Here is a 115,343-nt window from a genome sequence, read left to right on the forward strand (position 1 = left end):
GATGTTTGAGTTGAAAACATTGGAGCAGCAGGAGTTCCAGCTGGAAGGTCTGACCTTACATTCGTATCCGCTGGAAAATCATACGGCCAAATTTGATCTGAGCTTGGATGCAATAGAGCAGCCAGAAAACATTCTGTGCCGTCTGGAATACAGCACGGCGCTGTATAAGCCTGAGACGATTGCGCGATTGGCACAGCATTTTACCGAGCTTGTACGTGCAATTTCACTTCATCCACAACAGCCACTGGCAGCTTTGGATATGGTACCTGCCGAGGAAAAAGCACAAATCATCCATGGATTTGGAGATGTGGGGGTATCGGATGTTGCTGCTGAAGCAGGAGCCTTATTCCATATCTTAGTGGAAGAACACGCGCAGCTTGTACCGGATCATGTGGCGGTGGTGTACGAGGAGCAGCAGCTTACGTACCGGAAACTGAACGAGCGTGCGAACCAATTGGCGCGGAGATTGCGGAACGAAGGCGTTGGACGCGAGTCGATGGTTGGCATCTTGAGTGAACGCTCGGTGGATATGTTGGTCGGCGTACTGGCGGTGTGGAAGGCAGGAGGCGCGTACGTGCCGTTAGATGCGGATTATCCGTCCGAACGTATTCGTTTCATGCTGGAGGACAGTGGTGCGACGGTACTGTTGACCCAAACGGGCTTGCAGGAGCGTGCACTGGGTTGGCTGAATGAAAGCCAATGGGCTCTGAGCGAAGGAAAGAATGAGAGTGAGCTGGATACGGCGGTTAGCGCTGAAACGATGGAAAGAGACCGCCTTAGTGAAGGCGTAAGCTTGAAATCAGATTCGAAGTCTGACAGCGAAGCAGCATCCGAATCCGCAGCGAACTTGCGTCTGCATACCGTGCTGGTGCTGGACGATGAGTCGCTGTACATCGGAGACACCACCGATATCGAGCCTATTAACGAACCGCAGGATCTGGCGTATGTCATTTACACGTCCGGGACAACCGGACGTCCGAAGGGCGTCATGATCGAACATCACAGCTTGGTGAATACGGCTGCGGCGTATCGCCGAGATTACCGTCTGAGCGAGTTCCCGGTACGACTGCTGCAGCTGGCGAGCTTCTCCTTCGACGTGTTCGTCGGGGATATCGCGCGGACGCTCTATAACGGCGGCACGATGGTCATTTGTCCGAAAGATGACCGGATTGATTTTAGCCGTTTGTATGGCTGGATTCGCGATTACCAGATTACCGTATTCGAATCGACCCCGGCCCTGATCGTACCGTTTATGCAGTATGTGTATGAACAGGGGCTGGACATGAGCAGTCTGGAACTGCTGATTACCAGCTCGGATAGCTGCAGTGTGACGGATTACCGGGTGCTGCAAGAACGATTTGGCGCGGATATCCGCATTATGAACAGTTACGGCGTCACGGAAGCGGCGATTGACTCCAGCTTCTACGATGAAGATCTATCGAAGCTGCCAAGCAGCGGCAATGTGCCGATTGGTCAGGCGTGGCTGAACGCCCGCTTCTACATCGTGGACAGCCAGCTGAATCCGGTGCCGATCGGCGTACTGGGTGAACTGTGCATTGGCGGAGCCGGGGTGGCACGAGGCTACCTGAACCGTGCAGACCTGACCGCCGAGAAATTCGTAGCGAACCCGTACGTACCGGGTGAACGATTGTACCGCACAGGCGATTTGGCGCGGTGGATGCCGGACGGCAATGTGGACTTTATCGGCCGGATGGATGATCAGGTCAAAATCCGGGGCTTCCGGATTGAACTGGGCGAGGTGGAAGCACAGCTGCTGACCGTGGACGGTATTCAGAAAGCCATCGTCACCGCCTGGGAAAACGAAGATGGAGACAAGGATTTGTGTGCGTATGTCGTAGCTTCTGATGCGCTGAATTTGCCAGAGCTGCGAAACCTGCTGCAGCCCAAGCTGCCGGGGTATATGATCCCGACATATGTCGTACAACTGGATCATTTCCCGCTGACACCAAACGGGAAAATTGACCGCAAAGCGTTGCCTGCGCCGGAAGCGCGCCTCGAAGGAGGCACAGCGTACGTGGCACCGCGGACACTGCTGGAAGAGCAGTTGGTACGTATTTGGCAAAGTGTTTTGAATCATCCGCAGATCGGTATTAAGGACCATTTTTTTGAAGTGGGAGGACATTCTCTGCGCGCGACAACCCTGATGGCGAAAATCCATCAGGAGCTGAATTACAAGCTGGCGCTGCGAGATATTTTCCAATATCCGACGATTGAGCAACTGGTGCAGGTGATGGGAGAAGTTCAGACACAGCAAACGTATGTATCCATCTCTGTTGCGGAGGAACGTGCATATTATCCGGTTTCCTCGGCGCAAAAACGGATGTACGTGCTGAGTCATTTGGAAGGCGGAGAGGTTAGCTACAATATGCCAGGCGCTTTGATCATTGAAGGTTCCTTGGATAAAACGCGACTGGAGCAAGCCTTCCGCCAGCTGATTGCCCGTCATGAAGCCCTGCGAACCCGATTCGACATGGTGGATGGCGAGGTGATTCAACGGATTGAATCGGGCGTCGCATTCAACGTGGAGCATGTGCAGGCAAGCGAAGAAGAGACCCAGCAGTACGCACAGGACTTTGTACGTGCATTTGATCTCGCACAAGCACCATTGCTGCGGGTTCAGCTGGTGGAAACCGGACCACAGCGTCACGTCATGCTCTATGACATGCACCATATTATTTCGGATGGCGTGACTGAAGGAATTATCGTGCAGGAGTTCTCTCAATTGTATGAAGGCAAGGAACTGCCGCCCCTGCGCATCCAGTACAAGGACTATGCGGTTTGGCAGCATGCCGATATGCAAAGTGAACGTCTTCGTGAGCAGGAAAGCTACTGGCTGAACACGATGGCTGGTGACATTCCAGCACTGGATATGCCAATGGATTTTGCAAGACCAGCCGTACAGCGTCTGGAAGGAGCTCGATTGGAATTTGCGATCAGCTTGGAGGACAGCGAGCAGTTGAAACAGCTGGCCGCACAAACCGGCTCCACCTTGTACATGGTGTTGCTAGCAGCATATAGCACGCTCTTGCATAAATATTCGGGGCAGGAGGATATTATCGTCGGCACGCCGATTGCCGGAAGACCGCATGCGGAACTGGAGGGCTTGGTAGGCGTATTCCTCAACACGCTGGCGATCCGCAATTATCCGGCTGGCGACAAAACGTTCTTGGATTATCTGCAAGAGGTCAAAGAGCATGCGCTCAATGCTTATGAGCATCAGGAATATCCTTTTGAAGAACTGGTTGAAAAGCTGAATTTAACGCGGGATACGAGCCGGAATGCGCTGTTTGACACGATGTTTGAGCTGAAAACATTTGAACAGCAGGAGTTCGAGCTGGAGGGTCTGACCTTTAAAACGTATCCGACGGACAATCATACGGCCAAATTTGATCTGACCTTGGATGCAGTGGAGCAGCCGGAAGGCATTCTGTGCAGTCTGGAATACAGCACGGCGCTGTACAAGCCTGAGACCATCGCGCGATTGGCACAGCATTTTACCGAACTCGTACGTGCAATTACCCTGTATCCACAGCAGCCACTGGCAGCTTTGGATATGGTAACCGTCGAGGAGAAGGCACAAATCATCTACGGTTTTGGAGATGTGGGAGTATCGGATGTTGCTGCTGTTGAAGCAGGAGCCTTGTTCCATACCTATGTGGAAGAACAGGCGCAGCTTGTACCAGATCACGTGGCGGTGGTGTACGAAGAGCAGCAGCTTACGTACCGCACACTGAACGAGCGTGCGAACCAATTGGCCCGTAGACTGCGAAATGAAGGCATTGGACGCGAGTCGATGGTCGGCATTTTGAGTGAACGTTCGGTAGACATGCTGGTCGGCGTATTGGCGGTGTGGAAAGCTGGAGGCGCCTATGTGCCGCTGGATGCAGACTATCCGTCCGAACGCATTCGTTTCATGCTGGAGGACAGTGGTGCGACGGTACTGTTGACCCAAATCGGCTTACAGGAGCGTGCACAGGTATGGCTGGATGAAAGCAAAACTACATCCGAATCCGCAACGGGTTTGCGTCTGCATACCGTACTGGCGCTGGACGATGAGTCGCTGTACACCGGGGATACCGCGGATGTAGAGCACATCAACGAACCGCAGGATCTGGCGTATGTGATCTACACCTCCGGTACAACGGGACGACCGAAGGGCGTCATGATCGAGCATCACAGTTTGGTAAACACAGCCGCGGCCTACCGTCGGGATTACCGTCTGAACCAGTTCCCGGTACGGTTGTTGCAACTGGCGAGCTTCTCCTTCGACGTGTTCGTCGGGGATATCGCGCGGGTGTTCTATAACGGCGGAACGATGGTTATCTGTCCGAAAGATGATCGCATTGACCCAAGCCGTCTATATGGCTGGATTCGCGACTATCAGATTACGGTGTTTGAATCGACCCCGGCCCTGATCGTACCGTTTATGCAGCATGTGTATGAACAGGGGCTGGACATGAGCAGTCTGGAACTGCTGATCACCAGCTCGGATAGCTGCAGCGTGACAGATTATCGGGTGCTGCAGGAACGATTTGGCGCGGATATCCGCATTATGAACAGCTACGGCGTTACGGAAGCTGCGATTGACTCCAGCTTCTACGACGAAGAACTGTCGAAGTTGCCAAATAGCGGCAGTGTGCCGATTGGTCAGGCATGGCTGAACGCACGGTTTTACATCTTGGACAGCCAGCTGAATCCGGTGCCGATCGGCGTACTGGGTGAGCTGTGCATTGGCGGTGCCGGGGTAGCACGAGGCTACCTGAATCGTGCGGACCTGACAGCCGAGAAATTCGTGGCCAATCCGTTCGTGCCAGGTGAACGATTGTACCGGACAGGTGACTTGGCGCGGTGGATGCCGGACGGCAATGTGGACTTTATCGGCCGGATGGACTATCAAGTGAAAATCCGGGGCTACCGGATCGAGCTGGGCGAGATTGAAACGGCGATCCAGCGGGTGCCAGGCGTGCGTCAAGCAGTAGTCATCGACCGGACGGATGAGCGTGGACACAAGTACTTGTGTGGATACATCACGGGGGAAGCCGAGCTGCGGATCGAGGAAGTACAGGCCGAGCTGGAAGCCGGGCTGCCAGCACATATGGTGCCTGCACGTTTGATGCGACTGGAGACGATCCCCCTGACGAGCAACGGCAAAATCGACCGCAAGGCCTTACCGGAACCGGAAGGAAGCATCCATACGGGTGCGGCTTATGTCGCACCGCGTACCGCGGTGGAGCAAGTACTGGCTGCGGTATGGGCCGGAGTACTCGGCGTGGAAGCGGTAGGCACGCAGGATAACTTCTTTGAACTGGGTGGCGATTCGATCAAGGCCTTGCAAGTGTCCTCCCGATTGCTGCAAGCAGGTTATCGACTGGAGATGAAAGACCTGTTCAGTCATCCAACCGTGTCTGCCTTGGCACTGAAAGTCCAATCGGTGGCCCGAATGGCGGATCAGAGCGAAGTGGTGGGCGCTGTGAAACTGACACCCGTTCAACAATGGTTCTTTGAGCAGAACCTGACGGATGCTCATCATCATAACCAGTCCATTATGCTGCATAGCAAGGACGGTTTTGCTGAACCGGCATTGCGCACGGCGATGGATCAAATCGTTAGCCATCACGATGCTCTGCGTATCATTTTCCGACCTACGGAGCGCGGATATGAAGCTTGGAACCGTGCGATTGGGGAGGGCGAGCTGTATACGCTGGAACGTATGGACTTCAGCCATGAGACTGAGGTGGCAGCAGCGATCGAGGCCAAAGTGAATGAAATTCAGGCGGGTATTCATCTAAGCGAAGGACCGCTGGTGAAGCTGGGGCTGTTCCATTGTCCTGATGGAGATCATTTGCTGATGGCGATTCATCACTTAGTGGTGGATACCGTATCTTGGCGCATTTTGTTCGAGGATATTACGACCGCCTATGAGCAGGCATTGAACGGACAAGCGGCTCGTCTTCCGCACAAAACGGATTCGTTCCGCATCTGGGGGGATGGGCAGTCTCAATATGCGAACAGTCCGGCCATGGCAGCAGAACTCGCATTCTGGAAGGAAATGGAGCAAGGCGTATATCAGCCGCTTCCAAAAGACGAGTCCCCTTCTCATTCCTTCAATAGGGACAGCGAGAACATTACAGTTACGTGGACAGCTCAGGAAACGGAGCAGCTGTTAAAACAGGCGCATCGTGCCTACAACACGGAGATGAATGATTTGCTGCTTACCGCATTGGGACTGACGATTCATCGCTGGGCGGGCCTGGAACGAGTGCTCGTGAGCCTGGAAGGTCATGGACGGGAGTCCATTTTGCCAGAACTGGATATTACGCGTACCGTGGGCTGGTTTACGACCCAATTCCCGGTTGTGCTGGATATGAGCGTGGGGCAAGACCTTTCACAGCGCATCAAACATGTGAAAGAAGGACTACGCCGCATTCCGCAAAAGGGCATTGGCTACGGTATGTTGAGATACCTGTCCGCAGCACGTGAGCAAGAGCATTTTGTAACCGAACCTGAAATCAGCTTTAACTATTTGGGACAATTTGACCAAGATATGCAAAATCAATCCATTGGCGTATCTCCTTACGCTAGCGGTGCAGAGCTTAGTGCCCATGCAGTCAGATCGCACACGCTGGATATGAACGGACTGATTTCGGAAGGCGAACTGCAATTGACGATCAGCTACAGCAAGCAGGAATATCGTCGTGAAACGATGGAGCAGTTAGCCGAACAGTTCAGAATCAGTTTGCAGGAAATCATTGCGCATTGCACAGGCCGCAAACAGCAGGAGCTGACGCCAAGCGATGTCATGCTGAAACATGTAACCATGGCCGAGCTGGATCAATTGGTAGAACGGACTCGTGACATGGGGGAACTGGAAAATGTCTATGCGTTGACGCCGATGCAAAAAGGCATGTTGTTCCATAGTCTGATGGATGCAGCGTCAGGTGCTTATTTTGAACAAACGACCTTTGATTTGCACGGACGCTTCCAAGCGGATATTTTCCAAGATAGCTTGAATCATTTGGCGCAGCGGCATGAGATATTTAGAGCTAATTTCATCAGCGGTTGGCAGGATGAGCCTGTGCAGGTTATTTTCCGCCGTAAAGATGTTGGTTTCAGATGTGAAGATTTGCGTCATTTGGATGAGCGGGAACGTGACGCGTATGTGAAGGAATTTATTCGCAAGGACAAGGCAGCCGGGTTCGATTTGTCCCGGGATGCGTTGATGCGCGTGGCGATTTTACGAACAGGCGACGAGGATTATTATTTTGTGTGGAGCTCTCATCACATCTTGATGGATGGCTGGTGTGTGGCGTTAGTCACGGATGAGGTGTTTGAGGCTTATTTTGCAGCCGTGGAGCATAGACAGCCGAAGCTTGCCCCCGTGACTCCATACAGTCAGTATATTGAGTGGCTTGAAGCACAGGATGTAGAAGCAGCAGCTTCCTACTGGAAGGATTATTTGCTCGGCTATGATCAGCAAACTTCGATTCCGACCGGAAAAGTAGGCGTGAAAGCGGACGATGCACAATTTGAGCATATCCTGTGCGATCTCGGCAAGGACTTGACCGGACGTATGGAAATGGTGGCCAAGCAGCACCACGTGACCCCGAATACATTACTGCAAACAGCTTGGGGATTGCTGCTCCAAAAGTACAACGGTAGTGACGACGCTGTTTTTGGCGGTGTAGTGTCTGGTCGTCCGGCGGATATTACGGGGATCGAAAATATGGTGGGCTTGTTCATTAACACCATTCCAATACGTATCCGCAGTGGGGCTGAGGACACCTTTGCTGACATGATCAGAACGAATCAGCAGCAGGCGCTGACTTCTCAAGATTATGAAACGTATCCGCTGTATGAAATTCAAGCCTTGAGCGAGCAAAAGCAAGATCTGATCAACCACATTATCGTGTTTGAAAACTATCCGGTGGAGGAGCAGGTCGAGCAACTTGGCGAGGGTGCAGAGTCGGATTTTGAAATTCGCAATGCCGGCATGATTGAACAAACAAACTATGATTTCAATCTGATTGTCATGCCGCAGGAAGCGATGAAAATCCGATTTGAATACAATGCGAAGTTATATGATCGGGAAGCCGTTGAACGGACTCAGGGCCATCTGATACAGCTGTTGGAGCAGGTGGTGGCGAAGCCGGACATTCGAGTGCATGAGCTGGATATGGTAAGTGAGCAGGAGCGTAAGCAAATTCTCCGCGTATGGGGAGATACAGCTGCCGAGTATCCAAGCGGGCAAACGATCCATGGCTTGTTCGAGACACAAACGGCGCAGACACCGGAACAGCCAGCGTTGTTCTTCGAAGGAGAGCAGCTGACCTATCGCGAGCTGAATGAACGTGCGAATCGTCTGGCGCGCACCTTGCGTAGTCAACGCGTGACGAAGGATCGACTGGTGGGTCTGATGACCGAACGTTCGGTAGACTTGATCGTGGGGATCTTAGGCATTTTGAAAGCCGGGGGTGCATATGTCCCCATCGATCCGACGTATCCAGAGGAGCGTATCCGCTACATGCTGGACGACTCGGGGGTAGAGCTATTGTTAACGCAAAGCCATCTGGTGGATAAAGTGGCTTTCGACGGTAACGTGCTGGTGCTGAATGGGGCACAGGGCGTGTATCACGAGGATAGTTCCAATCTGGAATCGTTGTCTGGTCCGAAAGATCTGGCGTATGTCATTTATACGTCGGGTACGACGGGGCAGCCGAAGGGCGTTATGGTGGAGCATCGTAATGTCGTACGTTTGGTGAAAAATACAAACTACGCGCAATTAGATGCCGACACGCGCATTTTACAGACAGGGGCTGTTGTTTTCGACGCATCCACTTTCGAAATTTGGGGGGCGCTATTGAATGGTGGACAGCTGGTGCTAGTCAGCCAGGATGTCATTTTGGACGCCCCCAAGCTTAAGGAGGCTGTGCGTAGCCACGGCATTACCACGATGTTTCTGACCACACCGCTCTTTAACCAGCTGTCCCAGCAGGATCTGGCGCTGTTCGAGGGGGTACGGGAGCTGCTGGTCGGCGGTGATGTGATGTCCGTACCACATACGAACCGGGCGCTGGAGGCTCATCCATCCTTGCGGATCAGTAACATCTATGGCCCGACCGAAAATACGACCTTTTCCACAGTGCATGCGATCACTGGTATGCAATCGGAATCGGTGCCAATTGGCAGACCGATCCATAATTCGACAGCGTATGTCGTGGACCGTTCGATGCGGCTTCAGCCCGTCGGGGTATGGGGTGAGCTGATCGTCGGCGGTGACGGGGTGGCACGTGGATACCGCAACCGTCCGGACCTGACGTCCGAAAAGTTCATCGACAGCCCGTTCCGCAGCGGAGAACGCTGCTATCGCACAGGCGACCTGGTACGCTTGAATGTGGACGGGACGCTGGAATATAAGGGACGGATCGACGCACAGGTGAAAATTCGGGGCTACCGGATCGAACTGGGCGAGGTAGAAACGCAACTGTTGAAGCTGGAAGCGGTGCAAGAAGCTGTGGTCATCGCGCGTGAAGATGAGCAAGGGCAGAAGCAGCTCTGCGCTTATGTGGTCGCCGATGGGGAAGTTGTGGCAAGTGAACTGCGCAGCGCTTTGAGCCAGAAGCTACCGGGTTACATGCTCCCTTCCTATCTGGTACAGCTGGAGCAGATGCCGTTAACTCCGAATGGCAAAATCGACCGCAAGGCACTGCCAGCACCGGAAGACAGCCTGCAAAGCGGAGCGGATTATGTCGCGCCGCGGACATGGGTGGAAGTGAAGCTGGCGCAAATTTGGCAGGATGTGCTGGGTCTGGCGCAGGTCGGTGTGAAGGAAAACTTCTTCGAGATTGGCGGACACTCGCTGCGGGCGACGACGCTGGCCTCGAAAATTCACAAGGAGCTGAACAAGCCGCTTCCACTACGCAGTATTTTTGAATCACCAACAATTGAACAATTGGCAGTCGTACTGGAACAGCTGGATCAAGTAACATATGCGTCCATTCCGGTAACGGAAGAGCGCAGCTTCTACCCGTTATCTTCGGCGCAAAAACGACTGTATGTGCTACATCAGTTCGACCCGAATGATGTGAACTACAACATGCCGTCGGTGCTGCAAGTGAGCGGACCGCTGGATGTGAAACGGGTAGAAGACGCGTTCCGTCAATTAATCGCCCGTCATGCGACCTTGCGTACCCGCTTTGCACTGGTGGACAGTGAGCCAATGCAATGGATTGAGGACACCGTGCCGTTTGAGGTGGAATATACAAAGGTACAGGCAGAAGATGCGACTACGGATACGATGGTCAGCCAGGAAGCACAAGAACGGGTGCGGCAGTTTGTACGTCCGTTCGATCTGCAAGCCGCTCCGCTGCTGCGGGTAGGCTTGGTAGATTTGGGCGTACAAGGAACCGAGCAGGAACCGCAGCATTTACTCATGCTCGATATGCACCATATCGTTTCGGATGGTGTGTCCATGGGGGTACTGACCGATGAATTTGTCCGCTTGTATGATGGTAAAGAGCTATCGCCATTGCGAATTCAGTACAAGGATTATGCGGTATGGCAGCAAAGCGAAGCCCATCAGGAGTGGATGCAACGTCAGGAAGCGTACTGGCTCGAAACCTTCCGGGATGAGCTGCCAGTGCTGGATGTACCGACGGACTTTGCACGTCCGGCGGTGCGAAGTACCGCAGGTGATACGGTGGTGTTTGGACTGGAACGTGAAGTCAGCGAACGGCTGAAAGAACTGGCGGCGCACACAGGCTCCACGCTGTATATGGTGCTGCTGGCAGCGTACACCGCGCTCTTGCATCAATACAGCGGGCAAGAGGACATCGTAGTTGGCACGCCAATTGCCGGACGACCGCATGCGGATCTGGAGCCAATGATCGGGATGTTCGTCGGAACGTTGGCATTACGGAACTATCCGACGGCAGAGCAAAGCTTCCGAAGCTACGTGGAGGATGTCAAGACGCGTGCCCTGCAAGCTTACGAGCACCAGGACTATCCGTTTGAGGAGCTGGTGGAAAAGCTGAACGTGAAACGGGATATGAGTCGCCATCCACTGTTCGATACGATGTTTACCCTGCAAACGACTGAGGAAGGCAAGCTGCAGCTGGCGGACCTGAGCTTCCGTCCATACGGCTTAGAACAAACGCCAGTCAAGTTTGATTTGATGATGGAGGCCAGTGAGGAAGAGGCAGGCATCCAGTTCGGATTGCAGTATGCAACCGCGTTGTATCAACGGGAAACCGTGGAACGGATGACACGCCACTTTATTCGTTTGGCCGAAGCGGTGGCGGCGAACCCGGATGCGAAGCTGGGTGAGTTGGAACTGATTACGGCGGAAGAAACCGTGCAGATTCTGGAGGTATTTAATGACCCGAATGCACATAGTGTGCGTTGTGCTGAACACAGACAGGTGCAAGGCCGTTCGCTCAGCGAACGCTTTGAAGAGCAAGCGAAGCGCAACCCTGAGCGGATAGCAGTTGTGTCTGGGGCCACCGCGCTGACCTACACTGAGCTGAATGAGCGTGCGAACCAATTGGCTCGTGTGTTACGAGCGGAAGGGGTCGAAGCAGATCAACCGGTTGGCGTATTGTTGGAACGTTCTGCGGATATTCTGGTGAGCATTCTGGGGGTACTTAAGGCCGGAGGCGCGTATGTGCCGATGGATACGATGTATCCACAGGAGCGCATCGACTACATGCTCCAAGACAGTGGGGCCAAGGTCGTGATTACAAGCAGAGTTGCCAACCTGTCGCTCAGCACAGTTCGAGCTGTAGTCTTGAATGATGAGGACGTTCAAGCTCAACTGGGAACACAGGATGCGAGCAATCTAATCCCTGTCGCCCGCCCGCATAACCTGGCCTATATGATTTACACGTCAGGTACCACCGGCCAGCCGAAAGGGGTCATGATTGAGCAGGGCAGTGTTAGCAATCTGGTAGATGCTTTATTGGAGCGAGTATACAGCCGTTATGAACAGCCGCTTCATGTCGCATGGCTGTCGGCATTTGTATTTGACGCTTCAGTGAAGCAAATCTTTGCCAGCTTGCTGTTAGGCCACACCCTGCACGTGGTGTCCCGTGACGTCAGTCTGAGCGGAGAGCATTTGATCGCCTACTACCGCACGCACCGGATTGATCTGACGGACGGCACACCTGCGCATCTGCATATTTTGAACGAAAGCGTCAATGTGACGGAAGCGCCGGAAGTGAAGCATTACCTGATCGGCGGCGAAGCATTATCCGTGCAGCTGGTAAATGTGTTCCTGCACAAGTGGTCCGGGTATCGTCCGGTGATTACCAACGTGTACGGTCCGACCGAAACCACGGTAGATGCGACTGCTTATACGATTGAAGATATGGAAGCCCTGAACGCACTGCTGGAAAAAGGGGAGCATACGGTATCCATCGGAACGCCGATAGCGAACCAGTCCGTGTACATCCTGAACAGCCAGCAACAGCTGGTACCGATCGGGATCGCTGGTGAGCTTTATATCGGAGGTGCAGGTGTCGGACGAGGATACCTGAACTTGCCGGAGCTGACGGCAGAGAAGTTCATCCCGAATCCGTTCACTGATGCAGCCGATCAAGCGGACAGCACTCACGCAAACCGGATGTACCGGACGGGCGACCTGGCACGGTGGTTGCCAGACGGCAGCATTGAGTATTTGGGCCGGATCGACCACCAGGTGAAAATCCGGGGTTACCGGATCGAGCTGGGCGAGGTGGAAGCACAGCTGCTGACCGTGGATGGCATTCAGAAAGCCGTGGTCACAGCATGGGAAAACGAAGACGGGCACAAGGACCTGTGTGCCTATATCATAGCTTCAGAGTCCCTGAGTTTGCCGGAGCTGCGCAATGCGTTGCAGCCGAAGCTGCCGGATTACATGATCCCGACGTATGTGGTACAACTGGATCGTTTCCCGCTGACACCGAACGGGAAAATCGACCGCAAGGCGTTGCCGGCACCGGAAGCACGTCTCGAAGGAGGCCTGGAGTACGTTGCACCGCGGACGCCGCTGGAAGCCAAGCTAGCCCAAATTTGGCAGGATGTCTTGAAGCTGTCCAGCGTAGGAGTCACCGACTCATTCTTTGACGTGGGTGGGCACTCCCTGCGGGCAACGACGCTGGTGGCCAAAATCCATCAGGAACTGGACAGTCGGATTACGCTGCGTGAGGTGTTCCAACACTTTACGATTGAGCAGCAAGCCCAGCTCATCGCAACGCACGGGACAGACACCTATACGGTGATCCCTGCGGCGGCGCAACAGGCGTACTACCCGGTTTCCTCGGCTCAAAAACGACTGTACATTTTGAGCCATCTGGAAGGTGGGGATCTCAGCTACAATATGCCGGGTGTATTAACTGTGGAGGGACCGCTTCAGGCTGATCGGCTAGAGGATGCGTTCCGTCAGTTAATAGCCCGCCATGAAACGCTGCGGACTTCCTTTGAAATGGTGGAAGGCGAGGTCGTTCAGCGCGTTTACGATCAAGTGGAGTTTGCAGTAGAGCACCTGCAGGCCAGGGAGTCCGAAGCCGAAGCCTATATCGAGTCCTTTGTACGCAGCTTTGATCTTCGCCAGGCACCACTGCTGCGTGTCCGTCTTATTCAAACCGGACCAGAGCGCCATCTCCTAATGTACGACATGCACCATATTATTTCAGACGGTGTATCGTCTAACAATATCGTGCAGGAGCTGGTACAACTGTACGAAGGGCAGGAATTAAAGCCGCTGCAAATTCAGTACAAGGACTATGCCGTATGGCAGCAGCAGGAGACGCAGCGTGAATCATACCAACGCCGGGAACACTTCTGGCTGGAGCATTTAGCCGGAGAATTGCCGGTACTGGATTTGCCAATTGCTTATCCTAGACCTGCTGTTCGCAGCTTCGAGGGTGCGATGTATGAATTTACAGTGGACGCGAATGTATCCGAGCAACTGCACCGAATTGCGGCACAGACCGGAAGCACGCTGTACATGGTGCTATTAAGCGCCTACACCGTTCTGCTGTCCAAATACAGCGGTCAGGACGATTTGATCATCGGTACGCCGGTAGCAGGCCGCTTGTTGCCTGAACTGGAGCCACTGATCGGAATGTTCGTCAACACGCTAGCCATCCGGCATCAGCCGAAGGGCAACCAAACGTTCCACAGCTACTTGCTAGAAGCCAGAGATCGTACGCTGCAAGCCTTCGAGCATCAGGATTATCCACTGGAAGAGTTGGTGGAAAAGCTGGATGTAGCACGGGATGCAAGCCGTAACCCATTATTCGACACTATGTTTGTACTGGAAAATATGGAGTCACAGGAAGCGAAGCTTGAAATGCTGTCCTTCAGTCCGTATGTTCAGGAGCATCGTATTTCCAAATTCGATTTGACTTTGTCTATGAGTGATGAAGACGGGGAAATCAAGGGTTCGTTTGAATATTGCACGAAGCTGTTTGGAGCTGACGCTATTGAGAGATTAACCAGAGATTTGATAGCGATCCTGTCCCAGGTTGGGATCAATCCAGATTTGCTATTAAGCGATATTCAGGTGAACTCGGACGAGCAACCGGAAGGCTTCTCGCCGGATTCCATCGACTTTGTTTTCTAAATCTGTTTTCTAAGATGCAATGATTTCACTTTGCGTGTGCAGAGGGCGGCGGCTTGTCCGACTGCCCTTGCCTGCATTGAAAAAACAGCAAAAATAATTCCATTTGAAAATTTAAGTATTATAAAATTCGTCAAGTTTAGGTTGATTATGCACATTATATATTAAGGGAAGATTATAAGATGGATTAGCTCCATTTTATGTTACGAATTGTTTTGATTATTTAAAAGATACCACTTTGAATAAGCTCAATGAACTTAACAAAAGAAGACCCGTGTTTCAATAAACGCGGGTCTTCTTTATTTAGCAATTGCTGGTTGAATTCATATGCAGTTTAAACATAAGTTTGATTAAAACATCATTTTAATTACGATAATTCCAATCAATGCTAGAATTAAACCGAATATCTCTTGACGACATAGGCAAAATAGATACTCCGTAAAGTAAAGCTTGTTTCGAGGAAAGGTCTGTGAAGCTATGAAACAAGATAGCCAGCACGCTGCATTGCTAGCCTCGGTAATGTCCTACTTGCAGATCTCGCTTGTATTTAACGACGATAAGCGAGAAGGATAATGATGCAGAATTCGACTAGCTGCACTAAAAGTAAGTGTCTCTTCCCAAAGCAAAGTAGCTAGCAGGACAACAAGCACAGGCGTTAGTCCCGAAAAAAATGCTATGATTGAAGCTCACATCTGTTGTTTCTCCAACACTCATAACGAAAAATTTTACAGCAAACGTGCTTAGTAGTCTTCTCTTCGAAAAGGTATTAGCCGAATGGGCAACAGAATGTTTCTGTAGACTGAAGTTCCTTTAGTATGAATTCCAAGTGTTCTCTAGCTGATTGATTCAATGGTTGTAAGGGCAAAGGAAGACTGGGACTTGAGATAAAGCCACTTATTTCTGCTGCTGCTGAAACAACACGAAGGCTACCATATTGATGAAATAACGTCCAGATAGGTTCAAGTAGCGCCGAGAGTCGTTCCGCTTCATCAGCAAAACCGTCCTGGGCCAAACGGGTCATTTTTAGGCACGCCTTTGGAAACAAACCACCGAGAACCGAGTACCATGCTTCACAGCCTGCATTCAAGCCAGTGACTGCGGATGAGTCTCCACTTACTCCTATAGTTACATGGGGAGGAATGGTCGTGCGTAGTTTTCTAATGCGTGCTTTGGCTGCTTCAGGATCAGAAGGCACTCCAGGAATCTTGATAGAACGAACGTTAGACAGCTCAGCAATCCGACCGTGCAACTCATCACTGAAATGAAAATGTGTAGTCCCCGGATTATCATATACGCAGAGCGGAATAGAGAGCGAGCTTGTCACCTGTTCATACAACGAATATACCTCTTCATTTGTTAATGCCTGGTAAGAAACAGGAGCCAACAGCACTGCGCTTGCTCCTGCTCTTTGTGCATCTTCCGCTAATCGAAGTACTTCAGAAGTACGAATCGCACTTATACTTGTCATCACGGGAATCCCCTCAGATGAATGGACAGCAAGTCGAAGCACACGTAAACGTTCTTCACGATTAAGATATGCATAATTTCCAGTTGAACCCAATGCACCAATTGAGTCGACACCAGCTGCAACTAATCGTTGAATAAGTGTCACAAATGCTTTTTCGTCAATACCTGTCTCGTTAACGGGGGTGAGTGGAAAAGCAGATAATCCACAGAACATAAAGCTACACTCCTTTATTAATTGACCTTCAAAATACAAACACATTATAAAAATGAATTAGAGACAATTAAAGTACCAATTCTTCTAAACAAACTTAAGTACAAAGTACATTTCTGTATCGAAATCAACGTTATGATAGTACATCTTTTAACAGATCAGGTTAGTCGAGAAAGATAAAAAGCATTCTATATAGAATGCTCAGGCTGTCGAGAAACCCCCTGTTTTTTTGCAGGGGGTTTAAAACTGTCTTAGTGGTCTAAAAACTAGGGTCCTCAGATCGTTTTAAATCGATTTTTGTTTTAAAAGATGCGTCTCCCCATATAAAAATAGAAGTGTCAAAAAGTCCTCTGGACTTTCTCGACACTCTGAGCATTCTATATAGAATGCTTTTTATCTTTCTCATGATTTGGTGATGTATTAGAGTGTGTTAATATGCGGTCAAGTACTTTTTCAGTAAGTGGCATAAAGTAATTGAGTATTAGCCCCCCTAAACAAACGGTTAACAAAGTTCCAATGCCAATGGGTCCATTTAAAATGGCTGCTATGATCAAGAATATAAGGTAGATGAATGTTCTCGAAAAAAATAGATTTGTTCTAGGGTGTGTCTTCAAACCAGAAATTGGTTCATATCGTTTCAGATGGTTAATTAAAGTAGATGAATACACGATACGAAATCAAAGATGATGAATGGCAGCGGATAAAAGACTTGTTCCCACCTGAACGAAAACCCCAAGGAGGACGGCCGGCAATAGACAATCGACATATGCTAAATGCGATGCTTTGGGTCGCACGTTCGGGCGCCCCATGGCGAGATTTGCCAGACCGGTATCCTCATTGGAAATCGGTGTATACTCGTTTCCGGCGCTGGCAAAAAGCTGGGATATGGGATCAGGTTCTTAAGCACGTTTCGCAAGAGCAGGACGATGAAAGCGTCATGATCGATTCCACCATTATACGGGTCCACCAACATGGCTCGGGAGCAAAAGGGGGGCAGCCAAGCAAGCAATCGGGCGTTCTCGAGGCGGACTCAGCACCAAGATCCATGGCGTAGTCGATGCCTTGGGAAACCCTCTTCGTTTTGAGCTAACGGGTGGGCAAGCTCATGACTCGGTGAAAGGATACGACTTACTTCGGACCCTAAAGCTCACAAAGAAACAGGTTTTAGCGGACCGAGCTTACGACACGAATGCCATCCGGGCTCTATTAGATAAACAGCAGGCGATTCCGGTCATCCCGAGCAAGAAGAATCGCCATGTTCGACCGGAATATGATCGGGATCTCTACAAAGAGCGGCATTTGGTGGAATGCTTTTTTAACAAAGTAAAACATTATCGTCGCCTGGCGACTCGCTATGATAAATTGGCGTGTACCTTCAAGGCCTTTTTGACGTTGGCTTCCATTATGATCTGGCTTGCTTGAGTTTGAAGACACGCCCTAGTAAATTCTTGTATGATCAATGTTAATCGGTCAACTGGAATTGGTGCAAAATTTGTCTGTAAATATGTTGCAGTTCCTAATCCTACAACAACTAAACCAATTCCAAAACAAACAACTTTGCTGTACCATAGTTCAGGTGTTATCAAATTGTGTAATAAAAAAAGCCACATATCAATTCCAATACCCGTTATAAATGCCGTTAACAACCCCAAAACTTCTGGTCTTTGTCTTTTTAAAAGCGAATTACAACATATCAATATTATAGCTATTATGATTTCCCAACTTCCCACAGTAAGCCCCACATTTATGGACAGTCCTACCAAAAGTGCATCAAAAGGTGAAGTCCCAAGGTCTGATTGTATAGTGAACGAAATTCCAAGGGATAATATAAAAATTCCTAATACGAAAAAAACATATCTCACTTTACTCGACCTCTTTAACATAATTTTATGTTGCAAATGCAATAAAAATAAGGTAAATTCAATATATATCATTTTTATTGCATTTGCAATAAAATAGGTGCGAAGGAGTTAACTATGAAGGAAGTACTTCGTGAAATTGGAATGATCGCAAGGGCATTAGACTCTATAAGTAATATAGAATTCAAAGAATATGACCTTACAAAAGGGCAGTATTTGTACCTTGTGCGAATATGTGAAAACCCAGGAATCATTCAAGAAAAGTTAGCTGAGATGATAAAAGTAGATCGAACAACTGCATCTCGTGCTATAAAAAAACTTGTAATTAATGGCTTTATTGAAAAGAAAGAAGATAACCATAACCAAAAAATTAAAAAACTCTTTCCAACAGATAAAGGGAACAATGTTTATCCTTTTATAAAAAGAGAAAATGATTATTCCAATAACGTTGCATTAGAGGGATTTTCGGAAAGAGAAGTAGAAACCATTTTCAATCTTCTTCAAAGAGTGAGAGAAAATATAGGGGAAGACTGGGAATTTGTAAAAAAGGGGAACAAGAGAAATTATTGATTTACATGAAGGAGCGATACATTAAGTGACTGTAAAAATAATAAAGTGCAACCGTGAAGATTTACAAATACTCCAAGAAATAAGTATTGAAACATTCAACGATACTTTTAAAGATCAGAATTCACCTGAAAGTATGAAAGCCTATCTGGAAAGAGCATTTAATTTTCAACAGTTGGAGGATGAATTGTCCAACGTCTCTTCAGAAATCTTTTTCATCTATTTCAATGAAGAACTTGCTGGATATTTAAAGGTAAATATGAATGACGCCCAATCTGAAAAAATGGGTGATGAGTCGCTCGAAATTGAGAGGATTTATATAAAAAACAAATCCCAAAAACATGGGCTTGGTAAATATCTGCTAAATAAAGCTATGGAAATTGCAATGGAGCATAATAAAAAGAAAATCTGGCTCGGCGTATGGGAAAAAAATGAAAACGCCATTGCTTTTTATAAGAAAATGGGGTTTGTTCAAACTGGCGCACACTCCTTTTATATGGGTGATGAAGAACAAATTGATTTCATAATGACCAAAACAATGATATAAGTTTAGGATGATATAAGAATTCTTTATTATTTTATATTGTAATTTATTCACTAATGTGTATAATTTTAACTATAATTGAATTCATAAATGTTTTCTAGGGTTCCGCGATGTAATATCGGCTGGTCCGAGAGAAAACTCACAGTCGTCGTACTGTGCCACGGAGGGATAAAAGCCTGGGAGAAAAACTGCTGTATGCAGTATTCTCTCAGGTTTTTTTTATTGCTGCTATAAATCCATACTACATTTGCAGCATTATCAAAAAGGAGGAAGCACAGAATGAACAAGACATGGTTATCTGTTGTAGTTGCGGCATTATTCGAAGTTGGATGGGTCATCGGCCTGAAACATGCCAGCGGCTGGTTAGAGTGGGGGGGCACTTTAGTTGCAATTTTAGTAAGTTTCATCCTCATGATTATGGCTTCCCGTACGCTTCCGGTAGGTACGGTGTATGCAGTATTTGTTGGGTTGGGAACGGCCGGCACTGTATTAGCAGAAATTTTGTTGTTTGGTGCTGAGGTACAGGGATCTAAATTGTTGCTAATTGGGGTGCTTCTGCTCGGAGTTGTAGGGCTCAAAATACTGAGTAAAGAGAAGAAACAAGGAAAAGAGGTGGACTGACGTATGAACTGGGTATTTCTAATTTTGGCAGGCCTATTTGAGATGATGGGAGTTCTCATGATTAATAAGCTCCATAAAGACCAGAATTTCCTGTCTGCTTTTTACCTACTTGCAGGCTTTGGATTGAGCTTCTTGTTTCTATCCCTGGCCATGGAAACACTACCAATGGGAACGGCCTATGCTGTCTGGACCGGTATTGGAGCTTCTGGCGGTGCCATATTGGGCATGATCTTTTACAGTGAACCGCGTAATACCGCGAGAATTCTGTTCATCGCGATGGTACTCGGTTCAGCAGTTGGCCTAAAGCTGGTAAGCTGAATAATGATAGAATTGGAAAAATTAAAGAAAATAGATAGAGAAGACCAGTATGCAGACAAAGTATCGATAAGAAATTTTGTCTGCATGTTTTTTTGCATTTTCTTACCCTTCTATACTCTGATCTTTAGGATCGTCGCGTTGTGTTTTCAGTTTTAGAAAATGAAGAGTCAATTGAAGTTTCAGGCGAATATCACCATCGCTTAGATCAATCTCAAAAAGCTCACGTATCCTGTTGATTCGATAGAACAAAGTATTTCTATGAATAAAAAGTGTTTTAGCAGCAATATTTGGAGTGTCCACATATTGAAGATAGGCTTCAAGGGTAGGCAGCAAACTTGTTTTGTGGGCATTGTCATAAACAATTAACTTTTGGATAACCGGATGGCAGAAGTCAGCGAGATCATTCTGTTCCGATATGATCTTTCCAATATGCTCGCAGAGATAGTCCTCATACATATACACTGGCTTGTTAGAATTAAGTTGGAAACCAATCTCGTTGGCAGTTAGGCATTGCTTATAATATTTTCGCAAAAAAGTTAAATGACTAAAGCAGTCACTCAGCGAAGCAGTTAGTCCGTTTACTTGGAGAAATTCCAGAATTCGTTTGTCTTCAGCAATGATTTTACAGGATGAATCAACAAGGGAAATGAGAAATACAATACGTCCCTGATATACAATCCAACGGCTATCCGGCAGTAAATGGATTCTATGCTGTGCAACCAGCTGAACTTTCCCGTCAAAAAAGCCGTTCTTCAAGTCTGTCAAGGTCATCACTCTCAGGTAAGGTGTAAGCGTCCATTCCAGATGAGTCAGTCGCATTGCGATAATATTAGCATCATTGAGCTCGCCTGTAAGCAGTTCGGAAAGCAATAAACTATGCATCATTCCTGGATTGCAATTATAAAAGTCGTTCTTTTGCAATTCTACCGAAACCAGCTCACAAAGAAATTGTACGAGTTCAAAATCAATATCTGTAAATTTGCGATCCAGCTCCATAACACTGACCTGCGCGAATTCTATACCATGTACGTACACAAAAGCTGTTATCCAACAGTCGTTGGTCTCGGGATCACGTGAATAATAAGGAATAAGAGCCATACGGGTCAGTTCGTACAGATTGGATTTCTTCATGCTCTCAATATTACTGTCAAGAATATAGCCCGAATTTCGCTGCTGTTCGATATCAGGTCGGCTGGGGATAGGGGCTTGACACATAGCGAGTAACTTATAGCCTGCGTCGACAATGATTACCGGATTACCATAGATGCGGGAGGCCTCGTTTGTCAAGTTCGTCCACCCTTATGGCTGCAGGAATGTTTCCTTGTATCGCTGCGCGTGAGGAGATGGTAAACAATAGTCATGATGGAGTGGGCGACGCCACGGCCGCTCGGTTTCTGCCTTTTCAGCCTCGGTACTGAACACCCGGGTAATTGTCGGATCTGCATACGGAATGGGCAACTTCAATGAGTGCCGAACAAAGGTATTTGTATTTGTTGCCTTTGCGAGAGTCTTGGAGGATATTCGTTTACCACTTTCGTTCTGCCTTGGAACTAAACCTATCCATAAACAGAGATGAGTGTCGGAGGGGAAACGCGCACCAATGTCGGTCCCGACTTCGTGCAGAATTTGTTCCACGGTGCGTGTTGCGATCCCCGTGATCGTATCTAGCCTTCTTCAGCGTTCTTCGGGCGAATGCAGCCAGCTTTTCCGTATCTTCTTCACCCTCGATCAGGGCATTCATCATGTCACGGCTGCTCACCCCATGATGTCGGAGACAACGGTAGCTGGCTCCTTCCGGCACTTTTTGGTCCGGTTGTGTTCGCGGGACCGTCTCTGAATCAGGCTGCAATGGTAACGAACTAATTCGCGCAGTTCTCTTAGGTTCCGGTCTGGGATGTAACTGGGTTTCAGCAGACCGTGGCGGAGCAGATTACAAATCTATTCTGCATCTTTTACGTCCGTTTTCCTGCCGGGAACCCTTTGATGTGCTGGGCGTTAACGACGAGGAACTGATTTCTTCAGCTTCAAGCAAATTCACGATCGGTTTCCAGAACACGCCGGTACTTTCCATGGCCACATGAGTGCAGCAATGTTGCTTGATCCAGTCGATCAAATCAAGCAGGAAAACCGTGTAGGTATGAAACGTCTTAATCGCTTTCCTTCGGGAGTTACGACACATGCGGTAATGGACTTCTTGTGAACATCCAAACCGCAAGCTCGCTCGATCAGGACATCCATAACATTCACCTTTCTACGGCAATTAAAATTGAGAACTAGCGCAACAACCAGCAAAGGGTTACTCTACCCAGCGTGCTTCTATGTTTCGGTTAGAAAAGAATCATTAAGAGGCAGGCATTAGAAAAAGTTTTTAAACATATTATAGGTAATATCCGTTCAAATATGTTGGGGAGGATATCATAAAACCTATGTTACCTATGGAAGAATATTTCGGTAAGTTAGAACGCGTTTATTCATTTTATAGGGCTATGCCTACAGGCGTTAGTGTATCAGAAACCGGGCGTATCTTCATTTGCTTTCCGAAATGGGGAGATGACGTTAGATTTACGGTAGCGGAAATTGTTGAGGGTCGGTTGCAGCCTTATCCTAATTTAGAAACGAATTTGGTAAATCCTTTGAATATCACTATGTCCTTCATCAGTGTCCAAAGTGTAATTGCTGATGGAAGGGGAACCCTGTGGGTACTGGATACAGCTGCACCAAATTTTTCTGAGCCTATTAAAGGAGGGGCAAAATTAGTCGCTGTAGATTTAAAAACAAATACAATAAGAAAAGTATACACGTTTGCAGAAGATGCAATCTTGCCGACAACGTATCTGAATGATGTCCGATTTGATTTTCGTGTTGGTAAATCAGGTTACGCATATATAACGGATTCTTCTTCCAAAGGCCCAGGCGCTATTATAGTCGTAAATTTAGAAAATGGAAATGCGTTTAGACGGTTAAATGGAGCAAATTCAACTTCACCCGATCCGTATTTTTTACCGAAAGTGGAAGGTGAAATTTTGATGAATCGAAACACAGATGGTTCGACATCTCCCTTTCGATTGGCCTCTGATGGTATAGCCATTTCCCCTGATGGAAAAATGTTATTCTATTGTCCATTAACCAGTCGTCATCTATACTCGATCTCAACAGAAGCCCTAAGAGACAGAACGATACCGGATTTTAACTTATGTTATCATGTGCAGTATTGGGGAGAAAAAGGTGCGTCTGATGGATTGATAACCGATGCAAAAGGAAACGTTTACGCTGGTGACTATGAAAACGATAGTATTCGAAAGATATTTCCGAATGGAATAATGGAAACCATCGCACATGATCCGAGAATTTTATGGCCGGATACTTTTTCTATTGGTCCAGATCAATACTTATATGTTATTGTGAACCAATTACATCGGCAGGCAAGATTTCATTATGGAAAAGACCTGCGACAAAAACCTTATAGTTTACTTCGTATAAAAATTGATGAATTACCTGCTCCCACCTTTTAATAAATATTCACTTTACAAAGTTGACTTTATTTGCATAGAAAATGCATTTCATAACCAATGCATGCTGCCACACAATTAGTAGCGGCATGTATTATTAATTTGAGCAATTCCAGGGAAGCTCTACATATTCTTATGTATACTTAAATTAGAACGTTTACGTTTTTTGAGAAATTGGGAATCAAATAGTTTTAATCGGTATGCTAGCTGCTGTTATTTTTGATCTTAAGCACTACACTACATTGTAGACTATCGGTACTCTGTTAAGAGCTAACAGGCAGTTTAGTCCAACAAGTAATCCTAATTCCGAAAAAAACATTATGGATAATGGAGCTGAAAACTGGCGACGGTAACTCAACTGGTGTTAGTCTCTTTAATCCAGCTTAGGTTCTTCGATTGTAAAACTATAAATCAAATCGGTGAATTGGTGGCTAACCTTTAAGCCAATGATATGCGTAGCTTTCTGTGGAACCGCAGATAAGAGTCAAGCAGATGATTACGCACGTCAGAAAAAATTTAAAAATCTTGATATAGTGGTATAATGATTTATTGAACAGAATTTATCGTAACCAGGAGGAAAAGTCGATGGATAGCCAACAAATTCTCATCCGAAACAACGTCAAAGTAAGGGGCTTTGGTTCCAAGACTCTTATATTCGCCCATGGCTTTGGCTGTGACCAGAACATGTGGCGCTTTGTCGCACCAGCTTTCGAAGAGAAGTACAAGCTGGTATTGTTTGACTTTGTAGGTTCGGGAAAGTCCGATATGCAGGCCTATAATCCTTGTATTTATCATGATCTGAACGGGTATGCCCAGGATATCTTAGACATTTGTTCAGCGCTCGAATTGAAGAATGCCATTCTAGTGGGTCATTCCGTCGGTGCTACTATCGGTATGTTGGCCTCTATTCAAAGATCGGAATACTTTGATCGGCTTGTTCTGATTGGTCCTTCTGCACGATATTTGAACGATTTACCTGATTACATCGGCGGGTTTGAACGGGAAGATCTGATGGATTTATTGGACTTGATGGATCAAAACTTTCAAGGTTGGGCGAGCTATCTAGCTCCTGTCATTATGGGGAATACAGACCGGCCGGAATTATCTCAAGATCTTGAGTTGAGTTTTTGCGCAACCGATCCTAAGGTAGCCCGTCGTTTTGCGGAAGCAACGTTTCTCTCTGATTACCGTAAGGAACTCGGCAAGGTAGTGGTGCCTTCGTTGATTTTGCAATGCTCCGATGATGTAATCGTTCCGATGGAAGCTGGAGCCTATATCCACCAGCAGATGAAGGAGAGCGAGTTCCGACTGATGGATGCAACCGGTCATTGTCCACACGTAAGCCATCCGGATGAAACCATTAGACTCATCAGCGAATATCTTGCCTCAATCGATTCAATACAGGAAAGCGAGTTGCACACATAATATGGACGAACGGTTGGATCATGCCCCCTGCGTTTATTTGTCGATGGATCAAAATCTGACAATACGCATCGTCAATGCAACGCTGTGCCGCTTGTTAGAATATGAAAAACAAGGGGTAAACGGTATCAGTTTTGAATCCCTGCTAAATCGGTCCAGCCAAATTTTCTTTCAGGTTTATTTTTTACCGTTGATTCGGCTTAATCATCACGTAGATGAGATATATTTAATGATGAAAACGGGTAGCGGCGGAACACTTCCCGTTCTTTTAAATGCTGTGATTCGAGAGCAGGGAGACGAATTGGTGTACGATTGTGTCTTAATTCCCATGCTGCGTAGGAAGGAATACGAGCAGCAGATTGAAAAAGCTGAGAAAGCCTATCGGAAGGCGGAAGAGGAGCTACTAAAGATTGAGCAGGAGCTTGATAAAAAAAAGGAAGAACTTTCATCTTTACCTAATCCCAAGATATAGTTCAATGCTTCTTTGAGTAGTTATACTCTAAAAGCCCGAATCGTGGTATTATCCCCTTTTAGTAGACAAGAGAAAAAAGACATCTGTTTGAAATGACCCCTATCAAGTAAACAGTAATAAAAAAAGCAATATTTAAGCAACCTGAGTCCGATATTTATACGGTCTTAGGTTGTTTAATTTTATGCAGAGAATATTAGTTTTTATGGATAGACGTTAATTAGATAACATGTTCCACTTTTTCACCTGTCGAAAAGTGTAGCGTTTAAAACACTCTGATTTGAAAATGGTTAAAGAAATTTCAAGTCATTTCTACATGATCTAATAGGCGATAATCTCGTTGTTATAAAGGTCTTTGATGGCAGATAGGTTTTATGTCCATTAAATATTAAATAGCGTAATAAGGATTTTTCTTACGTATAACAGCTTAACTCCTCATCTCGTTCATCAAGCGTATTCTCGATCCATACTTTGACCCGTCGATAATCGTAGATTCCTTTTACCTCTTTACAGCATCCGCTATCTTCATTTTGATCTGTTCATCCTCGAGCTGCGTGGAAGAAGTAAATTGATTCGTTTTCACCACTTATGTGTGTGAGTATGAATCCTCTATATAGTACAAGAATAACAATAATTTAAATCAAAATTCATAAGGGTGAATTAAAGATTCATAAAAATGAAACGGCAATATTTTCTTTATCACACACTTAGTCTCTACCATTCTTTGCAGAAATTGATAGTTTGTTGTTATATGAAATAATTTTCACTCCAATAGAACTATTTCAATTTTTTTCCTTAATGTCGATATAATTGAGGATTCGCCAAAAAGCCTTTTCATATAGGAAGATGGGATCAACTCGCTAAACAAAAAAATAATGTACGTTGCGATTGATGGTATCAGTCAACCAGCCGATCCTTAGGGAAGGAGGTAGTGTACTAGAAAAATGGATTATGTTATGCACAAAAAAAGGGGGCTAAAACAGAGTATAAATACTTGAGATCGTGGGATTAGGTTCTTTGATAACTTCTTGTTTCCCACATAACAGACCTTATCTTGCGATAACAGACAGCAAGATATAAACATTAGGAGGATAACCAATATGAATTCATTTAAAAAAACGAAGAGCTTGATCAGCACTCTGACCGGGGCAGCGTTATTATTCTCGCTACCAATGACGGCAGGCGCAGAGAGCAGTATCAACTATTTTGCCCATGCATCCGAAGAACCGGTTACCGTGTCTGAAGCTGTGTATGAAGCAGGATCAGGCGTTCTGAACGGGGGGGTGGCCGAGTTTCAAAAATCGACGGTCACTGAGGAGCATCAGGTTAGGAAGACACTCGTTAATCCCAACGCCTCGCCTGAAGCCAAATCGTTGATGAGCTATCTGGTCGATCAATACGGCAAGAGTATACTATCCGGTCAGCAGAACAGTTCTAACATTAGCTGGATGCAGGACGCGATTGGTAAAAAGCCAGCCATTGTCGGATTCGACCTGATGGATTATTCACCGTCTCGAGTCGAGTACGGCGCTGCCTCCTCCGAGATCGAGAATGCGATCGATTGGCATAGCCAAGGCGGTATTGTCACCGTCGTATGGCATTGGAACGCGCCGAAGGGTTTAATTGACCAGCCTGGTAAAGAGTGGTACAAGGGATTCTTCGGGGATTCCACCACTTTCGACGTTGATTACGCGTTGGATCACCCGGAATCCGAGGATTATAAACTTATTTTGCGGGATATCGATGCCATTGCGGCACAGCTTCAAAAGCTAAAAGATGCGAAAATCCCCGTGCTCTTCCGGCCGTTGCATGAAGCGGAAGGAGGATGGTTCTGGTGGGGCGCGAAAGGTCCGGAGCCGTCAAAGAAACTTTACCACCTGGTGTACGACCGCTTAACGAACGTGCATGATCTGAACAATTTGATTTGGGTCTGGAACTCTAGCGCACCGGAGTGGTATCCGGGACACGATGTTGTAGACATCGTGAGTACGGACCATTATCCGTCTGCGGGCGACTATAGTCCGGTCACTGACAAGTATGATGCACTCGTCTCGCTTGTGAACAACCAGAAGCTGGTCGCATTAACCGAGAACGGCGCGATCCCGGATCCGGATTTACTCTCCAGTGACGGAACGAACTGGAGCTGGTTCACTACCTGGACGGGAGAGTTCCTGACCGATGGCGTAAACAACAGCCGGGAGCATTTGAACAAAGTGTTTAACCATCCAAACGTGATCACGCTCGATGAGCTACCGGATGTAGATCATTACGGCCAAAACAATTAACGGTGTGTCCTAAGTGCACAATGAACAACCAAGGCCTCTTTTGCGGATACGGGTTACCTGATCTCCGACAAGATCATACCGACGCAGGGCAGTTTTACCTTGACGGTAACAAATAAGAGAAGTCTTTGTGAAAGATAAAGAGGGGAACTGGACAGAAGACTCCGTTAGGATTGAGGAGTACAAGTATTTAGACTCTATGCCAATGAACCTGCAAAGATTGAATGATGAAGTGGAGATCAAAGAGATTACGGCTCCTATTAAAGAAGATAAGTTATTAAAAGGGTAATTGTGAATTGCAATGATTGAATGAAATTAAAAAAAACGCTTATGCTGAAGTGATGCACTGGTATTATCCCCTTTTAGTAGACAAGAGAAAAAAGACATCTGGTAAGATGGATTTAATCTTGTTGAACGGAGGGGATTTTTTCATGGCCAAAAAGGGACAACCCTTTCGGCAGTCTCCTTGGAGTTAAAGATGGAGGCAGAACAACAGGTACGCGAGTATATTTCATTTTATAACCAAAGTAGATTTCAGAAAAAATTAAACAACCGTTCCCCGGCTGAATACCGAGAAGCGGTTGCTGCTTAAACATGTCTTTTTAGTCCTGTCTACTTGACAGGGGGGTGACCAATTTTCAGGCTTTTTGTCATTACAATATCGAAGTACTTCTTAACAGGTATTCTTTAACTGTCGGTCTCTGGTTGATTAGTGTTCTTCTTCAGCTTACCGAAACGAATCCGGTCCACCAGATAATATAAGACTGGAGTCACTCCTGTAAAAAGAAGAAATGCCACCTCACTCCGATTCGTGACATCCTCCAAGTGGGCCGTAGATTTGAACATATTAATCGACATGACCACCATGGCAACAGACATAATGTAAGAAAATGGTTTATGATCATTCATTCCAACTAAGTGAGCAAATCCCTTTACGGATATAAGCAGGAAGAGAGATATCTTTAGAAATATACTGAACAGCCAAAAGATAATCAGCAGCGGATCCAAATTTTCCAAGAAAACCCCCGCATGAATATAACGAATCAATTCTAATGTCGGATAGGTTAGATTTGCTGTTAGTTCTGAACTAAATAACAATAAGCATCCTAGCAGGACAGCAAGTATAACCACAACAGCTGTAGCCGTAGCCCCCATTAGGGATTTCATTAACTTATCAGTCCCTACAAAATACGGAAATAGGTACACGATAAAAGCCATTTCGCTGAACAGGGCCACGACGATCATTGTACCATTCCATATTCCAGCTGGTTGCCCAGCTGTAACCAATGCAATGGCCATGTCTATATTCATCTCTTTCGAGGCGAATAGGGAGAATGCCAGAACTGAGATTTCATGAAGCACTGGCATAGACCGTTAACGTCAAAAGTTTTAATTGATAAAATTCTAACGAAATGTGATTCCGTATGTCGAACATTACTGTAAATAAGATGATTGTTGCACAATACCAAACGGGATAAAGATTAAAGTCGCTAATTCTCTCGTTACACATAGAAACTATTTTTTTTATAGAGAGGCCGATTTTACGAATACCTGTATATTTTTCTTTTTCTAAGGCTATGTTAAATTCTAATGTTGATTTTTGAATATAAGAAAACCGCCTTGATGAAAAGGCGGTTTATTGAGCTATCGTATCCGTTTGTTTAACTTTTGTATCGCATCAAATAGTGAGTAAAGAAGATTTTTTTTCAATCACAGCTTTTATTGTTGAAACACTTTGTTCGATTGATTGATTTGTTGTGTCAATAATATTGGATTCATAGTGCTCCAAATTGTTAAATTGCTCCCACATTTTCTCTACCAACTCAATGTTGGCATCTTCGTCCAATTTGGAACGATTGATTGCTCGTTTCATTGTTACTTCTTTAGTCGCTCTTAAGATAATGTAATGTACTTCATAATTATCTTGTACGGCTTTTAACCACGGTTCTAAGAACCAAGGACCAACAATTCCATCTATAATCACATCGAACCCACCACGTGCAAAACGTTTTGCAGCTTCCAAAAAGGCTTCAATAACAATTAAGTTTTGTTCTTGTGATTCAGGTAAAAATGGAGGGATTGCCCCCTTATGAATGTAGTGATAGAAATCATCAGTGTGCATATGTACCGACTTTGATAAATTAGACTCTTTAGCAACAATTGATGCCGTTGTACTTTTACCAGTCCCTGGTGAACCAGTAATTATAATAATTCTGCCTTGTTTCATAAATATTCTCCTTAATTAAATGTAGGCTTAAAACAACACCCTTCAATCAACTAACCTGCCACATTTCTTCAAGCGGCTATGATAGCTGTTTATGTTTAGGATATGGTACACGCCTTTGCCACGTTGTTTTCCTTCGGACTTGAATCGGTATTGAGCAAAAGATAAGCGGTTCTTTCCATGCGTAGACGATATAAATATTCCCAATGGTTTCACCTGAGACGGTTTTATATACCTTGGATAAATAAAGAAGTAGCTTCTGTTTTTAGAAGCGATTTGCTGATGTGCATCTTCCAAATCATAAAACCAGGAGAGATTTGTAATGGTCAATCATAACAAACGGAGTTTGGCGAAAAGGGATCAGCGATGTTAACGCGAAAAAAACGGCCTCTTTTGAATGGTCCAGCATGAAGGTGTCTTTTTATTGTCCTCAGAATACCATTACTCAGATGTCATTTCATTATCTGATACGACATCTCATGCAGCTAGAGGCAAAAAGATTATTATGATTCGAGTAGACAATACGATAATACCAATTATCCAACAATGGTGCTCATCTTGATCTTTCGGTCTCGTTATCCGTTTCACGTATCGACTTTATAACAAGTTCAGAGAAAGCTTTCACTGTTGGAGATAGCCACTTTTTCTTTTTAATCAGCATATGGGAGTATATCGGATCGAACTTTTCGGAATGACTTACAATTTTAAGTTTTCCACTATCCACGTCTTCTTTAACTGTAATATAAGGCAAAAAAGAAAATCCAAGCCCACTCATAACGGTTTGTTTTATCGCCTCTATACTCCATAACTCCATGGTTTGAAATGGATGAATATCATGCTTTACAAGATATCTTTCAAACATGGTCCGATAACTACAGCCTTCTTCATTCGTTATAAAAAAATGGTTGGTGTTCTCTCGCTTATATTCATCGAAATGGTCTGGACCAAAGAATAAGGATGAGTTTGACATGAGGATATTTCAAAGAGAATTCCCTTATAATCGGACTTAATCTAGAAATCGTTAAAGACTCTGGTGCAGCCACCTTAACAACACCTTTAACTTCCTGGTTGCTTCGTATATTTCTAATCTGGTCATGAGTAGCCAGTAGATCTTCTGCCAGAGGTATTAATTCTCTCCCTAATGGAGTAAGTTTCAAATGCCTTCTTTCGTAAGTGAAAAGCTCCCCGCCAATCTCTTCTTCAAGCGACTGTATATGGGCAGTGATCGTGAGTGTATCCCAATTGCGATGCAGCCCCTGTATAACTTCCGATTTCGATAATCGTCTGAAATGTAATAAGGTGTCTAATTTCCATCGGTGTTCTCCTTAGGTTTAATTTCTATCGATAAAAATGATAATGGTTTTGAATATTTCAATTTTATTAATGAACAGATCCATCATACAATAGAACCCTTCTGATCGTAAATTAATCTAAAGGGAGGAAACAATGAATGGAACCGTTCAAAATTTCAATTCCAGAGCAACAATTGCACGATCTATCTATCAGACTAAAACAGGTTCGATGGCCTTCAAGTTTCTCTATAGAACCATGGGCTCTGGGGACAGACTATTCCTTTTTGAAGAGATTAGTTGATTATTGGGGCTCGGAATACAACTGGCGTGAACAGGAAGCTTGGTTAAATCGTTTCCCACAGTTTATTGAACATGTGGACGGCTTCGATATACACTTTGTGCATGTTCGGGGTGAAGGGACATCCCAACGACCACTGTTGCTGACTCATGGGTGGCCAGGATCATTTGTAGAGATGTTAGAACTAATACCTTATCTAACAACCCCATCGCTATATGGTGGACACGCTGAAGAGGCATTTGACGTGATTATTCCCTCTTTGCCAGGCTTTGCATTTTCGAGTAAACCCACACGGCCGGGAGTGGGGTCCAAATATGTAGCCACGCTGTGGGCAAAACTTATGGATCGTTTGGGTTATGAAAGTTATTTGGTTCAGGGAGGGGATATTGGAGCAGGGGTCTCAACATGGTTAGCATTCATGTACCCTGAACGGGTGAGGGGACTTCATCTCAATTATATTCCTGGAAGCTACAAGCCACCCCTCACTCAAAATACACCATCTGTTAGCGAAGAAGAGCAGTGGTTGGAGCGAGAAGGTGCTTATAGCGCCCTTCATAGAACGAAGCCGGAAACACTGGCTTTTTCACTTGATCATATCCTCACCAACATATCGATTTACTGGTTTACCAATTCGATTGCCTCTTCCATACGAATATATACTGAAGGCACCAAAATGCCACTGCATTTCACCGAAGGCCAGTGTGTTACTGTTCCAACGGGGGTTTCCTTATTTCCCAAGGAGCTGCCCACGCCTCCCCGAAGCTGGGTGGAACGCGTCTATAATATTACGTACTGGGAGAAAGCGAATAAAGGCGGTCATTTCGCCGCCATGGAAAATCCTGGATTGTTTGCCGACCATCTAAATCATTTTTTTCATTCATTAAGCATCTGATAGTCTCTATCCTTGAGAGGGCTATGAACCACCAGTAAACTGGTTACCGTCTTCAGAATGCAACTCTTCAGGTGCTTCCAGAGAGCAGGGTAGAAGCGATAACCCGTTAATACTTGATGGTTGTTGGTCATTAAATATACGGAGGAATGTACGCACATAGAAGCTGCCGTTGGTGCATCTTGTTGTTTAAAAATTTAGTCCAGAGCAATATCTCTCTTGGATCTACTTTTTAATGAAGCAACCTTAGCACGGTTCAATACCGAACTGAGGTTGCTTCAGTTAACTAAGACATACTGCCATTTACTTCAGATAGGTTCCCGTTTCTCCAATTCCACCTCTGCCATTCAATACATATACTCTTGCATTTCCTTTGCCGGAGCATGTCAGGGTAATCTTGCCATCAGTAACGGTTTTGGAATCACCGGTCACTGCATCCACATAGGTTCCGTTCGGAATTCCGGTAAACGTGGCGTTTCCTGAAATCGTGACCAATGCAAAGCTGTCAATGCCTTTGGCACTGTCGGTATATCTTCTCTTAAACGCCAGATTGCCCGATACATTCTCTGTGGAATACTGGCCTTTTTGCAAGGCGGGTACAGCTCTTCTGATTAAATTAAGCTGTCTGATATGTTTCGCCAGAGGATGGTTGAGCGATTCCGCAAGCGTGCCAGTAGCATTTGTGTATTTGCCGTAATCTTGTACCGTAACATTGCCTTCCATGTGATCGCCGAAATATGCCCGTCCTGTTTTGCTTAGCGGTGCGTTTGGACCTGTATCAATGGTTGCCCCTTTTTGAAACTCGATTTCGGAGCCATAGAAGATAGCGGGTATTCCGCGGAAGGTGAACATCAGATCGAGATTCTCGGCCCAAGTGTCCTGTGTGCCCGCAAATCTTTGATTTTCCGGAGCCTGGTCGGGCGCATAGTCATGCGAGTCGACATAGGTTACATTCCAGGTAGCATCATTATAGTATTGATCGCCACCTTTCATACTGAATGCTTCCTGTGCAGTCTTGAATGCCCAATGCATTGGAAAATCAATCACATCCATGCCCGATTTCATCGAATAGTCAGGCGTATGATAAGTATTTCCGTTTAAGAAAGCATTGTTCGAGGTTGGCTGTCCTGCTGTAGTAGAGTTGTCCGCCCACTCTTGTTCAACTGACGTTTTATTGGAGGCGTAGTCATTCTTTCCATCGCCCGGATACGATTTTGAGCTTTTCCAAGTATAGAATGGCGTCGAGATCGCTGGAATTCCACTGTTCCAGACATCTCTGTAACGAGTGGCTACTTCACCAAAAATATAGAAATCCGAGCCGCCTCTTGTCTTCCAGGCAGGAATATAGTATTTATTGAAAATATACCGGCTTACATGCTTCACCGTATCGACACGGAAAGCGTCAACACCCATGTCTATATAGTGATTGTAGGTATCAATTAAATATTTGTTAACTGCAGGGTTTTCCGTGTTCAAATCCACGCAATCGCCCGCTATCTGACCGGTTTGAACAGTATAGGATTCCCAGGAGAGACTTTTCTCTGTATGGTAAATGTTATTGTTCGTCCCCTCTGACTTCATTAAGGCGAGCCTTGCCTGATACTGCTGATCGGGTGTCATGGAATCATAGTTTGGCGGCAACTTATCCGTAGTCTTCACCAAGTTGTTAGCGGTATCGGGATTAGCTGGATCTTTCTTGAACATGGGATACAGATTCTCTTCACCGAAATTACCCGTATGATTGACGACGATGTCCTGAATAACCTTCAGCCCTTTGGCATGGGCCGCATTAATCAAATCCTGATAAGAAGCTCCCGCCGATTCATACCGTGGATCTACTTTGGCAAAATTTAAAGCATGGTAACCATGGTAATCATAACCGCTGGCATTTTGCACAACAGGTGTAATCCAGATGGCGCTGAATCCGAGGGCTTTGATATAATCGAGCTTTTGAATCAACCCCTTAAAGTCCCCTCTCCAAGCTGGGTCCGAATCTGGATTGCGCGCCTTTCCATCATCCCATGCGTGCACGTTATTGCTCGAATCACCGTCATAGAACCGGGAAGTAATCACGAAGTAAATAGTATCTCCCCGAAAATCCCCCTTAGTTCCAATATTATAAACAAAGCTCTGTTTGGTTTGATTACCAGCACCGTCTATAACGAGAAATTTTAATGTCGTGGTCTTGGAGATAAGAATAGACGGTCCAGTCAATCCGGCCAGCGCGTTGCCGAGGATATAGACTTTTGAGCTTGTGGTTGGTTCTGTACCATCCTCCGTATAGTATGCCTTGGTCGTTGCCGCCTTGTTATCTTTCAGGTTAAAGGATACAGTCACTGAGGAATCGGAATGCCCTGCAGGCAAATTCGCTGTGATTGTCGGAGCTTGCAGATCTGCATTTAGGTCAATCACATAAGCGAAAGAGGACGGATTTCCAGTTTGACCGATCGAGTTGACACCGAAGGCCTTAATGGTCAAAGAGGAAGCAACTTGGATTGGAGAGGTATACAAGGTCGAGGATGTCGTAGGTGTCGAACCGTCTATCGTATAGTAAATCTTATCGTCACTGTTGGTGCTGGAAAGCGTCACCGTTTGGGACGAATCATAAGTTTTGGGTACAGGAGAGGCGGAAATCGCCGGAATTTTAGGCATTTCCGGGCTGGCATCATACCATGTGTTATCTGTGTAATACCAGCCCTCTTTCACACTGCGGGACAAGTCGGCCGTCTGTTTGCCGCTACTGTCATTGAAGATGAGACTTGAGCCTGTCGCCTCGGCAATGGTGTAGCTGTACCAGTCGTTTCCATCCGGCTTCATCAGGATTCCCGGCCACGCCCCGCTTATCGGAACGGTTGTCGGATTCAGATTCCAGTAATGGATTCGAATCGCTGAATTCCAGCTTGAAGGTTTCTTAAAGTGAACCGTTAACCCAGTTTGAGTTGATTTAGGTGTTGTGGTAGGTGCATACGTTGCGGTTACGGTAGACGTGATAGAAGCGGTTGTCGATGGAAAGGCAGTTGCTGTGGAATTCGTGTAGGTGGATGTATAATCGGTGTTACTGGCCGAAGCTACGCCGGGTAAACCGAAGAAGTTGAAGCAAAGTGATAAAATAATCAACCAAGAAATAAAACTCCTAGTTTTTTTCCTTAGCAAGTTAACAACCTCCTGATAATATTTAGTAGGGGAGATAATGCAAACGGTTGCATTAAAAGTAAAAAAAAGAAAGACATTTATTTTGATAAAATGGATTCATTGATCACCTCCTCCACGGTATATATGGAAAATAATCATTGTACGCGCTTACAAAAGAAACTATGAGAAAAGCCCATTAACACAGGGCTCTATATCAATGATTTTTTCCTTTTATGATTATATCATCCATACTTTTACTGGTCAATGCATTGCTACGGACATATTTTCAAGGTTTTAAGGGTTTATATTTTAGTACTAAAAAGGGGATGATTCCTTCAATGTAATAGCATAGCGAGAACTTAATCCACATATTCGAAGAGTTTTTGCAAGAAGCTAGTCAGTGAATGGCTAAAAACAGTGAAAAGATGGATTTTCAGAGAAAAGCGTATGTTTAAACGAAGAATGTGGAGTGAACGGATCAAGGAGCAGATGGGGAAGCCGTTAGAAATTTATCTTTAATATAAGCATTGACAAATTGTTAAAATGAATAAAACCATGTCTCTGAGTACAATTATGTGCAAACGATTGCTCCTTTGAAAACGTACACATTTTGTTTTTTACCCTCTTTTATTTACTCCTAATCTCTCAAGAGAAGTTGGTTGTAAAATAAAATCAAGTTTAGTATGAGGAGGAAGGCAAGCCCCATCTTGAGACGTATCTGGAGTATCGTTCTTTTTGTCGCATTGTTGTTGCAAACGATTGGCTTTAATCCCGAAGCACAGGCGAATGCCGATGTTCGGTAGTTAGACGGTTCGGATGCGAAGCTATCGGCTGTCGCAAACTACGGACTCCCGGAAAAGACGAAGGATGGTCTTATTTTTCATGCGTGGAACCTTTAATACGCTGTAGCTAGATTGCAACAACGTGCAATCTAGAATTTTTTTACAAACAGAAAAATTGACTGTATTTTCAAAAAAACGAAAATTATTTTAAATTTGTGCTTAACCAGCCTGAGAAAGTTTTTTTTATATTATTTTGTGCTGCTATCCTTCCACTGAGAAAGCTAGGACAGAATTAGGATTTTGAGGCTTCTTTAAGGATGTTATTACATAAGATCGGATCTTAATGCAATCTTAACGCTGTAGGCAAATTCGTAATACGGTACTGATTTTGCTCATGATACACTAAGGATTGAGAGAGAATATAACAGAAGGTGGGCAGAGGATGGCATTATGGCAACGCTGAGAAAAAATAGAAAAACATCATCTCAAACAAAGTTTATTCAAACACATATCGGAGTTGGTTACCGTATGCTTCAGGTTGGAGATGATGGCTAGGTAACAATACCATTATGTAATTAGAGATCATGCTCTTATGGAGCATGGTCTCTTTATTTTTCATCTGCCATCTAAATCTTAAGATGATCTTTATACCTATTTTGGCACTTCCTCATCGGAACGATACCGATGGTGGATATCTTGCCTTTATCAAGGCTGTAAATCGGGTGCTGGGACAAGAGGTTTACAGCTAAACCTCAGAAAGAAGGAAAAATATGAATCGTCAGGCCGCGTTACTGGTGTCTGCTCCCAATCTGGCCGGAGAACAATTTTATTGAAATCGATATTAAGGAAAAACAATTGCCGCCAAAGGAGTTCGGCAAGTATATATATGAAGAAAAACGGAGGGAGCCTTTTTTTGTATGCAGAAAATCTAAGTAGAATGACAGACACTGGCAAAACAAGAACAGGTAGAGCGGAAAACAGAAAAAACACGTAAAGACAAGAAAAAATCATGGTTGGGATCTTGAACGATGTCGCTTCTCTTTTTGGTTCGTGATGAACGGAAGGACTACAATAAGCAATTAAACACAACAAATCAGATGTCTGCAAAGAGGAAGAGAGAATAAGTTCTATGAATTCCATGAAAGCGTTTGACATATTTGAATATCAATCTATAATTATGAACAGAATTGGACCTCACAGAGATGGAAGTATTCTGATTTTTTCAATATGAAACGGATTGAGATGTCACCAATTTTCAAATAGGTCGCTGCCTATGAGGAATACGATAATTGATAGAGCTGTTGTTCATAAACAGCAAGCTCCATAACCAGGGGCTTGCTGTTTCATTTACCTAAGGAGAATGGGTCGGAATGACACTTAAAAAAAGAATCTTTCTATTGTTTTTTCTCAGTGCGTTTATCCCCTTTATTAGTATATTTGTAATTTCTTACTATACCATTGATTCCATTTTTGCGAATAAAATCAATGATGGAATTCGGAGCAATCTACAGCAGGTAACTTCATCACTGGAGAATTCAATTAACAACCTGAATCATGTCACTCAGCAATTGTCATATAGCGGTACATTAGGCAAGAAACTGGATGAAGTCTTGAAGCCTTCCTCCAATATATTTGAATTGATTGAGGCTAGAGATGAATTAAAGAATGAGTTAAATGTTGTAACGTTTACTAATCCGAATATAGGTCTGACCTTATACTATTTCCAGAAAGAAGGCACTACACAGTTCGCTAACTTTCCCATCAAAGATCGTTTTTCCCCCGAGTCTTTGCCTGTGCTATTCAAATCATATGGCATTGCGTACTATGGTCCCCATATCAGTATGAACCGATTTGATGATCAGCTCGTTTTATCTGCTATGCGAAAGGTACAACTGCCTCAAAGGGACGATGTATATATTTACGTCGAATCCGGCTTTCGACTTACACAGGATATACTGGATTACAATCAATACAAAGGAGCTTTATCGCATTTGATCCTGAATGGTGAGGGCAACATTGTTTACAGTGAAATTCCAGAAACGATGAAGGTCGGGGAGAATTTCTCCAGCATATCGAAAGGTACTGCAAAAGATGGAATATCCCGTGATTACCATTGGTTTAAGGAAGACTCCTCTCAGAATTGGAGCGTCATATCGGTAATTTCGCAGGCTAAGTATCAACAGGAGAAAAACCAGTGGCTGCTTCAAATATTACTGGTCGCTTTATTTTTTTTCGGCTTTACCGTATTTCTTGCTTGGCTTCTGTGGAAGACCGTCTACAAACCACTCGGTCTGTTCCATTCGGAAATTAACGGAATGTCTCAGAATCCACAAAAGGCAGGCAGCCAGATCCGCACTCAAATTCCCGAATTTGACTTTCTGCTGGGGGAATTCTCAAATATGCAGCATCAAATCGGCGACCTGTTCAAGGAAGTGCAGCAGAAAGAGAAGATCCGTGCAGATTTGGAAGTGGAAAAATTGTTATATCAGATCAATCCTCACTTTCTGATGAATACGCTGGATACTGTGCACTGGCTGGCCGTTATGAACGGACAAGGGGAGATTGACAAGTTGGTGCAATCCTTGAACAAGCTGTTATATTACAATTTGGGTAAATTAGGGCAAGTATCCACGATGGAAGAGGAAATTGATGCGCTAAGACAGTACCTAATCCTGCAACAAATTCGATATGACTTTGAATTTGACGTGCGTATTTCAGCGGATGATCAAGTGCTACAAATACCTGTGCCTCGTTTTATTCTGCAACCGTTGGTTGAAAATTCACTTTATCATGGACTGAGTGACGAAGGTTTTATTCAAATTGAAGTTACACTCGCCAAAACGCTGAATATTTTAATACAGGATAATGGAACAGGTATGACCGAGGAAGCGATTCAAAGACTTCTGAACAATCGTATAGCTGAACATAAAAAAGTAGGGATGGGCATCGGACTCAATTATGTCCACCGCATGTTGAGGGCACAGTACGGAGATCAAGCACAACTGGTGATCGAAAGTGAATTGGGTACAGGGACAAGTATACTGCTCATACTCCCTATCAAAGGAGAAGATGTCTGAGGATGATTAAGGTGTTGATTGTGGATGACGATAAATTGGTACGAAAAGGAATAAGCTCCGCGATGCCGTGGAACGAGTTCAATATGGAGGTTGTAGGAGAAGCAAGTAACGGGTTGAAAGCACTGGATTTTCTGAAATCCCAACCGGTCGATCTGATGTTGACGGATCTCGCGATGCCAGTAATGTCAGGTATTGAACTGATGCGAGCTGCCAGGCAGCTCTATCCAGAACTACATATTGTCGTATTAACACTGCATCAAGATTTCGATTATATCCAGGAAGCGCTCAGGCTGGGAGCCATCGATTATATAGCCAAAGTTCAGCTCGAGAAAGAGCAATTCGAACACGTGCTGCATCGAATACATACCCGGATTGACGAGCTGGCGAATACAAGACGAAAGCTGCCGCTGCTAAGTGAGACCAATGTCCTTTATCGCCATGTGTATGCACTTGTTTCACTGGATCGCAAGTCAGGACAGAACTGGCCGATTGAACTGACATCCAATGTAGATGAGATCCGTTGGGAGGTTGAACGGAACAGCTGGATGTGGACGGCACCCATGGACGTAGAGGATCAGCTGTTCCGTAAACTGAAGGAATACCTGGATCAAGTTCCCCAAGGCGCTTTGCTGGTTCTGTCCGATGTACAAGAGCGAACATGGTCGCAAATCCAAAACTGGATTATGAACTACACAGAAACGTCCTTATTCTATGCATACAATCCTTGTGATCCTGTCATTTCCGTTTCGATGAATGTGGAGGACTCATTTCCAATAGAACCGCAGGATGAAGACATGGATCGTATTAAACAAAGTTGGTTCCTATCACCATGGACCCACAACGACAGTTACTACAACCAACTGATTGAACAGTTCAAATCACTAAGACTGCATAAAGGCCAGCTGATGGGTTTGCTATACTCTATAGTAATGGAATGGAATCACCTTTTTGCTCAGACCACGCTGGGTAGAATCTCAATGATCCATTCTTTTCAATCCTGGTACGAGGTAGAAGATTGGATCAAGCAGACCTCTGTGGGCATTCGTAAGGCAGATGAACAGACTTCGTATTCACAAGAAATTGTAGACGCCGTGAAAAAAGCGATTATGATCATGCAAAATGATTTGGACCAAGCTTTTACAGCTTCAGGTCTGTCCCAACAACTGAACATCAGCCGAAGCTATTTCAGTCAATGCTTCAAGGATTTGATGGGGAAAACCTTTAATGAGTACTCCCGATTTATACGAATAGAGAAGTCTAAAGAGTATTTATTGAATACAACCAACACGATTTTCTGGATTGCGGAGCGAGTGGGTTATACGGATGAAAAATATTTCAGCCGAATTTTTCGCGAATTGACAGGTCTGCTGCCAAGCGAATATCGACAGCTCGGCAGAGGGGATAAATAGCGTATTCTCCCAGATGAGTCAATAATCCGGGCGAAAGAAGGGAAAGCGATGATTAAGAAGATGGCTGCATGTGTTCTTGTCGTCAGCTTAATTGCAGTGACAGTAAATTTCAGCAACCCATACTTCCGGGAATCACCAATGGGACCAACGAAAACAATCTCGGACACTGCTGCTGCTGATCCATTGGGGAAATATGAACATCCCGTTTCCATCCGGCTGGGATATGTGGTAGACCCAACAGGCGCGGATCTATCCGGAGGAGAAACACTTGAGAAGAATATGTGGAAAACGATGATTAAACAAAGTCTTAACATTGATGTCCAGGTATTATGGCAGGTGTCGAAGGAAAATCTGGGTCAGAAAATCGATCTGGCTATCGCCAGCAATGATCTGCCGGATGCCATGATTGTAAATCAGGTGCAGCTGAACGAGATGATCAAGGCTGGAGAAATTGAAGATCTAACCGAGGCATACAATAGCAGCGCATCACCGGAAATAAAAAAAATCATCGATAGCAGAAACGGATTGGCTATGGAACAAGTGACCTTCGATGGCAAGATGATGGCTGTTCCTTCTGTGACAGCGGAAGACTTTAGCATGCTCTGGATTCGACAGGATTGGCTGGATCGTCTTGGACTGAAGCCGCCGAAAACGGTCGATGATCTGGAAGCTATCGCCAAGGCCTTTGTGGAGAATGACCCGGATGGAAACAGTAAGCGGGATACGATTGGCCTTGCTTCAAGCACTGGACTGTATAACGATTTCAACAACAGTGCTTTTGCTTTTGATCTAACGCCGATCTTCGCAGCATATCGATCTTTCCCGGGATATTGGCTGAGCAAAGATGGAAAACCTGTATACGGTTCGGTTCTACCGGAAACGAAGGACGCCTTGGTAAAGCTGCGTGAAATGTTCGCCAAAGGCCTTCTCGATCCAGAAATGGGCATCCGCAAAGAAGCGGAGGAAACGGTCATTAACGGTCAGGCGGGGATGTTCTTTCAAGGTTTCTATGCTGGGTACTGGCCCCTTCCGAGCGCTTGGCAGAACGAGCCGAAGGCGAACTGGCAAGCATACGCACTCCCGCTGGATGCAAACGGAGCATACCATGTGAAGGTGGATAATCCGTCAAGTTCATTCTTGGTGGTACGAAAAGGATATGCTCATCCCGAAGCGATCATTAAAATTAACAATCTGTACCTTCGTGATGAGTTCAAGTACGGTACGCGTTTTATGCTGAGCCGCAATTTCTTTGCTCCGGCAGATGAGGCAAGATATGAATCGAAGGCCGCGCAGGATATTCTGATGGGAACCAAAACACCCGCCGATTTCAAAGACAAGTCTGAATACAAATTACTGGAAAACTTGGTTTCGACGATAAAACAAACCAAATTGAAGCCTTATGATCAACATGGTATTTCCTATTGGAATAAACAGAGCGACAGCTTTATGCGGAGTTATTCGCTTCTTGTAGGCGGAAGAAATTTCTTCGATCCAAACATCCATAAAGTTCGAAGCCTTACCTATATACGAACTCCAACGATGGAGAAGGCTTGGGGTGAACTATCGAAACTGGAACATGATACATTTTTGAAAATTATTTTAGGCGCTGAACCAATCGATTCATTTGATCAATTTGTCGAGGAATGGAAGGAACAAGGGGGCGATCAAGTGACTGTAGAGGTGACCGCGGCCCATAATCATCGCTGAAGACCATCATGAATGTGATACGATAAATTCTACACGACACTTTTATAAATCCATTAATCAAGCCGACGGATTCCTGTTTCAGGAGCTGCCGGTTTTTTTGTTCTTCACTTTGATTAGTAAGTAAGGATAGACAAATGTATGTCGGTAGGTAGGATAAATGCTTACAAGCCAACTATGGCTTCATGATCCCGAATGAAACCGTATACATTTCTCTATCCAAACAGACGTTCAATCCCTATCTCGATTTGTCTTCTCCGAGTCTTATAATGAAAGCGCAAACAACAACGATAGAGAAATATTCAGAACGAAGGGGAATCGAATGTGATGAGAACTAAATGGTTCATAAAAAGAAACATGTTGACGAGACGTCTGGCCGTGCTGTCGATGTCTGCCCTGATGATTTCAACCCTTGCAGCCTGTGGGGGTTCCTCCAACCCTCCCACTGCGGAGGAAGCGGGCAAGTATGAGGCAACACCGGGAGACCCATTCAGTGCCTATAAAGACGAAATAACCGTAACGATGGGTCGTGTGACTACAGCCAACCCGAAACTGCCGGCTGGAGATACGTATGAGAACAATGCATATACTCGGCTGGTCAAAAAAACGTTTAACGCTCAGATTAAAGACCAATTTGAAGCCAACGGAGAAGATTACAGCCGTCAGGTTTCTCTCGCCATCGCCTCTGGGGAACTGCCTGACATGATGCGTGTCGATTCCAAGGATGAACTCAAAGAACTGGTTGATAATGATCTGATTGAAGATATGACGGAAATTTACAAACAGTATGCCACAGATAACATCAAGAACATTTACGAATCTTATGATGGCCGTGCATTAGATAATGCGACGATAGATGGACGTTTAATGGGACTTCCGGCTACTTCCCTAGATTCCGCGCCAACCATGGTCTGGGTTCGTCAGGATTGGCTGGATTTACTGGGTATCCAACTTGACGCAGACGGAGACGGGGCCATCAAGCTGGGTGATGTGGAGAAAACGGCCGAGGAATTCCTGAAAAGAGATCCTGGCCAATCCGGGAAACCGGTAGGTATTCCCTTTGTGAACACCCTGAATACAAGTGACTATAATGGTTCCGCCTATACCATGCTGGGAGTTGCCTCCACCGAGGGTGCATTCCCTCAATACTGGATGAAGGGAAAGGATGGCAGCATTGTTTATGGCTCGACAACAAAGGAAACCAAGCAGATGTTAGGCGTCATGGCAGATTGGTTCAAGAGAGGCATCATCGACCCGCAATTTGGAACACGCACATTTGATGATATTACGGCACTGTACACCAACGGCCAAAGCGGTATTGCTTTTGGACCATGGCATATTCCCGACTGGGGTTTGAGCAGTGTGAAGCAGATGGATAAGAATGCGAAATTCACGGCTTACACTTTGGAGGATGCAGACGGAAAGGTACACGTGGCACACGCCAATCCAGCCAATCAGTTTATCGTTGTGAGAAAAGGATATGAACACCCGGAACTCGCCGTTAAAATAGTAAACCTTTTCTACGATAAACTGGCAAATGATAAAAATGTGGAAACATCTATGCCAGAAGCCGCCAAGTATCAAGAGAACGGCGTAGACGGTTCTACCAGACCTTTTAATATTGAAGTCAACTCGGCTACCTCGCTGCTGGATGATTACTCTGACGTTGTTCGCGGGATTAAAGGGGAGATTAGTCTGGATCAGGTCCGGACAACCGAATCAAAGAACAATATTGAAAGTATCCAAACCTACTTGAGCGATATGGATACGGATAACATAACAGCTTGGTCGAAATATCACTCGCGTATCAACGGAGTGGGACTCATCGACAAACTGACACAGGAAAACAAATTCGTTTGGATGACACCTGCTTTCTCTGGAACTACACCAAGCATGAAACAGACATGGGCTAATCTGACCAAGATGGAGCAGGAATCTTTCATCAAAATCGTGACTGGTGCAGAATCTCTGGATTACTTCGATACTTTCGTTAGCAATTGGAAGAAACAAGGCGGTGACCAGGTGATTCAGGAAATTGAAGACGAGGCCGCATCCGATAAATAAATAATCATGAACTGCTAGAAGGGCTGCGATACGCAGCCTTTCTTCAGGAAGGGGTCCATCTATGAAACAGGGAAATGATAAAGCAAAAGGTCGGTTGGGCACGGGTGCCATGTATCATCTGATGATGCTTCCGGGAATTTTGTTTTTGCTGGTATTCAGCTATGTTCCGATGGTCGGTGTCATTACGGCGTTTCAGGATTATATACCAGCCAAGGGGATGTTTGGCTCCGAATTTGTAGGGCTGAAGCATTTTATTTATATGTTTAAGCTGCCGGACATCGCACAGGTTTTTAGTAATACGTTGGTGATTGCCATTGCCAAGATTCTATTGGGAACCATGATGGCTATCGTTTTTTCCATCTTGTTAAATGAGATCCGCATCAAATTCGTTAAAAAATCCGTACAGACAATTGTTTATCTGCCACACTTTCTATCCTGGGTAGTTCTAGCATCCGTGGTTGTTAACATGTTCAGTTTGGATGGGATTGTGAATCAAATTTTGGCTTTTTTCGGTCTGGAGAATATTAATTTTCTCGGCAGCAACACCTGGTTCCAGCCGTTGATTATTGGGACAGACGTGTGGAAGGAGTTCGGTTACAGTTCCATCGTCTATTTGGCTGCAATTACTTCGATTGATCCGGGTCTGTATGAAGCGGCAGGAATGGATGGAGCCAGCTGGTGGAGAAAAGTATGGCATATTACGTTGCCAGGTATGCTGCCTATTATCCTGCTCATGGGAGTGATGAGTCTAACCAATATTTTGAGTGCCGGCTTCGATCAAATTTATAATCTGTATAATCCGGTTGTCTATGAGTCGGGAGATATTCTGGATACTTATGTATATCGGATTGGACTCGTTGGGCGACAGTATAGCTTCGGTACGGCTGTTGGCCTGTTCAAGTCAGTGATCGGTATTGTTTTGCTATTGTCCGCCAACCATTTGGCCAAGAAATACACCGACCGAAAAATATTCTAAGGAGGCAAAGCCTATGCCGTATTCTGTAAGCCTAAAAGATCGAATTGGCCGGTTTGTCATCAATGCCATCGTCATATTGCTGGCATTGATCTGCCTTCTTCCGTTATGGAATATCGTTGCGATTTCATTCAGCAGCAGCGAGGCCGTGTCAGCTAATGCTGTAGGTCTCGTACCAGTCAATTTTACAACAGCAGCGTATACGAAAATTATCGATGATGCTCAGTTCTGGCGTTCCTTTGGCATATCTGTTCTACGTGTTGTGCTTACACTTATTCTCAACATGATTCTTATTATTTTAATGGCATACCCGCTCTCCAAGTCGAAAAGGGAATTTAGAGGCAGAAACATTTATATGAATGTCATGATTTTTGCCATGCTGTTCAGCGGCGGGATGATCCCGAGTTATCTACTGATCAAAAACCTCGATATGCTTAATACAATTTGGTCGCTTGTTCTGCCGGGTGCGGTCCCTATATTCAGTGTCATCCTTGTCATGAACTTCTTCTCCGCTGTACCTAAGGCGCTAGAAGAAGCAGCATTCATCGATGGGGCGAATCCGCTCCAGGTCCTGTTCAAAGTGTATGTTCCCGTGTCCATCCCTGCGCTGGCGACGGTAGCACTATTCAGTATCGTGGGAACGTGGAATGATTTCTTCAGCGGTTTGATCTATATGACCCAAGTCAGCAATTATCCGCTAATGACTTATATTCAGTCCCTTAACGTGGATATTGCGGAACTTCTTCAATCCGGCACCAACTCAGCACAACTCAGCAACCTGACTGAAATTTCAAACAAAAATCTAAATGCGGCCAAAATCGTAGTCGCTGTCATCCCGCTGCTGCTGATTTATCCGCTGCTTCAAAAATATTTTGTGACTGGAATTGTTGTAGGATCGGTAAAAGAGTAATTGTATGCTGTGACTTGATTGAGATAAAAACAGCTATTCGTGTATTGGAAGGGTTGTAATGAACAATGAAAAATAAAAATTGGTGGAAAGAAATCGTTGTATACCAGATATATCCACGTAGTTTTCAAGATAGTAATGGTGATGGAATCGGCGATTTGAAAGGAATTGTTTCCCGTCTAGACTATTTGCAGCAACTCGGTGTCGGAGCAATTTGGCTATCACCAGTTTGTAAATCCCCTCAGGATGATTTTGGTTATGATATTTCGGACTATCGGGATATCGATCCGATGTTCGGATCTTTGGATGATATGATGAGCATCCCTGGTTTCAAGAAGCAAAAAAAGTAAAGAAAATCCGTACCATGACTATTATGTCTGGAGAGATGGCATTGGAGAAATGCCACCAAACGACTTGGGTTCCATATGGGTGGTTCAGCTTGGGAATGGGTACCCGAGATAGGACAATATTATTTACATCTTTTTTCTGTAAAACAGCCGGATCTCAACTGGGAAAACCCAAAAGTCCGACAAGAGATTTACGAAATGATCAATTGGTGGATAAGCAAGGGTGTAGGCGGTTTTCGGCTTGACGTAATTGACTTAATCGGAAAAGAACCAGATTTGAAAATTACCAGCAACGGGCCGAATCTGCATAAGTATATCAGGGAACTCAGCAAGGAGACGTTTCAAAAAGCTGGAGATCTGCTGACGGTTGGAGAAACATAGGGCGCTACGCCAGAGAGCGCCAAATTGTATAGCAACCCGGACGGCAGTGAGTTTTCAATGGTATTTCAATTTGAACATATTAGATTAACAAGGCTTGAGCTACGAAAATATTGTGCATTATGGTATAAATGGATAATTTAGGGGAATGGGCGAAGTGATTACTAATATATCATTGAGCAAACGAGAAACGTTAGTTGAAAATAGCATGGAGCAGTTTGCCGGTTGGTTGCTGCTCCATTTTTGATAAACTAACGGGCAGTTATCTTCAATCAGTATAGACTCTATTTAAACCTATTATTTAACCCTCTATAGACTTCTCTCCAATAAGGCTCCAACTTGTTCAGCCATGATTTGTGGCGGATACGGCATTTCATTTCTAATCCACCATTCTATTACCCCTACATAAGCGGTACCAGCATATTGCAACATAACGTCTTCATTTAAATCCACATTTCTTCCACTTTCTCTATCAATCTCACCTCTGAATCCTCCCATAACATAATCAAGAAGACGAGTTCTAAAAGAGGGGGCTCCTTTACTGGCTAACATAGTCGAAAAAAATAAATAATTTTTCTCAAAATACTCAAAAAAAGGTACAAGTCCATTGCTCCAATCCAGCTTACATGCCCATTCATCCATTTCGCCTAATTCATTCATGTGTGATTCGATCAGTTTATCCAACAAATCATATTTGTCCTGATAATGAAGATAAATCGTACCACGGTTTACGTTTGCCTGGTCTGCAATGTCTTGAATGGTAATGTCATCGAAGTTTTTTACAGCCATCAGTTCAATAACGGCTTTTTTCAAGGATTCTTGCGTTTTTAGAATTCTCCGATCTACTTTTATCATTTAGTCTTTTCCCCCTGACCAACTCAAAATAATGAACACTTTTCGTGATGTTGTTGTTATTTCAACAAATTGCGCTTTTTTAACCATTGAACTTAGGCTTCTTTTTTATAATAATAGACGTGAGTTGATAAAACAACAAGTTTTGTTTATCCGCTCTTTGTGGTTCACTAATATTACCTAAAAGGAGAACTTAAATTTAGAAAGGAGGGATGTTCACTTGGTAGTTAATAAAAAAATGTGAATAATCATTACTAATTTCTAAAAAAGGACTAACAGATAAAATTGTATTCACTGGAGGTTATATATGATTAATGCTAATGCACGTGCTGTGTTCGGTCCGGAAGGTCCGTTCATACTAACTACAATTGAGCGCAGAGATCTTAAGCCGCATGATGTTCTCATTGAGATCAAGTATGCGGGTATTTGCCACTCTGACATCCATACCGCTCGTGGGGATTGGGGGCCAGTCCAATACCCTATCGTTCCAGGACATGAGATCGCCGGTGTTGTCGCCCAGGTTGGCTCGGAAGTCACAAAGTATACTGTTGGTGACCGAGTAGGAGTTGGCTGCATGGTTGATTCCTGTCGAGAGTGCGAGAGTTGCCGTAGAGGAGAGGAGCAATATTGTCTTAATGGACATACGGGTACCTACGCAGCTATCGACAGATATGGACAATATACACAAGGGGGTTATTCCACCCACATCGTCGTAACGGAAGATTTCGTGGTTCGAATTCCTGACGGCATTGATCTTGATGTCGCCGCTCCGCTTTTATGTGCTGGGATCACAACGTACTCTCCGCTGCGCCATTGGGGTGCTGCTTCCGGCAAGAAGGTAGCAGTTGTTGGACTTGGCGGACTCGGACACATGGCTGTGAAGCTCGCTCATGCTATGGAAGCAGAAGTAACGGTTTTATCTCAAACCTTGAAGAAAAAAGAAGATGGTTTGAAACTAGGAGCGGACCATTATTATGCCACCAGCGATGCAGAGACATTTAAGAAGCTGGCCGGCACGTTTGATCTCATCGTGAATACGGTGAGCGCGAAAATTGATTTGAATGCCTACCTATCACTGCTGGCAGTGGACGGTACCTTGGTTAATGTCGGTGCGCCGCCGGAGGCATTGCCAGTTCAAGTATTCTCTCTTATCCCGCATCGTCGGTCGTTTGCTGGATCGGCAATCGGCGGTATTCGGGAAACACAGGAAATGCTTGATTTCTGCGCTGAACACCACATTACGCCTGAGATCGAGGTTATCTCCGCTAATCAGATTGATGAGGCATGGGAACGCGTACTTGCTTCGGATGTCCGGTATCGATTTGTCATTGATATCAGCACAATGGGGAACGAATAGGGATTCATTGCAGCAAAAAAATATCAAGGGCACGCCGGGTGGTGTGCCCTTGAGTTGGATAAGGAAAAGACATATCTTCCGAAATTTATCTAAGACCCTTTGTATATCGGAGGGGTATACTGTCACAGGGTAATAAAACGACAAAACCTAAAGCAAATGCGTTGGCTTAAAGAATGTGCATTTAATCAATCATAGGAGTTAAAGGAATGAAATATAAGACCCAAAAAAATTCTCTCGGTTTTGCTCTAATATTGGCCACATTCTCGGCGCTGGGGCCGTTTACCGTCGATATGTATCTTGCATCACTTCCGCAAATCGCTGTTTTTTTTGGAACAAGTGCAACTGCCGTTCAAGCGAGTTTAACCACTAGCCTGTTAGGATTAGGGTTAGGACAGTTGATAATGGGGCCGTTAAGCGACATTTATGGAAGACGCCGGCCTTTGTTGATTTCCATGATATTATTTATCCTTTCCTCGATTGGATGCGCTTTTGCACCAAGCATAGAATGGTTTATATTTTTAAGATTTATTCAAGGGGGTGCTGCGTCCGCCGGACTCGTTATTTCGCGCGCTATTGTTCGAGATCGGTTTAGTGGGATTGAAATGACTAAGTTTATATCGTTGCTAACGATGATAAGCAATGTCGCTCCGTTAATTTCCCCTACGGCCGGAAGTACGGTCATGTCATACAGCTCTTGGTTAGGTATATTTATATTTTTAGGGGTGCTAGGTATAGGATTAACTGGGATAACCATATGGGGGTTAAAGGAAAGCTTACCTGTACAGCAACGTGCTCCAAGTAGTCTCCGTTCGTTGATGAAGAATTATAACAGCTTGTTCCGAAAGCGGTCTTTTATGGGATATGCTCTCGTCAATGGCATATTGTTCGCAGGTGTTTTTGCCTATGTTGCAGGTACCCCATTTATTTACCAAAACATATACGGTGTGTCGCCGCAACTGTTTTCGATCCTGTTTGCGTTGAATGGCCTTGCTATTGTCTTGGGAGCTCAATTCGTCAAACTGCTTGCAGGCCGGGTAACGGAAAGTCGACTATTTTTGATCGGATTAATACTGTCATTTATATCTTCCGCTGCGGTTTTATTTATAGTACTAGTACATGGAGCATTATCAGCTATGTTTATTTCGATCTTCTTATTCGCCTTATCCATAGGGATCATTGGACCCATCTCTTTTACATTAGCAATGGAGTCGCAAGGGCATATTGCAGGGAGCGCTTCTGCCGTGCTCGGCACCTTACAATTCGCGTTAGGTGCCGTTACGTCTCCGCTTGTGGGAATTGCAGGCGAAAATTCCGCTATACCTTTTGGAATTATTATTTTTTCTACCAGTTTGTTATCTATAATTACCTATATCATTCTGGTTAAAGGGATAAAAAAATTATCCGTTTGATGTACTCCATATCAAAGGAGTATTGGCGACTCACTCTATGTACGCACCTACTACGAGCATAACTCCCATTGGTACTAGGCGACAATCAAGGAGGCACCGCGCGAAACCAACACCTAATGTACATCAATAAAGTCGCTCATTGGACTATTTTTAAAAAAAGAAAGGGAGGAACCACGAAATGGCTTATACTAAAATTAGAAATAGAGGTAAATGTATGAATCGAATTGAAAAGAATCAAGTGACGTATAAAAAGCTATTTGGCGATGGAGTGCCAGCGGCATACGCTACTAATCCTGATTTTCAGGACATTCTGAGCCGCTTCATTTTTGGGGAAGTTTTTTATCAAGGTGAATTGGACGATAAACAACGTGAGCTTATTACTCTGGTGGTGCTTGCAACGAACCAAACGTTGCCACAGCTCAAGGCCCATACTCAGGCTGCACTGAACGTTGGGCTGACACCGTTAGAAATCAAAGAGGCCATTTACCAATGTGCGCCTTATTTAGGATTCCCCAAAACGCTAAATGCCATCGCGGAGATTAATGAAGTTTTCAAGGCCCAAAATATAGTATTACCTCTCGAATGCCAAAAGCAGGTTGAAGAAGAGAATCGGTTAGATAAAGGGCTTGCAGTGCAGGTAGAGATTTTTGGCGATATCATTGAAAAAAATAGGGATAATGCTCCATCAAATCAAAAGCATATACAGGACTATCTTTCTGCCTTCTGTTTTGGCGACTTCTATACTCGTGGAGGTCTTGATCTGAAGACACGGGAGCTGCTGACCCTCTGTATCTTAAGCAGCCTGGGCGGTTGTGAAAGTCAAGTCAAGGCACATGTGCGGGGCAATCTGAATGTGGGCAATGACAAGGATATGATGATCACTGCCATCACTCACTGCCTTCCATATATGGGTTTTCCGAGAACATTAAACGCTTTAAGTTGCTTAAATGAAATCATTCCGGAATAGCTGGAGAGAATTTAGTGAAGAAACCGATTTCTCTATCCCTTGTTTTTTTGCTGATTCTTACCCTCATGGCATGTGGCGGTAATACCAATGGAGGAAAAACTGTGGCCAATCAAACAACTAATATAAAAATAAAATTGATATTTAACAACGAGGAAGTAATGGTAAGCATGTACGATAATCCGACCAGCCAAGATTTTTTACAGCGACTTCCAATGACTATAACCTTCGAGGATTATGCTGGAACCGAAAAAATCAGCAGGCTAGAGAAAAGATTGTCCATTGAAGCTGCGCCGTCAGGCATCGATCCTTCCGTTGGAGATTTTACTTATTATTCTCCTTGGGGCAATTTGGCTATATTTTATCAAGATTTTGGTTATTCAAGTGGACTTGTAAAGCTAGGTCATATTGAGGTCGGAGTTGAAAAGCTTGTAAAAATGAACGGCAGTTTCACGATGACGATTGAGCAAGCCCAATAGCGTTAATGATTCCTGAAAAGTAAGAAGTCGATAGCATCGTGTTGGATTATAATAAAAATATAAGAAAGTAGGGATAAAAAATGAAGAATGAGCACTTAAGCAATAGCACACTCTTCCCATTGGGTCAAAAAGTCGAAAAAAATTTTATCGGTGACGCATACTTACAAATGGTGTTTACCGATCCAGCACCACTCAATACAGCAATTGGGAATGTAACCTTTGCTCCCGGTGCCCGTAATAACTGGCACTCTCATCATGCAGGGCAAGTGTTGTTAGTTACTGGCGGTGAAGGGTGGTATCAAGAAGATGGAAAGCCAGCCCAATTACTCAAAACAGGCGACGTGGTAAACATTCCACCAAACGTAAAACATTGGCAAGGTGCTACGAAGGACAGCTGGTTTGTTCACTTAGCTCTTACACCTGGACAAACAGATTGGTTAGAACCCGTAATGGATGAAGATTATACTAAACTTTAATAAATGAAGTAACACACAGAAACGGCAGACATCAATGCTGCCGTTTCTATTGAAGCTTCTCATAAACCAAGAACCCTCGGTTTCTAGTCTGCGGATATTCATCAAACGAATATGAGGTCAGGGAATATTTGAAGCTAGTACTGAGTGATTGGAGACAGTATTATGCAAACGATTGATCAACAAATGCTTACTGGAGAACGAGCACTTTTCAAAAGAAGCAATCTAACTATTACCAATTCTATTTTTGCAGATGGCGAGTCCCCACTGAAGGAAAGCAACGATATTACTATCGATAATAGCATTTTCAAATGGAAGTATCCCTTATGGTATTGCAATAATATTCGTGTTAGTAGCAGCACTTTCCTTGAAATGGCCCGATCAGGAATATGGTATACACATCAAATTGCCATCAGTGACAGCGTAATAGAGGCACCAAAGATATTTCGGCGTTCGAGCGGGATCCGACTGACAAATGTCGATCTACCCAACGCGCAAGAAACCTTATGGAATTGCGCAGATATTCACTTGAATCATGTAACCGCAAAAGGCGATTATTTTGGAATGAATAGCGCAAATATCACCATCGACGATTTCACATTGGCAGGGAACTACGCATTCGACGGAGCAAAGAATATGGAGATTCGCAATGCAAAGCTTATTTCAAAGGACGCTTTCTGGAATTGTGAGAATATCACCGTGTATGATTCATTGATCATCGGAGAATATTTAGGCTGGAATTCGAAGAACATCACGTTTATCAACTGCACCATCGAAAGCAATCAGGGAATGTGCTACATGGACCGTCTCGTGATCGAGAACGGAACGATTCTGAATACCGACTTGGCATTCGAATATTCAACCATTGAGGTGGAAACCAAGACCTCGATTGATAGCGTGAAGAATCCAATCTCCGGAAAAATCAAAGCGAAGGATATCGGCCAAATCATCATCAATGACAAAGAAATAAACGCTGCCTACACCCGATACGAGCTGGATAAAGCAGGTGATCGATTTGTCCTTTGATTTTGATAAAATGACGAATCGTTTGCTCACTAACTCTTATAAATGGGATGTTGGTCCGGGAGAGCTGCCGATGTGGGTAGCGGATATGGACTTTGAGACTTCGCCGGCTATAGTCGATGCTCTGCAAAAGAGATTAAACCACCGTATTTATGGATATACCTCGATACCAGATACTTACTATGATGCAGTTGCCCGATGGTGGGAAAAGAGACATCACTATCCGATCCAAAAAGAATGGATTATGTTTTGCACGGGTGTAGTGCCAGCGATATCATCGATCGTGCGCAAAATGACCAAAGCCGGCGACAAAGTTCTTATGTTTGCGCCTGTCTATAACATTTTCTACAACTCCATAAAGAACAATCAACGAGAAGTTCTCGTAAGTGATTTGGTTTACAAAGACAACCGATATTCGATTGATTTTGACGATGTGGAGAAGAAGCTAGCCGATCCTGACACAACGCTTATGATTTTCTGCAATCCGCATAACCCAATAGGCAAAGTGTGGGACACACAAGTTCTTGAGAAACTCGGCACGCTCTGCGTCAAGCATCAGGTCCTTATCCTTTCCGATGAAATTCATTGCGATCTAACACACCCAGGCCACCAATACATTCCATTCGCATCCGTATCGGAAGAGATCGCCCAAAATTGCATCACCTGCGTGGCATATCACAGATCCTTTGTGAAGAAGGCAGAATTATTAATATTTCCTCTGTAGCGGCTTTACGAGAGGAAGCTTCGGCCCTCATTATGGTGCTTCCAAGGCCGGATTGATTGGATTAACCAAATCTTCAGCCCGTGAGCTGGCAAAATACAATATTAGTGTGAAATGTAATCGCGCCGGGCCCGATCGCTTCGGAAATGACAGATTCATTAAATGACGCTGTGATGGAAGGGATTATCGGGAATACACCGCTGGGTCGCCTGGGTAAAAAATCCGAGGTTGGGGAGCTTGTGCTCCAACTTGCCAATCCAAAAATTGGTTATCTCACTGGACAAACCATTGTCATGGATGGATGACGCTATATGCAATAATCATATTCGCTTTTTGTTGTATACTACCAGTTTCCCATGTAAAGCATGCCTCCCAAAAGCGGTAACACAGCCCCATCTTCTTCTACGAAATCACACATAAGATTCATTCCATTATGGTACGTTCATATATTAGTCCATATAAAATGACAAAAATATCGGGATGTATACACTTAAATGGATACATTTATCCATATTCCACAAGATAATAATTCAACCAAGTATATTCACAAGACGGACACAGTGATTTGAAAGGAATTACACAAAAACTTGATGACTTAAACGATGGCAAACCCCATTCGGGGTGGATTTGGAGGTCAACTGCCTCTGGCTTATGCTCCTAATCCGTCTCCAAGTTACCATAAATATGATGTAACTGATTACTATCAGTATACCCGCTGTGTGGGAGTCTAAATGATTTTCGCACCTTGATGGAAGAAGCGGACCGAAAGGGAGTCAAGGTTTCATGGACCTTGTTATCAATCATTCAAGCAGCGAACATCCATGGTTCAAGGAGGCAGTAGCAACCTACAAAACAAATACCACTGCATATGGATGATATTACAGATTTGAATGAAAAGGGCTCGTAGGGTCAGATGTTTTTTCACGTTTAACCATGTTAAAATAATAGAATAATTGGAGACTTGGCATGGAGAGAAGGCAGGTTGAATCAATGAAACCAAAACTTAACGATGTTGCACAATTAGCTGGAGTTTCACCAACTACAGTTTCTCGCGTACTTAATAATCGTGGCTATATCAGTCAAGAAACGAAGGATCAAGTTCATAAAGCGATGCAGGAACTGAATTATTTACCAAATGATGTGGCTCGGTCATTATTTAGTAAACGAACAAATCTAATTGGATTAATCATTCCAACTACAAGCAACCCATTTTTCGGAGAGCTGACTTTTCATATAGAGAATATTTCTGCGTCATTAGGCTATAAGCTGTTGCTTTGTAACAGTTTGAATCAGCTGGATAAAGAAGAATCTTATGTGGATATGCTTATGCGAAATCAAGTTGACGGTATTATCGTTGGTACACACAACCGAGGTATCGTAAATTATGAACAGAAGAATATTGCCGTCATTGCGATCGATCACTTTCTATCCGATTCAATCCCAGTTGTAGGATCGGATAATTATTTGGGTGGAAAACTGGCGTCAGAACTGCTTATTGAAAAGGGGTGCAAGCATATCTTACACATCAATGGCCCTGTTGAATTGGAAACACCTGCAAGCTTGAGAAGAAAAGCATATGAAGATGTGATGGAGCAGTATGGTCGAAAGGCAATTACCTATGAAGTACATGATCCCTTCCACCAACAGAATCACGATGAACCGATTAAACGCTTGCTCGATGAACATCCTGAAGTAGATGGATTGTTTGCGAGTAATGACTTGGTGGCTGCGTCTTTTATTGCTAAAGCAAGAAGTAGAGGAAAACGTGTTCCTGAAGATATTCGCGTAATTGGATATGACGGAACAGAAACAACCCGCAATCTTCTCCCTGAATTAACGACAATTCAGCAACCAATACAGGAGATCGCGAGATCTTCCATAGAGTTACTTATTAAAGAAATTGAAGGTGGATTCAGTGATGTCCCGCGAGAAACCTATCTACCAGTGAAACTTATTGAAGCTAGTACAGCTTAATACAATTTCCATAGTTTCAGCATTGTGATATAAGGTGGAGCTATCCTTATTAGAGTAATTGAAATCAAAGAGGAAGCTCTTTTCCTTTTAGAAATATGTCAAGCGGTTGACATATGAAAGCGGTTGACATATAATCGATCTGTAAATACGGAAGTGCTTTCATTTACATTAAATGTTTAACTTAGAGGAGCGTTCGATATGAGAAAGTCAAAGAGCTTGTACTGGAAACTAAGTGCCTATTTCTTCTTTTTCTTCTTTACTTGGTCAGCAAGTTACTCATTGTTCTCCATCTGGCTAGGGCAAGAAATCAGTCTGAATGGTGCTGAAACAGGTGTTATCTTTACTGTAAACGCTATCTTTGCGCTATGTATGCAACCGCTTTATGGCTATATATCTGATAAAATTGGATTGAAGAAGCATATTTTATTTCTAATCAGTTCTTTACTCTTATTTGTTGGTCCTTTCTATATCTATATCTATGGGCCGTTACTTCAATACAATGTATTTCTCGGCGCCATTGTAGGTGGATTATACTTGGGTATTTCTTTTTTGGCAGGAATCGGAGCCATCGAATCTTATGTCGAGAAAGTCAGCCGAAAATATGGCTTTGAATACGGAAAATCTCGTATGTGGGGCTCGCTAGGTTGGGCAGCAGCAACATTTTTCGCTGGTCAGATCTTCAATATCAACCCTAACATTAACTTCTGGATTGGATCCGTATCTGCTGTCATTCTGTTTATCATTATGATGACAATTAAAGTTGAAATGACAGATTCTGAGATGGAGCGAGCAGAATCTGTTAACTTTAAGCAAATCGTCCATTTGTTTGCAAACAAGCATTTATGGTTCTTCATTTTATATGTTCTTGGTGTTACCTGTGTTTACAATGTGTATGACCAGCAGTTCCCGAATTACTTTTCATCGACGTTCTCAACGGTTGCTTTAGGCAATCAAGTTTACGGTTACTTAAATTCCCTACAAGTATTCTTGGAAGCAGGCATGATGTTCTTAGCGCCTTTCATTGTCAACAAAATTGGAGCAAAAAAGGGTCTGATATTGGCAGGGTTCTTGATGGCGTTCCGGATCATGGGTTCAGGCTTAGTTATTGGACCTTATGGTATCTCAGCTATGAAATTGATTCACGCATTGGAACTGCCAATCATGCTGATCTCCGTATTTAAGTACTTGGCTGCTAATTTCGATACGCGTCTGTCTTCGATCCTATATCTGGTGGGATACCAGTTTATGAGTCAGGTAGGAGCTTCGATCTTCTCGCCAATCGCGGGTATGTCTTATGACATTAGAGGCTTTGCAAATACGTACGTGATTATGGGTGTTTTCGTATTTGCCTTTACAACAATCTCAATCTTTACCTTAAAGAAAGAACCGAAAAAGCTGAATCCCAAGCCTAACAAGCTTTTTGAAACAGCATAGGAGGAAGACAGATGAACACATATAATAACAATACGAAGCAAGCTGAGGAAGCATTGAAACAGGCAGAAGCGAAAATGAACAAGCGGTACCGATTAGGTTATCATATTATGGCACCAGCAAACTGGATTAACGACCCAAATGGATTAATTCAATTTAAAGGTGAATATCACGCCTTCTATCAGCATCATCCTTATGATGAGAACTGGGGTCCAATGCATTGGGGTCACGTGAAGAGTAAAGACCTTGTACATTGGGAGCATTGTCCGATTGCATTAGTACCTGGAGATGCGTGTGATCTTGATGGCTGCTTCTCAGGAAGCGCAGTAGATAATAACGGCGAACTGACATTGATCTATACTGGCCATCACTATATTGATCAACCAAACAATATCTTTTTCCAAAATCAAAATGTGGCAGTAAGCACAGATGGTATTCATTTTACAAAAATAAGGCAGAATCCCGTAATCGCTGAACCTCCGATAGATAGCTCCCAGCATTTCCGTGATCCGAAGGTATGGAAGCATGAGGATACATGGTACATGATCCTAGGTAACAGCACGAAAGAAGATCTGCCGCGTGTTATTCTATATACATCTCCTGACCTTAGAACTTGGACCTATCATGGTGTGCTTCTGCAGGGAGATAAGAATATGGGCTTCATGTGGGAGTGCCCTGATTTCTTTGAACTGAACGGTAAGCATATATTTATGTTCTCCCCACAAGGTATTGATGCGCAGGGAGATAAGTACAATAACTTGTTCCAGACGGGATATTATGTTGGCGATTATAATTATGATAGTAATGAATATAAGCATGGAGAGTTCATCGAGTTGGATAATGGTCATGACTTCTATGCGGTTCAAACTTTTCTAGATGATCAAGGTCGCCGCATTGCGATTGGTTGGATGGATATGTGGGAATCGGATATGCCGACGAAAGCAGACGGCTGGTGTGGAGCAATGACGATCCCGCGTTTAGTTACGTTGGGTGACAATAATAAAGTACTGATGAATCCAGTAGAAGAAATGAAGTTGCTTCGTCAAAGTAAACATATTTTGTGTCAATATGGCGCCATTTCTGGAAGTTACTTCAAGGAAGTTGAAGCCGACCTGCTTGAACTTAAGGTAGTGTTCGACCTCACGAAGTCAAGTGCAGACATGGTAGGCTTGAAGTTTCGTGGAACAGGTCGAGAAGAAACGGTTATCACATATTCTATTCCGGAGCAGAAACTTATGCTTAATTGTTCTAAATCAGGTAAGAAGACAGATGGAGTACGTCAAACAGCCTTCAATGCTGGGGGGCAGCTGACATTGCATGTATATCTGGATCGCTCATCCATTGAAATGTTTGCGAATGAAGGACAAGCTACGATGACAAGTCGCATCTATCCGAGTGAGAAATTGCTAGGCATAGAAATCATAACGGAGGGTGGAGAGGCTCTAGTAAATGAATTGACCTATTGGAAATTGAAAGATATATGGCAAGCTGAATAACTCGATGAAAAGATTGCAGTTCATATTTGCAAAAGAAAAGTAAGATTTTATCTCGCTTAATTACTTAAGATAATCGGATTAAAAACGACACTGCAGAAAATATGTAGTGTCGTTTTTTTTAAGGCGATAGAATTAATATTTTTTCAAGGCAAATGAGTGGATATTTAGTCTTGAATGAAGAAGCATAAAATTGTAAAAATCAGAGGTGAATAATAAAATAAACATGAGCACCTTAGTCACCCTTTAGTCAAAATAGGGTGACTAAGGTGTCAAATAAAGTTGTGAGTTCTGAAGCAAGGGCGTTCATGGATTAATGAGCGTCCTTTTTTCGTTCCTGGTTGCAACCTAGGCTTGGTTTAAGGGAGGGTTCCAGATAGGGAAGAAATCGGACCGTTTACAGGAGGATCGGACGTGTTGTAGCTGCCGCGGCGAGACCAAGAGCTTGGTTACTTTGCCGGAAAGAACAAGAACTTGTGAACATTTGTAGATACATTTAGTTTACAAAATAAAGAAGGACGATTAGATAAAATTAAATAAAAGTTGCCATTTTCAAGTTATTTAATATATTTTTGTGCAAATGTAAAATTAACAAGCTCTTATATCCAAAAATATATGACATGAAGTAAAATAAATTGACAAATGCACGCTGTTGGATTATTTTGGTTCATAAGAGATGCATTTTTCAGGTACACTAAGCAGTTATTTGCACGCATTCCAATTTAGTTGCCAAGCTAGTTGAATCACTTCTATTAAGATCCTAAATAACCTAAAAGGAGGGTGAGTAACATTAAAGAAATACATTTATCTGGTGAGATAAGTAGCAGAAAAGGACCAGTGAATATTTTTTATAAAGATAAATACAGCCCCAATTACACTATTAGCCTAAGGAAAATTGGATGAATGATCCCAACGGCATGGTTTACCATGAAGGAGAGTATCACCTGTTCTACCAACATACCCCTTAAGATACACAGCCAAGGTAACCCTGTTTTGTTCCCAACGAAAATGCTAGACTTTCGTGATCCGCAGGTGTTTTGGTATGACGAATCGTCAATGTGGGTAAGGGTTCTTGCCGTAAGAGACCGTGTAGAATTTTACACGTCTTCGAATCTTAAGGAATGATCTTTTGCAAGCGGTTTCAATTCCGATATTCCGGGTATCCATCGAGAGATATTTTTGAATGTCCTGAGGTATTTAAAATCCAAGTGGATGAAGATCCCAATATCACTAAGTGGATTCTGATGCTAAGTATCGGGGATAGAAATCGTTTGGATTTTATAAGGAACTTTGACGGTAAGGTATTTACACTGGATGAAACGTTGGAACCATACGATACGATCAAATGGATAGATTACGGATCTGACTTTTACGCGGCCGTGACCTGGGATGGCATTCCGAACGAGGACGCGCGAAAGTTTTGGGTCGGCTGGATGAACAATTGGCGTTATGCTTCCACTCTTTCTTCAGAAGAATAGCGTGGTCACATGTCAATCCCCCGAGAGATACAGCTTAGGACGTATTCGGAGGGAATTTGCTTAATCCAAACACCCATAAGTGAATTAAGTCAGCTAAGAGCTGTTCCCGTTGATTCGAAAGGCTGTGCTACAGAACCTGAACGGCTATGTAAGCTCTAGTGTCATACTGGATCACATTGTTGATTATATTGTGCTGCCAGGACTCGCCCAGTTAAGCTCGAGTTGCTGACCGCTACTTTCAATTCCATTAGAAAAGAGGGTAAGGAATGAAAGATAAATCTAAATTCGCAATATGTCTTCTGATGGCAACGGGGTTAGCTCTGACTTCAATTGGCGTTTTTACATCTAATCCGGCTACGGGTTGGGCTGTGTTCGCTGATCAGGAAGCAAGTAAACAGGCAAAGAAGGAGCTTTCCATTTTTGAAAACGCTACCAAATCAAACGCCAATTTGACAGGCTGGCAAGTGAAAGGGAAAGGGTTATTAGAGTATACTTCAGAAGGAATCTTGCTGACTTCGCAGCCTAAAGAAAATGTAACGGCCATCTCCGAGACGGTGTCCGATGATTTTATCTATGAAGCTGATGTCAAGATCAGGGATACAAAGGCAGACGCCACGTTGTTGTTCCGTTCTAATGAGGATGGTTTTAGCTCGTACATGCTCCAAATCATTCCGGGTACAGGTCTGATTCGGTTAAGAGATGCAAGGAATGGAGATGGGAAATTAAAGGAGGAGCGTAAAGTTTCTGTTGAAGCGGGGCAGATCTATCATCTCAAAGTGAAGGCAGTGGGTTCCTCGCTAAAAGTATATTGGGGCAATCAATATAAACCTTTGATTGATGTTCAGGACATTACGTATCGAAGCGGAAAGCTGGGACTTCATGTATGGGATGGATCCGCCTTGTTTTCGAACATCGTGGTGAGCGATCTGAAAGGTAATTTGGGTACAGTGGTTGCAAGTAAGGGAAAATGGCAGCCTGATATCAGCGGCAAAAGAGGGACGATAGCACATGAGAGCAAGGCACAGCAAATCTATAACAAACAGGCGGATGATATTGTGTATGAAGGGAATATTATCCTTCGTCCTGATTCTGTTGCGGCTCTCGCATTTCGTTCCTCCGCCGATGGATCTGATGGATATGAAGCTACTCTTACGAAGGAAGGAGATCAGGTCCGTGTAAGTTTGACGAATACGAAAGGAACAATAATTGCAAGTTCACTGCGTACTTATCCGAGTCAGATGGGAGCCAAACATCATGTGGAGATCAAGGCAAAGGGAAATCGAATTCAGGTCTTCCTGGACGGATACACTACGGCCGCGATCGACGTGAAAGATTCAACCTACACGAATGGAAATACCGGAATCGTCGTCAATCAGGGGACGGCTTACTTCCAGGATACTTATGTGACGGAATCGAGCCAATATTATAACGAAATATATCGTCCTCAGTATCACTACACGCCAATACGTGGTTCAGCAAGTGATCCGAATGGACTTGTCTACTTCGAAGGAGAATATCATCTCTTCCATCAGGATGGAGGCACATGGGCGCATGCTGTCAGTAAAGATTTGCTGAACTGGAAGCGGCTTCCGATTGCACTTCCGTGGAATGATCACGGACATGTCTGGTCTGGATCGGCTGTTGCGGATATGACGAATGCATCCGGTTTATTCGGGGATTCAGGAGGTAAGGGCCTTATTGCATACTATACTTCCTTTAATCCGGATGGCCCGAATGGGAACCAGCGTATAGGTCTGGCATACAGCAAGGACCAAGGTCGCACTTGGGAATATTCGAAGGACCGCCCGATCGTGATTGAGAACCCAGGTAAGAGCGGAGAAGACCCTGGGGGATGGGATTTCCGCGATCCGAAAGTGATCTATGATGACGAGAATAACCGATGGGTTATGGTTGTGTCCGGAGGAGATAATATTCGTTTCTATACGTCAACGAATTTACTTGACTGGACATTGACAGATAATTGGGGATACGGGGATTACGTCCGCGGAGGTGTATGGGAATGCCCTGATTTGTTCCAGCTTCCGGTAGACGGAACGTCACAGAAGAAGTGGGTTATGATGATCAGTACGGGAGCGAATCCAAAAACTGGTGGATCAGATGCCGAGTATTTTATCGGTCGTTTAACAGCTGATGGTAAATTCGTGAATGATAATCCGGCGGGTAAGGTACTAAGAACAGATTTTGGTAAAGAATTTTACGCTTCGATGTCTTTTGCTAACATGCCTGATCATCGCAGAGTGATGATGGCGTGGATGACGAATTGGGACTATCCGTTCGCTTTCCCAACGACGAATTGGAAAGGTGAACTAACCATTCCGAGAGAAGTATCATTGGTAACGACCGAAGATGGAATTCGCATGGCACAAAGTCCAATTAAAGAATTGGAATCGTTGCGTAAACCGTTGTACTCTGCTTCTAATAAAGGGGTGAGTCCTTCTTCTGGGAACCTGCTAAAAGGCATTATTTCAGGTGCTTACGAAATTGAAGCCGAAATTGAAATCCCTGAAGCCAGCACAGTGACCGAGTTCGGCTTTAACATTCGTGAGGGTGCAAATCAGAAGACGGTTGTGGGTTATACCGCAAGCGAGAGTAAAATGTTTGTGGACCGAAATGCATCTGGAGTAACGGACTTTTCCAGCCTTTTCAATAAAAAACATGAAGCGCCGATGCAAATGGAGAATAATCGGGTCAAGATGCGTATTCTTGTGGATGAGTCTTCCGTTGAAGCCTTTGGTAACGGCGGCAAAATCGTCTTTTCAGATGTTATATTTCCGAATCCAGCCAGTAGAGCGATGAGTTTTTACGTGAAAGGCGGGAATGTGAACGTTGTTTCCTTGAAAGTGCATCAACTTCAATCCGTCTGGAATGAGGACATTAATTCAAAAGCTCAGATAAAGATGGATACGAGGGCTCGGGAACTGGGTATAGGGGAGTCGGACACACTGCAGGCAATGGTCGAGTACAAACCAGGTTTTGGCGTTCAACCGCTTAAGTGGGAGTCCAGCAATAAAGAAGTAATAGCCATAGACGTGGTAGACAATTCACAGGCGGTTATTGAGGCGAAAAAAGAAGGGGAGTCCACGATCACCGTATCTACTCCGAATGGTAAAGCATCCGCTAGTGTGCTCGTTAAAGTCACAGGTGGTGAGTTCCGGACAAACCTGAGTGGATGGACCAAAGATCTGTCTGCTGCTTCATGGTTAGTTAGCGAGAATGGGATTCGTGGTAATTATTTCAGCGATGCGAATTATATCGCTAAAGAGAAGGCTGGGAATTTTACGTATGAAGCAGACATGATGCTTGGTGAAACAGGAGGAGCAGGTTCTATTTTGTTCAGGGCTAGCGAGGATGGGCGCAGTGGTTACTATCTGAATCTAGACCCTAACATGAAGGCGATCCGTCTGTTCTATAAAATTAATGGAGGATTTGAAGAACGGCAGGTTCTTGCGAAAGTACCGACTTTCATTCAGCCAGGTCAAACTTATAAGGTGAAAATAGAAGCGAATGGACCGCATATTGTAGTTTATGTGGATAGACAAAAAGTCATAGATGTAATGGATGGTACTTTTGCAGAAGGCCACTTTGGACTTCATGTATTTGGCGGCTACGCATCTTATCAAAACGTCAATGTGAGCAACGATGAACTTGCAAACATCATCATGTCAGCCTTGTAAATGCCGCAGCACAGAAATCGATTTATACAGTAAACCTTGTCAATGGGGAGCCCGTTGTCCTGCAGGATGCAGTGTTTCTTATGTTGCCTGCATCATCATCAAGGCTGAAGTGAAGAGTCATTCTCTAACTTATACGGTTGCCATCCTGGCAGGAGAGACAATCTAATATTCCGCCGTGAAAAGCATGAGATGGAAGTCATTGTGGATAACAACATGAATCTGACCGTGTATGGGTTCTATCAGAAGCAGGGATATGATGAAGAAAAGTCAGTTGCGGTTGCGACATTTATTGAAGTTTGTTTCTCAGGAGCAGGCATGATGGTGGGCGGACATATCCACAGAGGTATTACTTGCTTTACGGGAGAGATTGCCTTTTTACCATTTGGCATGTCTCATGATGAGCTGTACCGCCAGTTGCATGATCGGGCAACTTTTCATTCTTTGTCTGGTCGTGCCGTAACCAGCTTGATTGCAATAATGAACCCGGAGACTATTGCCCTGACGCGGAGCTTGGTAGACTCCGGTGATGTGGATATCATTCGTCAGGAATCCCTGAAGTATATTCCAGAGATGCATATGCCAAAGCTGAGGCTGCTCGAACATCCGGATGAGGATTAGCGCAATACCTACATTTCCGTTCGAACAAATGCCAATGAAAAGGAAGAAGGACGCCCAAAACGTTGCGGGCGCTCCGGGCGTTCTGACAAAATAAGCTCAAAATAAATTTGAAATTCTCTGCTCAAATAAGGTGCAATTTCGTATTATTATTTTATCGCATTTCCTTGGACAGACTCCATAGAGTTCAGACTTAACTTAAGGCTACTGTTCCTTGGCATAATTCAACCCTAAATGATGAGCTTGGTTAAGCAGCATCTCATAGTGCTTGGGATTGGAGTCTAAAGTCTCGTATAAAAATTCAACCTTTTCAGGGGTAAAGGACTGTTCCGCAGCTGACCAGTCAGGTTCATCTACTCCCTTTAAAACAGGGTCAAAGCCAATCCCATGTAAATCCAATATCTCGTAATCGTGGCCAGCCTCGGCAAGACCTTGTACGAAACGATCGGCAACCTTAGAGGTCAGGGAATTTTTATCGGGTGCGAAACAACGCTTAATACTCTCATACTTGAATTCTTCACTACCTTTCTCAACAGCTAACTTGTAGCCATGATCAATGGCTGATGCTATTATAACAGTACTAAAATAATCTGGAAGTACGTACTTTCAAGTTCTATAGGATGATACAGGTCCCTTAGGAACATGGAAGTGCCCTAGATAGATGCCCTAGAAACTTACCTGAATAATGGACTGAAGTGAATGAATGTTATGTAGGAAAAACACAGCCTTTTAACGGAGGAATAAGAGATGACTGAAAAGAGGGAAAATAGCGTTCAAAAGAAGTATAAAGTTGGAGTGGAGGCGGCATTAGAAGTAATGGGGGGAAATGGAAGCCTTTAATCATCTATCATTTGATGACAGGACAGAAACGGACGTCTGAGCTTCGCCGGTTAATCCCCGGCATTACGCAAAAAGTGCTGACCACTCAACTAAGAGGCCTGGAAAAGAATGAGATTGTTGCACGAAAGGTTTATAAAGAGATCCCACCCAAAGTGCAGTATGAGCTAACTTCCTACGGCTGGGGATTAAAGCCCGCGCTAGACCATTTATGCTATTGGGGAGAGGATCACCTGGAAAAGGTTCATGGCGACAAATCCAAGGTTTTGGAAGAGTTTTAGGTCTGTACAAAGTAAACAAAGGTGCTCAAAAGTATGATGTTCAGTTATACATGAACTAGCTTGGAATGTTACTAAAATAGAGATGATTAAAATGAATAGCAATATAGTAGGAGTGTGTAAAATGAATCTAAAAGAAAAGTTGATATTGATAAAAGCAAATGACTACCAAGCACCTTCCGATACATTCCAATTGATACAAGAGATGATGAATAACATCGGTTCTTTAGATGCCCAATTACGTGATGAGCTAATTTATACAACCTTATCCAATTGGATTCCTGGTAATGCTCTAACTGTAAACGAATTGGAACAACTCCTACCCGTTGTTTTGGATAAAAACCATTTGCTTTTCAGGCTTGATGAAATAAATACAGACTCTGTCTTCACTAGATCTTTCTCTATGCTAGTTATACCGCTTCTCCTTATGAGGCACAGGGAGTCACCATTTCTCTCAAGTGAGCATATTCATCAGATCAAAGAGAAAGTATTTTGTAATATACATAAGGAGCGAGATTACCGTGGGTATGATGAAGAAAAAGGATGGGCTCATGCCATAGCTCATGCAGCAGATGCTTTGGACGATCTGGCCCAATGTTCCGAACTGGACAAAAAAGACCTCTTAACCATACTCGATTTGGTTTATGAAAAGATGACCATATCAGATCGAGTTTACTCCGATGGGGAAGATGAAAGAATGGTGAAATCCGTAATTAGTGTTTTAAATAGAAAAATACTTAGTCAGACCTATGTAGAGAAATGGATCCAAAGTTTTGGTGACGTGGAGAAAAATCCAGAATTTCTTCATGCCTTTAAGCAAAAAAATAATATAAAGAACTTCTTGAAAAGTTTGTACTTTCGAGTTAAATTTCACAAAGTAGATGCCGAACTTTGTCCAACTATCGAGCATACATTATATAAAGTAGAACAAGTATACTATTCCTAGTTAAGAATAAAGTGGGGAACGCCCCCTCACTTGTTCGTCTCACTTCAAGTTCAGTAAAAACAGTAGCCCCCAGAGGACACTTCATCTCCATATTTTTCACAGTTGATTCGATTGGTGGTTCAGATAAATCTCCATTGTTCAAGACGTGAAGTTATTCTGTCATCGAAGAACTCATTTTTTATATGCGGCAATTATTAGACGATTGGGACGCATTATTTTAAATTTAAACGGAGCAGTTTGCTGTCAGCAGCTGCTCCGTTTTACATTAAGCTAACGGGCAGTTTAGTTCAACAAGTAATCTTAATTCCGAAAAAACATATTAAACAGTATTTTACTAATCTCATGAATTTGATTTGTAACAAATCTAGAGATTAAGATAATTAACGCAACACGATGGTATCATAAGAATAGGTTGCCGTAATATCGGCTGCCTGTTGAGCTAACGGACAGGATGGGTTAATAACATATCGAATTTTTTAAGAGTGGAAGGGTATACGAGGTGAGCGTTGCTTAACTGAAGCATGAAGTAGAGGTAATCAAAAAGGAGATACCCAGATGGAAACAAATCGAATTATTCGTTTAGCAATCGAAGAATCTATACAGTTCCTTGAATCTACTCCCCATTTGGGGATGACTCACGGCGAGTGCAGCCGTCGAAAATGGGATGGAGCTTGGTGGCATATGGCTGCTCTTTATGAAATGGGAGAGGTGAAACTAATTCCCGAGTCTGCTATTGTCGGAGCAAAATATTTACTCGAAACTCAGGTCTGGCCGACCTTCATCATATCCGCCGATGACCATCCAACAAGTGAAAGTGATAAGATGAAGATGGATTGCTGCCATTGTGAACTTGCCGTATACTATATGATTCTAATGGCGTATGGCTGTGATTTGGACAAGGAACTGCCTTGGATTCGCGAATGGCTCTTAAAGCATCAGTTACCTGATGGCGGGCTGAACTGCGACCCTGAAGCTTATACTCATTCTAAAAAGAGCTCTATTGTTTCAACACTTCCTCCGCTTGAAGCTATCTTATGGCATACAGACCGTGAATTTACTGAACAGGAAGTCGTTTTCTTAGATGAAGGCGCACGTTATTTAATTGAGCATCGTCTTGTATGTTCTAAACAAAATAGAAGCGTCATCGATATGGAATGGCTGAAGCCTTGCTTTCCGAGGTTTTTTGAATATGATATATTACGCGGCATGTCCTTCTTGGCAGAATGGTCCCGACGTAGGAACAAAACGCTGCCGGTCGGGCTGCTTATTGAAGGATTGGAACGATTGAACATCTTCAAGGAAATAGGAGGATTGCGAATCGGTAGACAAGTCTTTGATCCACGAGGCCCGTGGAGTGGGCAACCCTTTCCCTTGTTAGAAGCAGTGGCTGGCATTGGTGACGTTTCGCCTTATCTAACCAGACAGTTGGATCAAGTTATCGAACGATTGGGACCGGAGTATACCTATGCATAAAGACTTCCTTTAGAAGGGAGCTCATGATGGAAGAGGAAGTGACCAGGATGAGGAAAGGCTTAGAGGGGAAAGTTGCAAATTTCACATATGTAAAAGATTGTCTAAACACTGATTGAAACCGCAAAACGGGAAGCAAAAGAAGAGGTCTTTGTTGAGGCAACTCAATAAACTAAACCATGAGGCTGCCGTGGATTGAATGGCAGCCTTGTTACGCTAACGGGCAGGATAACGAGAAGGAAGGAATTAACTAAAATATGTCGAATACGATTGATTAAGATTATGAAAGGGGGATTTACTATGTGGTTTTACAGTTACAGAAAACCAATAAGAATCCGTCACCTCCCTCAATATTAAAAAATTGAGGAGGATTACAATGAAAATAAATGATGAATATTTGAAGGAACAATTAAAGCATGTATATTGGTTAAATGGTGGTTGTTGTGCAGGGAATTCCACAATGACAAAGAAATTTGTTAAAGAGTTAGGATTTCAAACACTGGAAGATAACGTGATGAAGTACAGACCATTCACCAATCCAGTTGAATACCCTGCCCTACAGTATCCTCATTCGGGTTTAGATTGGGATAAATGGTTCAATAAACCCAATGATGAACATGTTCATTGGCTTTTTCAAATTGTCGAAGAGATGATGGAAAGACTTAAATAAAAATGTTTTCTTTGGATTCAAAATTTCGGTAATAAGCTTGTTTGGAAACTTCATCAGATTAAGGTTTTTCGCCGTATTCCTTACCGAATTCCTCCATCTTCTCAAGGATCGGTAGTAATTTGATTCCCTTGCCTGTTAATGAATACTCTACTCGCGGAGGAACTTCCGGATAAATATTACGTTTAATAACTCCATCGTTCTCCAACTCTTTAAGCTGCTTTGTGAGAGAGCCTTGTGATAAACCTCCAAGAAATTTTTTTATATCCGTATAACGGCGTGTTTCTCCTTTTAAATACCATAATATAAAATATTTCCAACGTCCTGAAAGAACATTTTGGGTAAATGCTATCGCGTACATATCCCTTTTTTCATCCATAAATTCTTTATCAAATCCTTCATTACAGACCCTCATTGATATCACTCCTAATCTTAAGGTACAAAAAGTTGTACTATGTTCATTTATATTGCCCTCTTTGCAAATGAACATAATGACTTTATGATTGTGTCAACAAACCAAAACAATTAATTTTAATTAACCTAAAATGCGAAAGGATAATGTTCTTGTTTTCGTTTTATAGTTTAATAGGGTAACTAAGATTGCGTTTTTATATTTAGTAAGCTAAATAAATATAACACAGAAAGGAGTTACTGATAAGTGAATACAGGAAATAGACTACAGCTTTCGATTTTAGACTTCGTTCATGTCTATTACGGAAGTGATGCTAAGAAAAGTCTCCAAAACATTAGGACTTCTGCAGCTGATGGCTGGACCATGTGAGCATTGCTAAGGTCCAGAGAATTATTGGGGTAAATGATTTTCCAGAGCAATTAGATAACCTGCTTTCCTTTTTTGACTGTAACTTTAAAGAACCTCATGAAAGGGAGATCATTCAACAATGGAAGGAAGAAAGTTAAAAATAGGAGGGATTATTGATGGGTTGGTTGGAATCACACGGGATGGAGACACCCCGCTATTCCAGCAGATGCCAGTGAAAATATTGATTACTACGTTCAAAAAGCCAGGCAACTTGAACAGGGAAGGTTCGACCTCATCTTTTTAGCAGACGTAAGTCATATTGGACCTGGCATGATACCACACTATCTAAGCATGTTTGAGGGCGTATCTATTTTGTCTGCATTGAGTATGGTGACTCATTCCATTGGCTTGACCGCAACAATAGCTACTTCATATGCTGATCCATTTACTGTTGCTGGACAAATAGCCTCACTCGACAAGATTAGCAAGGGCCGAGCAGGATGGAATGCGATCACCTCTAATCCGGGAGGGTTAGCCAATTACAGTCGGTCCCATTTAAGGAAAGCAGATCTTTATCCCATGAAAAAGGAGTTTTTAGAGATTATTGAAGGCCTCTGGGATTCGTACGAAGACGATGCATTCATACGTGATAAGAAAAGTGGGGTATTTTATGACCCGAGTAAGATGCATCCAATAAATTATACCGGGAATTACTTTTCAGTGGAGGGACCATTAAATGTTAGTCGATCTCGACAAGGCAGACCGGTCATCTTTCAAGCCGGTACTTCCTTGGAATTCATGGATATAGCTGCACAGCATGCCGAAGTCATCATGGCTCCTGGAGATCAGTTTGAATATCTTAAGAGATTCACTACTGAACTTAAAAGAAAAGTGCAAAATCAAGGGCGTTCACCAAACGATCTACTGATTATGCCTTCACATAGCCCCATCGTTGGTGAAACGGAAAAAGAAGCCTTAGAAAAGCTAAGAGAAATCGAATCATGGATGCCTAAAGGTTATAGATTGCCAAAACCTCAATTGATGGGAGCTGCGGAGAATGTTGCAGAAAAAATAGAACATTGGTATCAAGAAGGCGTCATGGATGTCTTGCTGATTAGACAATATTATCCAGCAGGATTTGAGGACTTTATTAAATTGGTTGTACCCATATTGCAAGATAAAGGCATATTTCGAAAGGAATATGAGGAGGATACACTTCGGGGGAATTTAGGGCTACCTTACCCTGAAACTAGGTATAAGAAGTAATAATAAAAAAATCAATTAAACAAGAGGCGAAATCATTGATGAAAAACCGAATTACAGAACTACTGGGAATAGAGTATCCTATTATTTCAGCTGCTATGACATGGGTCACTTCCGCGGAATTTGTTGCAGCAGTTTCCAATGCAGGTGGAATGGGTGTGTTGGGGCCAAATGCTGGCCAAACGGAAAAAGCAATAAGTGCAGAGGATATGGCAGATCGAATAACGAAGGAAATTCGCAAGGTTAAAGCATTAACGAATAAACCATTTGCAGTAAACTACATTTTCCCAATGGGAGGGGCTACAGAAGACCCCTTTACTAATGCAGTTTTTGATGTATTGGTTAAAGAAAATGTCAAAAACGTTATTGCCATTGGACAACATGTGGTCGATCGTGAACTGAAACGACTTAAAAAACATGACATTAAGGTCGTTTACAGAGACTTAAGTCCGACTGTAGAAAAGCTTCTAGAAGCTGAGAAAACAGGAGTGGATGCCCTTATCGTTACAGGTTATGAGGCTGGTGGTCATATGAGTGATTATAAAATTAGTACGCTTTCCCTTGTTCCACAAATCACTTCACTTGTAAAAATCCCTGTTATTGCTGCTGGAGGAATTATAGATGGTCGGGGAGCGAAAGCAGCACTATCTATGGGTGCAGAAGGTGTATATATGGGAACAAGGTTTATAGTGACCAAAGAAAATCCAGCTAGTATGGAAACAAAGAAAGCCATCATTAAGGTAAAAAGTGAAGAGTTTATTGAATTTAAATCAGGTACAGGACATTTGAGAACCATTCCTACAGAAGCGGGCAAAAAAGCGTTAGAACTCATTAATCAAGGAAAGCCTGCAGAAGCATACAAATATTATGGAGAAGGGTTCAAAATAGGAATGTTAGATGGCGATCTGGTTAATGGGACCGTTAGTGTATCCGAATCAGCTGGTGGTATTCAGCAAATTCTAACGTGTCAAGAAGTGATTGATGAAATTGTTAAAACCATCGGATGAAGATCTCAAAATTTTTTTTCCTACAGTTTGCCACTGATCAAATTCGGATAAATCTAATTCAACCAGGACCTATACAAACAAACATTGTGACTAAAGCTCTAAGTGAAAAGGCAATTGAAGAACGGGCACAACAAGTTCCCATCAAAAGATTAGGTCAGTCTCAAGAGGTAGCGAACCTTGCTTTGTTTCTTGCGAGTGATGAAGCCTCTTATATTACGGGTGCTCATCATGAATTGATGGAGGATTGTCTGTAATGTAACGCAATTTTGTATTGAGTTAGTATATGAGGCCACCTATAACTAAGACCTCATTGCTATTTTTGCTAACACTTTTATTTATGATAATAACATTGAAGGAGATATTCATATGAATAATACCCTTAAATTACTTCATAATCATACGTCCATTCGTTCTTACACAAATCAACCACTGACACAAGAACAACGAGAAGAAATCTTTAAGGCAGCTAATCAAACATCATCATTCAGTCTTTTGCAGGCCGTTTCTATTATTAGAATTACAGATCCAGATCTTCGAAGAAAGGTGATGCAACTTTCGGTTAATCAACCTTATATTGAAGAAGCCGCAGAGTTCTAGATTTTTTGTTCAGATTTCCACCGGAATCATCAAATCGCCCCTGAAGTTGACCTTGAATATATAGAATTTCTTTTAATCGGTTCATTTGATGCCGGGCTTATGGCGCAAAATGCTTTAACCGCAGCAGAATCTATTGGACTTGGTGGCGTTTTTATTGGTGGTGTGAGAAGTAACATTAATGAATTATCTGAAATTTTGAATTTACCGAAGTATGTGATTCCTTTGGTGGGACTATGTATTGGTAGTCCATCTGGAAATAAACCTGAACTCAAGCCAAGGTTGCCTAAATCCATGGTTTTACATGAAAACCAGTATCAAACACTCGATAAACTGAAATTAGCAACTTATGATAAGACCATGTTGAAGTATTATGAAAATCGACCTGTAAAGGCCCCTTTCTCAGCGAAAAAAGTAAAAGGATGGAGTGACCACATCCATGATCATCTGCAAAGAAGTATTCAGCCACAAATGATGGACTATCTCCACAAACAGGGATATGCCAAAAAATGAAGCAGGGAAGAAACTTTTTTGACCAGAAGGAAGTTCATCATAAATTAATTTGACACATCAAATTCGTCGTGATATAGTTAGCCCGCTAAATAACATTCGAATCGAGGGATGATGAATTAATGACAGATCAAGTGGATTGTGATATTCGTCAGTCGTTAGATCGAATCTCCTCCCAAATGCGTCGAAATTATAGTGAATCTCTCAGGGAACTTAACCTTTATGTAGGGCAAGATAATTTGCTGTATCGTCTGTGGTTGGGTGATGGGGTAACACAAATGCAACTATGTGAACACTTAAAATGCGAACCGCCTACGGTAACGAACATGGTTAAATCATTGGAGCAGAACGGATTTATATATCGTAAACGTGATGAACAAGATGCAAGAATAATGCGCATTTTCCTAACGGACAAAGGCAAAGAATTAGAGACACCGGTTGAGGTCAAATGGAGACAACAGCAGGAAAAACTACTTCAATCCATTTCTACGGAAGATCGGCTGATATTAAGACAATTAATGCAACAAATGGAGAATAATCTATCATGAGTTCTCCATCTTTTTTAATATATTTAGCAAGCTAAACATTGCTGATTTAATAACACAACGAGAAGGGTGTATTATTATTGGCTGCATCCCTATGTGTAATCATCCGAAGAAGGGGTAGTACCAGCGTCGCTGTCACAAGGGCAAAGTAGATGGATAAATATGTTAAATATAAGTTCTGGGAATTTCGCTATGATTGGAGAAATACCAGCGTCTCAAACGTATGGAATAAACCTACATTTATCTTGTTGGGTTGTTTACGTTAATGTGCAAAGACAGAGCTAGGCTGCCCACATTGATCGGCAGCCTAGTCTTAGTTGGAGATTGAACTATCGTTTCCCGTTAGCGGAAATACATTACATTAATTCACCGTCTTAATCTCCAGGCCGTGACCGTGACATTTAAAGTTATAGTTAGGGTTTTTCATAACCTCTTCTTTCTGAAGTTCATACATGGCAATTTTATAGTTTATTTCTTCCATGTGTTTAAAACTTTCGTCAATTTTCTTCTGAAGTTCCAATTTATGCTGTATCAACATCTCCTTTCTTTGCAAAAAGGTGCTATTTCCCAATTCATAAAGTTCCTTGTAATCCTTGATTTTTGAAAGAGGCATTCCTGTCTCTTTGAGACAACGAATAAAAGAAATCCAATCTATTTGTTGTTGGTTATAAACTCTACGGCCTTTTTCGTCACGAGATATATTTGGTAATATCCCCTGCTCTTCATAAAACCTAAGTGTTTTTGCAGATACATTTAAATTCTCCACTACGTATGTCATTGAATACAACATCTACTTGTCCCACCTTTAGTTACAGTTACTGTAACTAAATATATATCATAAAGAGAATGAAAGCACAACAATTCTATATGTAATCATATAAAAATAAATCCTTGACCTACTGTAACGGTAACCAATTACACTGAAACAGAAAATAAAATATGATAGCGAGGTTAAAGAAATGAATCAAAAATATAGTAGGTTATTTGAATCCTTCACATTCAGAAGTGGAATAACAATGAAGAATAGAATTGTTATGGCACCTATGACAACCTGGTCAAGCAATGACGATCTTACCATTTCGGATGACGAAGTAAAGTATTACAAACAAAGAGTGAATGGAGTAGGACTCGTCATTACAGGGTGTACTCATGTTACACCGAATGGACAGGGTTTTACGAATGAATTCGCCGGGTACAATGATGAATTTACTCCAAGTTTACGAAAATTAGCTGAGGCAGCGAAAAGTGGAGGCTCTCCTGCGATCCTACAGATTTTTCATGCTGGCAATAAAGCTTTGCCCGAATTGGATGCAGTTAGTGCGAGTGCATTGCAACCCGAAATTACTAATTTAGGTTCAACTCCAGAAACAAGAGAACTATCACATGAGGAGATTTTGTCGATTGTACGTGCTTTTGGAGACACAACAAGACGAGCGATAGAAGCCGGATTTGATGGCGTCGAAATTCATGGGGCACATGGATTTTTAATTCAAAACTTCTGGTCGCCAGCAACGAATCAACGGACGGACCAATGGGGAGGATCACTTGAAAATCGCTTGCGTTTTCCATTGGCGATTATTAACGAAATCAAAAATGTCATTGAAAAACATGCTACAAAACCATTCATTTTATGATACCGATTTTCACCTGAAGAATCCTCCAAAGTGGACGGATTACGTATGAAAGACACGTATGAATTAATCGATATTCTTGTTGAACAGAATTTGGATTATATACATGCTTCATTAGATAATGTGTCTTCAAAGCCAGTAGATAGTCAAGATGAAAAAACACGGCTTGAATTAATTCTTGAAAGAGCAAACGGTAAGGTACCTGTGATGGCTGCTGGTTCCATAATAACACCGGATGATGCTCTTAAAGCTGTGGAATTAGGATTGCCGCTAGTTGCCATTGGGCATGCGTTAATTATGAATCCTACTTGGGTTGAAATGGTCGCAAATGGACGAGAAGCCGAGGTAGATTCTAAGTTGAACGTTTCAAAACTCGACCAGCTTAATATTCCAGAAAAACTCTGGAATGTAATTCAAGCAATGCCCGGTTGGTTTAATATTGGGAAATAAAAAGTAGTCCTAAAGGCTACTCAGATTGACGAGAAACCCGCGTCTTTTATGAGACTTCGGGTTTCTTTTGCTAATTCTTAAGTGCTCCGTCCATCCGTAGTTCGGTAGGGCAATTCTTACTGTCGCGGACACACATACTGCGAATGTTTCGATCTTGAAGGGGTACCACCAGCATAACGCAGATTTACAACGCTAAGGAATTCTGAGTACAAAAATAGCCGGTTTTCACACGTTAAGGGTGTAACCGGCTTTTATGCTATCCTTGGTTCAGCGGACGTAATGATTCTAAGATACTAGGCGTTGCATCAGCCATTTTTGTTAAGCCTATATTGGTACCCATAGCCATGAGCGATGCCAGAACAATCGGTTTTTCTTCGGATTTAGGTTGACGATTGGTTGAAGCATGAATGTAATAAAGATCTACAATTCGCATCAACTTAATCTGGAATAATTAAGTTTTAATTTTATAGAGCGTGCCATACATGTTTGTGTCGCCTCGAAAAGTACATTGAGTAAGTTTGTAAAAAAATAGAATAAAAAGCGAATAGGTGTGATTGAATCAGGTGGCACGAAATTCATATGCGGGGTAGGCAATGAAAAAAGTCAGAAAAAAAGCGCTTCAAAAAATAATTGAAACGTTTCCAACTTAGTGCTATTATAATTCCCATAAGAGAGATGGGGGGGTTAAATGCCAAGTATTAGAGATGTAGCTAAGATAGCTGGTGTTGCTGTGGGAACGGTGTCCCGAGTTATTAATAACTCGGGCTCTGTAAAACCAGATACACGAAGGAAAGTGGAGAAAGCTATACAAGAACTGAATTATTTTCCTAATGAAGTCGCTCGAAATTTTAAAATGAGGAAATCCAAGATGGTAGCCTTGCTGCTTCCAAGTATCTGGCATCCTTTTTTTTCTGAACTAGCTTATTACATTGAGGATGAGTTGGATCGGGAAGGCTTTAAGCTCATGTTATGTAATAGCGGAGGCAAGCCAGAAAAGGAACTGTATTACCTGGATATGCTACGGCAAAACAAAGTAGCTGGTATTGTCGGCATTACTTACAATGATATAGAAAATAGCGTAAGCAATGACATTCCGATTCTAAGTATTGATAGGCATTTCAACAAAAAAATCACTTGTGTAACCTCAGATAATTATGAGGGAGGCCGTCTAGCTTTGAGGGAACTTGTTAAAGCAGGGGCCCAGAAACCGGCTTTTATGGGAAGTGTAACTTCCGTTTTTAGTGAAACCATGAATCGAAGAAAAGGTTTCATTGATGAGGCGAAAAAATTAGGTGTAGACTATGTTGTATACGAGAAACCAGATCCTATTGTGGACGACGAAGCCTATTTTGGCGAATTTCTATCTAAGCATCAGGATGTGGACGGCATTTTCGCTATTACCGATATGTTTGCCGCCAAATATATAGAAAGAGCAGGTAGGCAGGGGATTCGTATTCCAGAGGATGTAAAGGTCATCGGTTACGACGGCATTCAGGATCATCGTTATTTTCATCCGATATTGTCTACAATCAGGCAGCCAGTGGAGGAGATGGCACGTTTGACAATCAGACTACTGTATCAAAAGATCGATGGTATAACTTTAGATCAGCAAGTGTATCGTCTCCCCGTTATCTTCAGACAAGGCGAAACTACATGATTTTATTGTAAAGATATTAGCTCGTAAAGTCGGATCACAGTCTGGATATGCAAACTTGACTTTCTCTTATAGAAAATTGGAAACGTTTCATTTGACAATCAGACTACTCTGTTAAAAGATCGAAGGAATAAGTTTGAATCAGCAAATGTATCATCTCCCGTTATCTTAGGCAAGTTTTTTTACATTGGAAAAACTTCAGCTCATTCGGTGGATTTATGGTATGGATCACCGACTGACGTTTTTCTTATAATAAATTGGAAACGTTTCAAAAATGAAAATATCCTTTTACAAGAAAGGGAGTGTAATGGTGAATTCAAGAACTAGTGAGTTGGATCATTCCACGATCAAGCCAAATCGCAAAATATGGAACCAGGTCAAACGTGATTATGAACTGTATCTGTTTTTGTTGCCAATCATTATTATTTATCTCGTATTTAAGTACTATCCGATGTATGGAATACAAATTGCTTTTAAGGATTTTTCACCAAGTCGGGGAATCTGGGGAAGCGAGTGGGTAGGCTTTAAGCACTTTATTGATTTTTTCGATTCCTATAACTTCTGGACGATTATGACGAATACACTTACACTCAGTGTTCTATCGCTTGTGTTTAGCTTCCCAGCTCCGATTATTATAGCGATTATGTTGAATCAGATGCTGGCCAAAAGATACAAGAAAATTGTACAAACTGTAATTTACGCACCACACTTTATTTCTACCGTAGTGCTCGTCGGTATGCTTAATGTTTTTCTATCTCCAAACAGCGGAATCGTGAATCACATCATCACCTTGTTCGGAGGAGACCCCATTATGTTTTTGGCCGACGAAGGTTGGTTCCGTCCTTTGTATATTTTATCAGGGGTTTGGCAAGAGACAGGTTTTGCTACCATCATTTACCTTGCTGCACTGGCAGGGGTCAATCCAGAATTGCATGAAGCCGCGATTATGGATGGAGCAAGCAAATGGAAGCGCGTAATGCATGTGGATATTCCAAGCATTTTGCCGACGATCGTCATCTTATTGATTCTCGCACTCGGTAACATTATGGGCATCGGTTTTGAAAAGGCTTTCCTTATGCAGAACGATTTGAATTATGCCACTTCCAATATCATTCCGACCTATGTTTATGAAATCGGGATTCAAAAGGCACAATACAGCTTTTCTACGGCAATTGGACTGTTTAATTCAGTGGTAAATATTATCCTGATAATCACCGTCAACCGGATCGCCAAAAAGTTGACTGAAACCAGCCTGTGGTAAGGGGGAGTTCATTTTGAATCAATTATTAAAGAGAAAAAGCAAGGGAGACATGTGGTTTGACATCGTCAACTACTTCATGTTGACCATAGTTATGCTGCTTGTATTATTCCCGTTGTATTTTGTGCTGATTGCTTCACTTAGTGACCCCAATCTCATCTACTCAGGAGAAGTATGGTTTTTTCCAAAGGGTTTTACGCTGGATGGATACGGGCGGATATTTAGTGATTCATCTATATGGATTGGTTATGCCAACTCGATTTTATATGCGGGTCTAGGAACGTTAATCGGAGTAGCCGTGACCGTATGTGCAGCTTACCCGTTAGCTCGTAAAGGACTGGCGGGAAAATCGGCGATTATGTGGTTTTTACTGATCTCCATGTTTTTTAGTGGAGGGCTGATCCCAACCTATTTGCTGATCAAAGATCTTCACATGCTGAATACGATCTGGGCACTTGTTATTCCTGGAGCGGGAGGTGTGTTTAATGTCATTATCGTAAGGACTTTTTTTCAGTCGACCATCCCAGATGAAATGTGGGAGGCAGCTTCAATCGATGGTTGTTCCAATACCAGATTTTTTTGGAGCATTGTATTGCCTTTGTCTAAGTCCGTTATAGCCGTAATGGTACTATATCATGTTGTCGGCTTCTGGAATGGTTTCTTTGACGCTTTGATCTACTTGAACGACGAAAACAAGTATCCGTTGCAACTGGTTCTGCGCAACATTCTTGTCCAGAATCAGGCCAACTCGGGCATGATGATAGACGTGGAATCTTACGCAGCGAAGATGCGTGTTACAGAGCTTATCAAATATGGTGTCATCATGGTATCCAGTCTACCGTTGCTGATTTTGTATCCTTTCCTGCAAAAATACTTTGTTAAAGGCGTGATGATCGGCTCGATCAAAGGCTAACATTGTCATGGTGCCTGAAAGGGGGAATGTGCAACAGAATCGATAGATCCAGCATTCAGACAAATATATAACAAAGGCAAGGGAAGTTTTCAGCTTGTGGAATGACATAAAGGAGGTTATGTACGATGAAATTATTCAAAAGTGCTGGAATTCTAATGCTGGCCGGAGTGTTTGCACTTAGCGGATGTTCGGGAGGCGGTGGCGAGTCAAAAAATCAGGCGGTAAACCCGGATCAGGATGCGAATTTTAATAAAACCGGTCTTCCGATTGTTAAAGAAGCGGTGACATTAAAGATGGTATCCCCGAAAGCTGCTTTAGCGCCGGATTACTCGAAAATGGAAATTTTTAAGCGGCTGGAAAAACAAACAAACGTAAAGATTGACTGGGAAAACATTCCAGACGCTGACTTTGCAGAGAAGAAAAATTTGTTGTTGGCCAGCGGAGATTTGCCAGACGCATTTTACGGAGCCGGATTCACAGATTACGATCTAATCAATTATGGTAAAGACGGAACCATTATTCCGCTGGAGGATTTAATTGATAAATATGCGCCTAATTTGAAAGCGCTTCTCGATCGTCGGCCTGACATTAAACTAGCCATCACAGCACCAGACGGTCACATCTATGGGCTGCCGTCGTGGGAAGAGAATAAGCTCGATACCAACCCCTTCTTTCACGTCATCAATAAAAATTGGCTCGATAAACTGGGCTTAAAAGTACCTCAAACGCTGGACGAATACACGCAGGCTTTGATTGCCTTTAAAACAAAGGACCCGAACGGCAATGGCAAGGCTGATGAAATCCCATTAAGCTTTATGCACATGCAGTGGTGTAGTGACATTGCCGGCATATTCGGAGCTTTCGGTCTTCCGGATAATTTGGAACATCGGATTGTCCGCGAAGGTAAAGTGATCTTTACCGCTTCGCAACCTCAATATAAGGAAGCATTAAAATATATTCATGATAACTGGTATAAACAGGGGCTGATTGACCCTGAATCGTTCACCCAGGACGCCGCTCAGTATTTAGCAAAAGGCAAAACACCAGATGAAACGCTCGGCTCCTACGTTTGGTGGGAAGTCGAAGAAGTTGTCGGACCGGAGCGTAGTAAGGATTATGCTCTGCTGCCCCCGCTTAAAGGCCCAAATGGAGATCAAATGATTGGTCGCAACAACGGCGGAGGACCGGGACGAGGTAGCTTCGTGATTACAAAGGAGAACCGTTATCCGGCAATGACGATGCGTTGGATCGATCAACAGTATGACCCTTACATGGCGGCTCAAATTCACTGGGGTCCGTTGGATGTCGTATTCAAGAAGGACGAAAAAGGAAAATTGGTGAACCTGCCGCTTCCCAAAGGAGTCTCCGCAGGTGAATTCCGTCAAAAAGTGGCTCCAGGCACAGGAAATCCGGGCGTCATTACTTTCGATGACTTCGGAAAAGTTGTTGATATGGAACCCCGAGCTCAGAAGCGTGCTGAGTATTTGGAAAAATATTACACTCCATATATGAAAAAGGAAAACTATCCGAGCATCTTCTTTGAACCGGATGAACTAGATAAAATTAATCGGATCGAGCCAGAACTTATTAAATATGTAAATACCCAAAGAGGCAAGTTCATCGTCGATGGCGAGGTAGATGAAAAGTGGGACAGCTATGTGAAGACACTCGAGAAGATGGGGCTGAACGAATTAATGGAGATCTATCAAAAAGGGCTGGACCGATATAATGCAAATTTAAAAAATAAATAATCAAACGATAGGTGGGGAGAAAACTGTGCTTGATGTAATAACCATTGGGGAAGTATTGATAGACTTTACGCCATCAGGTCGTACCGCGAGAGGCAACGAGCAGTTTGAATGTAATCCTGGAGGGGCTCCGGCTAACGTAGCAGCTGCTCTATCCCGTTTAGGAACTAGAGCGACATTGATTAGCAAAGTTGGGGATGATCAATTCGGTTCCTTGCTGCACGATACCTTGATGAACGTCGGCATCGACGTGTCTGGGCTTTCGTTTACAGATGAAGCCAATACAACGCTGGCATTTGTCCATCTGGATGACAACGGAGACCGATCGTTCAGCTTCTACCGGAAACCAGGAGCGGATACATACTTGCGCACGCAGGATGTCCCGTTCGATAGGATTGAAAACTGCCATGCACTGCACTTTGGTTCTTTGTCGATGACCCATGAGCCGGCCCGTACGGCAACAAGAGCGGCAGTTGTGAAGGCTAAAGAGGCAGGAGTCCTGCTTTCATTCGATCCAAATATCCGGTTTGCTTTATGGGAGAGCAAAGAGGAAGCGAAACAGAATATCCTTTGGGGCATGAAGTATGCCGACATCCTGAAAATATCGGAAGATGAGCTCCACTTTATAACGGGTAAAACTGATGTGGAAAAAGGCTCGCTAGAGCTGCAACAGCAATTCGGCATCGCCGGGATCTTCGTAACTTTAGCGGAAAAAGGCTGCTATTACCGATTAGCGGGTCATGACGGATATGTGCCGGGTTTTCAAGTAGAGGCCATTGATACGACAGGAGCCGGCGACGCTTTTCTGGGCTGCTTGTTATATAAGATACTGAAAGCCGGTGTTTCTTTGAATCAGCTGACCAAACAGCAAATCATCGGTATGCTAACTTTTGCTAATGCCGGCGGTGCATTAGTAACCACACGGAAAGGGGCTCTTCAATCTATGCCGACGACAGATGAAATTACCCAGATAATCGAGACAAATAAACAGCACGATGATGATAGATTTAGGCCGGGTTTTCATTTTTCACCTCACTCCCATTGGTTGAATGATCCGAACGGATTAGTCTATTACGAGGGAGTCTATCATCTGTTTTATCAGCACCATCCTTATAGCAATGAATGGGGACCGATGCACTGGGGTCATGCCGTAAGCCAAGACCTGGTTCATTGGGAGCATATGCCTATCGCTCTGTTCCCGGATGAGCATGGCGCTATTTTCTCCGGTTGCTGTGTGGTTGACTGGAATAATAGCAGCGGACTGTTCGATGGTTCCCATGGATTGATCGCACTCTTCACTAATGCAGACATCTGTCCGGAGACCGGACAACCTCGCCAGCGGCAAAGCCTGGCTTACAGCAGTGATAAAGGCCGAACTTGGCACAAATATGAGGGGAACCCAATACTCGACGAGCATGATCTGGTCGACTTCCGGGACCCCAAGGTGTTCTGGCATTCGCCAAGTGAATCCTGGATTATGGCTCTTGTCGCGGGAGACCACGTTCGGTTTTATCGTTCGGACAATTTGCGTGAATGGTCGTTGTCAGGCGAATTCGGAAAGATTGATGGCTCGCATGACGGAGTTTGGGAATGCCCTGATCTCTTTGAATTGCTGGTTGATGGCAGCGGACATTCCAAATGGGTACTTATCATAAGCATCGGAGATAATCCCAACTGTCCGGAAGGCTCACGCACGCAATACTTTATCGGAGAGTTCGACGGAAATACGTTCATCAATGACAATCCGGCCGATCATATCCTGTGGCTGGATTATGGCCGGGACAATTATGCGGGGGTCACCTGGTCGGATATAGCTGAGCAGGACGGACGGCGTGTGATCATCGGATGGATGAGCAACTGGAAATATGCTAACCAAACGCCTACCGGGGCCTGGAGAGGCACAATGACTCTGCCTCGCGTCTTGTCATTGACCAGCCGAGACGAGGGCGTAGTTCTGACCCAAATGCCTGTTCGGGAAATAGAGCAGCTGCGGAAAGGAACGCTCTGCTGGAATGAGGTTAAGGTTACGCCCGAGGCGCCGTTTACGCAAAAAATAAATGATGTTCTGCTTGAAATTGAAGCGGATATCGACATTCGTTCCGGGGACGAGGTTCACATTAAAATGAAGTCCTCTGGGCAAAGTGAGACTATTATCGGTTATGACCCTTGGCGTCAATGGCTATTCATCGACCGTTCGAAATCGGGCCTGACTGATTTCCACTCATCGTTTGCGTGCAAGCACGGTGCTAGAATGGTTTCGGAGAATGGGAAGATCAAGCTGCATATCTGGCTGGATCGCAACGCGGTTGAAGTGTACGCGAATGAGGGTTTGGTTGCACTGACGGATCAAATATTCCCTGATGCTCCGATGGATCGTATTGAGATAAGTGCGAAAACAGGGGAAGTTGTACTGAACTCGTTTCATATGCATGCTCTTAACTCCATCCATATTCCGAATGGCCCTACGGAGCAGGCATCAAGGAGGGTTGAAGTATGAGCCATGCAACCGATAATCGGGGATTGATCATGTATTGGGCCTTCAATGAAGGAACCGGTACAAGCGCTCTGGAGAGCGTATCCCAAATCAAGGATAATATCCAGTACGTATTTAACCAAGCGGAGTTTACTAAACCTTGCCCTCCACGGTGGAGACAGGGAGTAGTTGGAAATGGGCTCCTGTTCGACGGTTATTCGACTTACATTGCGCATTCGTTCGATGAGGGAAATCAGAACACCGAGCCAGAGTATCGATCAGCGCTAAGCATTGGAGTATGGGTAGCCCCACGCTCCTATGAATGGGGGGATGATGGCAAATTGTCCGCCATCGTGAACCGCTACAACCTGGATCGCAAGCAAGGTTATCTGCTTGGCATGTTCCGTCACGGTTCCTGGTCCTTCCAAGTCGGGCTGGAAGGAGGGGACTGGAAGGAACTTTGGTCGCCAGACGGCCATGAACTGCCCAAGAATGAATGGTCATACGTGAATGCTGTGTTCGATGGGAACCAAGGGGAAATCAAGCTGTATTTGAACGGCAGTGAAATCGCTTCAGCTGCCGTGCCTCGTGGTTCCCGCCTGGCTGAGGCGGCGGACACGGATCTTCTTATCGGCAAGAATAACCATAGCAGCCTGCTGGCGGAAGTGTTCAGCCTGCACATGTTTAGCGGTATCATTGATGAACTCAAGATTTATAATCGGGCGCTGAGCGCGGAAGAAGTGGCCGCTTCTTATCGGCATGTGCCGGATACCTTTCATGAAGGTATCCGGCCACAATTAAACTATGACGAGATCAAGCTGGACCGAACGCCACTGCTACTTGATCGGCACAGACCGCAATATCATGTTAGCCCGCCGGCCCATTGGATGAACGAACCCCATGCACCGATCTATTTTGACGGGCAATATCATTTGTTCTATCAGCATAACCCGCAGGGGCCGTTCTTTCATCAGATCCATTGGGGACATTGGGTAAGTCAGGATTTGGTGCATTGGCGTGATCTACCCGTGGCCCTGGCGCCCGAAAAGGATCAGCTCGCACCGGACGGGATCTGGTCGGGAAGCGCAACCTATGATGCTGACGGACTTCCTGTCTTGTTCTTTACGGCAGGTAATGACAGCGCTTCTCCGAATCAGAGCGTAGCGCTTGCCCGAAGCACTTATACCCTTGACGGAAACCCGGATCTGGTTCAGTGGGTCAAACATCCAGAGCCGTTGATCGTGCAGAAGAAGGGAATGGGCGCATTTGGGGATTTCCGAGATCCATTCGTATGGAAGGACGATGACGGCTGGTATGCTCTGGTCGGGTCCGGAATCGAAGGTGGGGCAGCACTGGCATTTGCGTCACAGGATATGCTGAATTGGACGTATAAAGGGCCGTTTTTTAAAGCGGATATTCAGAAGTTTCCTTACCTTGGACCCATCTGGGAGCTCCCTGTGCTTCTTCCCCTTGGCAGTGACAAGCAGGGGGGGAACAAACATCTCCTGCTTGTTAGCCCTGTGGGGAAGGGAGCGGATGTCGAGGTGTTCTATTGGATCGGACAACTTGACAAGCAAAATCTTTCGTTCATCCCCGATCAAGAAGAGCCTCAATTGATTGACGTCGGGGATTTCCATTTTACCGGACCGAGCGGAATGGTTGATCCGAAGACCGGCAGAAATATCGTCTTTACGATAGCCCAAGGCGACCGGACGTCCGAGATGGAATATAAGTCGGGCTGGGCTCATAACGCAGGCTTGCCGTTAAGCGTATATTTGAGGGATGACGGACGTCTGGGAATAGAGCCGATTCAGGAGCTTCAATCGCTACGTGGCGCCAAGCGGCTATCGCTTCGGGACCAGTCATTGGCTGAAACTAATGTACAGCTCAGGGATGTTCATGGTGACATGCTTGAGATTCAATTGGAATTGGAGCCCGGCAGCGCCAAACAATTTGGAATCAAGGTCCGTTGTACGCCGGACGGAGAGGAAGAAACTCTGCTGTATTATGATTGGAATCAAACGATGCTCTTGGTCGACCGGTCGAAAACGACGCTGCACCCGGGAGAAAAGTGCGGAGGGGTTCAAGGCGGGAAGTTGGAGCTACTTGGGGAGAATCTGAAGCTCCACATTTATTTGGACCGCTCCATGGTCGAAGCCTATGCAAACGGATTGAAAAGCCTGACAACCCGGGTATATCCGAGCCGTATGGATGCTTTGGGACTCGAGATTTGGGGAGATGGAGAACCGTTTGTTAAATCCTTGGATATATGGGATATGCAGTCCATTTGGTAAGACGATTGCTTAGGCGCTCCATACGAATGGGGTCATGCACAAATAATCAAGAAACTTTGCATTCCTCCGATTGGAAACGTTTCATTCATATTCTCCCTTCTTCATGACTATTCATCTTTGTACAAGGAGAGCATTTCGAAATGAGGTATCGATGTTCGTAAGTATAACAAGTTTCGAAGGAGGCTCGAGAATGAGGAAAGTAAAAATAGGAAAATGTTGGATATCAGGAATGGTTATATGGGCTATGGTGCTCCAGCTAGTTGTTCCGGGAATCTCTGTCGCATCCGAAAATAGAACTGTTGCTGGAGAAACGCTCATTCCTAAGAATGATGTGAAATCATCGGTTACGGATGCGATTTATCAAATCAAGAATATTCCTAAGAATGACATGGGATTGTCAGTTCCGGATTCAGTCTATCAAATCCGGAATCCTGGATTTGAAACAGGAGATTTGACGGGATGGACCGTTGTCAAAGGCGATGCGTTCGGTCCGAATAGCGTAACCGACGAAACGACTTGGTGGGCGGAAAAAATACCGTATAACCAGGAAGGAGCTTATCATTTAAACGGCTGGAAGTATGACGAATCTGCGACAGGTATACTTCGTTCCAGCACTTTCGTGCTGGGCGGCAGCGGCTGGATCAGCTTCAGGCTTGGCGGTGCGAAGAACCCAGACAAGGTATTTATAAATATTGTGGAAGTCGATACGGGACAAGTTATTGCCCGTTACGGAAATAACGCATTCGCCGACGTGGGCTTCCCAGATCCCGCGCTGGGCATGCGGCTTGCCAATATGGTGCAATACAAGGCGGATCTTTCCACATATTTGGGAAAGAAACTGTATGTGGAGGTCGTCGATAATGCAACCTCGGATTGGGGAGTCATTTTTGCGGACGCATTCTCCATGTACCATGAGTCGGAGCCAGCTGAAGGAATGGTTGCGACAGATATCAAGCCGGATTTCAAGCGCTATGAAATCGATAATCCAAGCTTTGAAACCGGAAATCTCGATGGCTGGACGGTTGAGGGAGCTGCTTTTGAAGTGACTGATGAAGCTCATGCGAGCAAAGAAGGGAACTTCTATGCCAAATCCTCCCTGCAAGAAAAGGGCTCCATCACTTCTAATACTTTCACGCTTCAGGGAACCGGAACAATTAATTTTACTGTTTTGGATATCCTCAAACCGGAAAATGCATATGTTGCACTTTACGATGCGAACAGCAACACATTGCTTATGAAAACCGGGAATGTCAGCGCGAACGAGAAAATCTCATGGAATGTGCAAGAACACTACAACAAGAAGCTCTATGTAAAGGTTGTCGATCATTCCAATGAAGCCAGCATTGCCGTTGATCGTTTCCAAGCAAGTGGTAGGGGGACTATTTTCTACTTAAACCTTGATGAAGGCGCAGGAAAGAAGGCGTTGGAGAAAGTACACAATCTTAAGCACGATGTGAACTATGTATTTAACAACGCCAGGTATATGGCATCGAAGGATCCGAGATGGACTCCGCGCGGAATAAAAGGCGGCGCCTTATTGTTCGATGGATACTCGAATTATATTGAGGTCAATGCAAACGATACTGTGCCTGTAAGCGACGCGTTAACCATCGAAGCATGGGTTGCACCGCGTAGCTATGAGTGGGGAGACGGAAACAAGCTATCTGCGATCGTAAACCAATCCGATCAGGATAAAGCGGAAGGCTTTTCTCTTGGTATGTATCGGCACGGTACATGGTCGATGCAAGTAGGCATCGGCGGTCAGTGGATTCAGGTATGGGTAAAGGATCACCCGTTGGAAAAATACAAGTGGAATTATGTGGCCGCTACTTTTAGTAAAGAAGATGGAAAAATTAAGTTATATCTAAACGGTGAGGAAGTGGCTTCCCAAGCAACCCCCGTCAACGTTCCGATCACACCATCTACCGAAAGTCTGATCATCGGGAAAAATAATAAACCTGTAGAGTTAGCAGGGGTGTTCTCCTTCAATATGTTCAGCGGGCTTTTAGATGAAGTGAAGCTGCATAATAAAGCCCTTACGAACCAGGAGATACTTGCTGGATATGAGAGCGTGAAGGCGCTTCATGGAGGTTCAATTCCGAAAATTCCGAATGCGGACATTGATGAGGATCCAAGTGTGTTTGACGGAGATCAGCACCGTCCCCAGTACCACGCGATGCCTCCGCAAAACTGGATGAATGAAGCACATGCACCGATTTACTATAACGGCAAATACCATTTATTTTATCAACATAACCCGCAAGGTCCATTCTGGCATCAAATCCACTGGGGGCATTGGGTGAGTGACGATATGGTGAACTGGGAAAATGTAAGACCTGCTCTTGCGCCCGAAGCGGGCACCCTAGATCCGGACGGCACGTGGTCAGGCAGTGCAGCGTATGATCGAAACGGCAATCCTGTTCTGTTCTATACCGCTGGCAACGACTCCTTGTCGCCGAACCAAAGAACAGGGTTGGCATCTCCGGCGGATTTGTCCGATCCCTATTTGGAAAAATGGGTGAAATATCCTAAACCGGTAACGGAGCAGAACGGAAAAGGCATCCACAACGAGTTCCGCGATCCGTTTGTATGGTACGACAAAGAGGTGGACAAGTGGTATCAGTTAGTGACATCTGGTCTTCCAGACTTCAGCAGCGGCACAGCTTTGGTGTATGTATCCGATGATATGTACAATTGGGAATATAAGGGGCCGTTATACGTTAGTGACAGAAGCCGTTATCCGGAGTTGGGTACGGTATGGGAGCTACCAGTGTTATTGCCGTTAGGCACAGATAGTACGGGCAAGAAAAAATATATTTTCATGATTAATCCCCATGAAAAGCCGGAGCATGTTCCTCCAGCGAACGATGTGCAAAGAGATGTTGAGGTCTTTTACTGGATCGGGACCTGGGACCGGGATAACTTTAAATTTATTCCTGATTCGGAGGCACCCTCCAAAATGGATGTAGGTGACGGCTATTTAACCGCAGAGAGCGGTCTGGTCACACCCGACGGAAGAACGGTCGTATTTTCCATGGTGCAAAATGTAAGAACACCGCAAGCCGAATATCAATCTGGATGGGCTCATAATTTATCTTTGCCGGTTTCCCTAAGCCTCGATAAGCATGATAAATTGCATATCGAACCGATTAAAGAACTGCAGAGCCTTCGAGGGAAAAAATGGGTTGATTTTTCGGACAAAAATTTGGAGAGTGCCAATCAATTGATTAAAAATGTCAAAGGCGACATGCTAGAGATTGTGATGGAGATTGATCCGCGTGAGGCTCAGAAATTCGGTCTCAAGGTGCGACGCTCGGAAAAAGGCCAAGAAGAGACGCTCATTTACTACGACAAGAAGAACGGGACATTCAATGTGGATCGAACCAAGAGCAGCATTGATCCGGATGTGCGTGTGGACGGCATTCAAGGAGGATATGTAGATCTTGACGGAGAGAACTTGAAACTCCATATCTTTCTCGATCGCTCGGTCATTGAAGCCTTTGCAAATTACAAGAAGAAGCTGACAACTCGTGTCTATGTAGGCAGATACGACTCCTTAGGCTTACAGATCTGGGCCGATGGCGATATCAATATCAAATCCATGCAAGTATGGGATATGAATGCCTTAACGGGTAAACCGGCTGCTCCGGTCTATGTACCCGATAAGTGGGATAATTCTGTGTATAAGGATATTACAGAGTTGCCTAACCATGATTTTGCTACGGGCGACTTAACAGGATGGATGACGGAAGGAGACGCCTTCCAGAATGTCCATGTGACCAATACCCAGTTCTTCTGGGACAACATTTACTTCAACCCGTCGCATAAAATTCCGGGCGGCTACCATTTGTGGGGCTTCAACGAGCAAGCCGGCGGCGACAGCTTAACCGGAGCGCTAAGATCTCAAAATTTCGTCCTTGGTGGGAACGGTAAGATCAACTTCCTTATCAGCGGCGGCCGGGATATAGATCGTCTGTATGTTGCGCTGGTTCGGGCGTCGGACGGCAAAGAGTTATTTAAAGAGACAGCGACCAATTATGAAGAATATCAACGAAAGATTTGGGATGCGTCGGATTATATCGGCGAGGAGCTTTACATTAAAGTGGTTGACCACTCCAAAGGCGGGTTTGGACATATTAACGTCGATGATTTCAACGTACCTGTTCAGGTAAAGAAGAAGACCAACAACTGACCTTGTCAATACAGAACACCCGTGAGTCCTGCAGTCACTCCAGGCAAACCGAATAGTCAGAGCAGCTTGTCATTCGAAATGGCAAAGGAAAACGGCAGGTACTTGTAAAACGAAGCTGAACCAATTTTATTTGGATGGGAGATAAAAATGTATTTAATTTAATGATTCGGTGTAGCAAAATGGATATTTCAAAACAAGTTGCTATTGTCAGCGGTTCAAATCGAGGTTTAGGCAAACATCTAGCTCTTGAACTTTAGCAAGAGGAGCTAAAGTATACGCTGGTGCGAGGAACCCAGAATCAGTCGATCTGCCTGGTGCTATTCCACTACAACTCATATTACTGCTCCGAAATCTGTGGTAGCTGCAGCAGAGATCGCAGTGGATGTTACCCTTCTAATTAACAACGCTGGTTCAGCAACGGGTGCTTCTCTGCTCACAGGTGAGCTGGATGATATTCATTTGTAATTCGACACTCATGTTTCTGGTACACTTTCAATGATTCGCACGTTCGCACCAGTGATTGAGAAGAATGGAGGGGGTTCGATTCTGAATATCCTATCCGTATTATCTTGGATCAATATAGACGAAGGAGGGGCATATTCAGCTGCAAAATCTGCTCAATGGGGAGTAACAAAAGCATTACGCTTAGAATTAGCTGCTAAGAACGTTAGGGGTGCCGGATTGCATGTAGCGTTTATGGACACGGACATGACAGCTGGCATCCATGCGCCTAAATCATCTCCAAAGGACATCTCTAGAACCGCAATCGATGGGATTGAAGCCGACCTCTACGAGATTGTTGACTGATGCTACAAGTCGGGAGGTACAGCAGGGTCTTGCCGGAGGAGTTCCTTCCCTGTACCCACGTACCCACATTTATTTCAATAAAAATACCCTACTCGATGCTTGTAGTGAAAGTATTGGTATTGATCGTGTGAAACTATAATAAATGAGATTTGGATTATACAGTATATTAACATATTAGGAGGAGTGAAACATGCGTTTTCTCGTTCATGTCAAAATTCAACCAGATGCACCGCAGGAAGAAATTGCGGAACAGTTGCCCGCAGAACAAGCACGGTTCGCAATTGGTGGAACAAGGGGTGATCAGTAAGAGCAAAAGCAATGGGCGGAGCAAGTGGTCTGCGTATCGGAATGCTAGAGGGTAACAAAGTGGATGGCTATATTACTGTCGGCACAGGTATTACTCCAATTAAAGAGATTAGAACTGTAAAAGCAGTGATTGATGACTTAATGCAAGATTTTAATTAATTGCCTTGTTAGACTTATCAATATGCAAAGAATAATTTTGAAATAGGATTTTTTTCGATGTTCTTGATAAGCTTTGCTTTTACCTTGGTAATAAATTGAGTTATACACTTTTTAAAAGTAAAATGATAAATGGATCATTGGACGTATTCTTTGGCCACAACGGGCGCGATATACTGGTTTCACTTGAAGTTAGCCCCTAACATTAATTGTTAGGGGTTTTAAATAGCTTCATTAGAAGAGTTGGGGACAAAGAAAGAATGCAGGACACACAAGACCATGTCTGTCGCTTTCAAAGTTTTTTTTTATTATGCTAATATAAAGTAAAGAGGGCGAACAAAAAACGCCAATAGGTACAAGTTCTTGTCTTTTAACGGTACAAATTCTTGTCCTAAGCAAAGGACAAGAATTTGGTCCCTTTGCCGAAATGGACAAGAACATGGTACTATTGCCGATTTGACCAGGTTCGATATTTTGGGCCTAGCCCCAAAGGTTGGCTTAACTTACTGTTACTCGATATGTTATGCAATTAGAAGTAGTGGCAAGGCCATTCCTTTTGAGGTGGACTAGAATGGCTGGCTGAAGGAGCAATCCTGAACATACATTTGGTCCAGATGGCGAGATTTTATGTGCTGGCTGATTAGGGGGTAGCCTTTATCCTTCATCTAATTCAGGCTTCTCCCCATATTCTTTACCGAATTCCTCCATCTTCTTTAGGACAGGCAGCAGTTTGTTTCCTTTCTCTGTCAGCGAATATTCGACCCGTGGCGGAACTTCCGGATACACATCGCGCTGAATAATTCCGTCGTCCTCCAGCTCCTTGAGTTGCTTGGTGAGCGAGCCTTGCGACAAGCCTCTCAGGAAATTTTTTATCTCGGTAAACCGGCGTCTTTCCCCTTCCAGATACCAGATAATGAAATATTTCCATCGCCCCGAAAGTACATTTTGCGTAAAGGCTATTGCGTACATATTTCTTTTTTCATCAATAAACTCTTTTTCAAATCCTTCATTACATACCCTCATGATATCGCTCCCAGTCTAAAAGTACAAAAATATGTACTACGTTCATTTAAATTGCCTTCTTTGCAAATGAAACGTATGGACTTATGATAGTGCCAAGGCTGCTAACTAATACAAATATTATTAGCAAGCTAATGATTATTGTAACATAACCCGGAGAGCAGACCAATTAAGCTTTACAGTATTATGCCAATAATGGTGCTAAAGAGAGGATAATAATTATGAAAAATCGTGTAACAGAAATTCTTGGTATTGAAAAGCCCATTTTACAAGGACCTATGAGTTGGATTACGAATGCTGAATTTGTTGCTGCCGTGAGTAATGCGGGTGGTTTAGGGATTCTTGGTCCGAATGCCGGTCAAACGACAATTACAACCTCTCCAGAGGAAACCGCAGAACGTATGCGCCGCGAGATTCGTAAAACAAAGGAACTGACGGATAAATCATTTGGTACAACTTTGATTACTGATGCAGATATGAAGTTCACTTGGCCAATTTTAGAAGTTGTCATTGAAGAAGGTGTTCAAGTTATTCTTCTTAATGGTGTTGAAGGAACATTGACTGAAAAGATCATTACCCCATTAAAGGAAGCGGGCATTAAGATTGTTTATCGTCCTTTGACTCCAACGATCGAAGATGCAAAGGCTGCTCAAGCTATGGGTGTTGATGTTTATGTTGTTACTGGATTTGATGAGGGTGGAACATTGCCAACAAGTATCATTGGTACGTTTACAATAACTCCTATGATCGTTGATGTGCTTGATATTCCAGTTATCGCTGCTGGTGGAATCGGTGATGCTCGCGGTGTTGCCAGCGCCTTTGAATTGGGGGCAGAAGGTGTCTTTTTAGGAAGCCGTTTTATTCCTACTGTTGAAAACCCCGCAGCACAATCAGTAAAGCAAATGATAGTGGATTCATCTGCAGCAGATTTGTTGTTGTACCGTACTTTACCAGCTTACTATCGTTCGTTGCCTACACCGTTTGCTGAAAAATTGGTGGCTATGGATAACCAGGGCGCATCTCGTGAAGAAATTGCTAAGGTTGGGGGTAGTTCAAGTGTAATCCGTATCGGTATGCTTGAAGGTAACGGCGAAGGTGGTATTATCACTGTTGGTACTGGAATTACGCCAATCAAAAAGATCCAAACTGTACAAGAAGTGGTTGATGAGTTGGCAGCTGGTATTAAGTAAAAACGGAGACCCATCCTTTGAATAATACGCTTGAATTACTTCAAAATCATACCTCTGTTCGTTCTTATGCGAATAAACCCTGACGGAGGAACAACGGGAGGCCATCTTTAAGGCAGCTAATCAAACGAATTTACCTAAATATGTGATTCCGTGGGTAGGGCTATGTATCGGTATTCTGTCGGGAGATAAGCCTGCTCTTAAGCCGCGGTTACCTCTAATCCATGGTATTATTTGAAAACCAGTATCAGCCACTCGATAAAGAGCAATTAGAGCCGTCTATGATAATATCAGACTGTTAAACAAGGGCTATCGATACGAGACATACTTGCCTATGGAGTCATTAACTATCATCCGGTAGTTGCAGGGACCCCCTTACAAGTTGCTGACTTCTTGGAAGAATGGTTTTTGGCAGAGGCATGTGACGGCTTCTCGGTTGTTCTGGATATAGCCTATGATGGAGTTGCTGATTTTGTGGAACTGGTTGTCCCAATTTTGCAGGACCGCGGTTTGTTCTACAGAGAATATGGGAGTTCCCTACCAATACGGAAGTCTAAAATAAATAATAATAATTTCTTACTACCCGATCAGCGACGTAAAATAACTTTTAGAATAGGGAGAAATGAAAATGAGATTTGGAATTATAGGTGCAGGACCCATCGCGTCGAATATCGCAAAAAAATTAATTGAGAATGGACATGATGTCAAAATTGCAGATGCTCGCGGGATTGAACGGCTAGAGGGAAAAGAACTTGCAGGTACACCAGTGAGTGTAGATGAAGTAATAACAAACATTGCTGTTCTAGTCATATCGATCCCTTTCAACGCACTGCCAAGCATTCGCAGCATTGTAGATAAAGTTGGGGAGGAAGTAGTCGTTGTTGACACTTCAAATTATTATCCGTATAGAGACAATAAAATTGAAGAAATTGAGAATGGGTTGGTTGAAAGTGTTTGGGTATCAAATCAGTTAGGGAGACCTATCACTAAAGCTTTCAACAATTTATTAGCCTATACGTTAGAATATAAAGGAGCTCCCGAAGGTACCAGTGGACGACTTGCCATAGCGATTGCTGGTGATAACCAGTCGCATAAACAAATAACCATGAACGTAGTAAATGAGCTCGGCTTCGACCCAGTAGATAGCGGATCTTTAAGTGATTCGTGGCGACAACAGCCAGGAACCCCTGCGTACTGCACAGAACTTACCAAAGAGGAACTAACCGAAGCATTAAAAAAAGCAAATAAAGAAAAAGCTCCATTCCAACGCGATAAAGTGATAGAGAAGCTATCGGCAGCTACTGGAGGATATTCGCACCAAGACATTGTGAACCTGAATAGAGATATATATAACTCCTGAGTTGAATTTTTTTGCCTTCAATCTTTATCCGTGTGCTTTAAAAATCTTGGCGGAGGCCTGTGCAACGAAACGGATAATGTGCAAACCAAGCAAGAGCTAATGTCCTCCGCATCTATAACAGGCAAAATAAGAATTTCAAACCGGACACGTCGGCCGGAAAGCGAAGTCATGAAGAAGGCGCATCAAGAAGGATTTTCTCCTCAATCATTGGTTTTGCGACCTTAGTTGAGTATCTAATGAATATTAAAGATCATTAGAAATACATTTATCCATGGATTATCCAAAGATTTTAAACAGATTAGGTACGTGGGTTCTTACAAAGAAGCATGAATATTAAAAACAACTCCTGGTGAGTTGTTTTTTTATGGCAGAACAGGGGCTTGGTCGATAATTAAATTTGTTTGAACGACAGGATAACATGGTGAAAAGCTTTCTCAGGAAGAGCGCGAGGAAAAGTACTGGAAGCAACTTAGGCAAACACAGTATAGAAATGTTAAGTTATAGATGCAATGGACGATATAGAAAATTATTAGGGAAAGGAACTTAAACTGAAATAAATCCATTCATTGCAGAATTATCATTTAGAAGAGTGGGATACTCAAGGGAATTTTATTAGAACAGATCAATCTGTGAAAATCAACAAATCAAAGTTTAGAAAGAACAAGGTGAGTAAATGCTTAATGAAACTGAGGTGCTAAACTGATATGTTATTCAGAAATAGGTGAATATGGTGAGGTTTTACTAGAGGATGGAAGTACTGATAAAATAAAAGTTTTAGCAATTTGTAATTATGATGATCCAAAAATCCAATCTTTTTGCCTGTGACGAAAAATTTACGTAAGCCATAAGGAGTGTAATGATTGGATATATTAACTTGGTTACAAGAATGGTATTATTTACACTGCGATGAAGATTGGGAGCATCAAGAACGAATAAAAATAACAACGCTTGATAACCCAGGATGGCATATTAAAATTAATTTAAAAGAAACAGAACTAGAAACAAAAAATTTAATGCGCTTATAATAGAGAGAAGCGATGATGACTGGATTCACTGCAATATCGAGAGCAGTTTATTTTCTGCAGGGGGCCCAGGAAATCTAGGTGAAATGCTATCTATATTCTATAGATGGGTAAAGTTAGATTAATACTCGGTATCGCGAGAATGATAAAACAGATGTTAAGCCTTAGAACTTTTTAACCCATGCTTAGGCGGGTTTTCTTAACTGTGGAACCAAGCTAGCTCAAGATAAAGCAGAAGCCAAAAGACTTTGGGTTGAACGTGTGCTGAAAAAAACAAAATTCTCCTATTCATAGGGATATTCCGAATTACCATGCCATAATGTAAGATGAATATTAAAATTACGTAAAATAATAATTTGACGAATAAATGAGAATGAGATATATTGAAAATACGGAGGTACGTACATATAATGGATAAACAAATGAAAATGCACTATATGCAACGAATTGATGATAAACTATCTGATTTACCTTGGTACGTTACAGAATTTATCGATAGCAAAAAACGCAAGTTATCTCCAACAACACTTCTTAATTACTGTCATGATTACATTATTTTTTTCGATTGGCTTATTGCAGAGAATCTAACTTCATCAAATCGGAAAGAAATAACCTTAGAAACATTGGAGTTATTAACAATACGTGAAGTGGAAAACTTCTTGTCATTCCTGGATTATCAACTTGGAAACAAGAAACTTACGATAAATCGCAAATTGTCCTCTCTAAAATCGTTGTTTGATTACCTTCAGAATAAGGCTGAAACAAGCGACTTGAAGCCTTATATTCAACGAAATGTAATGGCCAAGATGGATTTGAATGCTATCAAAGAAAGCCAAGAAACCATTGCAAACCGTATTGAAGGAAAAATTCTAAGAAATGATGATTTCGAACTATTCAGGCAATTTGTAGCTTATGATTTTGGTGAAAAACATAAAGAAAACAAGCGTATTTTTACGTTTCATCAGTTTAATCGTGAGCGTGATACAGCAATCGTTTCGCTGATATTAGGTTCAGGGCTTAGACTGTCTGAGGTTGCAGGAATTAATATGGATGACTTAGATATGAATAAAGCTTTAGTTCGAGTGGTACGTAAAGGTGATAAAGAACAATACGTTTACTTTAGCAAACAGGCTTTAATGGATTTAGAAAGTTATCTGCAGATCAGAGAAACAAGATATTTACCAGATAAACAAGAAAACTATTTATTCATTGCAGCTCCTGTAGGTCGTAAAGGAAAAAGCCGTCGTCTGAAACAACGATCAATTGAAAAGCTGATTGAAAAATATGCAACTGCCTTTGGGAAACCTTCTCTAACAGTGCATTCGCTCAGGCATTCATTTGCAACGCGATATCATCTTGAAAATAACGATGTCCCAAGACTAAAGAATCAATTAGGGCATTCTTCCATTCAAACAACAATGATATATACTCACTTAACAGATGAAGAGATGCGTAATTCTGTGAATAATATGGATGTCGGGTGATAAAAACAATATCTCATTAATTGCTGCGAAAATCGCGGCTTTTTTATTTTATGGGATAAAGTTCTTGTCAAAACCAAATGACAAGAACTTTATCCCATTTCCGATTTTGACAAGAATATTATCTCATTTCCGACGAACCAATCATCGAAAGTCTCTATTTTAGCAGCTTTTTTGTTTTATCGGTACAAGTTAGTGTCCGGAGTCGACAACAAAAACTTGTACCGGTTGCTGAAAGGACAAGAACATAGTGTCATTATTGATTTGGTATTTACCTAAACAGCTTAATTCGGCTTATGTGTAAGAAAAGTGGACGTATCGGCAGTTATTAATAAGTTGCTTACCCAACAACTGCCTTAGCAGTATCATAAAGATTATCATAATGCAGAAGTTCAATCTTTTGTTCCGTTTTGGTACGACGCTTAGTTCGGTAAGTTTTTTCGTTAAAGTCTGCCCGACGGCCTGCAACAACGACGAAATGCATTCTCGTCCTGTCGGGTACCATAAATTCTAAAGGTAATTGTTGTGCCGCGTTCTTGTACTTTAGAATAGCTTCTTGAAAAGATGTATAGTACGATTCGAGCCAATCAGACCAGTCTTTTACTTGACGAATACCCTTTCTGAAAGCATCGCCTAAATCACCGTCACTCAAAGTGATTTTCCCGTACCGTGCTTCTAACTCAACAAAGACGAATTCATAACCGCCTGAATTTTTGCCGATTATCAAGAAATCAACTTGGATAGTTGTACCTAACTTAAGCTCTGGAAAGATGAAGGCATCGTGATGACCAAAGTTATAATTTTGTAAAATGGAGGCGATTATGAAATAGGATTTATTCTCTCGAATCCAATTTAAAACTGTTCGCTCAGGCGTTCCATGACTATCTAACATTTCAGCATATTTTTCGCATAAGTAGTTAAGCTCCGACTCGTTTTTCAATTCTTCAATGTCTAGGTAGTTATTTGGAAAAAGGCTCATGAAATGGCGTGCAGCTTTCGGGTACTCTCTGAACAAACTTTTGCGTATCCACTTCCCCCCCAACTTCCCAACCTTCTCCGCTTCCTTTTTCTCATCCCACAGCTTCAATTCTTCATCGGTAAGGTAAGTATAGTCTCGTTCGTATATTTTCATATGTGGTCCTCTTTTTCGATAGTATTAAACATACCTAATTTTAGCATAAGAGCTTTAATTATCATTATATAATCAGCAAGAATTACTGGAGCTAATAGTGTTTGGTTGCTCTCAATACCACGTAAACTAAATTGTTGACCGTTCCCAATAAAACCGGGTAAAGGTTGATAGTTATTTCTGTTGAAAAACAAAGTAAGTATTAAAATCCGTCACTACCAAAAGAATGTTCTCTTCGTGGAACATAGTTCTCGAAGTGTTGAATTTTCAATGGTAATATATAGATTGAGTACAAGTCATAAGCACAAGAAGTCTATACATGTGTATACAAAACGGGGGATAAGTATGCTTGAAATAACAGGTGATGAAATCGCTCAACTTAATGATACCGACCTAAGATCCTTGGTAGGCCTTCTTTGTGAAGCAGAACTGACATCTGCACAAATCACGACAGCAGGAGTGACTTGGGGAGGTAATCAAAATGCTAAAGATGGCGGAATAGATGTGCGTGTTGAAGTGAAATCAATAATGGATAATGATGGTTTCATCCCGAGATCAAACACGGCATTTCAAGTGAAGAAACCTGATATGCCTCGGAGCAACATTTTGGATGAAATGCGGCCAAAAGGAATACTAAGAGAAGTAATAAGAGATTTAGCCGATAATAAGGGAGCTTACATTATTATAAGTAGTCAGGGATCTACTTCGGATTCTGCATTAAGTAGCAGAAAATTAGCCATGCAAGATGCTATTTCAGATTATGCCAACGCTTCACAATTAAAAGTTGACTTTTATGATCGTGAGCGTATTGCCAGTTGGGTAAGAAGCCATCCTTCTATGATTTTATGGGTTAGAGACAAAATTGGACAACCTCTACAAGGATGGCGATCATTTGATAACTGGGCAGACCATTCTGAGAGTGATGATGGAGGATATCTATTGGATGGAACCTCTCGTTTGTCTAACTCATCAAGTATTGCTGCAAAAGGAATGGATTTGTTACAAGGTATTCAGGAACTAAGAACAATTTTAAAGCGTCCTGGTAGTTCTGTTCGGCTAATTGGATTGTCAGGTGTGGGGAAAACACGCCTAGTTCAAGCTTTATTTGATGATCAAGTTGGTGAGAAAGCTCTAAACAAATCACTAGCTTTTTATACAGATCTTGGAGATGCCCCACTTCCTGACCCTAAATCCTTTACTGCAAGACTTAAATCGCTTGGAAAACGGGGAATCTTGATAGTCGATAATTGTCCTCCTGATCTACATAATCAACTAACTAAATTAAACTCAAACAATAGTCTCATTAGTTTAATTACAGTTGAATACGATGTTAGAGAGGATCAGCCCGAACAAACAACTGTTTTCCGGTTAGAACCTTCTTCAATAGAGCTATTAGAAAAAGTAATTTGTAAGAAATTCACGCATATAAACAGTGTAACCTCAAGAAAAATAGCAGAAATGTCTGGTGGGAACGCACGTGTTGCTGTTGCCATAGCAAGAACAATAAAGATGGGAGAAAACATATCCCACCTAAGGGATTCTGAATTATTTAATAGATTATTTCATCAACGACATGATTCAGACTCAAAGTTACTTAAAGCTGCCGAAATCTGTTCACTCGTCTATTCATTTAATATTGAGACGGAAGCAACAAGAAATATTGAAATGACCATTCTTGCTGAATTAGCAGGAATGAGTGTCTTGGAACTGTATCAAAATGTTGCCGAATTAAAGAGGAGAGATCTCGTACAGCAGCGGAGCACGTGGAGAGCTGTATTACCACATGCTATAGCAAATAGGTTAGCACAGAGCTCATTAGAGAATTTTCCACTCCCGTTACTAAGAGATGTTTTTGAAAAGCGTGCTAATAAGAGGTTATTAATATCATTTTCCAGAAGGCTTGGTTATCTTCATCACAATCAAACTGCTCGAAAAGTTGCTCAAGAATGGCTCTCAGATGGGGGACCGTTGGAGGATTTTCGCAAACTCGATAATGCTGCTGTGACTATGCTTGGTAATGTTGCACCACTTCACCCCGAATTAGTCCTAGCACATATGGAGGAAATTTTAGATCAAGATCGAGACTCAACTTTCTTTTCCCGTCATAATGAAAATTTTAGTTACTTTACAAGTTTGTTAAAGTCTTTAGCATATGATGTTGAGTTTTTTGATAGATCTGTTCAATTATTATGTCATTTTGCTTTAACAGAAGATGTTAACGAGAACAAAAACTCGATACGCAGTACATTAAAATCATTATTTTACATTTATCTTTCTGGAACACACGCTACTGTAGATCAAAGATTAAAAATCATTTCTAATCTAATTGAGTCAGATTCAGAGCAAAAAAATGCATTAGGACTTTCCCTTTTAGATGCAGCACTAGAAGCTTGGCATTTTACATCTATTAATAGCTTTGATTTTGGAGCTCACGTCCGAGACTATGGGTACCATCCAACATCTAATGATGAAATCAGATCTTGGTATGAAACATTCATTCAATATGCTGTGTCAATAGTTTTATCAGAAAAAATAATATCTACTGAGATAAAGGCAATCCTCTGTAGAAAATTCAGGGGGATATGGACTAGAGCAAAAGTTTACAATGCGTTAGAATCCGCTGTGAGAGAAATTTCGGCTAAAAATCCATGGTATGGGGCTTGGTATGCTGTTAAAAACACTATAGGGTTTGATTCTGACAAAATGTCAAAAGAAGCTGTATTTCGACTTGAATCATTAGCTACATTACTGGGACCCCAAAATTTATATGATGAAGTAATGCTGCTAACATTGCCCGATCACGGAAGTCTTCTTAACATAGTAGAAGCAAAAGATACTGAAGAGGCATTGACTAAGATTAGAGATTTATCGCAAGATTTTGGCTATAAAATTAGTTCTCAAGAAGATACCTTGAATGCCTTGTTGATACATCTCATGAGTACTAATGGAAGAAATGTATTTCAATTAGGACAAGGCCTGGCCAAAGGGACTAATGATCCCAAAAAACTATGGGCTACAATGGTTGAAAAACTAAGTACGATCGAACACAATAAACGTAATTATCAACTGCTACAAGGCTTTCTGGATTATCTTACTTCAACTGATAACAGCAGCACTAAAGAACTACTAGATGAAGCAATAGATCACGAGATACTTTCGGAAGTTTTCCCAATTCTTCAGATTGTGATAATTGACATAGATGGAATTGAACGTATAAAAAGATCCCTCCAGCTAGGGAAAGCACCAATTTACTTATACGGGAATCTAGCTTACACACACACATCTGAACTAAATAACGAAGACTTATTCTGCGAGTTAATTCGACTAATTAGCTCTAAACAGAATGGATTGGCCGTTGCTATAGATATCTTTAATATGAAATTTCACCAAAACAATAATGAATTGAGTCCAAGAATACTCACTTTGGGCCAAGAATTAGTTTTAGGTTACGATTTTTCTCAAGAAACTAATAGCGATTCATATCAAATATCAGAAATAGTTAAATCATGCTTTCAAAACAAAGATGCTGCTGATAAAGCAAAACATCTAGCTGTAAAACTCTATACTGCCATTGCAGATAATCGTGTTTTTTACACCAACTTTGATTATATTTATAAATCTCTAGTTGAGGCCCATCCGTTTGTATTTTTGGATGTATTTATAGGAGATCATAACGAATTAGATTACTACATCGAACAGATATTCAGTGGACAATTGATGGTGAGTCCATTGAGAAGCATCCCCCATGAAACATTTATTGAATGGTGTAACATCAAAGGAAAAGCACATTATCCTTTAATAGCATCGGCTATTGAACCGTACATGCATGTAGCCGATCAATTGCAATGGACACCCGTAGCAATATTCCTGATCAATCATTATTCTGATCCTTCAGTTATTTTAGAAGAATTTATGCATGTCTTTCATCCAAATCAATGGGAAGGATCACTAGCAGATAAAATGGTAAAACGCCTTCCACTGTTAGAAAGCCTTATGATTCACGAAAATCCAGTTGTCTCACAGTGGGCCAAAAATAAAGAACCGATTTTGAAGAAAGAAATTATCAGAGTCCATGAATGGGAACAATCACGAGAACAGAATCAGAATGAGCGTTTTGAGTAATGATGGAGATATTCGCTATGTTCACAATTTCTTACCATCAAAAAAACTTAGAGCCTACTGATTTAAATAGCTTATAGATTCTGCAGAGGCGTCGCCAGATTGGCGACTTCTTTGTTGTAAACTACCAGTTTCTATATGTAAAAATTTTTAATTGAAAATATATTACTCATATAAAAGAATTGATATGTATGAAAGATAAGCAACTGAGCAATCCATTTGCATCCGGGAGCGGCGGTGTACACTTTGAAGCTCATATCCAAGCTTCTTTTGTTACATTGATGCTTACAGGTGGATTTGCGCCTTGTTTATCGCGATGGCCTGTGGTCGAATTAAAGCTTCAAGGGAAAATCGATGGGTTTAATACCGATGGCTTAATTGTTTTTGTTGAGGAACCTGTTTCGAAGAGAAAAGCTAAAATGCTTACACAAATTAAGCATAACAGCTTAGCTTACTTGGTATATAAGAAACACTTGAATGTCTAAATAGTTCTTTTAAATCATCCGGAATCTTTTTAGTGATAATTGTTCCAGCATTTTGATTCCATGTTTATACAATATCGACAATACGAGGCCAAACCCAATGCGGATATTGTTGATCAAACTATGAAATATGTGAATGCAAAAGCGGTAACACAACATTTCATTAATTGCTGCGAAAATCGCGGCTCTTTTATTTTGGGATAAAGTTCTTGTCAAAACCAAATGACAAGAACTTTATCTCATTATCGATTTTGATAAGAATATTATCCCATTCCCAACAAAGCAATTCGGGTTATTGAACCATTTCACGATAGGAGCAACCCTTAAATAACGGGCTTGATCGTTCACAGTTGAAAGTGGAAGATCTATAATCTAGGATCATCATCGGAAGTATTGAGAAGCGCATAGACGAATTGAAGATTTTATACATTTTACAATAAGAAACGTGCCTGTTGTCTTCTGTCGCAAACCTATAAATCGGGAGACAAGAACATAGTTCCATTGAAAGTCGATAATATAGTGCCTTTTTTGCTTTAACGGTACAAGTTCTTGTCCCGACTCGAGGAGAAGAACTTGATCCCATTGCCGATTTGATACTCATCTAATAAGATTCAAAGGATTTCGAAAGATTCTGGTTCTTATAACTCTTTTCTCTTTTTCTTCGTAGTCTTGGATGGTGGCCGCAGGATAGGCTGGAGGTGCTGCGGAAGCAGTAACACGAGGCTTTGCGCGCCGGCTGCCCGCGACGCAGTTGCGGTTCTCCTGGTGCCGAACCGAGAAGGAGAGGCTCAGTCGCTCATCTGAAGGTTGTCATTTTAAATTTCCAAAAAAATATATCGCATTAGATGACAGTTAATTATTTGTGGATGTAAAATATAACCGACAGGTAATAGGAGTTTACAGTATTTATATCAAGGCTTAAGGTTTAGGTGCTGGTTCCAATCATCAGTTTTTTTATTTCCAGAAAACAACGCTTAGCTGGCTAGGTAAAAAGATTATTTGATGGGACAATACGTGGATGATGCCGAGGACAAGAACATTGTCCCATTAAAATTCGCTATTTTGGTCATAACCTTGTGAAGTAGACAACCCCTAAAAAACAACCCTATGCTGCGACCGTTTCCCATTTCTGAAAGCGCCAATGGTTGTAAATCTAATCGTAATTTTGGATATCCTGCTATAGCTCCAATAATGTTTGAGGTTTAGTTAAATAGATCTTTTCGGTTTTGAGATGCGAAAAGAACGACTCAATACAAGCGTTGTCAAAGCAGTTTCCAATTCGGAATGGCTGATAATAACCCTAAACTTCGTGAGTTTGTGATAAAACGGTTTCGAGGTGTATTGAAATTCTTGGAGATGGCAGGGGATTTGTGGAAAATATTGAATATTAAAATTAACAAGCGCAATTTGATGAAAACTGTTTTGCGACTTATACTTACGTTAAGATTGATAAGTTATAAAACAAAGTATTCTGTGAGGACAAATTAATATGAAGGATAAACAACTCAGTAATCCGATTTCTACGGGAGGCGGGGGAGGACATTTTGAGGCCCACGTTCAAGCTTCTTTTGTCATCTTAATGCTTACAGGAGGAGTTGCACCTTGTTTGCCTCCTTGGCCTATTACTGAAATAAAACTACAAGGAAGAGTTGATGGGTTTAATACTGATGACTTTATTGTATTAATAGAAGAGCCTGCTTCAAAGAGAAAGCGAAAGTTACTTGGTCAGATCAAGCATAGGATTAAAATCACTCAAGGAGATGAAATATTCTCGGAAGTCATTCGAGCAGCGTGGAGTGATTTTAATAATCCTAAAATTTTTAATAAAGAAAAAGACATTATTGCACTAATCACGGGTCCACTGAATGCAACAGATTTTCATAATGTACAGTGGCTATTGAACCAGGCACGGCATACGAAAGATGTGGAGGAATTTGAGAGGCAGGTAACTCAAGCCAATTTCAGCCCTTCTAAAAGTGAAGAAAAGTTGAACGTGATAAAGTATCATTTGAAGCTAGCCAATAATAATCAAGAGGTGTCTGGCAAAGAACTTTATTCTTTCTTAAATCATTTTTATTTATTAGGGTATGATCTTGGAGAAGAGGAAGGAGAAATGGGAAGTAAATAATGTAAATCTCGAAACCCCTTATCTTATCTATGGATAGGGGGTGGATTATTGTTGTCAGAATGCAACGTATTGTGTAGAATTAAAGAAAATTATGGAAACATAATTGAGGTGGGGGTGGTCCCTCTATACTCAACTTATACAGAGGAATGAATAAAAATGCTTGGGAGAGGGGGGGGAGTGTGTGTATAAAGAGCTTCTGAGCATAGCACAGCTAATGGGGGAAACAATGCGATTGGTTGGGTATGCCCGATACTACAAATCCCTTAACATTGATGGTTTACATTACATACATCAAGTAGAAGGTACCCAAGTGATCGCTATTGTTAAACCAAATCATAGTACTCATCATGAAGCTACAACATTTTTAATGAATCTATTATTAACGGAAAAGCTAAAAATGAATACGGTTACATGGCATGCCCAGAATCTGAAAAAGTTCTTGGATTACATGATGTTCTGGAGGCTAGAGGAAGATTTTGAACATATCCATAATATCGAAGTAAAAGCAGGTGGACCGTATCCTATTGAAGTAATATTACTGGGATTTGCGGATTACCTTCGATGTATTCCAAAAGGTTACAAGCCATTTGAAGATTTAAAGGTGGCGACTCACGGGATTCATTGGTCTATGTTAAAGAATATCCCCCTTAACAAACATGCAATGGCAGAAGGGAAGCTATCAACCGTAATTCGAAGCAGTCATAACGATTTAAAGAAAACCAACTGGTGTGAGTACCGTCTGGTGCACTTGCTCCGATCATCTATACTGCATGTGCATATCTGAAGTTCTTGCGTGATAGAACAACAAGATTTAAATACCTGCCATTAGAGCAGGTTCCGAGAAAAGAAATAAGAGATAATCATTCATTAATAGCGGGTACTGCGGGTAGTAGGGTGCGGATAGTGTTTGATGTGGAAAATATTGCTCGAGATTCCGGTACTGCAGGACCTGGAGGAGGGAAGAGCAGGCAAGCCTCTCCCATTAACCACGACAAGGTCTTTAGTGAGACCGAAGCAGACATGTTCTTTGAATTGATCGATCCGTATGAAAATGCTTTGGATCTTCTTCTCTTTGCGATATTGCGTTACTTTGGATTACGCCCTGGTGAAGCAGCTGAGATTCGAATTGAGCCGTCAACAATTCCTTCCAACTTAAACGTGTATCATACAGCAAGAGAGGAATTAACCGAGTCTCTTTCCGGGAACTTGCAGTTTGTAAAAGAACGCGGGTTGCGGGGGAATTGGGTCATTGATACGGGATGGAAAACGAAGGCTTCCTGCAGGGACGTGGCGTTGATAACTCACAAAACAATTGATCCATTTAGCAGGAAAAATATCCGATTTCCAACACAAGAGGAGTTCACTGATCTTCTGTATTGGGCACTTCTTCAGCGGCGGGAACTTTTGTCTTATTACACAAGTGAAGATCATGGCTATCTATTTGTATCAGAGTCAAACAATTCAAAAGGGAAGCCATTAAGTAAGAAAGGCGTTTACAGTAAGTATAATAATTTGGCTGATGACTTATTTCAACGAACTGGGGGAAGCGTAGACCTACGTTCCTACTATCCACACACCTTCCGACACTTATTCGCGACATCACTTCTCCTAAGATATCGCAGACCAATCGAAGAGATCAGCAAGTGGTTGGGGCATTCTTCTGTCGTGATTACGCGCGATACATATATTCATTGGATACCTGAGTCAAATAATGACACAGAAAAAGGTAAAGTAGATCATTTAGGGAGGGTATTTATGCGACAGGCGGAGATCTCAGAGGGAATCCACGCGCATGAGGAGGACTCGGAATGACACTAGAATGGACTCCATTATCGGAATTTCGCAAATTTTTAAAAAACACGCTGCGTTTGAATCATGTGAATCAAGTATTTTCTTCTATAAAAAATCCCGTCCTTCAATTATTTACTACATTTCCGGCCCCGGATAACTGGTTAGCTGTACCGCCTGAAGAGAGACCAACCTTTCGGCATCGCGACAGTCGAGACCTATGGTATGTCATTTTCTGGGCTTGGCATACAGGTTTTTGCAAGGGAAATGATGTAGTAGCACAATATCGTCGAAACGACTTGGTTTGTTACCTGTCAACCAGAGGTCGTGTTAATCTGTCGGATTTCCCCGTCAAAATGGGCCTCCTCAAAAATTCAGAAGCAGAACACATCCGCAAAAAAGACTCAAACCGTATAGGTTTGTTCAACAAACTATCTATACACCTTCTAGGTGTTATGAAACCGCTGGGCGATTTCACGGAAGAAGATATAGCGTTAGCGGATGTAATGCGTCCGAACGACAAACGTTATAACGCCAAGTGTTTAAAGGACATTCTTTTTGAGCTTGGATATTCGGATGAACCAGGAAGACGTAGGCAAAGAATACTGTTTGACGATTGCTGTGAGCATCCAAAGTGGGGGGATATCGCACGTGAGTTTCGCGAGCATTTAAAACGAAGTAATTCGCTAGACTATTATATTCGTAAAGCGGGCAGTGCTTTGCATAAATTTTTCAAATGGCTTGACCAGCACGGGGAGTCGGATGCTTCATCTCTCGAGTATGAAGATTTTCTCGATTTGTTTGATTACATTTCAAAGAATAACGATGGAGAGGAGTTTTCAGCTAAGTATACCGGGAACAATCTTCTACACATAAAGTTATTCTTTGATTGGGGGAAAGGTTCTCATACATTTTTTCCAACATACGTTGACTGGCCCAGTGATTTATATTCTGGAATTCATCGTGAGGCCCAAGAAGAAACATATTCCGGTGATGGCCTCGCTTTTGATGACCCAAACTTCCCGATGCTCATGAAGGAAGCAATTGAAAATTATCATCCCGAAGATGATGTTGAAGTTTTATGTTGCGCTTTTTGGTTAATTATTGCCTCATCACCGGTGCGTAAAACGTATCTGCTCAATCTTCAGGCTGAAGAATGTATGCTGCCATTGCCTAATGCTCCATCAGCGGTAGGATTATACAGCCCATATTCAGGTATTGAGAAAGCTAAACATCGTAACGGCCAATTTCCTATAATTGATTCTGCAGGTCTTAGAGCGGTCGAATTTTTACAGAAAAGATCGAGCGATAAAGCCTTCCGACCGATACGGAACGAAAGAGCGGATGCATCGTATGTGCATCTTTTTCTATTGGAGAAATATCCCTGGATTTTGAATGAAAGACAAATATATAGATTTTTTGATAAGATAGCAGAATTTATTGGACATGGAGATAAAAAAGGGAAGGCTCATGGTTACAGACACTATCTCATAACTCACATTGCAATCGAAACCGGGAACAGTGAGTTAGCACGACTTGCTGCAGGTCATGAAAATCAGACCATGCTGAATCGATACTTACGAAGTAATCTCTCCCGTCAAGCATTGTTATTTGCTACTATTAAGAAATATCAGGATGGTGAGATTGCGGGACGGTTTATTTGGCGAATCTTCGAAGCACTTGCCAGCGAACAAACTGAGCCTGACGAATTGATAAAAGCTTTGGGATCTGAAGAGCTATCTTTAGATGAATTCTTTGCAAAATTCGGGCTTCCAGCTCCTACAGGTGTAGGAAGATGTTTAATACAGGGGGCTTGCCTTTTTGAGGCAAAGTGTTTTTCCTGTCATCATTTCGCCATACGAAAAAGTGAAGCAGCACAGGCATTTCATACTTTGGCCAGATTAACCAAGGACATGTGGAACATGATGCGAGGCAGTCGGGATTTTACAACCAAAAACGCCAAGGCGGCCGGATTAGCTACGCAAATAGCGTTGCTTGGGGACATGATTCGGCATTTCGGCTATAGTGACGAACAGATTCAAATAGAGGTTATCAGTCGACTAGTCTGAGCTTAGATTGGAAAGAGGTGAAATCGTGTCGCAAATATTAGCTTGGCAATCCCTGAGATTTGGACCCATTACTGTAAGGCGAAAGGGACAATTCGAGAGTAGAGAGCATCTGACAAGATCGGAGTATGAACAATACAGATCGGCAGAGACTTGGGGACGGGTTGAACCTATTTTATCAAGCTCCTTAACGGATTTGGTACAACCCACAATATTTTTCAAGTTACCCGGCACCCAAAGAGATTACGTATTACTGCTTGCCTTTTTACAACGGATCAGTTTGCCTTTAGAGATCGTATTTCCAACCAAGACCGAATTCAATAAATTTCCTTTTCCCGAGTTACCGAATTTTGAGTACTTTGATGCGCTTTACGATAAATACTATCCGGTATTGTATCCGATGGATAGCGAAAAACAACTACAAAAGGCAAAGATAAGGATTCCTTTGCTTCGAACTGTAGTTTGCTTATGGTTCGCAGGTTACGCCCTTAAGGAAGGGTTAGAGGGTAATCATATTATTACTTCCTCTGTATTAGCAAAAGCAAGTAAGATCGCTAAATATCATAGAAGTAGTTTAACCCTCCTAGGTAAGATGTTAGCTAAAGAAACAGATTCCTTGATTGAAAATAAACCGGTCATACCTTGCGATGAAGCGGAAAGAAGTCTCTGGATAGCCGCGGGAATATATCCAACCCAAACGCCGTTTGAGGAGAGTCTCTATACCTTTGCATTTTCTTACTTGAGGCAACGTGTGAATGATTCAATAACTGATGATTATTACGACGATGAAGGAAATTTACTTTTCAGATACGGTAAAAAAACTATCAGCATAAATTATTGGAAAGCGATAGTCAAGTACATCCGGTATTTTGCAATCAAATGTCGATCAAAAGGTCTTACTGACATAAGCGAGAATTCAATATCAGAAGTATACACAGAGATTTTTGGCCAGATGAAGGGACAAGAAGATAAGACGTTTTTCCGAGTGGCGCTTCGACATTGGCTTAGGTGGCTTATAAGAACTACAAATGCTTCATACAACATAGAACGGATTATGCCAAGACCTAGACGTGTTATGTCAAAAGATCATGGACGAGTATTTAGTATGTCCAAAGCTTATATTCTTGTGCAGACCTTAATGAACGATCAAACTCCTTTAATTAACGAGAACATTCTGATGGACTTTCGTCATAGGCGGGCTTGCCTGTTGATGTTATCAACTGCAGCAAGGCCTCATGAAATAGTTAATTTGCTTCAGAATGCTTTATTTATAGATTCGCAGGATAATTCCTGGATTCGTTTTCACAAAACCAAGACCATTCGCAATCAACCCGATCGAAACGGCTATGAATGGGTTCATCACGCTCTAGTGAAGAACGATGCTGCAAGATGGTTTAACGAATTGATTCATTTTGCCCCATCAGAACCTATATTTTTTCCAAGAGAGTGGGGTGGGGATGGCCTTACGGAACTTCGTTTACTGGCTTCAAAACATAATGATGGCCCTATACGAACTAGCGGACTGTATAATTTTTTAACTCGCATTCAATCGAAGTTATGGCCTGAACTTAGGAAGCCATATTTCACACCCCATAATCTAAGAGCGCTCCATCTTACTTATCGGCGTATCTTAGGAGACAATGATGAGCTACTAGAGAGGCAGGCCGGACATAGTCAAATGACCAAATGTTTAATATTTTAAACTTCAGGTCAAATCCAAAGGGTGAGGAGAACATATAGAATGGAAAAATTATTGGATCCGCAAAAAACAGCGTTAGTTGTCATTGATTTGCAAAAATGGCTTGGTAATCAATACGCCCCTTATTCCGCCGAGCAGGTAGTATCTAACGCTGCCGCCTTGGCAGATGCTTTCCGTGAGCAAGGCTCAATGGTTGCCCTGGTCCGGGTATCTAGCAAAGATCTGAAGGATATCCCGAGACCGAAGTTGGATTCGCCTGCACCACCACTGAATCTGCCTGAAGGATGGGATCAAATCGTCCCGGAAATGCGGGTCGCCGAAACAGACCACATCATTACTAAAAAGCAATGGGGAGCTTTTCACGGAACGGAGCTCGACCTGCAGTTGCGTCGCCGGGGAATCGACACCATCGTCTTATGCGGCATCGCTACCGGGCTTGGCGTGGATACGACCGCGCGGGAAGCGTTTATGAATGGGTATCAGCTGATTTTGGCGATCGATGCCATGACCGGGTTTTCTCAAGCCGAGCACGATCACGTGAAAAATTTTATTTTTCCACGCATCGGGCGTGTTCGGACAACACAGGAAATCATTTCTGCCTTTGCTGAAGTTTGAACCCAAAGGAGATGTGCCCTTGGATTTATCAGGTTCCAGGGGTCGTTTTTTTATTTCAGGAGGTTGGTCTCTATGACCCAAAAGAGAAGTCCCAAGTCCGATAGGATGTACCCCTGGTATGTCTTATCTGTAACCAGTCTCGGAGCGTTCCTGGTTCTGGTCAATATCGGAACGCTTAATGTCGCATTGCCGGAATTAAGCCAGCAATTTCATGCGAATGCGGCAGCTTCCAGCTGGATTTTACTTTCCTATATGCTGGTAAACACTATCCTGATTTTAATCTTCGGACAAATTTCGGATATTTTCGGAAGAAGCCGAATGTATTTAATAGGAATGGCCATCTTTACCGTATCCAGTTTACTACTCGGTTATGCTTTTAATGTAGAGGTACTAATCCTTCTTCGGATCGTACAGGCTGCCGGAGGAGCGCTCGTAGTGACGAACACAACACCGCTGATTACCGATGCGTTTCCCCAATCGCAGCTGGGCACCGGTCTCGGTCTGAATTTATTGTCCGCTTCCGTCGCGCAGGTGCTTGGCCCGGTCGTCGGCGGCGTGGTCACGACCGCCTGAGGCTGGAGGTGGGTGTTCTGGTCTAATGTTCCCTTCGGGATCATTGCTCTCATCTGGGGGCTCTGGATTCTAAGGGTGAAGCCCCTAGCGCAGCTCCATAAAAAAGTGGACGGATATGGAGGCATCATGATCTTTGTCGCTTTAGCGGGTCTAATCATTGCTTTATCCAAGGGGGGAGAACTGGGCTGGGGAGACAAGCAGGTGATCGGAGGTTTTGCGATATTCGCCATATTTACTACTATATTTTTATGGCATGAGCATCGTTCAGCATCACCTCTACTAGATTTAAGCCTTTTTGAAAGCTGGACGTTCAGTATGGGGAACATCGCTACATTCTTTAATTCTTTTGCCCGTACGGCGGTTGCTCTGCTCTTCGCTCTCTATTACCAATTTGCCTTCCACCAAAACGCGCTTAATGCCGGTCTAAGGATCCTTCCAATTACGATAGGGATGTTGGTCATTTCTCCGATTGCTGGCATGTTGACTAAGAAGGCGGCCATTCGAGTTCTGGCCTCACTTGGAATTCTTATTTCTATAGCAGGACTACTACTACTCCTATTCGTGGTCGGTGGAAATTTCTCTTACGGGGTCACCGCTTGCGGCATGTTGTTAATCGGGGTCGGGACCGGTTTATTCCTTACCCCCAATACGACGGAGGTCATGTCAAGCGTTCCGGAGCAAAGCCGCGGGGTGGCGAATGGACTGCGGTCCATGCTATATAACTTGGGTCAAGTGCTGAGTACGGCTCTTTCTTTAACCATCGTCGGCGCAGCGCTGCCAGCCCACCTGAAGAACGTGCTGTATTCCGGAAAGAACAATGTGATTTCTGCCGTTGATTTTGCTTTCGTCATTCACGGTTACCGCTGGGTCATCATCGCACTAATAGGGACTTCTCTACTCGCTCTTGCTGCCTCGTGGTTCCGTCCGCAACAGAAAAAAGCTTACGAAAGCTCTTCAGCGGCCTCTTGACTTTGACGCATTGATGCCGCGTCAATCCGTCCGATCCTCATCGATCGGTCCTGCGGCTGCCGCCATAACCCCAGCGCGTCCGGTAAGCCCAAACTTCTGGAGCTAGCGATATATATCCGGCGGGTAGTGGAGCGTTGCGATATACTTTCACACGACACCAAGATATCCTCTTCTCCTAAATTCCGCCTTTTGGAGGCGCGAAAAAGATGAGAGTTCTAAAGTTAGAACATGTAGGTGTTCTAACACATAACGAACATTGTTCTTTACGAACAATGTTCGTTATGGTATAAATATTGTATGAACGTCCAAATACTGCATATGCGGTAAATGATACAGTAACATATAGTGGAAGTACTTATACCTGTCTTCAGGCACATACTTCCCTTGTAGGCTGGGAACCATCCAATGTTCCTGCTTTATGGAAGAAAGGCGGCAGCGGAACTACGCCACCTACAACACCGCCAACAACGCCACCAACAGGTCCTTCAGTAACAAAGCCTTCCGAAGTTCCAAGCCACATATGGACATACACAATGAATGCGGGCGATAAATTCGGTAAAGGCGGAGATTTTGCTTTATTGCTGAGTGCTGTGATCAAAAAGGAAAGCAGCTTTGGAGCAGGCTTACCAGGCAGTCCATCAGCCGGCGACGGATTGATGCAGGTAGAACCAAACACACGTAATGCTTATTTATCTCAATTCAGTTCAAAATTTGGCCGTGCTTATAATCACGGCAGTGAACAAGATCAGGTATGCTTGGGCGGACTGATTTTAAATGAAAAGATTACTAGATTCGGCAACATATATAATGGCTTATTACACTATAACGGAGGAGATAACTGGTATCCGGGAGCTACAGACTCTTATGGCCGTCCTATTCTGGCCAATCAATATGCAGATGCAGTTTACGCTACTTATAAGGGCTATGGCGGTAAGAACTAAGATGTTATTTATTTTCCACCCTTGCAGGTTTTACAATCCTACCGTACATGTACACCCAGTTTTGTAAGTAATACCGGGAGTGGGCGGGGGAGGACAAAGGCAACGATGCACATCCACCACAAGCCGGGAGAGAACATGGATGTGGATTGGGCCGGAAAAATAAACTGAAGTTAGTGTTTAAACACTAACTTCAGTTTAAGGGAGGAATTATGAGTATGGAAATTTTTGAGCAGTATGAATCCAACGTAAGAGCATATTGTAGAAACTTCTACGATGTGTTTGACCGGGCTAAAGGTGCACTGATTTATTCAGAATCCGGAAAGAAATTTGTTGATTTTTTTGCAGGAGCAGGAGCTTTAAATTATGGACATAACAACGAATACATCAAACAAAAGATACTCGCTTATCTTGAATCGGACAGTATTACTCATGGGCTTGATATGTACACAAAAGCGAAACGTGAATTTATCGAAAAATTCTCGCAGATCATATTGGAACCCCGAAAGTTAAACTATAAAATTCAATTTTGCGGGCCTACAGGTACAAACGCTGTAGAAGCATCGCTGAAGCTTGCCCGAAAGATCACTAAACGGACTGGTATATTTGCGTTTATGGGAGGATTTCACGGAATGTCGCTGGGGAGTCTGGCTGTTACCAGCAACATTCAGAAAAGATCTTC

Annotated in this window: 79 protein-coding genes, 15 pseudogenes and 1 riboswitch (1 of these 95 running past the window's edge); of the genes and pseudogenes, 77 read left to right on the forward strand and 17 right to left on the reverse strand. The window is 43.2% G+C overall.

The features are described from left to right. Positions 1–14,620: amino acid adenylation domain-containing protein (locus WA407_RS22150; RefSeq protein WP_442952047.1), on the forward strand; the 14,620-nt coding region annotated here is incomplete at its 5' end. Between the two features lie 763 nt (positions 14,621–15,383). On the opposite strand, the gene WA407_RS22155 is transcribed toward WA407_RS22150, so the two are convergent. Both WA407_RS22155 and WA407_RS22160 read right to left on the reverse strand, forming a co-directional pair. After that, the gene (locus tag WA407_RS22155) at positions 15,384–16,298 is read right to left on the reverse strand and encodes a dihydrodipicolinate synthase family protein (RefSeq protein WP_336078375.1); all 915 of its coding nucleotides are present in this window, start codon (positions 16,296–16,298) and stop codon (positions 15,384–15,386) included. A 374-nt stretch (positions 16,299–16,672) separates the two neighbouring features. Next, positions 16,673–16,894, reverse strand: a pseudogene (locus tag WA407_RS22160) (YitT family protein); the annotation flags it as partial. A 59-nt stretch (positions 16,895–16,953) separates the two neighbouring features. On the opposite strand from WA407_RS22160, the gene WA407_RS22165 reads away from it, so the two are divergent. Beyond that, a protein-coding gene (locus tag WA407_RS22165) for an IS5 family transposase (RefSeq protein ID WP_336078195.1) occupies positions 16,954–17,717 on the forward strand; the annotation gives its coding sequence in 2 pieces (ribosomal slippage) (positions 16,954–17,290 and positions 17,290–17,717; 765 coding nt in all). Between the two features lie 14 nt (positions 17,718–17,731). On the opposite strand, the pseudogene WA407_RS22170 reads toward WA407_RS22165, so the two are convergent. Beyond that, positions 17,732–18,157, reverse strand: a pseudogene (locus tag WA407_RS22170) (YczE/YyaS/YitT family protein); the annotation flags it as partial. 114 nt (positions 18,158–18,271) lie between these two features. Between WA407_RS22170 and WA407_RS22175 the strand changes: the two are divergent. The 4 genes from WA407_RS22175 (at position 18,272) to WA407_RS22190 (ending at position 20,204) form a co-directional block, all read left to right on the forward strand. Next, a complete protein-coding gene (locus WA407_RS22175; protein WP_061828430.1) occupies positions 18,272–18,724 on the forward strand; it encodes a MarR family winged helix-turn-helix transcriptional regulator in 453 nt (150 codons plus the stop codon). 25 nt (positions 18,725–18,749) lie between these two features. Continuing rightward, positions 18,750–19,268, forward strand: a complete 519-nt coding sequence (locus tag WA407_RS22180) for a GNAT family N-acetyltransferase (protein ID WP_336078376.1) — start codon at positions 18,750–18,752, stop codon at positions 19,266–19,268. Positions 19,269–19,351: 83 nt separating this feature from the next. Then, positions 19,352–19,450: riboswitch (guanidine-I (ykkC/yxkD leader) on the forward strand. 94 nt (positions 19,451–19,544) lie between these two features. Beyond that, positions 19,545–19,886, forward strand: coding sequence for a DMT family transporter (locus WA407_RS22185; RefSeq protein WP_336078377.1), 342 nt, complete (start codon positions 19,545–19,547; stop codon positions 19,884–19,886). A gap of 3 nt (positions 19,887–19,889) precedes the next feature. After that, the gene (locus WA407_RS22190; protein ID WP_235309833.1) at positions 19,890–20,204 is read left to right on the forward strand and encodes a DMT family transporter; all 315 of its coding nucleotides are present in this window, start codon (positions 19,890–19,892) and stop codon (positions 20,202–20,204) included. 102 nt (positions 20,205–20,306) lie between these two features. Here WA407_RS22190 and WA407_RS22195 read toward each other — a convergent pair whose 3' ends face one another. Both WA407_RS22195 and WA407_RS26795 read right to left on the reverse strand, forming a co-directional pair. Further along, positions 20,307–21,491, reverse strand: a complete 1,185-nt coding sequence (locus WA407_RS22195; RefSeq protein WP_336078379.1) for a PucR family transcriptional regulator — start codon at positions 21,489–21,491, stop codon at positions 20,307–20,309. A gap of 202 nt (positions 21,492–21,693) precedes the next feature. Then, positions 21,694–22,442, reverse strand: a pseudogene (locus WA407_RS26795) (IS110 family transposase); the annotation flags it as partial. Positions 22,443–22,621: 179 nt separating this feature from the next. Here WA407_RS26795 and WA407_RS22225 point away from each other — a divergent pair. The 6 genes and pseudogenes from WA407_RS22225 to WA407_RS26800 all read left to right on the forward strand — a co-directional run bounded on the left by WA407_RS22225 (position 22,622) and on the right by WA407_RS26800 (position 28,478). Next, positions 22,622–23,716, forward strand: a complete 1,095-nt coding sequence (locus tag WA407_RS22225) for an L-dopachrome tautomerase-related protein (RefSeq protein WP_336078424.1) — start codon at positions 22,622–22,624, stop codon at positions 23,714–23,716. 582 nt (positions 23,717–24,298) lie between these two features. Further along, positions 24,299–25,138 (forward strand): alpha/beta fold hydrolase, encoded by an 840-nt coding sequence (locus WA407_RS22230; RefSeq protein ID WP_250261348.1) that lies wholly within the window; start codon positions 24,299–24,301, stop codon positions 25,136–25,138. Positions 25,139–25,181: 43 nt separating this feature from the next. Next, positions 25,182–25,607, forward strand: coding sequence for a PAS domain-containing protein (locus WA407_RS22235; RefSeq protein ID WP_336078383.1), 426 nt, complete (start codon positions 25,182–25,184; stop codon positions 25,605–25,607). Positions 25,608–26,854: 1,247 nt separating this feature from the next. Beyond that, positions 26,855–27,889: pseudogene (locus WA407_RS22240) on the forward strand (glycosyl hydrolase); the annotation flags it as partial. A gap of 127 nt (positions 27,890–28,016) precedes the next feature. Next, positions 28,017–28,175 carry a hypothetical protein gene (locus WA407_RS22245; RefSeq protein WP_336078384.1) on the forward strand — a complete coding sequence of 53 codons (159 nt, stop codon included), beginning with the start codon at positions 28,017–28,019 and terminating at the stop codon, positions 28,173–28,175. A 189-nt stretch (positions 28,176–28,364) separates the two neighbouring features. Further along, positions 28,365–28,478: an IS3 family transposase gene (locus WA407_RS26800; protein WP_148504410.1), complete on the forward strand. Its 114-nt coding sequence runs from the start codon at positions 28,365–28,367 to the stop codon at positions 28,476–28,478. A gap of 95 nt (positions 28,479–28,573) precedes the next feature. Here WA407_RS26800 and WA407_RS22255 read toward each other — a convergent pair whose 3' ends face one another. From WA407_RS22255 to WA407_RS22265, 3 genes and pseudogenes are all read right to left on the reverse strand, one after another. Further along, a complete protein-coding gene (locus tag WA407_RS22255) occupies positions 28,574–29,254 on the reverse strand; it encodes a GerAB/ArcD/ProY family transporter (protein WP_336078386.1) in 681 nt (226 codons plus the stop codon). Positions 29,255–29,564: 310 nt separating this feature from the next. Next, complete coding sequence (locus tag WA407_RS22260) at positions 29,565–30,113, reverse strand: AAA family ATPase (protein ID WP_336078387.1); 549 nt, start codon at positions 30,111–30,113, stop codon at positions 29,565–29,567. A 550-nt stretch (positions 30,114–30,663) separates the two neighbouring features. Beyond that, positions 30,664–31,424: pseudogene (locus WA407_RS22265) on the reverse strand (LysR family transcriptional regulator). 136 nt (positions 31,425–31,560) lie between these two features. Between WA407_RS22265 and WA407_RS22270 the strand changes: the two are divergent. Continuing rightward, positions 31,561–32,592, forward strand: a complete 1,032-nt coding sequence (locus WA407_RS22270; RefSeq protein WP_336078388.1) for an epoxide hydrolase family protein — start codon at positions 31,561–31,563, stop codon at positions 32,590–32,592. Between the two features lie 300 nt (positions 32,593–32,892). On the opposite strand, the gene WA407_RS22275 is transcribed toward WA407_RS22270, so the two are convergent. Further along, entirely contained in the window at positions 32,893–35,742 is a 2,850-nt protein-coding gene (locus WA407_RS22275; protein WP_336078389.1) for an alpha-amylase family glycosyl hydrolase, read from the reverse strand. A 1,345-nt stretch (positions 35,743–37,087) separates the two neighbouring features. Between WA407_RS22275 and WA407_RS22280 the strand changes: the two genes are divergently transcribed. The 8 genes and pseudogenes from WA407_RS22280 to WA407_RS22315 form a co-directional block, all read left to right on the forward strand. After that, a complete protein-coding gene (locus tag WA407_RS22280; protein ID WP_336078390.1) occupies positions 37,088–37,252 on the forward strand; it encodes a hypothetical protein in 165 nt (54 codons plus the stop codon). Positions 37,253–37,873: 621 nt separating this feature from the next. After that, the gene (locus WA407_RS22285) at positions 37,874–39,580 is read left to right on the forward strand and encodes a sensor histidine kinase (RefSeq protein ID WP_336078391.1); all 1,707 of its coding nucleotides are present in this window, start codon (positions 37,874–37,876) and stop codon (positions 39,578–39,580) included. 2 nt (positions 39,581–39,582) lie between these two features. Continuing rightward, a complete protein-coding gene (locus WA407_RS22290) occupies positions 39,583–40,989 on the forward strand; it encodes a response regulator transcription factor (protein ID WP_250268361.1) in 1,407 nt (468 codons plus the stop codon). A gap of 48 nt (positions 40,990–41,037) precedes the next feature. After that, a complete protein-coding gene (locus WA407_RS22295) occupies positions 41,038–42,696 on the forward strand; it encodes an extracellular solute-binding protein (RefSeq protein ID WP_336078392.1) in 1,659 nt (552 codons plus the stop codon). Between the two features lie 324 nt (positions 42,697–43,020). Beyond that, the gene (locus WA407_RS22300) at positions 43,021–44,757 is read left to right on the forward strand and encodes a sugar ABC transporter substrate-binding protein (RefSeq protein ID WP_336078393.1); all 1,737 of its coding nucleotides are present in this window, start codon (positions 43,021–43,023) and stop codon (positions 44,755–44,757) included. A 61-nt stretch (positions 44,758–44,818) separates the two neighbouring features. Further along, positions 44,819–45,733, forward strand: coding sequence for an ABC transporter permease (locus WA407_RS22305; RefSeq protein ID WP_336078394.1), 915 nt, complete (start codon positions 44,819–44,821; stop codon positions 45,731–45,733). A 13-nt stretch (positions 45,734–45,746) separates the two neighbouring features. Then, a complete protein-coding gene (locus WA407_RS22310; RefSeq protein ID WP_336078395.1) occupies positions 45,747–46,640 on the forward strand; it encodes a carbohydrate ABC transporter permease in 894 nt (297 codons plus the stop codon). 65 nt (positions 46,641–46,705) lie between these two features. Beyond that, positions 46,706–47,464: pseudogene (locus WA407_RS22315) on the forward strand (alpha-amylase family glycosyl hydrolase); the annotation flags it as partial. 207 nt (positions 47,465–47,671) lie between these two features. On the opposite strand, the gene WA407_RS22320 reads toward WA407_RS22315, so the two are convergent. Beyond that, a complete protein-coding gene (locus WA407_RS22320; RefSeq protein WP_165179876.1) occupies positions 47,672–48,217 on the reverse strand; it encodes a TetR/AcrR family transcriptional regulator in 546 nt (181 codons plus the stop codon). Positions 48,218–48,521: 304 nt separating this feature from the next. Here WA407_RS22320 and WA407_RS22325 point away from each other — a divergent pair, with 304 nt between their 5' ends. The 19 genes and pseudogenes from WA407_RS22325 (at position 48,522) to WA407_RS22410 (ending at position 65,329) form a co-directional block, all read left to right on the forward strand. Next, positions 48,522–49,571 (forward strand): NAD(P)-dependent alcohol dehydrogenase, encoded by a 1,050-nt coding sequence (locus tag WA407_RS22325; RefSeq protein ID WP_235309820.1) that lies wholly within the window; start codon positions 48,522–48,524, stop codon positions 49,569–49,571. A 206-nt stretch (positions 49,572–49,777) separates the two neighbouring features. Next, positions 49,778–50,980 carry a multidrug effflux MFS transporter gene (locus tag WA407_RS22330; RefSeq protein WP_336078396.1) on the forward strand — a complete coding sequence of 401 codons (1,203 nt, stop codon included), beginning with the start codon at positions 49,778–49,780 and terminating at the stop codon, positions 50,978–50,980. Between the two features lie 178 nt (positions 50,981–51,158). Continuing rightward, positions 51,159–51,947, forward strand: coding sequence for a carboxymuconolactone decarboxylase family protein (locus WA407_RS22335; protein WP_336078397.1), 789 nt, complete (start codon positions 51,159–51,161; stop codon positions 51,945–51,947). Positions 51,948–51,961: 14 nt separating this feature from the next. Beyond that, the gene (locus WA407_RS22340; protein ID WP_336078398.1) at positions 51,962–52,423 is read left to right on the forward strand and encodes a cyclophilin-like fold protein; all 462 of its coding nucleotides are present in this window, start codon (positions 51,962–51,964) and stop codon (positions 52,421–52,423) included. Between the two features lie 80 nt (positions 52,424–52,503). After that, entirely contained in the window at positions 52,504–52,899 is a 396-nt protein-coding gene (locus WA407_RS22345) for a cupin domain-containing protein (RefSeq protein ID WP_336078399.1), read from the forward strand. Positions 52,900–53,061: 162 nt separating this feature from the next. Then, a complete protein-coding gene (locus tag WA407_RS22350; protein WP_336078400.1) occupies positions 53,062–53,922 on the forward strand; it encodes a DUF3737 family protein in 861 nt (286 codons plus the stop codon). 10 nt (positions 53,923–53,932) lie between these two features. Then, positions 53,933–54,643: a MalY/PatB family protein gene (locus WA407_RS22355; RefSeq protein WP_336078401.1), complete on the forward strand. Its 711-nt coding sequence runs from the start codon at positions 53,933–53,935 to the stop codon at positions 54,641–54,643. 13 nt (positions 54,644–54,656) lie between these two features. Continuing rightward, positions 54,657–54,806 (forward strand): annotated as a pseudogene (locus tag WA407_RS26805) (SDR family NAD(P)-dependent oxidoreductase); the annotation flags it as partial. Next, a complete protein-coding gene (locus tag WA407_RS22360; RefSeq protein WP_336078425.1) occupies positions 54,760–54,945 on the forward strand; it encodes an SDR family oxidoreductase in 186 nt (61 codons plus the stop codon). The pseudogene WA407_RS26805 and the gene WA407_RS22360, both read left to right, overlap by 47 nt. A gap of 297 nt (positions 54,946–55,242) precedes the next feature. Then, positions 55,243–55,371: a hypothetical protein gene (locus WA407_RS22365; protein WP_336078402.1), complete on the forward strand. Its 129-nt coding sequence runs from the start codon at positions 55,243–55,245 to the stop codon at positions 55,369–55,371. Between the two features lie 52 nt (positions 55,372–55,423). Further along, entirely contained in the window at positions 55,424–55,516 is a 93-nt protein-coding gene (locus WA407_RS22370; RefSeq protein WP_254330374.1) for an alpha-amylase family glycosyl hydrolase, read from the forward strand. Between the two features lie 114 nt (positions 55,517–55,630). Beyond that, the gene (locus WA407_RS22375; RefSeq protein ID WP_061828412.1) at positions 55,631–56,614 is read left to right on the forward strand and encodes a LacI family DNA-binding transcriptional regulator; all 984 of its coding nucleotides are present in this window, start codon (positions 55,631–55,633) and stop codon (positions 56,612–56,614) included. Between the two features lie 198 nt (positions 56,615–56,812). Continuing rightward, on the forward strand, positions 56,813–58,048 hold the full coding sequence (locus WA407_RS22380; protein ID WP_336078403.1) for an MFS transporter: 1,236 nt from the start codon (positions 56,813–56,815) through the stop codon (positions 58,046–58,048). Between the two features lie 11 nt (positions 58,049–58,059). Further along, positions 58,060–59,541 carry a glycoside hydrolase family 32 protein gene (locus WA407_RS22385; RefSeq protein WP_250268375.1) on the forward strand — a complete coding sequence of 494 codons (1,482 nt, stop codon included), beginning with the start codon at positions 58,060–58,062 and terminating at the stop codon, positions 59,539–59,541. A 914-nt stretch (positions 59,542–60,455) separates the two neighbouring features. Continuing rightward, a complete protein-coding gene (locus WA407_RS22390) occupies positions 60,456–60,506 on the forward strand; it encodes a hypothetical protein (protein ID WP_254330439.1) in 51 nt (16 codons plus the stop codon). Positions 60,507–60,546: 40 nt separating this feature from the next. Next, entirely contained in the window at positions 60,547–60,663 is a 117-nt protein-coding gene (locus WA407_RS22395) for a hypothetical protein (protein WP_254330441.1), read from the forward strand. After that, on the forward strand, positions 60,660–61,016 hold the full coding sequence (locus WA407_RS22400) for a hypothetical protein (protein WP_268820041.1): 357 nt from the start codon (positions 60,660–60,662) through the stop codon (positions 61,014–61,016). Before WA407_RS22395 ends, WA407_RS22400 begins: the two co-directional genes overlap by 4 nt. A 266-nt stretch (positions 61,017–61,282) precedes the next feature. Next, positions 61,283–64,711 carry a GH32 C-terminal domain-containing protein gene (locus WA407_RS22405; RefSeq protein ID WP_336078404.1) on the forward strand — a complete coding sequence of 1,143 codons (3,429 nt, stop codon included), beginning with the start codon at positions 61,283–61,285 and terminating at the stop codon, positions 64,709–64,711. Between the two features lie 189 nt (positions 64,712–64,900). Then, positions 64,901–65,329, forward strand: a complete 429-nt coding sequence (locus WA407_RS22410; protein ID WP_235309810.1) for a hypothetical protein — start codon at positions 64,901–64,903, stop codon at positions 65,327–65,329. Between the two features lie 201 nt (positions 65,330–65,530). Here WA407_RS22410 and WA407_RS22415 read toward each other — a convergent pair. Next, a pseudogene (locus WA407_RS22415) lies at positions 65,531–65,832 on the reverse strand (NAD(P)H-dependent oxidoreductase). A gap of 241 nt (positions 65,833–66,073) precedes the next feature. On the opposite strand from WA407_RS22415, the pseudogene WA407_RS22420 reads away from it, so the two are divergent. The 4 genes and pseudogenes from WA407_RS22420 to WA407_RS22435 all read left to right on the forward strand — a co-directional run bounded on the left by WA407_RS22420 (position 66,074) and on the right by WA407_RS22435 (position 69,527). Further along, positions 66,074–66,444 (forward strand): annotated as a pseudogene (locus WA407_RS22420) (winged helix-turn-helix transcriptional regulator). Positions 66,445–66,565: 121 nt separating this feature from the next. Next, on the forward strand, positions 66,566–67,387 hold the full coding sequence (locus WA407_RS22425) for a DUF2785 domain-containing protein (protein ID WP_235309809.1): 822 nt from the start codon (positions 66,566–66,568) through the stop codon (positions 67,385–67,387). 555 nt (positions 67,388–67,942) lie between these two features. Then, entirely contained in the window at positions 67,943–68,860 is a 918-nt protein-coding gene (locus WA407_RS22430) for a hypothetical protein (RefSeq protein WP_336078405.1), read from the forward strand. 373 nt (positions 68,861–69,233) lie between these two features. Beyond that, complete coding sequence (locus tag WA407_RS22435; protein WP_235309807.1) at positions 69,234–69,527, forward strand: hypothetical protein; 294 nt, start codon at positions 69,234–69,236, stop codon at positions 69,525–69,527. Between the two features lie 58 nt (positions 69,528–69,585). Here the strand turns inward: WA407_RS22435 and WA407_RS22440 are convergent, their stop codons facing one another. After that, positions 69,586–69,939, reverse strand: a complete 354-nt coding sequence (locus WA407_RS22440) for a winged helix-turn-helix transcriptional regulator (protein ID WP_336078407.1) — start codon at positions 69,937–69,939, stop codon at positions 69,586–69,588. A gap of 484 nt (positions 69,940–70,423) precedes the next feature. On the opposite strand from WA407_RS22440, the gene WA407_RS22445 reads away from it, so the two are divergent. From WA407_RS22445 to WA407_RS22470, 6 genes and pseudogenes are all read left to right on the forward strand, one after another. Further along, positions 70,424–70,588 carry a hypothetical protein gene (locus WA407_RS22445; protein WP_336078408.1) on the forward strand — a complete coding sequence of 55 codons (165 nt, stop codon included), beginning with the start codon at positions 70,424–70,426 and terminating at the stop codon, positions 70,586–70,588. Next, the gene (locus WA407_RS22450; RefSeq protein ID WP_336078426.1) at positions 70,525–71,550 is read left to right on the forward strand and encodes an NtaA/DmoA family FMN-dependent monooxygenase; all 1,026 of its coding nucleotides are present in this window, start codon (positions 70,525–70,527) and stop codon (positions 71,548–71,550) included. The genes WA407_RS22445 and WA407_RS22450 overlap by 64 nt, the downstream gene beginning before the upstream one ends. Positions 71,551–71,588: 38 nt before the next feature. Continuing rightward, positions 71,589–72,554 carry an NAD(P)H-dependent flavin oxidoreductase gene (locus WA407_RS22455; protein WP_336078409.1) on the forward strand — a complete coding sequence of 322 codons (966 nt, stop codon included), beginning with the start codon at positions 71,589–71,591 and terminating at the stop codon, positions 72,552–72,554. Next, entirely contained in the window at positions 72,551–72,808 is a 258-nt protein-coding gene (locus WA407_RS22460; RefSeq protein ID WP_336078410.1) for an SDR family oxidoreductase, read from the forward strand. Before WA407_RS22455 ends, WA407_RS22460 begins: the two co-directional genes overlap by 4 nt. A 112-nt stretch (positions 72,809–72,920) precedes the next feature. Then, positions 72,921–73,661, forward strand: a pseudogene (gene nfsA / locus WA407_RS22465) (oxygen-insensitive NADPH nitroreductase). 119 nt (positions 73,662–73,780) lie between these two features. Next, positions 73,781–74,206, forward strand: a complete 426-nt coding sequence (locus tag WA407_RS22470; protein WP_061828400.1) for a MarR family winged helix-turn-helix transcriptional regulator — start codon at positions 73,781–73,783, stop codon at positions 74,204–74,206. 358 nt (positions 74,207–74,564) lie between these two features. On the opposite strand, the gene WA407_RS22475 is transcribed toward WA407_RS22470, so the two are convergent. Continuing rightward, the gene (locus WA407_RS22475; protein ID WP_254330395.1) at positions 74,565–74,993 is read right to left on the reverse strand and encodes a MerR family transcriptional regulator; all 429 of its coding nucleotides are present in this window, start codon (positions 74,991–74,993) and stop codon (positions 74,565–74,567) included. Positions 74,994–75,162: 169 nt separating this feature from the next. Here WA407_RS22475 and WA407_RS22480 point away from each other — a divergent pair. Then, a pseudogene (locus tag WA407_RS22480) lies at positions 75,163–76,284 on the forward strand (NADH-dependent flavin oxidoreductase). A 289-nt stretch (positions 76,285–76,573) separates the two neighbouring features. Here the strand turns inward: WA407_RS22480 and WA407_RS22485 are convergent. After that, positions 76,574–76,696: pseudogene (locus WA407_RS22485) on the reverse strand (Tn3 family transposase); the annotation flags it as partial. A gap of 276 nt (positions 76,697–76,972) precedes the next feature. Here WA407_RS22485 and WA407_RS22490 point away from each other — a divergent pair. From WA407_RS22490 to WA407_RS22535, 10 genes are all read left to right on the forward strand, one after another. Then, entirely contained in the window at positions 76,973–77,941 is a 969-nt protein-coding gene (locus WA407_RS22490) for a LacI family DNA-binding transcriptional regulator (RefSeq protein ID WP_061828396.1), read from the forward strand. Positions 77,942–78,245: 304 nt separating this feature from the next. Then, positions 78,246–79,199, forward strand: coding sequence for an ABC transporter permease (locus WA407_RS22495; RefSeq protein WP_235309800.1), 954 nt, complete (start codon positions 78,246–78,248; stop codon positions 79,197–79,199). Between the two features lie 13 nt (positions 79,200–79,212). Next, positions 79,213–80,109 (forward strand): carbohydrate ABC transporter permease, encoded by an 897-nt coding sequence (locus WA407_RS22500; RefSeq protein WP_061828394.1) that lies wholly within the window; start codon positions 79,213–79,215, stop codon positions 80,107–80,109. A 125-nt stretch (positions 80,110–80,234) separates the two neighbouring features. Beyond that, the gene (locus tag WA407_RS22505) at positions 80,235–81,860 is read left to right on the forward strand and encodes an ABC transporter substrate-binding protein (protein WP_336078411.1); all 1,626 of its coding nucleotides are present in this window, start codon (positions 80,235–80,237) and stop codon (positions 81,858–81,860) included. Between the two features lie 25 nt (positions 81,861–81,885). Continuing rightward, positions 81,886–84,354 (forward strand): PfkB family carbohydrate kinase, encoded by a 2,469-nt coding sequence (locus tag WA407_RS22510; protein ID WP_336078412.1) that lies wholly within the window; start codon positions 81,886–81,888, stop codon positions 84,352–84,354. Further along, on the forward strand, positions 84,351–86,624 hold the full coding sequence (locus tag WA407_RS22515) for a GH32 C-terminal domain-containing protein (protein WP_336078414.1): 2,274 nt from the start codon (positions 84,351–84,353) through the stop codon (positions 86,622–86,624). Before WA407_RS22510 ends, WA407_RS22515 begins: the two co-directional genes overlap by 4 nt. A gap of 190 nt (positions 86,625–86,814) precedes the next feature. After that, positions 86,815–90,816 (forward strand): GH32 C-terminal domain-containing protein, encoded by a 4,002-nt coding sequence (locus tag WA407_RS22520; protein WP_336078415.1) that lies wholly within the window; start codon positions 86,815–86,817, stop codon positions 90,814–90,816. Between the two features lie 495 nt (positions 90,817–91,311). After that, on the forward strand, positions 91,312–91,623 hold the full coding sequence (locus WA407_RS22525) for an SDR family NAD(P)-dependent oxidoreductase (RefSeq protein WP_235309795.1): 312 nt from the start codon (positions 91,312–91,314) through the stop codon (positions 91,621–91,623). Further along, positions 91,616–91,762, forward strand: coding sequence for a hypothetical protein (locus WA407_RS22530; RefSeq protein WP_336078416.1), 147 nt, complete (start codon positions 91,616–91,618; stop codon positions 91,760–91,762). The genes WA407_RS22525 and WA407_RS22530 overlap by 8 nt, the downstream gene beginning before the upstream one ends. 179 nt (positions 91,763–91,941) lie before the next feature. Next, positions 91,942–92,088, forward strand: coding sequence for a hypothetical protein (locus WA407_RS22535; RefSeq protein WP_231109365.1), 147 nt, complete (start codon positions 91,942–91,944; stop codon positions 92,086–92,088). Positions 92,089–92,739: 651 nt separating this feature from the next. Here WA407_RS22535 and WA407_RS22540 read toward each other — a convergent pair. After that, a complete protein-coding gene (locus WA407_RS22540; RefSeq protein WP_081112397.1) occupies positions 92,740–93,108 on the reverse strand; it encodes a winged helix-turn-helix transcriptional regulator in 369 nt (122 codons plus the stop codon). A 218-nt stretch (positions 93,109–93,326) separates the two neighbouring features. Between WA407_RS22540 and WA407_RS22545 the strand changes: the two genes are divergently transcribed. The 4 genes and pseudogenes from WA407_RS22545 (at position 93,327) to xerS (ending at position 98,158) form a co-directional block, all read left to right on the forward strand. Next, entirely contained in the window at positions 93,327–94,295 is a 969-nt protein-coding gene (locus tag WA407_RS22545) for an NAD(P)H-dependent flavin oxidoreductase (protein WP_235309793.1), read from the forward strand. A 625-nt stretch (positions 94,296–94,920) separates the two neighbouring features. Next, entirely contained in the window at positions 94,921–95,652 is a 732-nt protein-coding gene (locus tag WA407_RS22550; protein WP_069291974.1) for an NADPH-dependent F420 reductase, read from the forward strand. A gap of 860 nt (positions 95,653–96,512) precedes the next feature. Beyond that, positions 96,513–96,799, forward strand: a pseudogene (locus WA407_RS22555) (immunity 53 family protein). A 285-nt stretch (positions 96,800–97,084) separates the two neighbouring features. Further along, on the forward strand, positions 97,085–98,158 hold the full coding sequence (gene xerS, locus WA407_RS22560; protein WP_336078417.1) for a tyrosine recombinase XerS: 1,074 nt from the start codon (positions 97,085–97,087) through the stop codon (positions 98,156–98,158). A gap of 337 nt (positions 98,159–98,495) precedes the next feature. Here xerS and WA407_RS22565 read toward each other — a convergent pair whose 3' ends face one another. Next, on the reverse strand, positions 98,496–99,287 hold the full coding sequence (locus tag WA407_RS22565; protein ID WP_254349556.1) for a Shedu anti-phage system protein SduA domain-containing protein: 792 nt from the start codon (positions 99,285–99,287) through the stop codon (positions 98,496–98,498). 342 nt (positions 99,288–99,629) lie between these two features. Between WA407_RS22565 and WA407_RS22570 the strand changes: the two genes are divergently transcribed. The 10 genes and pseudogenes from WA407_RS22570 to WA407_RS26810 all read left to right on the forward strand — a co-directional run. Next, the gene (locus WA407_RS22570; RefSeq protein ID WP_336078418.1) at positions 99,630–103,406 is read left to right on the forward strand and encodes a hypothetical protein; all 3,777 of its coding nucleotides are present in this window, start codon (positions 99,630–99,632) and stop codon (positions 103,404–103,406) included. Between the two features lie 188 nt (positions 103,407–103,594). Next, entirely contained in the window at positions 103,595–103,888 is a 294-nt protein-coding gene (locus WA407_RS22575; RefSeq protein WP_336078419.1) for a hypothetical protein, read from the forward strand. Positions 103,889–105,374: 1,486 nt separating this feature from the next. After that, positions 105,375–106,013, forward strand: a complete 639-nt coding sequence (locus WA407_RS22580; protein WP_025723561.1) for a hypothetical protein — start codon at positions 105,375–105,377, stop codon at positions 106,011–106,013. A 181-nt stretch (positions 106,014–106,194) separates the two neighbouring features. Further along, entirely contained in the window at positions 106,195–106,797 is a 603-nt protein-coding gene (locus WA407_RS22585; protein ID WP_254330428.1) for a hypothetical protein, read from the forward strand. 119 nt (positions 106,798–106,916) lie between these two features. Then, positions 106,917–107,825: a tyrosine-type recombinase/integrase gene (locus WA407_RS22590; RefSeq protein ID WP_254330430.1), complete on the forward strand. Its 909-nt coding sequence runs from the start codon at positions 106,917–106,919 to the stop codon at positions 107,823–107,825. Continuing rightward, positions 107,822–109,870 carry a hypothetical protein gene (locus WA407_RS22595; protein ID WP_336078420.1) on the forward strand — a complete coding sequence of 683 codons (2,049 nt, stop codon included), beginning with the start codon at positions 107,822–107,824 and terminating at the stop codon, positions 109,868–109,870. The genes WA407_RS22590 and WA407_RS22595 overlap by 4 nt, the downstream gene beginning before the upstream one ends. A gap of 193 nt (positions 109,871–110,063) precedes the next feature. Continuing rightward, the gene (locus WA407_RS22600) at positions 110,064–111,569 is read left to right on the forward strand and encodes a hypothetical protein (protein WP_336078421.1); all 1,506 of its coding nucleotides are present in this window, start codon (positions 110,064–110,066) and stop codon (positions 111,567–111,569) included. Between the two features lie 39 nt (positions 111,570–111,608). Further along, a complete protein-coding gene (locus tag WA407_RS22605) occupies positions 111,609–112,181 on the forward strand; it encodes a hydrolase (RefSeq protein ID WP_336078422.1) in 573 nt (190 codons plus the stop codon). Positions 112,182–112,286: 105 nt separating this feature from the next. Then, a pseudogene (locus tag WA407_RS22610) lies at positions 112,287–113,723 on the forward strand (MFS transporter). Positions 113,724–114,016: 293 nt separating this feature from the next. Next, positions 114,017–114,091: pseudogene (locus tag WA407_RS26810) on the forward strand (carbohydrate-binding protein); the annotation flags it as partial. Here WA407_RS26810 and WA407_RS22620 read toward each other — a convergent pair. After that, on the reverse strand, positions 114,091–114,243 hold the full coding sequence (locus WA407_RS22620) for a hypothetical protein (protein ID WP_231517198.1): 153 nt from the start codon (positions 114,241–114,243) through the stop codon (positions 114,091–114,093). The pseudogene WA407_RS26810 and the gene WA407_RS22620 overlap by 1 nt on opposite strands. Before the next feature lie 13 nt (positions 114,244–114,256). Here WA407_RS22620 and WA407_RS22625 point away from each other — a divergent pair, with 13 nt between their 5' ends. Together WA407_RS22625 and ectB are read left to right on the forward strand one after the other, a co-directional pair. Continuing rightward, entirely contained in the window at positions 114,257–114,664 is a 408-nt protein-coding gene (locus WA407_RS22625; RefSeq protein WP_230486250.1) for a transglycosylase SLT domain-containing protein, read from the forward strand. Positions 114,665–114,879: 215 nt separating this feature from the next. Next, positions 114,880–115,343: the 5' end (the start) of a diaminobutyrate--2-oxoglutarate transaminase gene (gene ectB / locus WA407_RS22630; RefSeq protein WP_025719505.1), read on the forward strand. It continues 817 nt past the right edge of the window; the window shows 464 of its 1,281 coding nt (coding positions 1–464); its start codon is at positions 114,880–114,882; the stop codon falls past the right edge of the window.

The sequence above is a fragment of the Paenibacillus sp. 203 genome, from assembly GCF_037027525.1.
GTDB classification, from domain to species: Bacteria; Bacillota; Bacilli; order Paenibacillales; family Paenibacillaceae; genus Paenibacillus; species Paenibacillus polymyxa_B.

What these genes read in the sequence shown, in the direction of transcription:
- WA407_RS22440 (WP_336078407.1), bottom strand. Translation starts at nt 69,939, where the DNA reads ATGAGGGTCTGTAATGAAGGATTTGATAAAGAATTTATGGATGAAAAA.
- WA407_RS22375 (WP_061828412.1), top strand. Translation starts at nt 55,631, where the DNA reads ATGAAACCAAAACTTAACGATGTTGCACAATTAGCTGGAGTTTCACCA.
- WA407_RS22355 (WP_336078401.1), top strand. Translation starts at nt 53,933, where the DNA reads ATGACGAATCGTTTGCTCACTAACTCTTATAAATGGGATGTTGGTCCG.
- WA407_RS22445 (WP_336078408.1), top strand. Translation starts at nt 70,424, where the DNA reads ATGGAAGGAAGAAAGTTAAAAATAGGAGGGATTATTGATGGGTTGGTT.
- WA407_RS22520 (WP_336078415.1), top strand. Translation starts at nt 86,815, where the DNA reads ATGAGGAAAGTAAAAATAGGAAAATGTTGGATATCAGGAATGGTTATA.
- WA407_RS22515 (WP_336078414.1), top strand. Translation starts at nt 84,351, where the DNA reads ATGAGCCATGCAACCGATAATCGGGGATTGATCATGTATTGGGCCTTC.
- WA407_RS22475 (WP_254330395.1), bottom strand. Translation starts at nt 74,993, where the DNA reads ATGTTGTATTCAATGACATACGTAGTGGAGAATTTAAATGTATCTGCA.
- WA407_RS22625 (WP_230486250.1), top strand. Translation starts at nt 114,257, where the DNA reads ATGAATGCGGGCGATAAATTCGGTAAAGGCGGAGATTTTGCTTTATTG.
- WA407_RS22365 (WP_336078402.1), top strand. Translation starts at nt 55,243, where the DNA reads ATGGCAAACCCCATTCGGGGTGGATTTGGAGGTCAACTGCCTCTGGCT.
- WA407_RS22455 (WP_336078409.1), top strand. Translation starts at nt 71,589, where the DNA reads ATGAAAAACCGAATTACAGAACTACTGGGAATAGAGTATCCTATTATT.
- WA407_RS22380 (WP_336078403.1), top strand. Translation starts at nt 56,813, where the DNA reads ATGAGAAAGTCAAAGAGCTTGTACTGGAAACTAAGTGCCTATTTCTTC.
- WA407_RS22605 (WP_336078422.1), top strand. Translation starts at nt 111,609, where the DNA reads ATGGAAAAATTATTGGATCCGCAAAAAACAGCGTTAGTTGTCATTGAT.
- WA407_RS22470 (WP_061828400.1), top strand. Translation starts at nt 73,781, where the DNA reads ATGACAGATCAAGTGGATTGTGATATTCGTCAGTCGTTAGATCGAATC.
- WA407_RS22270 (WP_336078388.1), top strand. Translation starts at nt 31,561, where the DNA reads ATGGAACCGTTCAAAATTTCAATTCCAGAGCAACAATTGCACGATCTA.
- WA407_RS22175 (WP_061828430.1), top strand. Translation starts at nt 18,272, where the DNA reads ATGAAGGAAGTACTTCGTGAAATTGGAATGATCGCAAGGGCATTAGAC.
- WA407_RS22185 (WP_336078377.1), top strand. Translation starts at nt 19,545, where the DNA reads ATGAACAAGACATGGTTATCTGTTGTAGTTGCGGCATTATTCGAAGTT.
- WA407_RS22435 (WP_235309807.1), top strand. Translation starts at nt 69,234, where the DNA reads ATGAAAATAAATGATGAATATTTGAAGGAACAATTAAAGCATGTATAT.
- WA407_RS22295 (WP_336078392.1), top strand. Translation starts at nt 41,038, where the DNA reads ATGATTAAGAAGATGGCTGCATGTGTTCTTGTCGTCAGCTTAATTGCA.
- WA407_RS22575 (WP_336078419.1), top strand. Translation starts at nt 103,595, where the DNA reads ATGAAAGATAAGCAACTGAGCAATCCATTTGCATCCGGGAGCGGCGGT.
- WA407_RS22260 (WP_336078387.1), bottom strand. Translation starts at nt 30,113, where the DNA reads ATGAAACAAGGCAGAATTATTATAATTACTGGTTCACCAGGGACTGGT.
- WA407_RS22255 (WP_336078386.1), bottom strand. Translation starts at nt 29,254, where the DNA reads ATGCCAGTGCTTCATGAAATCTCAGTTCTGGCATTCTCCCTATTCGCC.
- WA407_RS22235 (WP_336078383.1), top strand. Translation starts at nt 25,182, where the DNA reads ATGGATCAAAATCTGACAATACGCATCGTCAATGCAACGCTGTGCCGC.
- WA407_RS22490 (WP_061828396.1), top strand. Translation starts at nt 76,973, where the DNA reads ATGCCAAGTATTAGAGATGTAGCTAAGATAGCTGGTGTTGCTGTGGGA.
- WA407_RS22395 (WP_254330441.1), top strand. Translation starts at nt 60,547, where the DNA reads ATGCTAGACTTTCGTGATCCGCAGGTGTTTTGGTATGACGAATCGTCA.
- WA407_RS22620 (WP_231517198.1), bottom strand. Translation starts at nt 114,243, where the DNA reads ATGTGGCTTGGAACTTCGGAAGGCTTTGTTACTGAAGGACCTGTTGGT.
- WA407_RS22535 (WP_231109365.1), top strand. Translation starts at nt 91,942, where the DNA reads ATGGGCGGAGCAAGTGGTCTGCGTATCGGAATGCTAGAGGGTAACAAA.
- WA407_RS22425 (WP_235309809.1), top strand. Translation starts at nt 66,566, where the DNA reads ATGAATCTAAAAGAAAAGTTGATATTGATAAAAGCAAATGACTACCAA.
- WA407_RS26800 (WP_148504410.1), top strand. Translation starts at nt 28,365, where the DNA reads ATGGAGGCAGAACAACAGGTACGCGAGTATATTTCATTTTATAACCAA.
- WA407_RS22345 (WP_336078399.1), top strand. Translation starts at nt 52,504, where the DNA reads ATGAAGAATGAGCACTTAAGCAATAGCACACTCTTCCCATTGGGTCAA.
- WA407_RS22320 (WP_165179876.1), bottom strand. Translation starts at nt 48,217, where the DNA reads ATGATAAAAGTAGATCGGAGAATTCTAAAAACGCAAGAATCCTTGAAA.
- WA407_RS22550 (WP_069291974.1), top strand. Translation starts at nt 94,921, where the DNA reads ATGAGATTTGGAATTATAGGTGCAGGACCCATCGCGTCGAATATCGCA.
- WA407_RS22370 (WP_254330374.1), top strand. Translation starts at nt 55,424, where the DNA reads ATGGACCTTGTTATCAATCATTCAAGCAGCGAACATCCATGGTTCAAG.
- WA407_RS22400 (WP_268820041.1), top strand. Translation starts at nt 60,660, where the DNA reads ATGATCTTTTGCAAGCGGTTTCAATTCCGATATTCCGGGTATCCATCG.
- WA407_RS22405 (WP_336078404.1), top strand. Translation starts at nt 61,283, where the DNA reads ATGAAAGATAAATCTAAATTCGCAATATGTCTTCTGATGGCAACGGGG.
- WA407_RS22350 (WP_336078400.1), top strand. Translation starts at nt 53,062, where the DNA reads ATGCAAACGATTGATCAACAAATGCTTACTGGAGAACGAGCACTTTTC.
- WA407_RS22540 (WP_081112397.1), bottom strand. Translation starts at nt 93,108, where the DNA reads ATGAGGGTATGTAATGAAGGATTTGAAAAAGAGTTTATTGATGAAAAA.
- WA407_RS22190 (WP_235309833.1), top strand. Translation starts at nt 19,890, where the DNA reads ATGAACTGGGTATTTCTAATTTTGGCAGGCCTATTTGAGATGATGGGA.
- xerS (WP_336078417.1), top strand. Translation starts at nt 97,085, where the DNA reads ATGGATAAACAAATGAAAATGCACTATATGCAACGAATTGATGATAAA.
- WA407_RS22330 (WP_336078396.1), top strand. Translation starts at nt 49,778, where the DNA reads ATGAAATATAAGACCCAAAAAAATTCTCTCGGTTTTGCTCTAATATTG.
- WA407_RS22505 (WP_336078411.1), top strand. Translation starts at nt 80,235, where the DNA reads ATGAAATTATTCAAAAGTGCTGGAATTCTAATGCTGGCCGGAGTGTTT.
- WA407_RS22310 (WP_336078395.1), top strand. Translation starts at nt 45,747, where the DNA reads ATGCCGTATTCTGTAAGCCTAAAAGATCGAATTGGCCGGTTTGTCATC.
- WA407_RS22410 (WP_235309810.1), top strand. Translation starts at nt 64,901, where the DNA reads ATGGAAGTCATTGTGGATAACAACATGAATCTGACCGTGTATGGGTTC.
- WA407_RS22570 (WP_336078418.1), top strand. Translation starts at nt 99,630, where the DNA reads ATGCTTGAAATAACAGGTGATGAAATCGCTCAACTTAATGATACCGAC.
- WA407_RS22155 (WP_336078375.1), bottom strand. Translation starts at nt 16,298, where the DNA reads ATGTTCTGTGGATTATCTGCTTTTCCACTCACCCCCGTTAACGAGACA.
- WA407_RS22430 (WP_336078405.1), top strand. Translation starts at nt 67,943, where the DNA reads ATGGAAACAAATCGAATTATTCGTTTAGCAATCGAAGAATCTATACAG.
- WA407_RS22290 (WP_250268361.1), top strand. Translation starts at nt 39,583, where the DNA reads ATGATTAAGGTGTTGATTGTGGATGACGATAAATTGGTACGAAAAGGA.
- WA407_RS22385 (WP_250268375.1), top strand. Translation starts at nt 58,060, where the DNA reads ATGAACACATATAATAACAATACGAAGCAAGCTGAGGAAGCATTGAAA.
- WA407_RS22495 (WP_235309800.1), top strand. Translation starts at nt 78,246, where the DNA reads ATGGTGAATTCAAGAACTAGTGAGTTGGATCATTCCACGATCAAGCCA.
- WA407_RS22545 (WP_235309793.1), top strand. Translation starts at nt 93,327, where the DNA reads ATGAAAAATCGTGTAACAGAAATTCTTGGTATTGAAAAGCCCATTTTA.
- WA407_RS22460 (WP_336078410.1), top strand. Translation starts at nt 72,551, where the DNA reads ATGAAGATCTCAAAATTTTTTTTCCTACAGTTTGCCACTGATCAAATT.
- WA407_RS22285 (WP_336078391.1), top strand. Translation starts at nt 37,874, where the DNA reads ATGACACTTAAAAAAAGAATCTTTCTATTGTTTTTTCTCAGTGCGTTT.
- WA407_RS22525 (WP_235309795.1), top strand. Translation starts at nt 91,312, where the DNA reads ATGATTCGCACGTTCGCACCAGTGATTGAGAAGAATGGAGGGGGTTCG.
- WA407_RS22300 (WP_336078393.1), top strand. Translation starts at nt 43,021, where the DNA reads ATGAGAACTAAATGGTTCATAAAAAGAAACATGTTGACGAGACGTCTG.
- WA407_RS22580 (WP_025723561.1), top strand. Translation starts at nt 105,375, where the DNA reads ATGAAGGATAAACAACTCAGTAATCCGATTTCTACGGGAGGCGGGGGA.
- WA407_RS22230 (WP_250261348.1), top strand. Translation starts at nt 24,299, where the DNA reads ATGGATAGCCAACAAATTCTCATCCGAAACAACGTCAAAGTAAGGGGC.
- WA407_RS22325 (WP_235309820.1), top strand. Translation starts at nt 48,522, where the DNA reads ATGATTAATGCTAATGCACGTGCTGTGTTCGGTCCGGAAGGTCCGTTC.
- WA407_RS22335 (WP_336078397.1), top strand. Translation starts at nt 51,159, where the DNA reads ATGGCTTATACTAAAATTAGAAATAGAGGTAAATGTATGAATCGAATT.
- WA407_RS22595 (WP_336078420.1), top strand. Translation starts at nt 107,822, where the DNA reads ATGACACTAGAATGGACTCCATTATCGGAATTTCGCAAATTTTTAAAA.
- WA407_RS22565 (WP_254349556.1), bottom strand. Translation starts at nt 99,287, where the DNA reads ATGAAAATATACGAACGAGACTATACTTACCTTACCGATGAAGAATTG.
- WA407_RS22305 (WP_336078394.1), top strand. Translation starts at nt 44,819, where the DNA reads ATGAAACAGGGAAATGATAAAGCAAAAGGTCGGTTGGGCACGGGTGCC.
- WA407_RS22280 (WP_336078390.1), top strand. Translation starts at nt 37,088, where the DNA reads ATGCTCTTATGGAGCATGGTCTCTTTATTTTTCATCTGCCATCTAAAT.